Annotated in this window: 108 protein-coding genes and 1 pseudogene; 47 read left to right on the top strand and 62 right to left on the bottom strand. The window is 61.1% G+C overall.

Going from position 1 to position 107,343, the window contains the following annotated elements; genetic code table 11:
- Positions 1-24: 24 nt before the first annotated feature.
- The 3 genes and pseudogenes from H7995_RS18600 to H7995_RS18590 form a co-directional block, all read right to left on the bottom strand.
- Entirely contained in the window at positions 25-708 is a 684-nt protein-coding gene (locus H7995_RS18600) for a hypothetical protein (RefSeq protein ID WP_185818717.1), read from the bottom strand.
- Positions 709-787: 79 nt separating this feature from the next.
- Positions 788-1,180 (bottom strand): annotated as a pseudogene (locus H7995_RS18595) (DDE-type integrase/transposase/recombinase); the annotation flags it as partial.
- 616 nt (positions 1,181-1,796) lie between these two features.
- Positions 1,797-2,507, bottom strand: a complete 711-nt coding sequence (locus tag H7995_RS18590; protein ID WP_166588893.1) for a response regulator transcription factor — start codon at positions 2,505-2,507, stop codon at positions 1,797-1,799.
- A 185-nt stretch (positions 2,508-2,692) separates the two neighbouring features.
- Here H7995_RS18590 and H7995_RS18585 point away from each other — a divergent pair, with 185 nt between their 5' ends.
- The 3 genes from H7995_RS18585 (at position 2,693) to H7995_RS18575 (ending at position 6,708) form a co-directional block, all read left to right on the top strand.
- Positions 2,693-2,983, top strand: coding sequence for a hypothetical protein (locus tag H7995_RS18585; RefSeq protein WP_166588894.1), 291 nt, complete (start codon positions 2,693-2,695; stop codon positions 2,981-2,983).
- A gap of 416 nt (positions 2,984-3,399) precedes the next feature.
- Complete coding sequence (locus tag H7995_RS18580) at positions 3,400-4,383, top strand: FecR family protein (RefSeq protein ID WP_166588895.1); 984 nt, start codon at positions 3,400-3,402, stop codon at positions 4,381-4,383.
- Positions 4,384-4,401: 18 nt separating this feature from the next.
- Complete coding sequence (locus tag H7995_RS18575) at positions 4,402-6,708, top strand: CHASE2 domain-containing protein (protein WP_185818716.1); 2,307 nt, start codon at positions 4,402-4,404, stop codon at positions 6,706-6,708.
- Between the two features lie 177 nt (positions 6,709-6,885).
- Here H7995_RS18575 and H7995_RS18570 read toward each other — a convergent pair whose 3' ends face one another.
- From H7995_RS18570 to glyQ, 4 genes are all read right to left on the bottom strand, one after another.
- Positions 6,886-7,656, bottom strand: coding sequence for a lysophospholipid acyltransferase family protein (locus tag H7995_RS18570; RefSeq protein WP_166588897.1), 771 nt, complete (start codon positions 7,654-7,656; stop codon positions 6,886-6,888).
- 83 nt (positions 7,657-7,739) lie between these two features.
- The gene (gene gmhB / locus H7995_RS18565; protein WP_166588898.1) at positions 7,740-8,273 is read right to left on the bottom strand and encodes a D-glycero-beta-D-manno-heptose 1,7-bisphosphate 7-phosphatase; all 534 of its coding nucleotides are present in this window, start codon (positions 8,271-8,273) and stop codon (positions 7,740-7,742) included.
- A 6-nt stretch (positions 8,274-8,279) separates the two neighbouring features.
- Positions 8,280-10,334: a glycine--tRNA ligase subunit beta gene (glyS, locus tag H7995_RS18560; protein WP_166588899.1), complete on the bottom strand. Its 2,055-nt coding sequence runs from the start codon at positions 10,332-10,334 to the stop codon at positions 8,280-8,282.
- Positions 10,331-11,284, bottom strand: a complete 954-nt coding sequence (gene glyQ, locus H7995_RS18555; protein WP_008155694.1) for a glycine--tRNA ligase subunit alpha — start codon at positions 11,282-11,284, stop codon at positions 10,331-10,333. Before glyQ ends, glyS begins: the two co-directional genes overlap by 4 nt.
- Before the next feature lie 81 nt (positions 11,285-11,365).
- On the opposite strand from glyQ, the gene H7995_RS18550 reads away from it, so the two are divergent.
- Together H7995_RS18550 and H7995_RS18545 are read left to right on the top strand one after the other, a co-directional pair.
- Positions 11,366-11,923, top strand: a complete 558-nt coding sequence (locus H7995_RS18550) for a DNA-3-methyladenine glycosylase I (RefSeq protein ID WP_182342932.1) — start codon at positions 11,366-11,368, stop codon at positions 11,921-11,923.
- 42 nt (positions 11,924-11,965) lie between these two features.
- Positions 11,966-12,853, top strand: coding sequence for a lysophospholipid acyltransferase (locus tag H7995_RS18545; RefSeq protein WP_166588900.1), 888 nt, complete (start codon positions 11,966-11,968; stop codon positions 12,851-12,853).
- 34 nt (positions 12,854-12,887) lie between these two features.
- On the opposite strand, the gene H7995_RS18540 is transcribed toward H7995_RS18545, so the two are convergent.
- The 5 genes from H7995_RS18540 to def form a co-directional block, all read right to left on the bottom strand.
- Positions 12,888-13,208, bottom strand: a complete 321-nt coding sequence (locus tag H7995_RS18540) for a tetratricopeptide repeat protein (RefSeq protein WP_166588901.1) — start codon at positions 13,206-13,208, stop codon at positions 12,888-12,890.
- Positions 13,209-13,271: 63 nt separating this feature from the next.
- Positions 13,272-14,645, bottom strand: coding sequence for a Trk system potassium transporter TrkA (trkA, locus tag H7995_RS18535; RefSeq protein WP_166588902.1), 1,374 nt, complete (start codon positions 14,643-14,645; stop codon positions 13,272-13,274).
- Between the two features lie 22 nt (positions 14,646-14,667).
- Positions 14,668-15,978: a 16S rRNA (cytosine(967)-C(5))-methyltransferase RsmB gene (rsmB, locus tag H7995_RS18530; RefSeq protein ID WP_185818715.1), complete on the bottom strand. Its 1,311-nt coding sequence runs from the start codon at positions 15,976-15,978 to the stop codon at positions 14,668-14,670.
- Complete coding sequence (fmt, locus tag H7995_RS18525; RefSeq protein ID WP_166588904.1) at positions 15,975-16,922, bottom strand: methionyl-tRNA formyltransferase; 948 nt, start codon at positions 16,920-16,922, stop codon at positions 15,975-15,977. Before fmt ends, rsmB begins: the two co-directional genes overlap by 4 nt.
- A gap of 74 nt (positions 16,923-16,996) precedes the next feature.
- Positions 16,997-17,503, bottom strand: coding sequence for a peptide deformylase (gene def / locus H7995_RS18520; RefSeq protein ID WP_166588905.1), 507 nt, complete (start codon positions 17,501-17,503; stop codon positions 16,997-16,999).
- Between the two features lie 324 nt (positions 17,504-17,827).
- On the opposite strand from def, the gene dprA reads away from it, so the two are divergent.
- Together dprA and tsaC are read left to right on the top strand one after the other, a co-directional pair.
- Positions 17,828-18,934: a DNA-processing protein DprA gene (dprA, locus tag H7995_RS18515; protein ID WP_166588906.1), complete on the top strand. Its 1,107-nt coding sequence runs from the start codon at positions 17,828-17,830 to the stop codon at positions 18,932-18,934.
- Positions 18,935-19,001: 67 nt separating this feature from the next.
- Positions 19,002-19,559, top strand: a complete 558-nt coding sequence (gene tsaC, locus H7995_RS18510; protein ID WP_166588907.1) for an L-threonylcarbamoyladenylate synthase type 1 TsaC — start codon at positions 19,002-19,004, stop codon at positions 19,557-19,559.
- Positions 19,560-19,633: 74 nt separating this feature from the next.
- On the opposite strand, the gene H7995_RS18505 is transcribed toward tsaC, so the two are convergent.
- The gene (locus H7995_RS18505; RefSeq protein WP_166588908.1) at positions 19,634-20,611 is read right to left on the bottom strand and encodes an NADPH:quinone reductase; all 978 of its coding nucleotides are present in this window, start codon (positions 20,609-20,611) and stop codon (positions 19,634-19,636) included.
- Positions 20,612-20,775: 164 nt separating this feature from the next.
- On the opposite strand from H7995_RS18505, the gene hemF reads away from it, so the two are divergent.
- The gene (gene hemF / locus H7995_RS18500; protein WP_182342938.1) at positions 20,776-21,693 is read left to right on the top strand and encodes an oxygen-dependent coproporphyrinogen oxidase; all 918 of its coding nucleotides are present in this window, start codon (positions 20,776-20,778) and stop codon (positions 21,691-21,693) included.
- Positions 21,694-21,778: 85 nt separating this feature from the next.
- Positions 21,779-22,600, top strand: a complete 822-nt coding sequence (aroE, locus tag H7995_RS18495; protein WP_166588909.1) for a shikimate dehydrogenase — start codon at positions 21,779-21,781, stop codon at positions 22,598-22,600.
- Between the two features lies 1 nt (position 22,601).
- Here the strand turns inward: aroE and H7995_RS18490 are convergent, their stop codons facing one another.
- The 3 genes from H7995_RS18490 to betC all read right to left on the bottom strand — a co-directional run bounded on the left by H7995_RS18490 (position 22,602) and on the right by betC (position 26,711).
- Complete coding sequence (locus tag H7995_RS18490) at positions 22,602-24,170, bottom strand: SulP family inorganic anion transporter (RefSeq protein WP_166588910.1); 1,569 nt, start codon at positions 24,168-24,170, stop codon at positions 22,602-22,604.
- A gap of 90 nt (positions 24,171-24,260) precedes the next feature.
- A complete protein-coding gene (gene choX / locus H7995_RS18485) occupies positions 24,261-25,181 on the bottom strand; it encodes a choline ABC transporter substrate-binding protein (protein WP_166588911.1) in 921 nt (306 codons plus the stop codon).
- Positions 25,182-25,196: 15 nt separating this feature from the next.
- Positions 25,197-26,711: a choline-sulfatase gene (betC, locus tag H7995_RS18480; RefSeq protein ID WP_166588912.1), complete on the bottom strand. Its 1,515-nt coding sequence runs from the start codon at positions 26,709-26,711 to the stop codon at positions 25,197-25,199.
- A gap of 114 nt (positions 26,712-26,825) precedes the next feature.
- Here betC and H7995_RS18475 point away from each other — a divergent pair, with 114 nt between their 5' ends.
- Both H7995_RS18475 and H7995_RS18470 read left to right on the top strand, forming a co-directional pair.
- Positions 26,826-27,776 carry a choline sulfate utilization transcriptional regulator gene (locus H7995_RS18475; protein ID WP_166588913.1) on the top strand — a complete coding sequence of 317 codons (951 nt, stop codon included), beginning with the start codon at positions 26,826-26,828 and terminating at the stop codon, positions 27,774-27,776.
- Between the two features lie 40 nt (positions 27,777-27,816).
- A complete protein-coding gene (locus H7995_RS18470; RefSeq protein WP_166588914.1) occupies positions 27,817-28,143 on the top strand; it encodes a DOPA 4,5-dioxygenase family protein in 327 nt (108 codons plus the stop codon).
- Positions 28,144-28,209: 66 nt separating this feature from the next.
- Here the strand turns inward: H7995_RS18470 and trpA are convergent, their stop codons facing one another.
- Positions 28,210-29,022 carry a tryptophan synthase subunit alpha gene (gene trpA / locus H7995_RS18465; protein WP_166588915.1) on the bottom strand — a complete coding sequence of 271 codons (813 nt, stop codon included), beginning with the start codon at positions 29,020-29,022 and terminating at the stop codon, positions 28,210-28,212.
- Complete coding sequence (gene trpB, locus H7995_RS18460) at positions 29,022-30,242, bottom strand: tryptophan synthase subunit beta (protein ID WP_182342940.1); 1,221 nt, start codon at positions 30,240-30,242, stop codon at positions 29,022-29,024. Before trpB ends, trpA begins: the two co-directional genes overlap by 1 nt.
- A gap of 112 nt (positions 30,243-30,354) precedes the next feature.
- Between trpB and H7995_RS18455 the strand changes: the two genes are divergently transcribed.
- Entirely contained in the window at positions 30,355-31,248 is an 894-nt protein-coding gene (locus H7995_RS18455) for a LysR family transcriptional regulator (protein ID WP_185818714.1), read from the top strand.
- On the opposite strand, the gene H7995_RS18450 is transcribed toward H7995_RS18455, so the two are convergent.
- The gene (locus tag H7995_RS18450; RefSeq protein WP_166588918.1) at positions 31,245-31,571 is read right to left on the bottom strand and encodes an ElaB/YgaM/YqjD family protein; all 327 of its coding nucleotides are present in this window, start codon (positions 31,569-31,571) and stop codon (positions 31,245-31,247) included. The two genes, H7995_RS18455 and H7995_RS18450, sit on opposite strands and share 4 nt — an antisense overlap.
- Positions 31,572-31,724: 153 nt before the next feature.
- Here H7995_RS18450 and H7995_RS18445 point away from each other — a divergent pair, with 153 nt between their 5' ends.
- Together H7995_RS18445 and H7995_RS18440 are read left to right on the top strand one after the other, a co-directional pair.
- The gene (locus H7995_RS18445) at positions 31,725-31,940 is read left to right on the top strand and encodes a dodecin (RefSeq protein WP_029290270.1); all 216 of its coding nucleotides are present in this window, start codon (positions 31,725-31,727) and stop codon (positions 31,938-31,940) included.
- 130 nt (positions 31,941-32,070) lie between these two features.
- Complete coding sequence (locus tag H7995_RS18440) at positions 32,071-32,292, top strand: DUF1161 domain-containing protein (RefSeq protein WP_166588919.1); 222 nt, start codon at positions 32,071-32,073, stop codon at positions 32,290-32,292.
- 69 nt (positions 32,293-32,361) lie between these two features.
- Here the strand turns inward: H7995_RS18440 and H7995_RS18435 are convergent, their stop codons facing one another.
- Positions 32,362-33,363, bottom strand: a complete 1,002-nt coding sequence (locus H7995_RS18435) for an LLM class flavin-dependent oxidoreductase (RefSeq protein WP_185818713.1) — start codon at positions 33,361-33,363, stop codon at positions 32,362-32,364.
- A 241-nt stretch (positions 33,364-33,604) separates the two neighbouring features.
- Here H7995_RS18435 and H7995_RS18430 point away from each other — a divergent pair, with 241 nt between their 5' ends.
- Both H7995_RS18430 and H7995_RS18425 read left to right on the top strand, forming a co-directional pair.
- Complete coding sequence (locus tag H7995_RS18430) at positions 33,605-34,036, top strand: OsmC family protein (protein WP_166588921.1); 432 nt, start codon at positions 33,605-33,607, stop codon at positions 34,034-34,036.
- A gap of 182 nt (positions 34,037-34,218) precedes the next feature.
- The gene (locus H7995_RS18425) at positions 34,219-34,452 is read left to right on the top strand and encodes a DUF1161 domain-containing protein (protein ID WP_185818712.1); all 234 of its coding nucleotides are present in this window, start codon (positions 34,219-34,221) and stop codon (positions 34,450-34,452) included.
- A gap of 6 nt (positions 34,453-34,458) precedes the next feature.
- Here H7995_RS18425 and H7995_RS18420 read toward each other — a convergent pair whose 3' ends face one another.
- Positions 34,459-34,881 carry a PA0061/PA0062 family lipoprotein gene (locus H7995_RS18420; RefSeq protein ID WP_095165109.1) on the bottom strand — a complete coding sequence of 141 codons (423 nt, stop codon included), beginning with the start codon at positions 34,879-34,881 and terminating at the stop codon, positions 34,459-34,461.
- A 40-nt stretch (positions 34,882-34,921) separates the two neighbouring features.
- Entirely contained in the window at positions 34,922-35,338 is a 417-nt protein-coding gene (locus H7995_RS18415) for a PA0061/PA0062 family lipoprotein (RefSeq protein WP_185818711.1), read from the bottom strand.
- Positions 35,339-35,397: 59 nt separating this feature from the next.
- On the opposite strand from H7995_RS18415, the gene H7995_RS18410 reads away from it, so the two are divergent.
- Positions 35,398-36,471, top strand: a complete 1,074-nt coding sequence (locus H7995_RS18410) for an aminopeptidase (protein WP_185818710.1) — start codon at positions 35,398-35,400, stop codon at positions 36,469-36,471.
- Between the two features lie 21 nt (positions 36,472-36,492).
- On the opposite strand, the gene H7995_RS18405 is transcribed toward H7995_RS18410, so the two are convergent.
- The gene (locus tag H7995_RS18405) at positions 36,493-37,146 is read right to left on the bottom strand and encodes an HAD family hydrolase (protein ID WP_166588925.1); all 654 of its coding nucleotides are present in this window, start codon (positions 37,144-37,146) and stop codon (positions 36,493-36,495) included.
- A gap of 19 nt (positions 37,147-37,165) precedes the next feature.
- Positions 37,166-37,711 (bottom strand): gamma carbonic anhydrase family protein, encoded by a 546-nt coding sequence (locus H7995_RS18400; RefSeq protein WP_166588926.1) that lies wholly within the window; start codon positions 37,709-37,711, stop codon positions 37,166-37,168.
- Positions 37,712-37,800: 89 nt separating this feature from the next.
- On the opposite strand from H7995_RS18400, the gene prlC reads away from it, so the two are divergent.
- Together prlC and H7995_RS18390 are read left to right on the top strand one after the other, a co-directional pair.
- On the top strand, positions 37,801-39,852 hold the full coding sequence (prlC, locus tag H7995_RS18395) for an oligopeptidase A (RefSeq protein ID WP_302098796.1): 2,052 nt from the start codon (positions 37,801-37,803) through the stop codon (positions 39,850-39,852).
- Positions 39,849-40,136 carry a YheV family putative zinc ribbon protein gene (locus H7995_RS18390; protein ID WP_166588928.1) on the top strand — a complete coding sequence of 96 codons (288 nt, stop codon included), beginning with the start codon at positions 39,849-39,851 and terminating at the stop codon, positions 40,134-40,136. Before prlC ends, H7995_RS18390 begins: the two co-directional genes overlap by 4 nt.
- Positions 40,137-40,435: 299 nt before the next feature.
- Here H7995_RS18390 and H7995_RS18385 read toward each other — a convergent pair whose 3' ends face one another.
- Both H7995_RS18385 and H7995_RS18380 read right to left on the bottom strand, forming a co-directional pair.
- Positions 40,436-40,951: a hypothetical protein gene (locus tag H7995_RS18385; RefSeq protein ID WP_182342952.1), complete on the bottom strand. Its 516-nt coding sequence runs from the start codon at positions 40,949-40,951 to the stop codon at positions 40,436-40,438.
- Between the two features lie 50 nt (positions 40,952-41,001).
- Entirely contained in the window at positions 41,002-41,304 is a 303-nt protein-coding gene (locus H7995_RS18380; protein WP_166588930.1) for a hypothetical protein, read from the bottom strand.
- Between the two features lie 235 nt (positions 41,305-41,539).
- Between H7995_RS18380 and H7995_RS18375 the strand changes: the two genes are divergently transcribed.
- On the top strand, positions 41,540-42,598 hold the full coding sequence (locus H7995_RS18375) for a PA0069 family radical SAM protein (RefSeq protein ID WP_166588931.1): 1,059 nt from the start codon (positions 41,540-41,542) through the stop codon (positions 42,596-42,598).
- Positions 42,599-42,891: 293 nt separating this feature from the next.
- Here the strand turns inward: H7995_RS18375 and H7995_RS18370 are convergent, their stop codons facing one another.
- Together H7995_RS18370 and H7995_RS18365 are read right to left on the bottom strand one after the other, a co-directional pair.
- The gene (locus tag H7995_RS18370) at positions 42,892-43,227 is read right to left on the bottom strand and encodes a hypothetical protein (RefSeq protein ID WP_185818708.1); all 336 of its coding nucleotides are present in this window, start codon (positions 43,225-43,227) and stop codon (positions 42,892-42,894) included.
- Positions 43,224-43,493, bottom strand: a complete 270-nt coding sequence (locus H7995_RS18365; protein WP_185818707.1) for a hypothetical protein — start codon at positions 43,491-43,493, stop codon at positions 43,224-43,226. The genes H7995_RS18370 and H7995_RS18365 overlap by 4 nt, the downstream gene beginning before the upstream one ends.
- Positions 43,494-43,821: 328 nt before the next feature.
- Here H7995_RS18365 and H7995_RS18360 point away from each other — a divergent pair, with 328 nt between their 5' ends.
- The gene (locus H7995_RS18360; protein ID WP_166588934.1) at positions 43,822-44,553 is read left to right on the top strand and encodes a carbonic anhydrase; all 732 of its coding nucleotides are present in this window, start codon (positions 43,822-43,824) and stop codon (positions 44,551-44,553) included.
- A gap of 203 nt (positions 44,554-44,756) precedes the next feature.
- Here the strand turns inward: H7995_RS18360 and H7995_RS18355 are convergent, their stop codons facing one another.
- On the bottom strand, positions 44,757-45,407 hold the full coding sequence (locus tag H7995_RS18355; RefSeq protein WP_185818706.1) for a hypothetical protein: 651 nt from the start codon (positions 45,405-45,407) through the stop codon (positions 44,757-44,759).
- Positions 45,408-45,779: 372 nt separating this feature from the next.
- Between H7995_RS18355 and coxB the strand changes: the two genes are divergently transcribed.
- From coxB to H7995_RS18335, 4 genes are all read left to right on the top strand, one after another.
- Complete coding sequence (gene coxB, locus H7995_RS18350) at positions 45,780-46,907, top strand: cytochrome c oxidase subunit II (RefSeq protein ID WP_182342958.1); 1,128 nt, start codon at positions 45,780-45,782, stop codon at positions 46,905-46,907.
- Between the two features lie 82 nt (positions 46,908-46,989).
- On the top strand, positions 46,990-48,582 hold the full coding sequence (gene ctaD, locus H7995_RS18345) for a cytochrome c oxidase subunit I (protein WP_095165123.1): 1,593 nt from the start codon (positions 46,990-46,992) through the stop codon (positions 48,580-48,582).
- A gap of 36 nt (positions 48,583-48,618) precedes the next feature.
- Positions 48,619-49,176: a cytochrome c oxidase assembly protein gene (locus H7995_RS18340; RefSeq protein WP_166588937.1), complete on the top strand. Its 558-nt coding sequence runs from the start codon at positions 48,619-48,621 to the stop codon at positions 49,174-49,176.
- Positions 49,177-49,209: 33 nt separating this feature from the next.
- On the top strand, positions 49,210-50,097 hold the full coding sequence (locus tag H7995_RS18335; protein WP_166588938.1) for a cytochrome c oxidase subunit 3: 888 nt from the start codon (positions 49,210-49,212) through the stop codon (positions 50,095-50,097).
- Positions 50,098-50,103: 6 nt separating this feature from the next.
- On the opposite strand, the gene H7995_RS18330 is transcribed toward H7995_RS18335, so the two are convergent.
- On the bottom strand, positions 50,104-50,307 hold the full coding sequence (locus H7995_RS18330) for a twin transmembrane helix small protein (RefSeq protein ID WP_166588939.1): 204 nt from the start codon (positions 50,305-50,307) through the stop codon (positions 50,104-50,106).
- A 70-nt stretch (positions 50,308-50,377) separates the two neighbouring features.
- Here H7995_RS18330 and H7995_RS18325 point away from each other — a divergent pair, with 70 nt between their 5' ends.
- From H7995_RS18325 to H7995_RS18305, 5 genes are read left to right on the top strand one after another with little or no spacing between them, the layout of a single operon-like run.
- Entirely contained in the window at positions 50,378-51,118 is a 741-nt protein-coding gene (locus H7995_RS18325) for an SURF1 family protein (protein ID WP_166588940.1), read from the top strand.
- Entirely contained in the window at positions 51,084-51,677 is a 594-nt protein-coding gene (locus tag H7995_RS18320; protein ID WP_166588941.1) for a hypothetical protein, read from the top strand. Before H7995_RS18325 ends, H7995_RS18320 begins: the two co-directional genes overlap by 35 nt.
- A gap of 10 nt (positions 51,678-51,687) precedes the next feature.
- The gene (locus H7995_RS18315; RefSeq protein ID WP_166588942.1) at positions 51,688-52,767 is read left to right on the top strand and encodes a COX15/CtaA family protein; all 1,080 of its coding nucleotides are present in this window, start codon (positions 51,688-51,690) and stop codon (positions 52,765-52,767) included.
- A complete protein-coding gene (cyoE, locus tag H7995_RS18310) occupies positions 52,755-53,654 on the top strand; it encodes a heme o synthase (protein ID WP_166588943.1) in 900 nt (299 codons plus the stop codon). The genes H7995_RS18315 and cyoE overlap by 13 nt, the downstream gene beginning before the upstream one ends.
- Positions 53,651-54,286: an SCO family protein gene (locus H7995_RS18305; RefSeq protein WP_166588944.1), complete on the top strand. Its 636-nt coding sequence runs from the start codon at positions 53,651-53,653 to the stop codon at positions 54,284-54,286. Before cyoE ends, H7995_RS18305 begins: the two co-directional genes overlap by 4 nt.
- An 85-nt stretch (positions 54,287-54,371) precedes the next feature.
- Here the strand turns inward: H7995_RS18305 and H7995_RS18300 are convergent, their stop codons facing one another.
- The 3 genes from H7995_RS18300 to H7995_RS18290 form a co-directional block, all read right to left on the bottom strand.
- Complete coding sequence (locus H7995_RS18300; protein ID WP_182342966.1) at positions 54,372-55,145, bottom strand: MetQ/NlpA family ABC transporter substrate-binding protein; 774 nt, start codon at positions 55,143-55,145, stop codon at positions 54,372-54,374.
- Positions 55,146-55,207: 62 nt separating this feature from the next.
- The gene (locus H7995_RS18295) at positions 55,208-55,882 is read right to left on the bottom strand and encodes a methionine ABC transporter permease (RefSeq protein WP_095165135.1); all 675 of its coding nucleotides are present in this window, start codon (positions 55,880-55,882) and stop codon (positions 55,208-55,210) included.
- On the bottom strand, positions 55,882-56,889 hold the full coding sequence (locus H7995_RS18290) for a methionine ABC transporter ATP-binding protein (RefSeq protein WP_166588946.1): 1,008 nt from the start codon (positions 56,887-56,889) through the stop codon (positions 55,882-55,884). Before H7995_RS18290 ends, H7995_RS18295 begins: the two co-directional genes overlap by 1 nt.
- Before the next feature lie 231 nt (positions 56,890-57,120).
- Between H7995_RS18290 and katE the strand changes: the two genes are divergently transcribed.
- Positions 57,121-59,292: a catalase HPII gene (katE, locus tag H7995_RS18285; RefSeq protein ID WP_185818705.1), complete on the top strand. Its 2,172-nt coding sequence runs from the start codon at positions 57,121-57,123 to the stop codon at positions 59,290-59,292.
- Positions 59,293-59,349: 57 nt separating this feature from the next.
- Here the strand turns inward: katE and H7995_RS18280 are convergent, their stop codons facing one another.
- The 4 genes from H7995_RS18280 to zur are packed head-to-tail and all read right to left on the bottom strand — an operon-like array spanning position 59,350 to position 62,146.
- Positions 59,350-60,060, bottom strand: a complete 711-nt coding sequence (locus H7995_RS18280) for a PA5502 family lipoprotein (RefSeq protein ID WP_182342970.1) — start codon at positions 60,058-60,060, stop codon at positions 59,350-59,352.
- Between the two features lie 37 nt (positions 60,061-60,097).
- Positions 60,098-60,886, bottom strand: coding sequence for a zinc ABC transporter permease subunit ZnuB (znuB, locus tag H7995_RS18275; protein ID WP_166588949.1), 789 nt, complete (start codon positions 60,884-60,886; stop codon positions 60,098-60,100).
- The gene (gene znuC / locus H7995_RS18270; RefSeq protein WP_159992987.1) at positions 60,879-61,664 is read right to left on the bottom strand and encodes a zinc ABC transporter ATP-binding protein ZnuC; all 786 of its coding nucleotides are present in this window, start codon (positions 61,662-61,664) and stop codon (positions 60,879-60,881) included. The genes znuB and znuC overlap by 8 nt, the downstream gene beginning before the upstream one ends.
- Positions 61,664-62,146, bottom strand: coding sequence for a zinc uptake transcriptional repressor Zur (zur, locus tag H7995_RS18265; protein ID WP_166588950.1), 483 nt, complete (start codon positions 62,144-62,146; stop codon positions 61,664-61,666). The genes znuC and zur overlap by 1 nt, the downstream gene beginning before the upstream one ends.
- Positions 62,147-62,203: 57 nt before the next feature.
- Between zur and H7995_RS18260 the strand changes: the two genes are divergently transcribed.
- Positions 62,204-63,133 carry a zinc ABC transporter substrate-binding protein gene (locus H7995_RS18260; RefSeq protein ID WP_371927765.1) on the top strand — a complete coding sequence of 310 codons (930 nt, stop codon included), beginning with the start codon at positions 62,204-62,206 and terminating at the stop codon, positions 63,131-63,133.
- Between the two features lie 96 nt (positions 63,134-63,229).
- On the opposite strand, the gene H7995_RS18255 is transcribed toward H7995_RS18260, so the two are convergent.
- Together H7995_RS18255 and H7995_RS18250 are read right to left on the bottom strand one after the other, a co-directional pair.
- Positions 63,230-64,180, bottom strand: coding sequence for a homoserine kinase (locus H7995_RS18255; protein ID WP_166588952.1), 951 nt, complete (start codon positions 64,178-64,180; stop codon positions 63,230-63,232).
- 60 nt (positions 64,181-64,240) lie between these two features.
- Entirely contained in the window at positions 64,241-64,531 is a 291-nt protein-coding gene (locus H7995_RS18250) for a DUF2782 domain-containing protein (protein WP_166588953.1), read from the bottom strand.
- Between the two features lie 74 nt (positions 64,532-64,605).
- Between H7995_RS18250 and polA the strand changes: the two genes are divergently transcribed.
- Entirely contained in the window at positions 64,606-67,419 is a 2,814-nt protein-coding gene (gene polA, locus H7995_RS18245) for a DNA polymerase I (protein WP_185818704.1), read from the top strand.
- A gap of 299 nt (positions 67,420-67,718) precedes the next feature.
- Here polA and yihA read toward each other — a convergent pair whose 3' ends face one another.
- Complete coding sequence (gene yihA, locus H7995_RS18240) at positions 67,719-68,360, bottom strand: ribosome biogenesis GTP-binding protein YihA/YsxC (protein ID WP_166588955.1); 642 nt, start codon at positions 68,358-68,360, stop codon at positions 67,719-67,721.
- A 191-nt stretch (positions 68,361-68,551) separates the two neighbouring features.
- Here yihA and H7995_RS18235 point away from each other — a divergent pair, with 191 nt between their 5' ends.
- The 7 genes from H7995_RS18235 (at position 68,552) to H7995_RS18205 (ending at position 75,709) form a co-directional block, all read left to right on the top strand.
- Positions 68,552-68,842, top strand: a complete 291-nt coding sequence (locus H7995_RS18235) for a c-type cytochrome (protein WP_166588956.1) — start codon at positions 68,552-68,554, stop codon at positions 68,840-68,842.
- 46 nt (positions 68,843-68,888) lie between these two features.
- Positions 68,889-69,491 carry a c-type cytochrome gene (locus H7995_RS18230; protein WP_166588957.1) on the top strand — a complete coding sequence of 201 codons (603 nt, stop codon included), beginning with the start codon at positions 68,889-68,891 and terminating at the stop codon, positions 69,489-69,491.
- A 199-nt stretch (positions 69,492-69,690) separates the two neighbouring features.
- Entirely contained in the window at positions 69,691-70,320 is a 630-nt protein-coding gene (locus H7995_RS18225; RefSeq protein WP_166588958.1) for a thiol:disulfide interchange protein DsbA/DsbL, read from the top strand.
- A gap of 12 nt (positions 70,321-70,332) precedes the next feature.
- Complete coding sequence (locus H7995_RS18220; RefSeq protein WP_166588959.1) at positions 70,333-71,211, top strand: endonuclease/exonuclease/phosphatase family protein; 879 nt, start codon at positions 70,333-70,335, stop codon at positions 71,209-71,211.
- Entirely contained in the window at positions 71,208-73,136 is a 1,929-nt protein-coding gene (locus H7995_RS18215; protein WP_166588960.1) for a GGDEF domain-containing protein, read from the top strand. The genes H7995_RS18220 and H7995_RS18215 overlap by 4 nt, the downstream gene beginning before the upstream one ends.
- 103 nt (positions 73,137-73,239) lie before the next feature.
- Positions 73,240-74,019, top strand: a complete 780-nt coding sequence (locus H7995_RS18210; protein ID WP_166588961.1) for an N-acetylmuramoyl-L-alanine amidase — start codon at positions 73,240-73,242, stop codon at positions 74,017-74,019.
- Positions 74,020-74,092: 73 nt separating this feature from the next.
- Positions 74,093-75,709 (top strand): EAL domain-containing protein, encoded by a 1,617-nt coding sequence (locus H7995_RS18205; RefSeq protein WP_185818703.1) that lies wholly within the window; start codon positions 74,093-74,095, stop codon positions 75,707-75,709.
- 7 nt (positions 75,710-75,716) lie between these two features.
- Here the strand turns inward: H7995_RS18205 and H7995_RS18200 are convergent, their stop codons facing one another.
- Positions 75,717-77,507 (bottom strand): ATP-binding protein, encoded by a 1,791-nt coding sequence (locus H7995_RS18200; protein WP_166588963.1) that lies wholly within the window; start codon positions 77,505-77,507, stop codon positions 75,717-75,719.
- Between the two features lie 10 nt (positions 77,508-77,517).
- Positions 77,518-78,864, bottom strand: coding sequence for a sigma-54-dependent response regulator transcription factor AlgB (gene algB / locus H7995_RS18195; protein ID WP_166588964.1), 1,347 nt, complete (start codon positions 78,862-78,864; stop codon positions 77,518-77,520).
- A 445-nt stretch (positions 78,865-79,309) separates the two neighbouring features.
- On the opposite strand from algB, the gene H7995_RS18190 reads away from it, so the two are divergent.
- The 4 genes from H7995_RS18190 (at position 79,310) to H7995_RS18175 (ending at position 83,318) form a co-directional block, all read left to right on the top strand.
- On the top strand, positions 79,310-79,597 hold the full coding sequence (locus tag H7995_RS18190) for a hypothetical protein (protein ID WP_166588965.1): 288 nt from the start codon (positions 79,310-79,312) through the stop codon (positions 79,595-79,597).
- A gap of 72 nt (positions 79,598-79,669) precedes the next feature.
- Positions 79,670-79,834: a DUF1328 domain-containing protein gene (locus H7995_RS18185; protein WP_002555679.1), complete on the top strand. Its 165-nt coding sequence runs from the start codon at positions 79,670-79,672 to the stop codon at positions 79,832-79,834.
- Between the two features lie 784 nt (positions 79,835-80,618).
- Complete coding sequence (gene gltP / locus H7995_RS18180) at positions 80,619-81,950, top strand: glutamate/aspartate:proton symporter GltP (RefSeq protein WP_166588966.1); 1,332 nt, start codon at positions 80,619-80,621, stop codon at positions 81,948-81,950.
- A 138-nt stretch (positions 81,951-82,088) separates the two neighbouring features.
- Positions 82,089-83,318: a nucleoside recognition domain-containing protein gene (locus tag H7995_RS18175; protein WP_166588967.1), complete on the top strand. Its 1,230-nt coding sequence runs from the start codon at positions 82,089-82,091 to the stop codon at positions 83,316-83,318.
- A 131-nt stretch (positions 83,319-83,449) separates the two neighbouring features.
- Here H7995_RS18175 and H7995_RS18170 read toward each other — a convergent pair whose 3' ends face one another.
- The 9 genes from H7995_RS18170 to H7995_RS18130 all read right to left on the bottom strand — a co-directional run bounded on the left by H7995_RS18170 (position 83,450) and on the right by H7995_RS18130 (position 93,653).
- Positions 83,450-84,100, bottom strand: coding sequence for an ABC-type transport auxiliary lipoprotein family protein (locus H7995_RS18170; protein WP_166588968.1), 651 nt, complete (start codon positions 84,098-84,100; stop codon positions 83,450-83,452).
- Positions 84,097-85,035, bottom strand: a complete 939-nt coding sequence (locus tag H7995_RS18165; protein ID WP_182342986.1) for an MlaD family protein — start codon at positions 85,033-85,035, stop codon at positions 84,097-84,099. Before H7995_RS18165 ends, H7995_RS18170 begins: the two co-directional genes overlap by 4 nt.
- A 1-nt stretch (position 85,036) precedes the next feature.
- Positions 85,037-85,840, bottom strand: a complete 804-nt coding sequence (locus tag H7995_RS18160; protein WP_185818702.1) for an ATP-binding cassette domain-containing protein — start codon at positions 85,838-85,840, stop codon at positions 85,037-85,039.
- Complete coding sequence (locus H7995_RS18155; RefSeq protein ID WP_166588971.1) at positions 85,837-86,982, bottom strand: ABC transporter permease; 1,146 nt, start codon at positions 86,980-86,982, stop codon at positions 85,837-85,839. Before H7995_RS18155 ends, H7995_RS18160 begins: the two co-directional genes overlap by 4 nt.
- Before the next feature lie 54 nt (positions 86,983-87,036).
- The gene (locus H7995_RS18150) at positions 87,037-88,080 is read right to left on the bottom strand and encodes a DUF5924 family protein (protein WP_185818701.1); all 1,044 of its coding nucleotides are present in this window, start codon (positions 88,078-88,080) and stop codon (positions 87,037-87,039) included.
- 79 nt (positions 88,081-88,159) lie between these two features.
- Positions 88,160-89,536, bottom strand: a complete 1,377-nt coding sequence (locus tag H7995_RS18145; protein WP_185818700.1) for a M16 family metallopeptidase — start codon at positions 89,534-89,536, stop codon at positions 88,160-88,162.
- An 80-nt stretch (positions 89,537-89,616) separates the two neighbouring features.
- Complete coding sequence (locus H7995_RS18140) at positions 89,617-91,275, bottom strand: Na/Pi cotransporter family protein (RefSeq protein ID WP_166588974.1); 1,659 nt, start codon at positions 91,273-91,275, stop codon at positions 89,617-89,619.
- 216 nt (positions 91,276-91,491) lie between these two features.
- Positions 91,492-92,259: a TerC family protein gene (locus H7995_RS18135; RefSeq protein WP_166588975.1), complete on the bottom strand. Its 768-nt coding sequence runs from the start codon at positions 92,257-92,259 to the stop codon at positions 91,492-91,494.
- 86 nt (positions 92,260-92,345) lie between these two features.
- Entirely contained in the window at positions 92,346-93,653 is a 1,308-nt protein-coding gene (locus H7995_RS18130; protein WP_095165169.1) for a CitMHS family transporter, read from the bottom strand.
- 344 nt (positions 93,654-93,997) lie between these two features.
- Between H7995_RS18130 and H7995_RS18125 the strand changes: the two genes are divergently transcribed.
- On the top strand, positions 93,998-94,399 hold the full coding sequence (locus H7995_RS18125; protein ID WP_166588976.1) for a GFA family protein: 402 nt from the start codon (positions 93,998-94,000) through the stop codon (positions 94,397-94,399).
- 21 nt (positions 94,400-94,420) lie between these two features.
- Here H7995_RS18125 and H7995_RS18120 read toward each other — a convergent pair whose 3' ends face one another.
- The 11 genes from H7995_RS18120 to H7995_RS18070 all read right to left on the bottom strand — a co-directional run bounded on the left by H7995_RS18120 (position 94,421) and on the right by H7995_RS18070 (position 104,570).
- A complete protein-coding gene (locus H7995_RS18120) occupies positions 94,421-96,382 on the bottom strand; it encodes a DUF7844 domain-containing protein (RefSeq protein ID WP_166588977.1) in 1,962 nt (653 codons plus the stop codon).
- Positions 96,379-96,699 (bottom strand): DUF2388 domain-containing protein, encoded by a 321-nt coding sequence (locus H7995_RS18115; protein ID WP_095165173.1) that lies wholly within the window; start codon positions 96,697-96,699, stop codon positions 96,379-96,381. Before H7995_RS18115 ends, H7995_RS18120 begins: the two co-directional genes overlap by 4 nt.
- 28 nt (positions 96,700-96,727) lie before the next feature.
- On the bottom strand, positions 96,728-97,036 hold the full coding sequence (locus tag H7995_RS18110) for a DUF2388 domain-containing protein (protein WP_166588978.1): 309 nt from the start codon (positions 97,034-97,036) through the stop codon (positions 96,728-96,730).
- A gap of 105 nt (positions 97,037-97,141) precedes the next feature.
- On the bottom strand, positions 97,142-97,459 hold the full coding sequence (locus H7995_RS18105) for a DUF2388 domain-containing protein (RefSeq protein ID WP_166588979.1): 318 nt from the start codon (positions 97,457-97,459) through the stop codon (positions 97,142-97,144).
- A gap of 175 nt (positions 97,460-97,634) precedes the next feature.
- A complete protein-coding gene (locus H7995_RS18100; RefSeq protein WP_185818699.1) occupies positions 97,635-97,844 on the bottom strand; it encodes a DUF1127 domain-containing protein in 210 nt (69 codons plus the stop codon).
- Between the two features lie 269 nt (positions 97,845-98,113).
- Positions 98,114-98,329 carry a DUF1127 domain-containing protein gene (locus H7995_RS18095; RefSeq protein ID WP_025131744.1) on the bottom strand — a complete coding sequence of 72 codons (216 nt, stop codon included), beginning with the start codon at positions 98,327-98,329 and terminating at the stop codon, positions 98,114-98,116.
- Positions 98,330-98,648: 319 nt separating this feature from the next.
- Positions 98,649-100,142 (bottom strand): succinyl-CoA:acetate CoA-transferase ScpC, encoded by a 1,494-nt coding sequence (locus tag H7995_RS18090; RefSeq protein WP_166588981.1) that lies wholly within the window; start codon positions 100,140-100,142, stop codon positions 98,649-98,651.
- A 180-nt stretch (positions 100,143-100,322) separates the two neighbouring features.
- Positions 100,323-101,759, bottom strand: a complete 1,437-nt coding sequence (locus tag H7995_RS18085) for an NAD(P)(+) transhydrogenase (Re/Si-specific) subunit beta (RefSeq protein WP_166588982.1) — start codon at positions 101,757-101,759, stop codon at positions 100,323-100,325.
- A complete protein-coding gene (locus H7995_RS18080; protein ID WP_003187010.1) occupies positions 101,759-102,082 on the bottom strand; it encodes an NAD(P) transhydrogenase subunit alpha part 2 in 324 nt (107 codons plus the stop codon). Before H7995_RS18080 ends, H7995_RS18085 begins: the two co-directional genes overlap by 1 nt.
- Positions 102,083-102,097: 15 nt before the next feature.
- Positions 102,098-103,219, bottom strand: a complete 1,122-nt coding sequence (locus tag H7995_RS18075) for a Re/Si-specific NAD(P)(+) transhydrogenase subunit alpha (protein ID WP_166588983.1) — start codon at positions 103,217-103,219, stop codon at positions 102,098-102,100.
- A gap of 430 nt (positions 103,220-103,649) precedes the next feature.
- On the bottom strand, positions 103,650-104,570 hold the full coding sequence (locus H7995_RS18070) for a LysR family transcriptional regulator (RefSeq protein ID WP_166588984.1): 921 nt from the start codon (positions 104,568-104,570) through the stop codon (positions 103,650-103,652).
- A 157-nt stretch (positions 104,571-104,727) separates the two neighbouring features.
- Here H7995_RS18070 and H7995_RS18065 point away from each other — a divergent pair, with 157 nt between their 5' ends.
- Complete coding sequence (locus tag H7995_RS18065; RefSeq protein ID WP_166588985.1) at positions 104,728-105,909, top strand: acyl-CoA dehydrogenase; 1,182 nt, start codon at positions 104,728-104,730, stop codon at positions 105,907-105,909.
- A gap of 13 nt (positions 105,910-105,922) precedes the next feature.
- Positions 105,923-107,143 carry a CaiB/BaiF CoA transferase family protein gene (locus H7995_RS18060; protein ID WP_166588986.1) on the top strand — a complete coding sequence of 407 codons (1,221 nt, stop codon included), beginning with the start codon at positions 105,923-105,925 and terminating at the stop codon, positions 107,141-107,143.
- The last annotated feature ends 200 nt before the right edge of the window (positions 107,144-107,343 follow it).

The raw sequence follows: 107,343 nt of genomic DNA, 5'->3' as shown, positions 1-107,343 counted from the left end.
GATCATTGCGCTTATTCTATGAATTCAGGGATCAAACATTTTAAAGAGACGCTCATCGTCACCGCTCCAGTGAGCCTTGCATTTACATTGCGCTTTGCACCTCCTGCGCTCAATGGGAACATCGATGTTGGCATCTTGCATCGCAAGCCTAAGAGCTCCAACTGCCATGCTATAGATGTTGACGTTCTCATCTGTTTTCAGCTTTGGATCATCCAGGATGATTTTCTTCAGATGCCGACCGAATGGCAGTGATCCACCACAGTGCCGCAATACGATCATCTGATCGAACCTTCCTCTGACGAAATCGTCATTTAACTCTTTTTTGCCCTGGAACCATCTTTTTTCGTCCGACTTCCCTGCCCACTTTGTCGGATTTTCCTTTGTTACCCAGATTCGGCCTGTCTTGTTTCGATCAATGAGTGCGAGATCGAAGACAAAAAGAACAGGACCATAGGCGTTGGCACGACCTGCTCTCGCATGAATATCTACGGAGTCAAGAAAGACATCAAACCAGATGCTGTATCGCTTATCTACATCGTCAGAGGACTGCGCAGTCTGCGCCAATCCCATACGCTCCACGGTGCCCCGAGACATCAAAGCTTTGCTTCTTAAGAACTGGCAAGCAGTCGCGATACTATTTGCATGATGTAGCTCCTCTACGCCTTTTCCTGAAAGCACCTCAAAAACATGCTGAGATGGGATATCCATTGAGATCTACCTTCCTGATAGCCTAATTCAAGGATTCGGTCATACTACTTATCCACAGCTCTGAATCGCCCCGGATTCTTTAGACACCTTGCAAGCTCAATGCGTAACGCTTTTCAAACTCTACCGGCGACAGCTGATTGTTGAAACCATGACGACGTTTTACGTTGTAGAACATCTAGATGTAATCGAACACATCGCTACGAGCATCTTCCCGCGTGGTGTAGATTTTCCTCTTGACTCGTTCCCGCTTTAGAAGCTGGAAAAAGCTCTCAGCCACGGCATTGTCATGACAGTTGCCTCGGCGACTCATGCTGGGAACCAAATTGTTCGCCTTTAAAAAGCTGCGCCAATCGGAGCTGCTGTACTGGGCGCCCTGGTCGGAGTGAACCATCACCTCCTGTTTCGGTTTTCGCCTCCAAACCGCCATCAATAACGCATCAATGGCCAAATCACTGGTCATCTGCCTCTGAACGACGACGGCAGCCTCTTTCAGCCTAACGACTAACCTTCTTCTTAAATCGCCCCGAATTTTCTAACCACTCTCCAAGCTCACTAACTGCTTAACCGTCGCGAGAGTCCTCTACCTCTGAATAGATATCTGTGCCAGAGCTGTTGACGCCGACGCCGAATTGACCAATGTGCCGAGGCAAGTCTGATCCATCTCCAAACCTGCACAAATCCAGCACAGACAATGATTCGCGAGGAGTCAGACTGGGTCAGTAAAATCTCGGCAACTGGGTCAATTCGGCGTCGGTGCCAACAAGCGAGTGTATCTACGAGTATCTGGAGGTTGCCCCAGCGATTGCGCACAACCCTGCTTGAAAGAACCAGCCTAGCAGGCGCCACGCGCTTCTCGCAGCATCACTTGCCGCGCCCCTGTTCCACGTGGAACCAATTATTGTGTGAAACATGTAGGTTTTTCTCATTTATTCAGTGAATCCCTGCCAATGGACTCACCAAATAAATGATTCTCTACCAGCGTTTGCTGGAGGTCCTGAAGCAATTATTTTGTGACCCTACACCGGTTCATCCTGCAGTAAACAAAAAGGCCAACGCTCTGCGTTGGCCTTTTTTATTACTCGCTGGTTTCAGGCGCTGACGCTTTCCAGTCGATAGCCGTAACCGTAGATCGTCAGCAGTTGCCAACCCCGGTCGGCGGTCAGGCCCAGCTTGTTGCGCAAGCGGTAGATATGGGTGTCCAACGGCCGGGAAGAGACCATTTCTTCATGGGTCCAGAAACGCTGGTACAGGTACTCCCGTGACAGCGGTCGACCCAGGTTGGCGAACAGGCAGCGTGCCAGGCGGTACTCGCGCTCGGTGCAACTGATCGGGATGCCGGCTCGGGTGACGGTCAGTTCGGCGTCATCGAACACCAGGTCGTTGAAGCTCTGCACTTCGCTGGCGGCGTTGCGCAACACGCCATGGCGGCGCAGCACCGCATTGACCCGGGCCTTGAGCTCGTTGGGGCGAAAGGGTTTGCTGAGGTAGTCGTCTGCCCCAGCGTTAAGCGCCTGGACAATATCGCTCTCGGCATCGCGGCTGGTGAGCATGATCGCCGCCGGAGGGGCGTCCATGTGCTCGCGTGTCCAGCGCAACAGCGCCAGGCCACTGAGGTCAGGCACTTGCCAGTCAAGGATCAACAGGTCAAAGGTTTCGCGGCGCAGTTGCCGCAACAACTCCTCTCCCCGCTCGAAACTGTGCAAGCTCCAGGCGTCTTCCCCGGGTTCTGGCATCTGTCGCAGTGTCTGTTCCACCCGGCGTAGCTCGGCGGGTTCGTCATCCAGTATGGCGACACGCATTCGGGGTCGTTCCTTTATTTCGTGGAGTGTGGTCGGGCAAAGCCGTGCCGGAGCGAGTTTAGGCTGATTGGCTGAATCTGAACAATTATGGCGATTTGCTCCAGATCGAGTGGTGGCTGGTTACGCTGATGTCAATTGGCCGGTAACTGGCCAAAATCTCACTCGATGGCGCAAGGAAAGCAACGATGGTTAGCAGGTTGGATCTTCGTGCCGGGATGTCGAAGTTGACCTTGGGCGTGGTGCTGACCCGGTGCCTGTCGTTGGCGTTTTTCACCAGTATGGGGATGGCATCGCCCACGGTGAACTCCAGCACCGCGGTGGTGCCTGTGGCGGAGTCGCCACGCTACTACAGCCCGGCGGTGATCAATGTCGGCTTCAGTGATTCACGGGGGTTCGCCCCGGTCATCGGTGCCGGGGACGGCGACCAGGGCATGCGTTTGCGAACCCGGGAAGAACAACCGCGCTGGGTGTTCTGAAGGGCTGGGGGACAATTCTGAACAAATATGCAGAATCGACTTTTCGATCTTTGGTGTAGGTAAATTCGTAAGTGTGGAGCGGCAATGGAGCATTCGGAAGTGCTCCGACACAGGGAGTGTCGACGCCAACCTGGCGGGACCGCCGATCGCCGGTTCGCTTGCGGTCTGCAGTTCAGGGGGAAAACAGGGAGCCGCTCAAGATCCACGCTGGATCCTGATCGATCCGGCCGACACAAGGATGTGTCACCTCAACCCCTTCGGGTCTTTACGTCCGGTACCTCGCGACAGCTTTTTTACGGTGACGGCGTCCTGCGCAAATCGGCCTACCTGGCGCAGTGCCCCGTCAGGTAAGGTGCGTGCTGCTGTTGACTCAGCGGTTCGAACAGATTTTCAGAACATGCGCCAAAGCGAATCCCATGACTCCCATCTCCTCCTTGCACTGCCGTCACCTGGGTACTTGCCTGTTGCTCCTGGCAGGTCTGGTCGGTCCGTTGACCCTGAGTGCCACTGCCGCACCCTCCAGCGCCAAGCGCCTGCCCTACATCGATGACCAACAGCAATGCCGTGGCCAACCCCTGCCCGCCACTGTCGAACACCTGACGGGCGAAGCCTGGAAGCTCGATCGCAAGGGCCAGCAGGTAGCGCTGGAGGAAGGCATGACGGTGGATGAACAAGAAGGTGTGAAGACTTCTCCTACCGCCTTCGTCAGCCTGTCCCTGGGCGATGGCTCGCGTATCGTCCTGCCCTCCAGCTCCCAGGTCACCTTGAGTCTCAACGATGAGCTCAAGGTGCCGCAGGTCCTTCTGCAACAAGGTCAGGTCGAGTCTTATGTGATCAAGCGCGCCAGCGACTATGATCGTTTCCAGATCATCACGCCGGTAGGTGTGCTCGGCGTTCGCGGTACCCACTTTCGGGTACGCAACGATGCTACCGGGCACTCGCTGCTCGAGGTGCTCAATGGCCAGGTGGCCGTGGACCGGGAAGAGCGGGCGAAAAAACCATTGGGCAAACCCTTGCCCGTCGCCCGCGCGGATGATGAAGTACAGGTCCTGGCGCGCCAGGGGCTGCGTATCCAGAAGGAAGGCACGTTGACCCCCAGTGACCTGTTACCGGCCCCTCGATTGCTCGGCCAGGCCGGGCAGACAGGCTCGACACCGGTCTGGAAATTGATCATGAAACCGTTGGAGGGCGCCACGCGCTATCGGGCCCAGGTCGCCACCGATACCGGGTTCATGAACATCAAGCAGGAACAGTTTTCCGATACGCCAGAGATCAATTTCAGCGGGTTGAAGGCGTTTTATTATCACGTTCGGCTCTCGGCATTCGATCAGCAGGGGCTTGAAGGAGAAACCGGGGTATATGACATCTTCTATTACCCCAGCCCCTCACGGGTTCAATAGCGCCGCGGCGATGGGCCGATGACACGCTGGCCAAGGAAGGAAGGTCGCGAGCCGACCCAGGCGCAGCAATTGTTTCGGCGAATGGTCCGCGAATGGCTAGGGGTCAGCCTGATCCTGCTGCCGCTGACGGCGGTCTTGTCCCTGAGCCACGGCCTGACCCTGAGCAACCTGCTGTACGACAACCTGCAGCGCTTGAGCCCGCTGCCAGTCGACCCGCGCATTCTCATCGTGACCATCGACGACTACAGCCTGCAGCAACTCGGCAAGTGGCCCTGGCCGCGGCCCGTGCACGCCGACCTGCTCGACCGGTTGACCGCGGCCCAGCCCAGGGGCGTGTTGTTCGACGTGATCTTCAGCGAGCCGGACCCCAACCCCGAGAATGACCAGCGCCTGGCCCAGGCACTCTGCCAGGCCGGCAATGTGTACATTCCGTTGCTGCGCGAAGGGGTCGCTCGCTTTGACCAGCCATTGGCCGAGATCGAACCCGTGGCACCCTTGAGCCAATGCGCCAAGGGGGTCGGGCACATCAATGCCGAAGCGGATGCTGACGGGAAAGTACGCAGTGTCTACCTGCGCGAAGGTCCGGCGCCGCAACCCCGGGCGCAACTGGCGTGGCTGCTCTACCAGGCCAGCACGGACGCGGCTGTCGCCCTGCCCGGCTCGTCTGCGCCGCAGACGGCGCAAGGCTGGCAACGGAGCCATAACGTGCGTATTCCGTTCATCCGCCAGCCAGGTGGATTTCCTACGGTGCCTTACGTCAGCGTGTTGCGTGGGGACGTGCCGGCGCAACTGTTGCGTGATCGCTTGATTCTGATCGGCTCGACCGCGCCCGGCCTGGGCGACCGGTATGTCACACCACAGTCAGCCAGCCTCGGCACCACGCCGGGCATCGAGATCCAGGCCAATCTGCTCAACGGCCTGCTGCAACAGCGCAGCATCCTGGTGCTGGGCAATGGCTGGACGCTGAGCTTATCCACAGCCTTGGTTGCGGCGCTGCTGGCCCTGCTGCTGTTCCGGCCACGGCGCGCGCTGTGGTTGACCCTGGGCGGCTTGGCGAGTGCCCTGCTGGTGTCTGCGTTATTGCTGCGGGCAGGTTGGTGGTGGTCGCCGATGGCCAGCCTGCTGGGGATGATACTGGGCTATCTGGTCTGGAACTGGCGCCGCCTGAATGCGGTGCTCGCCTATTTCGGCTGGGAACTGCAGCGACTGGATAACGAACCCAAGGTATTCCCCGAGCGCCGGCGGACAGCGGCTCCGGCCGGCGATGTGCTGCAGGGACAGATTGTCGCCCTGGAACAGGCCATGAGCCGCACCCGCGATACCCGCCGGTTTATTGCCGACGGCCTGGAGTACTTGCCGGTGGCGACCCTGATCAGCGGCCCGGATGGCCGGGTGCTGTTGGCCAACCGCAATGCCCGTGGGCTGTTCGCCGATGACCTGGTGGGTGAGCCACTGATGGCCCGCCTGGCCGGTCTGGGTTATCCAGGGCTGGCGGAAGGGGCTTTGCCGGCGGTTTCGACCCTGGGCAGCAGTGAGTTTCGCGACACCCAGGGACGCAGCCTGCGACTGGAGCTGGCGCCGTTGCTGCCGGCTGATGGCGGCGCAGCGATTGGCTGGCTGCTCAGCCTGACCGACCTGAGTCTCGAGCGTGAGGCCGAGGAACAACGAGCGGTGCTGCTGCGTTTTCTTTCCCATGACCTGCGCGCGCCGCATTCAGCGATCCTGGCCCTGCTCGATGTGCAGCATCAGCAAGGTAGCGCAGACCCACAATTGCACAGCCAGATCGAGGTCCAGGTGCGCAAGGCCCTGGGCCTGACCGAAGCCTTCGTGCAACTGGCCAAGGCGGAATCGGAGGCCTACCAGTTCGCGCCGAGCATGTTCGCGATGCTGGTGCTCGATGCGTTCGATCAAGCCATGAGCTGCGCCCAGTTGAAACAGATCGAGTTGCTTCATGACCTGGATGAAGAAGCCGAGGGTATGGTGCTCGCAGACCCGTCATTGCTGACCCGGGCCCTGTTCAATCTGCTGGAGAACGCCATCAAGTACAGCCCGCCCCGGAGCCAGGTGCGCGTGCGGGTCAGTTGTGCACAGGGCTGGCTGAGCTGCGAGATCAGCGACCAGGGCCAGGGCATCTCGGCCCAGGAGCTACCCGAACTGTTCAGCCAGTACCGGCGCTTTGCTTCCGCCCAGGGCAGTGAAGGCTTGGGCCTGGGGTTGTCCATGGTCAAGGCGGTGGTGGATCGCCATGGTGGGCGGATCTTCTGTCAAAGCCGGGTCAACGAGGGCACGACGTTCCGGATGGAGTTGCCGTTACTGGAGGATTGATGGGCAGGCCAAACGGGCATAAAAAAACCGGCAACCATGGCCGGTTTTTTTATCACTGAGAAAACTTATGCACGTTTTACGGCGTTTTATCAGCTTAAGAAATATGCATATAAATCATTAAGTTAGATAAAGAATAAAGCATTCAGCAGGAAAACCGTACACAGGTTATCCACAGAATCACTGCGCTTCTTTATCCACTGCAGCGGACAGTGGCGGCAGTGAGCCCATGTCGCGCTGGGTTTGCTCATTCCATGCGGCGGCGCGGTCGTTCAATTCGGCAACGGCCCGGGGTCCGCTGCCTTCGGCGTACATCGGCGCGCCGATGACCACGGTGATGACGCCGGGCTTCTTCGCCCAGCCGGTCTTCGGCCAGAACTTGCCGGCGTTGTGCGCAATCGGCAGTACCGGCAACTGGGCGTTGACCGCCAGCGCCGTGCCACCGCGGGAGAACTTGCCGACAGTACCAAAGGGTACGCGGGTGCCTTCCGGGAAGATCAGCACCCAGACCTTGTCCTTGAGCAACTCGTCACCCTTCTTGGCGACATGCTTGAGGGCGGCCTTGGGGTTGTCGCGGTCGATGGCGATCGGGCGCAGCATGGCCATCGCCCAGCCGAAGAACGGCACGAACAGCAACTCGCGCTTGAGCACCTGGCTCAGGGGCTCGAAGTACGCCGAGAGAAAGAAGGTCTCCCAGGTGCTCTGGTGGTTCGACAGGATCACGCACGGCTGGTCCGGGACGTTCTCGGCACCTTTGACTTCATAGCGGATGCCCAGGAACACCTTGCTCAGCCACAACGCGCAGCGGCACCAGTAGACGTTGATGAAACGGTAGCGTGCCTTGAACGGCAGGAAAGGCGCGATGAAAAAGCTCAGGCTGCACCACAGCAACGAACTGGTGCCCAGCAGCAGGTAAAAAAGAAAGGTTCTGATTGCCTGCAAGATCGACATGATCGCGATTACCGTTGCGGGTCAGTGCCCGCCTTCTAAAAGCGCGCTCCCGAACAGTCCTTGGTCAGGAAGTCAGAATCGCCCTAGTTGTTGATAAGTTCTGCGGCAATCGCCGCCAGATCGTCAAAAATCAAAGTGCCTGCCGGCAGGGACTTGCCCTGAGTCTTTGCGCCTTTACCGGTTTTTACCAAGACTGGCTGAGAGTCGACGGCTTTTGCCGCCTCCAGGTCACTGAGACTGTCGCCGACGAACCACAGGCCCGTCAGCGGCACGTCGTAATGTGCGGCAATGGTTTCAAGCATGCCGGGTTTTGGCTTACGACAGTCACAACCTGCGTCCGGCCCATGGGGGCAGTAGACGATCAGGCCGAGTTCGCCACCCTGCTCGGCCACCAGCGTGCGCAAGCGCGCATGCATGGCGTCCAGGGTGGCGACATCGTAATAGCCGCGAGCGATGCCCGACTGGTTGGTAGCGACCGCTACCGTCCAGCCGGCCTTGCTCAACTGCGCGATGGCTTCGATCGATCCCGGCAGTGGAATCCACTCCGCCACCGACTTGATGTAAGCGTCGGAGTCATGATTGATCACCCCGTCCCGATCGAGAATCAGCAGTTTCAAACGGTCTTACCCCAGCAACGAAATGTCGGCCACGCCCAGGAACAGGCCACGCAGGCGCGCCAGCAGCGCGTAGCGGTTAGCCCGCACGTTGGCGTCTTCGGCATTGACCATGACCGCTTCGAAGAACGCATCCACCGGCTCGCGCAGGGCTGCCAGGCGTGCCAGTGATTCACGGTACTGGCGAGCGGCGGCCATTGGCTGCACAGCCTGGTCCGCTTGCTGGATCGCCGAGTACAGGGAGAACTCGTTGGCGTTGTCGAAGTACTTGGCTTCGACCGTGGTCGGCACGCTGCCTTCGAGCTTGCTCAGCAGGTTCGACACGCGCTTGTTCACCGCGGCCAGGGCAGCGGCTTCAGGCAACTGACGGAAGGCTTGCACCGCCTGCACGCGTTGATCGAAGTCCAGTGCCGAACCCGGGTTCAGGGCGCGCACCGACAGGTAGGTTGCCACGTCCACGCCTTCGTCTTCGTAACGCGCACGCAGGCGATCGAAGATGAACTCCAGCACCGAGTCAGCCAGGCCGGCGGACTTGACCTTGGCCCCGAAGGCCGCCACGGCAAAGGCCACGGCGTCGGTCAGGTCGAGGTCCAGCTTCTTGTCGATCAGGATGCGCAACACGCCCAGCGCTGCACGACGCAGGGCATAGGGGTCTTTGCTGCCGGTTGGCAGCATGCCGATACCGAAGATGCCGACCAGGGTGTCGAGCTTGTCGGCGATCGCCACGGCCGCACCGGTCAGGGTGCTCGGCAGCTCGGCGCCAGCACCGCGCGGCATGTACTGCTCGTTCAGGGCCAGGGCGACGTCTTCTGGCTCGCCATCGTTGAGGGCGTAGTAGTAACCGGCGACGCCTTGCATCTCCGGGAACTCACCGACCATTTCGGTCGCCAGGTCGCACTTGGACAGCAGGCCCGCGCGCGCAGCCCATTGGGCGTTGCCGCCAATGTGCGGGGCGATGAAGGCGGCGAGCTTGGAAACGCGCTCGGCCTTGTCGTAGACGCTGCCCAGTTTTTCCTGGAACACCACGTTCTGCAGGCGCAGGTTGAAGTCTTCGAGCTTCTGCTTCTTGTCTTGCTTGAAGAAGAATTCGGCATCGGTCAGGCGTGGGCGAACCACTTTCTCGTTACCGTCGATGATCTGCTGCGGGTCTTTGCTCTCGATGTTGGCCACGGTAATGAAGCGTGGCAGCAACTTGCCGTCGGCATCCAGCAGGCAGAAGTACTTCTGGTTGTCCTGCATGGTGGTGATCAGGGCTTCTTGCGGCACCTCGAGGAAACGTTCTTCGAACGAGCACACCAGCGGCACTGGCCATTCGACCAGCGCGGTCACTTCGTCGAGCAGCGCTGGCGGAACGATTGCCGTGCCTTCCTGACGGGTGGCCAGCTCTTCGGTGCGCTTGCTGATGATCTCGCGACGCTCGTTGGCGTCCGCCAGCACGTAAGCGGCACGCAGGTCGGCCAGGTAGCTGGACGGCGAACCGATGCGCACGTTTTCCGGGTGGTGGAAGCGGTGACCACGGGAATCACGACCGGCCTTCTGGGCCAGAATGGTGCAGTCGATGACCTGGTCACCCAGCAGCATGACCAACCATTGGGTCGGACGTACGAACTCTTCCTTGCGGGCACCCCAGCGCATGCGCTTGGGGATCGGCAGGTCATTGAGGGAATCTTCGACGATGGTCGGCAGCAGGCTGGCGGTTGGCTTGCCCTTGATCACTTGGCTGAAACGCAGTTTCGGGCCGCTCTGGTCGATTTCGCTCAGCTCGACACCGCACTTCTTGGCAAAACCCAGGGCGGCCTGGGTCGGGTTGCCTTCGGCATCGAACGCCGCTTGGCGTGGCGGGCCGTCGAGGTTGATGCTGCGATCCGGTTGCTGGGTCGCCAGCGCGCTGATCAGCACGGCCAGGCGCCGTGGCGCGGCGAAGACCTGCTTGGCTTCATAGCTCAGGCCTGCAGCTTGCAGGCCCTTGTCGATACCGGCCAGGAAGGCCTCGGCCAGGGTGTTCAGGGCCTTGGGTGGCAGCTCTTCGGTGCCCAGTTCAACCAGGAAATCTTGCGCACTCATTGTGCAGCCTCCAGCTTGGCCAGTACTTCATCACGCAGGTCCGGGGTCGCCATTGGGAAGCCCAGCTTGGCGCGAGCCAGCAGGTAGGCTTGCGCAACGGAACGCGCCAGGGTGCGCACACGCAGGATGTATTGCTGACGCGCGGTCACCGAGATCGCCCGGCGCGCATCCAGCAGGTTGAAGGTGTGCGAGGCCTTCAACACCATTTCGTAGCTTGGCAGCGGCAGCGGCTGGTCGAGTTCGATCAGGCGCTTGGCTTCGCTTTCGTAGAAGTCGAACAGTTCGAACAGCTTCTCGACGTTGGCGTGTTCGAAGTTGTAGGTCGACTGCTCCACTTCGTTCTGGTGGAACACGTCGCCGTAGGTCACCTTGCCCATCGGGCCGTCAGCCCAGACCAGGTCGTAGACCGAGTCCACGCCTTGCAGGTACATGGCCAGACGCTCCAGGCCGTAGGTGATTTCGCCAGTCACCGGGTAGCACTCGATGCCGCCCGCCTGCTGGAAGTAAGTGAATTGGGTCACTTCCATGCCATTGAGCCAGACTTCCCAGCCCAGACCCCAGGCGCCCAGGGTCGGCGATTCCCAGTTGTCTTCGACGAAACGGATGTCGTGTACCAGCGGATCCAGGCCCACGTGCTTGAGGGAGCCCAGGTACAGCTCCTGGAAGTTGTCCGGGTTCGGCTTCAGGACTACCTGGAATTGGTAGTAGTGCTGCAGACGGTTCGGGTTTTCGCCGTAGCGGCCGTCAGTCGGGCGACGACTGGGCTGCACATAAGCGGCGTTCCAGGTTTCCGGGCCGATGGCGCGCAGGAACGTGGCGGTATGGAAAGTGCCGGCGCCTACTTCCATATCGTAGGGCTGAAGTACCACACAACCTTGCTCGGCCCAGTATTGCTGGAGGGCGAGGATCAAGTCTTGGAAGGTACGCACGGCTGGCGTAGGCTGGCTCACGAAATTCACCTGTTTCTTGGGCTGCGATTTAAAGAGCGGGAGTATACCCGATTCGTTCGTGCGCACGCCCCCTGGAGCCTTATGCCACGCTGCTTTTGGTGTTCCGAAGATCCGCTGTACATGGCCTATCACGATCAGGAGTGGGGCGTACCGCTACGCGATGCGCAGCACTTGTTCGAGTTGCTTTTGCTCGAAGGGTTCCAGGCCGGACTGTCATGGATCACTGTGCTGAAGAAGCGCGAGCGCTACCGTGAGGTGCTGTACGGCTTTGATGTGCAGCGCGTGGCCCAGATGAGCGACGCCGAAATCGATGACCTGATGCTCGATCCCGGGATCATCCGCAACCGCCTGAAACTCAATGCCGCACGGCGCAACGCCCAGGCCTGGCTGGCGCTGGAAGACCCGGTGGGTTTTCTCTGGTCGTTTGTTGGCGGTGTGCCGACCATCAACCATTTCCAGGATCGCAGCCAGGTGCCGGCCGTGACCCCGGTCGCCGTGGAAATGAGTCGCGGGCTGAAAAAAGCCGGTTTCACGTTCGTCGGACCGACCATTTGTTACGCCCTGATGCAGGCCTCTGGCATGGTCATGGACCACACCCGCGATTGTGATCGTTACGCCGAGTTGGCGGTGCGCGGTTAGAATAGCCGGCTCGCAACAGGATTCAGACAACAGGAGTGACCTGTGGATAAGTTGAAAGGCGCCTTGCTGGTAGGCGCTCTAAGGTTGTTTGCCCTGCTCCCGTGGCGGGCAGTGCAAGCGGTGGGCGCGGCCATTGGCTGGGTCATGTGGAAAACGCCCAACCGTTCCCGCGACGTGGTGCGCATCAACCTGGCCAAGTGTTTCCCCGACATGGACCCCGCCGAACGTGAGCGCCTGGTGGGCCAGAGCCTCAAGGACATCGGCAAGTCCCTGACCGAAAGCGCCTGCGCGTGGATCTGGCCGGCCCAGCGGTCGATCGATCTGGTGCGTGAAGTCGAAGGCCTGGAAGTGCTCAAGGACGCCCTGGCGTCAGGCAAGGGCGTCGTCGGCATCACCAGCCACCTGGGCAACTGGGAAGTGCTCAACCACTTCTATTGCAGCCAGTGCAAACCGATCATTTTCTACCGTCCGCCCAAGCTCAAGGCGGTGGACGAACTGTTGCGCAAGCAGCGCGTGCAACTGGGTAACCGCGTGGCGGCGTCCACCAAGGAAGGCATTCTCAGCGTCATCAAGGAAGTGCGCAAAGGCGGCGCGGTGGGGATTCCGGCTGACCCGGAGCCAGCCGAATCGGCCGGTATTTTCGTGCCCTTTTTCGCCACCAAGGCCCTGACCAGCAAGTTTGTGCCGAACATGCTCGCTGGCGGCAAGGCGGTCGGGGTATTCCTGCACGCCCTGCGCCTGCCGGACGGCTCGGGCTACAAGGTGATTCTGGAAGCCGCCCCCGAGGCGATGTACAGCACCGACACCGAGACCTCCTGCGCGGCCATGAGCCAGGTGGTCGAACGGTATGTGCGGGCGTATCCGAGTCAGTACATGTGGAGCATGAAGCGCTTCAAGAAGCGTCCGCCGGGTGAAGAGCGCTGGTACTGATTGGCGATCACCCCTGTAGGAGCACTGCTTGCTCCTACAGCGCAGGTTGTTGGCGATCGAGCTTTTTCAGGAACACCGTCATTTCCTTTTCGGCCTGCTTGTCGCCATGGGCGCGGGCAGCTTCCAGGCCCTGCTCCCAGGCCTGGCGCGCCGCCGGGTAGTCCGCCAGCGCCAGGTGGGCCTTGCCCAATAGCTTCCAGGCCGCAGAATATTTCGGATCGAACGCCACGCAGCGCGTGAAGTGCTCGGCGGCCTTGGCGTTTTCCCCCAGATCCAGATACCCCTTGCCCAGCCCGAAGCGCAGCAATGAGTTATCCACACCCTTGGCGAGCATTTTTTCCAGGGACTCGAGCATGGGTCATTTCCTTGTTGGGTGGGTCAGAAGTAGGCGTTTCGCCAGGCGGCCGCACATCCTGGTTCAGAAGAAGCTCAGGCCGACGTGGAACAGCTTTTCCACATCGCGAATATGCTTTTTATCCACAAGGAACAGAATCACATGGTCCCCCGCTTCGATCACAGTGTCGTCGTGGGCGATCAACACTTCTTCGTCGCGGATGATCGCGCCAATGGTGGTCCCCGGCGGCAATGCGATGTTCTCGATGGCCTTGCCGATGACCTTGCTCGACTTCTCATCACCGTGGGCAATGGCCTCGATGGCTTCTGCCGCACCCCGGCGCAGTGAGTGCACGCTGACGATGTCGCCCCGGCGTACGTGGGCCAGCAAGGTGCCGATGGTCGCCAGTTGCGGGCTGATGGCGATGTCGATGTCACCGCCCTGGATCAGGTCGACGTAGGCGGGGTTGTTGATGATGGTCATCACCTTCTTTGCGCCCAGGCGTTTGGCCAGCAGCGAAGACATGATGTTGGCTTCATCGTCGTTGGTCAGCGCAAGGAAGATATCGGCGTCGGCGATGTTCTCCTCCAGCAGCAAGTCGCGATCCGATGCACTGCCCTGCAGCACCACGGTGCTGTCGAGGGTGTCCGACAGGTAGCGGCAGCGGGCCGGGTTCATCTCGATGATCTTGACCTGGTAGCGACTTTCGATGGCCTCGGCCAGGCGCTCGCCAATCTGCCCGCCACCGGCGATGACGATGCGCTTGTAGCTTTCATCGAGGCGGCGCATTTCACTCATGACCGCGCGAATGTTGGCCCGGGCGGCAATGAAAAACACTTCATCGTCGGCTTCGATCACCGTGTTGCCTTGCGGCAGGATCGGTCGGTCACGACGGAAAATCGCGGCCACCCGGGTATCGACGTTCGGCATGTGCTCGCGCAATTGGCGCAGTTGCTGGCCTACCAGCGGTCCGCCGTAGTAGGCCTTGACCGCGACCAACTGGGCCTTGCCCTCGGCAAAGTCGATCACCTGCAGGGCACCGGGGTGCTGGATCAGGCGCTTGATGTAGTTGGTGACCACTTGTTCCGGGCTGATCAGCACATCGACCGGAATCGCGTCGTTGTCGAACAGCTCGGCGCGGGTCAGGTAGGACGCCTCGCGCACCCGGGCGATCTTGGTCGGGGTATGGAACAGGGTATGGGCGACCTGGCAGGCGACCATGTTGGTTTCGTCGCTGTTGGTCACGGCCACCAGCATGTCGGCGTCGTCGGCGCCCGCTTGGCGCAACACCGTGGGCAAAGAGCCGCGACCTTGCACGGTGCGGATGTCGAGGCGATCGCCGAGATCGCGCAGGCGTTCGCCGTCAGTGTCGACCACGGTGATGTCGTTCGCTTCGCTGGCCAGATGTTCTGCCAGTGATCCACCCACCTGCCCTGCTCCGAGGATGATGATCTTCATCCATTTACTCCCTTAAAACCGGTTAACCGCGCGTGGCGGCAATCTTGATCAGCTTGGCGTAATAGAACCCGTCATGACCACCCTCTTGCGCCAGCAACTGGCGACCATGGGGTTGCTTGATGCCGGCCTGGCTGGCGATGTCCAGTTCGCGAGCGCCGGGGGTGCGCGCGAGGAAGGCTTCGATCACTTCGGTGTTCTCGGTCGGCAGTGTCGAGCAGGTGGCGTAAAGCAGAATGCCGCCTACCTCGAGGGTGGGCCACATCGCGTCGAGCAACTCACCTTGCAGCACGGCCAGTGCGGCGATGTCATCGGGTTGGCGGGTCAGCTTGATGTCCGGGTGGCGGCGGATCACGCCCGTGGCCGAACAGGGAGCGTCCAGCAGAATCCGCTGGAACGGCTTGCCATCCCACCAGGCCTGCGTGTCGCGGCCATCGGCGGCGATCAGTTCGGCGCTCAGGCCCAGGCGCTCGAGGTTTTCCTTGACCCGTACCAGGCGCTTGGCTTCGAGATCCACCGCAACCACGGCGGCCAGCCCAGGCTCGACTTCGAGGATATGGCAGGTCTTGCCGCCGGGTGCGCAGCAGGCGTCGAGCACCCGCTGGCCCGGCGCCAGGTCCAGCAGCTCGGCGGCCAGTTGCGCCGCTTCGTCCTGTACGCTGATCCAACCTTCGCTGAAGCCCGGCAGGCTGCGCACATCACCCGGGGTCTCGAGGACGATACCGTCCTGGCTGAAGGTGCAAGGCTGGGCGGCGACCCCGGCCTGGCTGAGCAGCTGCAGGTAGGCATCGCGGTCGTGATGGCGGCGATTGACCCGCAGAATCATCGGTGGGTGCGCGTTGTTCGCGGCGCAAATGGCTTCCCACTGCAGGGGCCAGAAGGCCTTGAGGGATTTTTGCAGCCAGCGTGGGTGGGCGGTGCGTACCACCGGATCGTGTTCGAGCTCGGCCAGCAGCGCTTCGCTTTCCCGTTGCGCGCGGCGCAGTACGGCGTTGATCAGGGCCTTGGCCCAGGGCTTTTTCAGCTTGTCGGCGCAGCCCACGGTTTCACCGATGGCGGCGTGTGCCGGAACCCGGGTGTAGAGCAGTTGGTACAGGCCGACCAGCAGCAGCGCCTCGACATCGGCATCCGCCGCCTTGAGGGGCTTTTGCAGCAGTTTGGCCGCCAGCGCCGACAAGCGTGGCTGCCAGCGTGCGGTACCGAAGGCCAGGTCCTGGGTGAAGCCGCGATCGCGGTCTTCGACTTTGTCCAGTTGAGTCGGCAGGGAACTGTTGAGGGACGCTTTGCCACTGAGGACAGCGGCCAGTGCCTTGGCGGCGGCCAGACGCGGGTTCATTGCGCGTCCACCGATTGGCCGAGGACGGTGCCCAGGGCAAATTTCTCGCGGCGGCTATTGAACAGGTCGCTGAAGTTCAGGGCCTTGCCACCGGGCAATTGCAGGCGGGTCAAGCACAGCGCTTGTTCACCGCAGGCGACGATCAGGCCGTCCTTGCTGGCGCCGAGCACCTCGCCTGGGGCGCCTTGGCCATCGACCAGGTTGGCGGCCAGGACTTTCAGCGCTTCGCCATTGAGGGTGCTGTGGCAGATCGGCCATGGGTTGAAGGCGCGTACCAGGCGTTCCAGTTCGACCGCCGGGCGGCTCCAGTCGATGCGCGCCTCGTCCTTGTTCAATTTGTGCGCATAGGTGGCGAGGCTGTCGTCCTGCACTTCGCCTTGCAGGGTGCCGGCGGCCAATCCGGCAATCGCCTGGAGCACGGCGGGCGGGCCCATTTCGGCCAGTCGGTCATGCAGGGTGCCGCCGGTGTCCTGGCCGCTGATCTCGGTGCTCACCTTCAGTAGCATCGGCCCGGTGTCCAGCCCCGCCTCCATGCGCATCACGGTGACGCCGCTCTGTGCATCGCCGGCTTCGACGGCGCGCTGGATCGGCGCCGCACCGCGCCAGCGCGGCAACAGGGAGGCATGGCTGTTGATGCAACCCAGGCGCGGGATATCCAGCACCACCTGCGGCAGGATCAAGCCATAGGCGACCACCACCATCAGGTCCGGCTGCAGGGCGGCCAGTTCGGCCTGGGCGTCGGCATTGCGCAGGGTGGGTGGCTGGAACACCGGGATGTGGTGTTCCAGGGCCAACTGCTTGACCGGGCTTGGCATCAGCTTTTGCCCACGACCTGCCGGACGGTCCGGTTGGGTGTAGACCGCCACGACCTCGTAAGGGCTGTCGAGCAGGGCCTTGAGGTGTTCGGCGGCAAATTCGGGGGTGCCGGCAAAGACGATGCGCATTGAGGAGGCTCTCGGTTTCAGAAGCAGTCACAAAAGAAAAAGGCTTGCCGCAGCAAGCCTTTGGAAGAAAGGAATCAAGCGTTCTGGCGATGGAGCTTTTCCAGCTTCTTCTTGATCCGGTCGCGTTTGAGCGTGGACAGGTAGTCGACAAACAATTTGCCGTTGAGGTGATCGCACTCATGTTGAATGCACACCGCCAGCAGGCCTTCGGCGATCATTTCGTACGGCTTGCCGTCGCGATCCAGGGCCTTGATCTTGACCTTCTGCGGGCGATCGACGTTTTCGTAGAAGCCGGGTACCGAAAGGCAGCCTTCCTGGTACTGGTCCATCTCGTCGGTCAGGGTCTCGAACTCGGGGTTGATGAACACCCGCGGTTCACTGCGGTCTTCGGACAAGTCCATGACCACGATGCGCTTGTGCACATTGACCTGGGTCGCCGCGAGGCCGATGCCTGGCGCTTCATACATTGTTTCAAACATGTCATCGACCAACTGCCGCACTTCGTCGTCCACTACGGTCACCGGTTTGGCGATCGTGCGCAGGCGCGGGTCGGGGAATTCGAGGATGTTCAAAATGGCCATAAGCGTAATTGCTGCACGTGTGAAGTAAGGTCAGGGCCGATCGCCTGGCAGTCCGCAGAGGCTGGCGATGGCTGTAAAACGAAGCCCCCTCGCGGGAGCGAGCCATGTCGGCTCTGGCGTTTTACGCGAACCCACATAATAAAGGGATTCACCGCGTGAGGGAAATCACAAACCTTTGCCCATCGCCCGCCACAGCCTGCACGCAGGGTAAAAATTCCTGCTCCTCAGCGCCTCTTGGCGAGAAAACACTCAACAAGTTACCAACAGACTTATCCACAGCTTGTTCCTGACCCGTCAGGCTCAATTACGATCAAGGATGATCTTATGCCGTCGTCTGTATCCCTGCCGGTTTCGCCGGCGGAACTGGAAGCCCGTCTGCGTTTGCACTGCCTGCCGGAACTGGGGCCACGGCGTTACCAGAAGTTGCTGCAAGCCTTCGGTTCGGCCTCCAAAGCCATCAGCGCCCCGGCCAGTGCCTGGCGTGCCCTGGGTTTGCCCGCCGCCTGCGCAGAGGCAAGGCGCAGCCCGTCGATTCGCGATGGCGCTCACCAGGCATTGGCCTGGCTGGAGCGTGAAGGCCAGCATTTACTGATGATTGACCAGCCCGGGTACCCCGCGTTGCTGGCTGAGATCAGTGACCCACCGCCTTTGCTGTTTGTCGCCGGAGATCCGGCGATCCTGGAAAAACCGCAGTTGGCGATGGTCGGCAGCCGTCGCGCCTCCAGGCCGGGGATGGACACCGCGGCGGCATTCTCCCGCAGCCTGGCGGGTGCTGGTTTTGTGATCACCAGTGGCTTGGCGCTGGGTATCGATGCCGCTGCGCATCAGGCCGCGCTCGACGTCGGAGGGCAGACGGTGGGAGTGCTGGGCACCGGCCTGGAAAAATTTTATCCACAGCGCAACCGAGCCCTTGCCACGGCGATGATTGCCCAGGGCAGCGCGGTGGTTTCCGAATTTGCCCTGGATGCCGGGCCGCACCCCAGCCACTTTCCCCGACGCAACCGGATCATCAGTGGATTGTCCCTGGGCGTGCTGGTGGTCGAGGCCAGTGTCGCCAGCGGTTCATTGATCACCGCCCGGCTGGCGGCAGAACAGGGGCGCGAGGTCTATGCGATTCCCGGCTCCATCCACCACCCCGCTGCCCGCGGCTGTCACCAGTTGATTCGCGACGGGGCAACGTTGGTGGAGACCATTGAGCATATTCTCGAAGGATTGCGTGGCTGGCAGTACTTGCCGGCCGCCCCGGTCACAGCTGCGGCCGAACTCGATCACCCGTTGTTGCGCCTGCTGTTTGCCGCGCCCCACACCACCGAAGCCCTGGCCGAGTCCAGCGGCTGGGCCTTGCCCAAAGTGCTGGTGGCGCTGACCGAGCTGGAAATGCAGGGTCGCGCGGTGGCGGAAGGCGGACGCTGGTTTGCCCGCCTAAGCTAGGTTCATGCACTGGGATTTGTAAGGAAGATGGGTAAACTGCGCACAGCCTTATTTTGGAGAGTCGGTCATGGTCAACAGTTGGCGTGTGCAACAAGCCGCACGAGGAATTCGCGCAGGGGCGGTGCTTGCCTATCCAACCGAAGCCGTCTGGGGCCTGGGGTGCGACCCCTGGGATGAAGAAGCGGTGTATCGCCTGTTGGCGATCAAGGGACGTTCGGTGGAAAAGGGCCTGATCCTGGTGGCTGACAATATCCGCCAGTTCGACTTCCTGTTCGATGACTTCCCGCAGTTGTGGCTCGATCGCATGGCCAGCACCTGGCCTGGGCCGAACACCTGGCTGGTGCCCCACCAGAACATGTTGCCGCAATGGATCACCGGGGTTCACGAAACCGTGGCGTTGCGCGTCAGCGATCACCCGCAGGTGCGGGATCTGTGTGCATTGGTCGGGCCACTGGTGTCGACATCCGCCAACCCTCAGGGACGGCCGGCCGCGCGCACGCGGATTCGCGTCGAGCAGTACTTCCGTGGGCAAGTCGACCTGGTACTGGGCGGTCAGCTCGGTGGGCGCAAGAACCCCAGCGTGATTCGCGACCTGGCGACCGGCCACGTGGTGCGTCCGGACTGAGATCGCGCTGCTGCCATTCGCTGGCAAGCCGCACGCGGGCGCCAGCGAAGACGTTCTGTCTGACGCAATAACTATCAGGGCAACAGAATGGTCGATCCGGTGGTACGCCGGGCCGACAACTCGGTCTGTGCCTTCGCTGCTTCAGCCAGTGAATAACGCTGGCTGATATCAACCCGCAACTGGCCGCTGATGATCATCCCGAACAGCTCATCGGCCATGCGCTGCAGGTTTTGCGCGTTGTTGGCGTAGGTCGCCAGGGTCGGTCGGGTGACGTACAGCGAACCCTTGGCCGAGAGAATCCCCAGGTTCACCCCGTCCACCGCCCCCGACGCATTGCCGAAACTCACCACCAGCCCACGGGGCGCAGTGCAGTCGAGGGAGGTCAGCCAGGTGTCTTTGCCGACGCCGTCGTAGACCACCGGGCATTTCTTGCCATCAGTCAGTTCCAGGACCCGTTCAACGACATTCTCATGGCTGTAGTCGATAGTCGCCCAGGCGCCGTTGGCCTTGGCCAGTGCAGCTTTTTCCGGCGAACTGACGGTACCGATCAGCTTCACGCCCAGGGCCTTGGCCCACTGGCAGGCCAGCGAACCAACGCCGCCGGCCGCGGCGTGGAACAGAATGGTTTCGCCCCCCTTGAGTTCATAGGTCTGACGCAACAGGTATTGCACCGTCAGGCCCTTGAGCATCACGCCTGCGGCCTGTTCGAAGCTGATAGCGTCGGGCAGGTGCACCAGGTTGGCTTCCGGCAATACGTGCACATCGCTGTAGGCCCCCAGTGGCCCGCTGCCATAGGCCACGCGGTCGCCGACCTTGAATCGGGTGACCTGGCTACCGACGGCCTGGACCACGCCAGCCCCCTCCGCGCCCAGGCCCGATGGCAAGGCAGGAGGCGCATAGAGGCCGCTGCGAAAATAGGTGTCGATGAAATTCAGGCCGATGGCCTTGTTGCTCACACTGACCTGCTGCGGGCCCGGCTCGGCCGGCTGATAGTCCACATACTCAAGCACTTCAGGGCCGCCATGGGCACGGAACTGGATACGTTTGGCCATCTGCACTCTCCTTGGGTGGTTTTGCGTAGGGGCCTATCGGACTCCTAAGCTTGATCTTCGTCAACTGTGGCAGGCCGGGGTGCAGTGTTATGCTACGCGCCCATTTGCGTCGGCCGCCGTTCTGATCGAGCGCCGCGTAGCTTTGCCCGATTCAAGGTGATGCCATGACTACCCGCACCGAAGCCGTTAAAGCCTACCTGCTCGACCTGCAAGACCGCATATGTGCCGCGCTGGAAACAGAAGACGGCGGCACGCGCTTTGTCGAAGACGCCTGGACCCGGCCTGCCGGCGGTGGCGGACGGACTCGGGTAATTGAAAATGGCGCGGTGATCGAAAAAGGCGGCGTCAACTTTTCCCACGTCTTTGGCAGCGGCCTGCCGCCGTCGGCCAGCGCGCACCGGCCCGAGTTGGCCGGACGCGGCTTCGAAGCCCTCGGTGTGTCGCTGGTGATCCACCCGCACAACCCTCATGTGCCGACGTCCCACGCCAATGTGCGGTTTTTCATCGCTGAAAAACCCGGTGAAGAGCCGGTGTGGTGGTTCGGTGGCGGCTTCGACCTGACCCCCTACTACGGCAATGAAGAAGACTGCGTGCATTGGCACCGTGTCGCCGCCCAGGCCTGCGCGCCATTCGGGCCGGATGTCTACAGCCGTTACAAGGCATGGTGCGACAGCTACTTCCACATCAAGCATCGCAACGAGCCCCGCGGTATTGGCGGCCTGTTCTTCGATGACCTGAACGAGTGGGATTTCGATACCTGCTTCGCGTTCATCCGCGCCATCGGCGATGCCTACATCAAGGCATACCTGCCGATCGTGCAGCGCCGCAAGGCCCAGGCCTACACCGAGCAACAGCGTGAATTCCAGGAGTTCCGCCGTGGTCGCTACGTCGAATTCAACCTGGTCTACGACCGTGGCACGCTGTTCGGCCTGCAGTCGGGCGGGCGTACCGAGTCGATCCTCATGTCGCTGCCACCGCAAGTGCGCTGGGCCTACGACTGGAAGGCCGAGCCGGGTAGCGAAGAGGCGCGTCTGACGGAGTACTTCCTGCAAGACCGCGACTGGCTGGCGGGCTCGGCCTGACCGGTCGGCGCCGGCTGGCCGGCGAACAACGCTAACGTGGTTGAGCACAGTAGCGCCTACAGGGCGCGCTCCAAGAGGGTGTGAGATGGATCAGTACGTCGTTTTCGGTAACCCGATTGGCCACAGCAAGTCGCCGTTGATCCATCGTCTGTTTGCCCAGCAGACGGCTCAGCAGTTGGACTACAACACCCTGCTGGCGCCGCTCGATGATTTTTCCGGCTGCGCCACGGCATTTTTCGCTGAGGGGCGTGGGGCTAATGTCACGGTGCCCTTCAAGGAACAGGCCTATCGTCTGGCCAGCCAACTGACGGCCCGTGCGCAACGGGCCGGGGCGGTCAACACCCTGAGCAAGTTGGCCGACGGCAGCCTGTTGGGTGACAACACCGACGGCGCCGGGCTCGTTCGAGATCTCACGGTCAATGCCGGATTCAGCCTGCACGGCAAGCGCATCCTGCTGCTCGGCGCCGGTGGCGCGGTGCGCGGTGCGCTGGAGCCGTTGTTGGCCGAGCAACCGGCCTCCGTGATCATCGCCAACCGCACGGTGGAAAAAGCCGAGCAGTTGGCGGAGCTGTTCGCCGATCTGGGCCCGGTGTCGGCCAGCGGCTTCGATTGGCTGCGCGAGCCAGTGGACCTGATCATCAACGCGACGTCGGCCAGCCTGTCAGGCGATGTACCGCCGATTGCCAGCAGCCTGATCGAACCCGGCAAGACCCTGTGCTACGACATGATGTACGGCAAGGAACCGACATCCTTCTGCCGCTGGGCCAGCGCCCATGGTGCCGCCCTGGCACTGGATGGCCTGGGCATGCTTGCCGAACAAGCCGCCGAAGCCTTCTTCCTGTGGCGCGGGGTGCGCCCGGACACCGCACCAGTGCTGGCTGAACTGCGCCGGCAATTGGCGCTGTAGTTCAATCCTCGAAACGGATCGGGCATTTTTCCGCGCCTTCGAGCTTGCGCAACTCTTCGACCACATGCCCCCGGGCCCGACGCAAGGTCAGGCTGCGGTCCTGCCTGAGCAGGCGGCGGGCTTCCTGGTGGAGCATTTCCACCCCGGAATAGTCGATGAAGTTGATGTATTGCGCCTCGATCACCACTGCCCGGCCCTGGGTGCGCTGCAGGCGCACTTGCAGGTAATGGCTGGCGCCGAAAAAGATCGAGCCGCCGACCCGCAGAATCTCTTCATCGCCCTCGCGCCATTGCTGCACGCGGGGCTGAGAGGTGCGTTTGAGGTAGAAGAACAGCGAGGCCAGCACACCGGCATAGATTGCCGTTTGCAGCTCCAGCAGCAGCGTGGCGACGCAGGTCAGCGCCATCACCGCAAACTCGGCCCGACTGACCCGAAACAACGCCCGAATACCGCGGTGGTCCACCAGGCCCCAGCAAATCAACAGAATGCTACCGGCCATGGCGGGGATCGGGATGTGCGCGATCAGGCTCGCCCCGGCCAGCGCAAACACGGCCACCCACAGCGCCGAGAACACGCCCGCCAGCGGTGAGCAGGCACCGGCTTCATAGCTCAAGCCGGAGCGGGTGAAGGAACCGGCCGACAGCGAGCCGGAGAAAAAACTGCCGACGATGTTGGAAAAGCCCTGGGCGCGGACTTCCTGGTTGGCGTCGAGCAACTGTTGCGAGCGTGCCGACAGTGAACGGGCGATCGACAGACTGGTGACCAGCCCCAACATGCCGACCGCCACGGCACTGGGCAGCAGGCGCAGGATCAGGTCCAGATCCAGGGGCAAGGGGCTGAACGGCGGCAGTCTTCCGACAAACGCGCTGACCTGCTGCACATGGCCGAACAACGAAGGCCACAGCCAGACCAGCAGGCTGCTCAGGACCAGGGTGATCAGCAGGCTCGGCCAGCGCGGCAGGCACAGCTTCAGCGCGACCCCCAGCGCCAGTGTACCGAGGCCCAGCAGCAGCGAAGGTTTGTCCAGCTCATGGAGATGGCTGACCAGCGACATCAGGCTGTCGAGTGCCGTGGCCTGGCTCGGCAGGTCCAGCCCCAGCAGGTTCGGCAGTTGCCCGAGGGCGATGACCACCGCGGCACCCAGGGTGAAGCCCAGCACCACCGAGTGCGAGACGAAGTTCACCAGGGCGCCGAACCGCAGCAGACCGAGTAGCCATTGGAATACGCCGGCGAGGAAGGTCAGCAACAGGATCAAGGTGACGTAGTCCTGGGAACCGGGCACCGCCAACGGGCTGACGCTGGCGTACAGGACGATGGAGATGGCCGCCGTAGGACCGCAGATCAGATGCCAGGAGGAACCCCAGAGGCAGGCGATCAGCACCGGGATGATGGCGGCGTACAAACCATATTCCGGCGGCAGGCCGGCAATCAGCGCGTAGGCAATCGATTGTGGTAGCGCCAGAATCGCCCCGCTCAGCCCGACGACAAGATCGCGGCCGACGCTGGCGCGGGTCTGCTGCGGCAGCCAGCGGAGAAAGGGAAAGAGCGAATGGCGGCTGGGGAGTGCCATGAATCCTCGCGAATGGGGTTTTGCCAAAGAGTATCAGGGCAAAGGTGATTGTTCCCACGGGTGTGCAGGAACAATCCCAGGGGCCAGGTGTTACAGCTTGGCCTTGACCGCCGGCAATGCCTCTTTGCCGTCTGCCGTTTTCACTCCGGCCAGCCACGTGTCCAGCACCGCTGGGTTGGCCTTGAGCCACGCCTTGGCGGCCTCGGTATTGCTGACCTTGTTGTTCACCACCTCGGCCATGATGCTGTTTTCCATGTCCTGGGTGAAGCTCAGGTTGCTCAGCAGTTTGCCGACGTTCGGGCAGGCCTGGGCATAACCCTTGCGGGTCAGGGTGTGGACACTGCCGGTGTCGCCGAAGTATTTCTCGCCACCCTTGAGGTAGCGCATTTTCAGCTGCACGTTCATCGGGTGCGGGGTCCAGCCGAGGAAGGTCACGAACTTGTGCTTCTTCACGGCGCGCGAGACTTCCGCGAGCATCGCCTGCTCGCTGGACTCCACCAGCTTCCATTGACCCAGGTCGAAGTCGTTTTTCTTGATGATGTCCTGCAGCGAGAGGTTGGCCGGTGCACCGGAGCCGATGCCGTAGATTTTCTTGTCGAACTGCTCGGCATACTTGTTCAGGTCGGCGAAGTCATGCACGCCCGCCTCCCAGACGTAGTCCGGCACTGCCAGGGTGAACTCGGTACCGTCGAGGTTCTTCGCCAGTTGAGTGACTTCGCCGGTGGCCACGAACTTGTCGTAGAAACCCTGCTGTGCCGGCATCCAGTTACCGAGGAAGACATCGACCTGACCGTCCTTCAGGCCACCAAAGATGATCGGCACTGCCAGGGTATCGATCCGGGCCTTGTACCCCATGCCATCGAGCAGCACGCCGGTGATGGCATTGGTTGCGGCGATGTCGCTCCAGCCGGGGTCGGCCATCTTCACGGTGTCGCATCCCTGTTCGGCCCAGGCCGAAGCACTGCCAAACACCAGCAACCCGGCGGTCACAACTGTGGATAACCTTTGCATGCGCTTCCCCTTACATTATTGGTTTTGGCAGGGTTGTGGATAACGAGCCTTGCGCTCCAGATCATCGAGGTCGATGTGGTTGCGCATGTACTGCTGGCTGGCGTCGACCAGGGGCTGGTGGTCCCAGCTCTTCAGGTGGCCGAGGCTCAGGGCGTCAGCGACGAATCGCCGGCGGCGCTGGCTGGCCAGGACCTGTTGGTGAATCGCCGGGATATCCCACTTGGCGCGAGCTTCGGTGAGAAAGGCGGCGAAAACCGCTTGATGCGATGGCGAGTGACTGAGCTCTTCCTGTTCGCGCGGGTCGTTGCGCACATCGAACAACAGGCAGGGGTCGTCTTCACTGTAAATAAATTTGTAGGGCCCCCGGCGGATCATCATCAACGGGCTGATGGTGCCTTCGGCCATGTATTCGCCAAACACTTCATCGTGGCCGCCCTGCCCCTGCAGGTGGGGCACCAGCGAGCGGCCGTCCAGTGGCAGGCCGGGCTGCAGCTCCCCGCCGGCCAGGGCGACGAAGGTCGGGAGCAGGTCAGCGGTGGAAACGGCGGCACTGACCCGCCCGGCCGCGAATTGCCCTGGCGCGTAGACCAGCAGTGGCACCCGGGCGGCCATTTCGAACCAGTGCATTTTGTACCAGAGGCCGCGCTCGCCGAGCATGTCGCCGTGGTCGCCGGAAAATACAATGATGGTGTCGTCGATCAGCCCCGTGTCTTCGAGGGTCTGCAGGAGTTTGCCGACGTTGGCATCGATGTAGCTGCACGCGCCGAAGTAGGCGCGGCGTGCATCACGGATCTTGTCCACAGGCAGTGGCTTGTCCCACAGGTCGTAGACCTTGAGCAGGCGCTGGGAGTGTGGGTCGAGTTCGGCCTGCGCCGGGGTCTGCGGCAGCGGGATGTCCTGCTCGTCATACAGATCCCAGAATGCCTTGGGAATGGTGTACGGGTCGTGTGGGTGGGTCATCGAGACGGTCAGGCAAAACGGTTGGTCACCGTCTTCGCGGATGTGATCGAACAGGTACTGCTGGGCCTTGAAGACCACCTCTTCATCGAAGTCCAGTTGGTTGGTGCGCACGCAAGGTCCGGCTTGCAGGACTGAGGACATGTTGTGATACCAGCTTGGACGTACGTCCGGTTCATCCCAGTTCACCGCCCAACCGTAGTCGGCCGGGTAGATGTCGCTGGTCAGGCGTTCCTCATAGCCGTGCAATTGGTCCGGGCCACAGAAGTGCATCTTGCCGGACAGCGCGGTGCGATAACCGAGGCGGCGCAGGTAGTGGGCGTAGGTCGGCACATCGGCGGGGAAGTCCGCGGCGTTGTCGTAGGCACCGATCCTGCTGGGTAACTGGCCACTGACCAGGGTGAAACGTGAGGGGGCGCATAACGGGCTGTTGCAGTACGCCGCGTCGAACACCACGCCCTGGGCCGCCAGTCGGCTCAGGTTGGGCAGCTTGATCGGTGAAGCGCCATAGAACGGCAACAGAGGCGCGGCCATTTGATCGGCCATGATGAAAAGAATGTTCTTGCGCTTCATGTGATAGCGGCATTCCATAGTGGGCAGTTATGCGAAAGTGCTGTGATCGAGAATGTAGCCCGTGCTCTTCGCGGTAAAGCCCATGTCCGGCAATGACTAGGATAAGCCCACCTTATGTATGACGCCCTTGGTGAACTCTCCCTGGACCTGTTGCGCACCTTTGAAGCGGCGGCGCGCCATGGCAGTTTTACCGCCGCCGCCGTGGAACTGGGCACCACCCAACCTGCTGTCAGCCAACAGCTCAAGCGGTTGGAGGAGCAACTGGCAACCCGCTTGTTCGACCGCATCTACCGGGGCATCGAGCTGACGGAAGCCGGATCGATCCTGTTCGAACAGGTGCAGAGCGGCCTGCAGAGCATCGAGGCCGGGTTGAGTGCGATCAGTGCCCAGGACCAGCATGAGGTGTTGCAGGTGGCCACCGATTTCGCCTTCGCAGCCTACTGGCTGATGCCGCGTCTGCATCGCTTTCACGAGGCCAACCCGCAGGTGGATGTCAGCCTGGTGACCAGCGAACGTAATCACAACATGTTGCGCAGCGACATCGACGTGGCCGTGCTGTTCGGCGAAGGGCGCTTCAAGCAGGGTGAAAGTCACTGGTTGTTCAGTGAGGAGGTGTTCCCGGTGTGCAGCCCGCTGCTGCTCAAGGAGCGACTCGCCCCCTTGCCCGCCCACACGTTGCTGGAGTTGCCGCTGTTGCATCTGCGGGGCGAGAACAGCAGCCACTGGTTCGACTGGAGCGGTGTGTTCCGTCGCCTGGGGATCGCCACCCCACCGACGCCGGGGCAACTGCGGTTTGATAATTACACCCTGTTGATTCAGGCAGCGATTGGCGGTCAGGGCGTGGCCATCGGTTGGCGGCACCTGGTCGATGACTTGCTGGCGCAGGGGCTATTGGTGCGGCCGATTGCCGAGACGGCGATCTCCGGCTTCGGTTATTACGTGGTACTGCCCCAGCGCAAACGCCGCAGTGCGCTGATCCAGCAGTTCGTCGACTGGCTGATGAGCGAACAGGCCAGCAGTGCCGAATCGTTGGCGGGATTAGCCCTGCCGTCCATTGCGGTGTAGCGTTGCTACTGGGACCTGAATGATGCAAGACGAGAGCACTATGCAACGGATCAAGGGCTACCACGCCCATGTTTACTTCGACGCGAGCACCCTTGCCCAGGCGCGGGCGCTGTGTGAAGAGGCTGCCCGGCTGTTTCCCCTGCAAATGGGGCGAGTCCACGAACGCCCGGTGGGGCCGCATCCGGACTGGAGCTGCCAACTGGCCTTTGGCCCGGAACTGATCGCCGTGGTGCTGCCGTGGCTGGCGCTGCATCGCAACGGCCTGGTGGTGTTCCTGCATCCCGAGACCGGGGATGAGTTGGCCGATCACACCGACCACGCGATCTGGATGGGGGCGATCCGGCCGCTGGATCTGTCGATTTTTTGAGGGGGCGGCAACAAAAAAAGGGCCCGGAACATGGTTCCGGGCCCTTGGCTGTCGCGGGGTCAAGACTTAGCCAACGCGAGCGTTGCGCACACCTTCAGACAGTGCGGCACACAGGCTCAGCACGCCATCAATGGCCTGGTCCGGTGTGGTGGCATTGGCGATATGGTCGATCAATGCCGAACCCACCACCACCCCATCTGCCAGGCGGGCAATCGCTGCCGCTTGCTCTGGCGTACGGATGCCGAAGCCGATGCTGATGGGCAGATCGGTGTGGCGACGCAAACGGGTCACCGCCTCTTCGACGTGCTCCAGGGTGGCAGCACCCGCACCGGTAACACCGGCCACCGAGACGTAGTAGACGAAACCGGAGCTGCCATTGAGCACGGTCGGCAGGCGCACGTCGTCGGTGGTCGGGGTGGTCAGGCGGATAAAGTCCAGGCCGGCGGCTTGGGCCGGATCGCACAGCTCGCCGTTATGTTCAGGTGGCAGGTCGACCACGATCAGGCCATCCACCCCGGCTTCCTTGGCGTCCGCGATGAAGCGTGGAACACCGTAATAGTGGATAGGATTGAAGTACCCCATCAGCACCAGTGGCGTGTCGCTGTTGCCCGCCCGGAACTCACGAACCATTTGCAGGGTTTTTGCCAGGTTCTGTTTGGCGCCCAGGGCGCGGATGTTGGCAAGCTGGATCGCCGGGCCATCGGCCATCGGGTCGGTGAACGGCATGCCCAGCTCAATCACATCGGCGCCGGCGGCAGGTAGCCCCTTGAGGATCGCCAGGGAGGTGTCGTAGCTCGGGTCACCCGCAGTGACAAAGGTCACCAGGGCCGCACGGTTCTGCTCTTTGAGTTCGGCGAAGCGGGTTTGCAGGCGGCTCATCAGTGTTTCTCCTGCTGAGAGTGTTCCATGTGGAACATTACGGTTTGCATGTCCTTATCACCACGACCGGACAGGTTGACCACCATCAGGTGATCCTTCGGCAAGGTCGGTGCGCGCTTGAACACTTCGGCCAGGGCGTGGGCGCTTTCCAGTGCCGGAATGATCCCTTCCAGGCGGCAGCACTTGTGGAACGCGTCTAGGGCTTCATCGTCGGTCACCGAGGTGTACTGGGCGCGTCCGATGTCATGCAACCAGGCGTGTTCAGGGCCAATGCCTGGATAGTCGAGGCCGGCAGAAATCGAATGGGCATCAATGATCTGGCCGTCGTCGTCCTGCAGCAGGAAGGTGCGATTGCCGTGCAACACACCCGGTACCCCGCCGTTCAGGCTGGCGGCGTGCTTGCCGGTTTCGATGCCATGACCGGCTGCTTCAACCCCGATGATCTCGACGCTGGTATCGTCGAGGAACGGATGGAACAGGCCCATGGCGTTGGAGCCACCGCCGATGCATGCCACCAGGCTGTCAGGCAGACGACCTTCCTGGGCCTGCAACTGGTCACGGGTTTCCTTGCCGATCACGGCCTGGAAGTCGCGGACCATCGCCGGATAAGGGTGCGGGCCGGCCACGGTGCCGATCAGGTAGAAGGTGTTGTCGACGTTGGTCACCCAGTCACGCAGGGCTTCGTTCATCGCGTCTTTCAGGGTGCCGGTGCCGGCCACTACCGGGATCACTTCGGCGCCCAGCAGCTTCATGCGAAACACGTTGGCCTGTTGGCGCTCGATGTCGGTGGTGCCCATGTAGATCACGCACTCCAGACCAAAACGCGCGGCTACGGTGGCCGTGGCCACGCCGTGCATGCCGGCGCCGGTTTCGGCGATGATGCGTTTTTTGCCCATGCGCCGAGCCAGCAGGATCTGGCCGATGCAGTTGTTAATCTTGTGCGCGCCGGTGTGGTTCAGCTCTTCACGCTTGAGGTAGATCTTGGCGCCGCCACAGAACTCGGTCAGGCGTTCGGCGAAGTACAGCGGGCTTGGGCGTCCGACGTAATCGCGCTGGAAGTAGGCCAATTCTTTTTTGAAAGCCGGGTCTTCCTTGGCCGCTTCGTATTCGCGGGCCAGGTCGAGGATCAACGGCATCAGGGTTTCGGCGACGTAGCGGCCGCCGAACGCGCCAAACAGGCCGTTGGCGTCAGGGCCGTTGCGCAGATGAGTCTGGGTCATGGGGCGCTCCAGTTGAGTGCGTGAAGTGACAATGGCGTTCACTCTACCCCTGACGTCGACGGCTGAAAACCGATAAGATCGCCACAACCTGTCAGGAAAACTCACAGATACCATGAGCCACGACCTGCCCCCCCTCAACGCCCTGCGCGCCTTCGAAGCCGCTGCCCGCCTGCACAGTGTCAGTCAGGCGGCTGAGCAATTGCACGTCACCCACGGCGCAGTCAGTCGTCAGTTGAAAGTGCTCGAGGAGCACTTGGGGGTGAGTCTGTTCGTCAAGGATGGACGCGGCCTGAAACTCACAGATGCCGGGGTACGGCTGCGCGATGCCAGCACTGAGGCATTCGAGCGCCTGCGCACGGTCTGCGGTGAGCTCACTCAGGGGCAAGCCGAGGCGCCTTTTGTCCTGGGCTGCTCCGGTAGTCTGCTGGCGCGCTGGTTTATTCCGCGCTTGGGGCGGCTGAATGCCGATCTGCCGGATTTGCGTTTGCACCTTTCGGCCGGTGAAGGGGATCTGGACCCGCGACGTCCGGGCCTGGATGCCTTGCTGGTGTTCGCCGAGCCGCCATGGCCTGCGGATATGCAGGTGTATGAACTGACCAGCGAGCGAATCGGCCCGGTACTCAGCCCCCGCTTTGCCGGGTATGAGTTGCTGCGTGAGGCGCCGGCCAGTGCCTTGCTCGAATTACCCCTGTTGCACACCACCTCGCGACCGCAAGCCTGGCCCAGTTGGGCGCAGCACAATCAGCTCGACCCAGGGGCCTTGAAGTTCGGCCAGGGTTTCGAGCATTTGTATTATTTGCTGGAGGCAGCCGTGGCTGGGCTGGGTGTGGCGATTGCCCCGCAGCCATTGGTGGCCGAGGACTTGAAGGCGGGTCGCCTGGTTGCGCCTTGGGGTTTTTCACAAACTCCGGCGCAACTGGCGTTGTGGTTGCCCAAGCGCGCCGCGGACGGGCGCGCTCGGCAGCTGGCGCAGTGGCTTAAAAACGAGCTGCGCCAGGCTGATTAATCACCGCGTTTGCACAGCAGGTAAGCCGCCAGCAAGCCCAGGGCCCCGACGGCAACACCGGCGGTGGTCCAGGGGTGTTCCTGAGCGTAATCGCGGGTCGCGATCCCGGTCTCACGGGTTTTCACTTTGACTTCCGCATAGGCATCGCTGAGCAGGCTGCGCGAGTGTTTCAGCGCGCTCTCGGCATTGCTTTTCAGCGACTTCAGGGTTTTCAGCGACTCGTCCGAGGCATCACTTTTCAGGCTTTCCAACGACTTGAGCAGACTCTCGATTTCGGCTTCCATGCTTTGCAATGAGGCTTTACGTAAAGAGGTGTTGGCCATGGTGGCTCTCCTGGATTGATTGAGTAGCGTGTGTTGGTTCCGACTCCGGTGATTGGCGAAAGTGCAGAAAATATGAACCTTAGCAGCAGAAAAGCCCACAGAAGAAATACGAAAAATCACTGCTAGGCTGTATGAACACTCCAGGAGATCGCCATGACTGACCACCACACGTACAAGAAAGTCGAACTGGTTGGCTCCTCGCCCACCAGTATCGAGGACGCCATCAATAATGCCTTGGCTGAGGCCAGCAAAAGCATCAAACATCTGGAATGGTTTGAGGTCACGGAAACCCGAGGCCACATCAAGGACGGCAAGGCCGCGCACTTTCAGGTGACGCTCAAGGTCGGGTTCCGGATTGCAAATAGCTGAAGATGGGCTAGATTTCTGAACTTGTGAGCTGGCCGATTGCCACAGGGACTGGCAAAGCGCTACTTATCTTCGAGCGCTGATGCCTTGGGCTGAACGCTAATCCTTTTGATCCGACCAGGGAATGTGACCGATGAAGAAGTTGATTCTGGCTATTGGTTTGCTGAGCATCGCAGGAACAACCCTTGCGGCCGGCAAGCCTTGTGAAGAACTGAAAGCGGAAATTGCAGCGAAACTCGATGCCAAGGGCGTATCAGGTTATTCGTTGGAAATCGTCGACAAGGGCACTGCGGCTGGCGGGAAAGTCGTAGGCACCTGTGAAGGTGGTTCCAAGGAAATCGTCTACAAGAAGTAGCTTGAATTCGCTGCAAATGAAAAAGCCGACGCTCTGGCGTCGGCTTTTTTATGGGCGCGGGGTGCGCGATCAGCCTTTCATCACCTGCGCCAGCAGCTCATAGGAGTGCAGGCGATCGGCGTGCTCGTACAGATCGCAGGTGAAGATCAGTTCATCGGCCTGGGTCTGTTCGATCAGGACCTCCAGTTTGCCGCGAATTTTTGCCGGACTGCCCACCATGGCCAACCCGAGGAAATCCCCGACGGCTTGTTTCTCATGGGGCAACCACAGGCCGTCCATGCTCTTGACGGCCGGGCGCTGAACCAGGCTTTGCCCACGCATCAGCGCGAGGATGCGCTGGTAGACCGACGTCGCCAGGTAATCGGCCTGCTCATCGGTGTCGGCAGCGACCAGGGGCACGCCGAGCATCACATAAGGCTTGTCGAGGACCGCCGATGGCTTGAAGTGATTGCGATAGACGCGAATCGCCTCGTGCATGTAGCGCGGTGCGAAATGCGAGGCAAAGGCGTAGGGCAAGCCGCGTTCGCCCGCCAGTTGTGCGCTGAACAGGCTGGAGCCCAGGAGCCATACCGGGACGTTGGTGCCGGTGCCGGGCATGGCGATGATGCGTTGGTCCGGTGTGCGGGGGCCGAGGTAGCGCACCAGTTCGGCGACGTCTTCGGGAAAATCATCGGCGCTGCCGGACCGCTCACGGCGCAGGGCGCGAGCGGTCAGTTGATCGGAACCCGGGGCACGGCCCAGGCCAAGGTCGATCCGACCCGGATAAAGGCTTTCCAGGGTGCCGAACTGTTCGGCGATCACCAGAGGCGCGTGGTTGGGCAGCATCACCCCGCCGGAGCCGACACGAATGCTCGACGTTCCGCCCGCCAGGTAACCCAGCAATACTGAGGTGGCGGAGCTGGCGATGCCGTCCATGTTGTGGTGTTCGGCGACCCAGAAACGGTTGTAACCCCATTTTTCAACGTGCTGGGCCAGGTCCAGCGAGTTGCGCAACGATTGGGCGGGGCTGCCGTTCTCTCGCACGGGCACCAGGTCCAGGGTCGAGAACTTGATATCGGACAGTTGTTTCATCAGCCTGCGTCTCCAAGGGGTGTGCAGGCTTTTCTCACTAACGAAAACCTGCCGAATGTATGAGCCTGTTCTATGCAATGTGGGCATATACCCGAGTTTCAATAGCTGGCCTGAAAATGCCTACCAGATAAGCGGTCTTATCCGACGGGGTGAACTTTGTCCGGGCATCTATCCTCAGAACCCTTAGCAACCGAAAACCATCAAGGCGCGACTCTTCGCGCCGGATCTTCAGGAGGCACACATGAGCATCAAGAAGAAAGCATCGGCACATTGGGAAGGTGATCTGAAAACCGGCATCGGCTCGATTTCCACGGAAACCGGGGTACTCAGGGACGCCCCCTACGGCTTCAAGGCGCGTTTCGAAGGTGGTAAGGGGACCAACCCTGAAGAGTTGATCGGCGCGGCGCATGCGGGCTGTTTCTCCATGGCCTTTTCGATGATTCTCGGCGACGCCGGCCTCAAGGCCGACAGCATCGATACGCAGGCAGAAGTGACCTTGGATCAGGTCGACGGTGGTTTCGCGATTACCGCCGTGCACCTGATTCTCAAGGCAAAAATCCCCGGTGCGAGTCAGCAGCAATTTGACGAGTTGAGCAAAAAGGCCAAGGAAGGTTGCCCGGTGTCCAAGGTGCTGAACGCGACAATCACCCTGGACGGCACCCTCGTCGGTTGAGTCCCCTCCCCCAGCTAGGCGTTGGCTTGCCAGCGAAAGCGACCCGTCTGACATCGCGGGTTGGCAGAATCGCCAACAAGCCAACGCCTACAAATCAGAACTCCCCGCGCGAAGTTGTGGTCGAATAAACCACAGCAGCCCAAGCGCACACCCGTGCGCGCTGCTTCAAGGGAGCTTCAACCATGAAACGTATTGCCTTGGCGGTTATCTGCGGTGCGCTGGCTACATCGGCCGTGGCGGCGCCTAAACCGTGCGAAGAACTCAAGGCCGAGATCGAAGCCAAGATCCAGGCCAATAACGTGTCGTCCTATACGTTGGAAATTGTCAGCAACGACGACGTGCATGACCAGAACATGGTGGTCGGCACCTGCGACGGCGGCAGCAAAAGAATCATCTATCAGAAGAACGACCGCTAAGACGCCTCAGGGCACGCAATTGACCTGACGTTCTTCAGCGACGAGCTGACGCTGGGCGTTGTACAGCCGGGCGCTGGGGGTAAAGGCCAGCGAGCGGGCCTCGAGCCGGTAACGCTGGCCCGCTTCGAAATGCTCGTAAGGGATGGTCATGTAGCACAACCGCTCTTGCGGATCGGTGTTCATGCCCATGCCGCCGCCGAATACTTCAAAGTCAAAACGCACCGTCAGTTCGTGGCTCCCCGGCGTGACCTGGAAAAAACGTCCGTCACGCTGCGGTTGGTTGTCCAGGCGCTCGGCCATCAGGACTTTGCCGCCGGGGGTTGGCATGGCGAAGTCAACCCAGGCCATGTTTGGATTCACATCCGGCAGGGGGCTGGCGGCGCACGCAGACAATGCGCCGAGGGCAAAGAACAGCAAATACCTGTGCATGATTCAGTTCCGGATGGTCAGGCATTCAGCATAGCGCCGATCAGGTGCGCTGACAGCCCGCTGGTTGCGCCTGGCCAACCACTTTGCGCTGTTCGTCGTAGAGCTTGGCCCAAGGCCGCAAGCCCGTGTTGCCAGCCTGCAACTGATAGCGCTGGCCGGCGTTGAAGTCGTTGAATTTCACGCTCAACTGGCAGTCGCGCCACAGTGGCTCAGCGTCTGGGCCGATGTTGGTTGGATCGACGGCGAACTGATAACGCACCGTCAGTTCATGGCGGCCGGGTGAAACCTGGAAGTAACGTTTGTCCACAGCGGCTTCGTCGTCCACCTCCAGCGCTTGCAGCGCGGTGTCTTCAGGGTGAGGGGCGAGGTCGATCCAGGCTTGCGTTGGGTCGGGTTGGGGCAATCCAGCACAGCCGGCCAACATCAGCAGGCCTCCAGTCAGCAGTAACGCGCGCATAGCGAAGCTCCAGTCAGGCGAGATAGTCTTGCGGGCAGACTCCCCAAGGATGATTCGATGTGATCAGGCTGCGTCCAAGCCATCGGTTACTTGATCGCGTTTTGCGCGTTTTGTTTCCGGCTGTGATGTTTTTGTTGCTCAACGGTTGTGCCAGTGTCGATTACTACAGCCAGTTGGCCAGCGGTCAGTGGCAGTTGCTGCGGGCACGCGAGCCGGTCAGCAAGGTGCTGGCCGACCCGGCCAGCGACCGGACATTGCGCGCGCACCTGGAGCAATCGCAAAAGGCCCGCGACTTCGCCAGCCAGCACCTGCACCTGCCGGACAACCAGAGCTATCGCCTCTACGCCGACATAGGTCGCCCTTACGTGGTGTGGAATGTGTTCGTGACTGCGGAATTTTCCCTCAGCCCGCAGAACCATTGCTTTCCGATTGCCGGGTGCGTGGCCTACCGCGGGTACTACCGCCAGGGGGCGGCGCGGGGCGAGGCAGCGCTGCAGCGGCTGCAGGGCATGGATGTCTCGATCAGTGGCGTGGAGGCCTATTCGACCCTGGGTTGGTTCAATGACCCGATTCTCAATTCGATGCTGGGCTGGGGCGACGAGCGCCTGGCCAGCCTGATTTTTCATGAGCTGGCGCATCAGCGTTTTTATCTGAAGGACGACACTGAGTTCAATGAGTCGTTTGCCACCTTCGTCGAGCAGCAAGGCACTCGGCAATGGCGCTTAGCCCGCGGCTTGCCCCCGGCCAGCGACGCCCGGGCGCGACAGCGTGAGCAATTCACCCAGTTGCTGCTGGACTGTCGCGCGCGCCTGGAGACGCTGTACGCCCTGCCCTTGCCGAGCGAGCATATGCGCCAGCGCAAAGACGCCGAGTTCGAGCGCTTGCGCAGCGACTACCGGACCCTGCGTGACAGTCAATGGGCCGGCGACAAGCGCTACGACGCCTGGATCTACGCCCCCATGAACAACGCGCGTCTGCTGCCCTTCGGCCTGTACGAGCAATGGGTGCCGGCGTTTGCCGAGCTGTTCAAGCAGTCGGCAGGGGATTGGCAGAGGTTTTACGCCGCCGTCGAACGGTTGGGAGCGTTACCGGCTCAGCAACGCAAGGCGGCGCTGAGGTCGTTGTCTGGTTGAGGGACGCCATCGCGGGCAAGCTTATTTGTTGCGCAAAAACGCCTGGTGCAATTCAGCCAGCGTCTCGAAGTAGTACGCGGGGTGCTCGGCGCTCAGTTCTTCAAGGCTGCCAAAGCCATAGCCCACCGCTGCAGCATCCAGGCCGTTGCGCTTGGCGCCGATCAGGTCGTGTTTACGGTCGCCGATCATCAGGGTGGTGCTTGGGTCCAGCCCCTCTTCGGCCACCAGGTGGGCAATCAGGTCGACCTTGTCGGTGCGGGTGCCATCCAGTTCGCTGCCGTAGATCACCTTGAAGTGCCGGGCGAAGTCGAAGTGGCGCGCGATCTCCCGGGCAAAGATCCAGGGTTTCGACGTTGCGATATACAGCTCTCGCCCCTGCCCGCTCAAGGTTTCCAGCAGCGGCGTGACGCCGTCGAACACCCGGTTTTCATAGAGTCCGGTGACCTTGAAGCGTTCACGGTAGAAGTTCACCGCGTCCCAGGCCTTGGCCTCGTCGAAGTCGTAGAACTGCATGAAGGCTTGCAGCAAGGGCGGGCCGATGAAGTGTTCCAGTTTGCCGAGGTCCGGTTCATCGATCCCCAGCTTGCCCAAGGCATACTGGATAGAGCGAGTGATTCCTTCGCGCGGGTCCGTCAGGGTGCCATCAAGGTCGAATAGAACGCTTTGGTAATGCATGAAAATTCCTGAATGAGAGTCAGAGCTGGTCGTAGCCTTCGGCCAGATGCAGGTCTTTAAGCTTGACGTAGTTGGCCGCGCTGTAGGTAAAGAATGCACGCTCCTTGTCGGTCAACGGTCGGACCTGCTTGACCGGGCTGCCCACATACAGGAAGCCGCTGGCCAGGCGTTTGCCTGGCGGTACCAGGCTCCCCGCGCCGATGATCACCTCGTCTTCGACCACGGCACCGTCCATCACAATGCTACCCATGCCGATCAGGATCCGGTTGCCGACGGTGCAGCCGTGCAGCATGACCTTGTGGGCAATGGTCACGTCATCGCCGATCAGCAGCGGGAAACCGTCCGGGTTAAATGGCCCGGCGTGGGTGATGTGCAGCACGCAGCCATCCTGCACGCTGGTGCGCTGGCCGATACGGATGCGGTGCATGTCGCCGCGGATCACGGTCAGCGGCCAGACGGAGCTGTCAGCGCCTATTTCGACGTCGCCGATGACCACTGCCGAACCGTCGACAAATGCACCATGGTCGAGCACGGGAGTGTGGTTCTGATACTTGCGAAGGGACACGATAGGCTCTCTCTCTGTTGCTGATAGCTGCGGTTGGCGTCGATTGTAATTAAGATGGGCTCATGTTTCTTCCAGCCAAGGTGCCAACCGTGAGCGTGAACAACCCTCTTTTGCAGTCCTACGACCTGCCGCCGTTCTCGGCGATCCGCGCCGAGCATGTGCAACCGGCCATCGAACAGATCCTCGCGGACAACCGCGCCGCCATCGCCGACCTCCTCAAGACCCAGGGCACGGAACCAACCTGGGCCGGCCTGGTGCTGGCGATGGATGAGCTCAACGACCGCCTGGGCGCCGCCTGGAGCCCGGTCAGCCACCTTAACGCGGTGTGCAACAGCGCCGAGTTGCGCGAGGCCTACGAGTCCTGCCTGCCTGCGCTGAGCGCCTACTCCACCGAGCTGGGGCAGAACCGTGAGCTGTTCCAGGCCTTCGAAGCCCTGGCCAACAGCCCGCAAGCGGCCGACTTCGATGTGGCGCAAAAAACCATCCTCGAACATTCCCTGCGGGACTTCCGCCTGTCGGGTATCGACCTGCCGGAAGCCGAGCAAAAGCGCTATGCCGAAGTGCAGAGCAAGCTGTCCGAGCTGGGCAGCCGCTTTTCCAACCAGTTGCTCGACGCCACCCAAGCCTGGACCAAACACATCACCGACGAAGCGGCCCTCGCCGGCCTGACGGATTCGGCCAAGGCGCAAATGGCCGCTGCGGCTCAAGCCAAGGAGCTGGATGGCTGGTTGATCAGCCTGGAGTTTCCGAGCTACTTCGCAGTGATGACCTACGCCCAAGACCGTGCACTGCGCGAAGAGGTCTACGCGGCCTACTGCACCCGCGCGTCGGACCAGGGGCCGAATGCCGGTCAGAACGATAACGGGCCGGTGATGGAAGAGATCCTCGACCTGCGTCAGGAACTGGCCAGGCTGCTGGGCTACAGCAGTTTCTCGGAGCTGAGCCTGGCGACCAAAATGGCTGAGTCCAGCGATCAGGTCCTGAGTTTCCTGCGGGACCTGGCCAAGCGCAGCAAGCCATTCGCCGCCCAGGACCTGGAGCAGTTGAAGGCCTACGCGGCCGAACAGGGCTGTGCCGACCTGCAAAGCTGGGACAGTGGTTTCTACGGTGAAAAACTCCGTGAGCAGCGTTACAGCGTCGCTCAAGAGGCGCTGCGCGCATACTTCCCGATCGATAAAGTGCTGAGCGGCCTGTTCGCCATCGTCCAGCGCCTGTACGGCATCGAGATCGCCGAGCAGACGGGGTTCGACACCTGGCATCCGGACGTTCGCCTGTTTGAAATCAAGGAAAACGGCGAGCACGTCGGCCGCTTCTTCTTCGACCTGTATGCGCGCGCCAACAAGCGCGGCGGTGCCTGGATGGACGGCGCCCGTGACCGTCGTCGCACTGCCGAGGGCGTTCTGCAAAGCCCGGTGGCCAACCTGGTGTGCAACTTCACGCCGGCCGACAGCGGCAAGCCTGCGCTGTTGACCCATGACGAAGTCACCACCTTGTTCCACGAGTTTGGCCACGGTCTGCATCACCTGCTGACCCGGGTCGAGCATGCGGGTGTATCGGGTATCAATGGCGTGGCCTGGGATGCGGTCGAGTTGCCGAGCCAGTTCATGGAAAACTGGTGCTGGGAGCCGGAAGGCCTGGCGTTGATTTCCGGTCACTATGAAACCGGCGAGCCACTGCCCCAGGACCTGCTGCAGAAAATGCTCGCGGCGAAGAACTTCCAGTCGGGCCTGATGATGGTGCGCCAGTTGGAATTTTCCCTGTTCGACTTCGAACTGCACGCCACCCACGGCGATGGCCGCAGTGTGCTGCAGGTGCTCGAAGGCGTGCGTGACGAGGTATCGGTCATGCGTCCGCCGGCCTACAACCGCTTCCCCAACAGCTTTGCGCACATCTTTGCCGGTGGTTACGCCGCGGGCTACTACAGCTACAAGTGGGCGGAAGTGCTGTCGGCCGACGCATTCTCCAGGTTTGAGGAGGAAGGTGTGCTCAACGCTGCGACCGGTCGGGCCTTCCGTGAGGCGATCCTGGCCCGCGGCGGCTCTCAGGAGCCGATGGTGCTGTTCGTCGACTTTCGCGGGCGTGCACCGTCGATTGATGCACTCTTGCGCCACAGCGGCCTGGATGAGGGCGCGGCAGCATGAGTGATGGGCCTGTGAGCAAAACCAAGAAACGCTTTATCGCCGGAGCAGTGTGCCCGGCGTGCAGCGAGCCGGACAAATTGATGATGTGGAGTGAAGACGATGTACCGCACCGCGAATGCGTGGCGTGTGGGTACTCGGACACGCTCAATGAGCAAGGCCTGTCGGTTCCCAAGGAGTTGGGGACTCGGGTCAACGTCAGTGCGGTGAAGGTCGCGGACGCCAAGGTCCAGACCGTGCAGTTTTTTGTGAATCCGAAACTGAAGAAAAAACCCCACGACGCCTGATCGCGTGGCCGGCTCCCCTCCCCCGGGAGCTGGCTTGCAGGCCCACTGCGCGGGCCTGCGCTCAGTGATCGAGCTCAGCCAGCCCCTGGCAGGAATGTGATGTCCGTCCGCACCTCGAGCAGGTCGAGCAACGGCAGGATGCCGTCATCCGGGAGTGCACCCCGGTAGAGGGTTGGTGACATCTGAAAAGAGGTTGCAGTACACGTCGATGGCAGCGCTCAAGCCTGAGCGGCTGCCAATCAACGGTCCGGTTGTCAAAGCGTTGTTGAACAACTTCCCCCCCGACGAATGTCGGTTTCTCACACCTTCATCTTGATGAATGCCTTGGCCATGGGTTCCAGGTCGGTATCGTCTTGCGGGTGGCTGCCGCCATGACTTGTCACTCTGAATATCCTGAAATTGACCCCGTTATCGACTGAGGCAGCCGTGAAAAAGTAACCGAGGGGGTACAACTCATCTTCATTCAGGTTGAGCAATCCGATCCGAACCCTAAGTACGCCGGGATGGTTGTCGATCGGCGAAAGGAACACTGTAAGTTCGGGGTCGATAGTTGTTTGGCGATAGAAGGCAACAGCGAGATCGATAATCGCCTGGGTGTCTTTTTCATCAATGCTGCCGTCAGGAATTACATTGATGTCGGACCAAGGGTCGTAGTCAAGTTTTAAGCTGTTTTTATTCTCGTTGATGTGCAGGGTTAAGTCTGTCGTGGTGGCAGTATAATCGGCATCGATTCTTGACAGCTTTATAATGATCTTGACGTCGTCTGCAGTTTCTATTCTTTGTAGGAGTATGCCGCTGGTATGGGGTAAATACATGGATGTTCTCCGCGCGAGGGAGCACGCGATGGCTCGCGTGCTCCCGCTACTCAGGGGTTGACGATGCTGGCGTAGGCCTTGGCCAGGGCCTGCAATTTGGCTTTGTCGTCGGCATCGATGTCGCCATCGCCGTCCACATCTTTTCGGAGTCTGTTGATAGTAAAGGTGTTCCCATTATCGGCAGAGGTAGCCGTTACAAAAATAGAGTCAACCAAGGTATCTATTTCGACTTCGTTCTCGGCATCCCATTCGGTTTGCTTGCGGGAAAGTTGTATGGACACCAGAGTGTTGGGTTCCGAGGGGCCAGGCAGCATGAGTTGTAGAAAGACGCCGCGCTGATTAAAGAAAGACATGTTCAAATCCTTTTGTTTATTATCCATGGTGTTTTTTATTTACGGGGGCGATATTAAGTACGGTAATTACGATTTAGCCACCGAGTAAATGTTTCATGGTTTTGCATTTAGTAGGCCATTTAAACGTTAATCTAAAAAGAATGCCGCGCAGCACGCGGCATCGGGAGGCTGAGCGGTACTGGTTGGGTGCGTGACCTTGTTGTACTGTATGGATATACAGATAGAGGGTGTCGCAATGATCAATTCCCTGCCGCCTCGCGGGCGCGGTACTGGCGCTAATCCGCATAACCGCTTTGCGCCAAGCCACTCGGTGGTGGAAGACGACGGGTGGTATCAGGAGGTGCCGCTGACCCAGGGTACGCAAGTGCGTATCGAAACAGCCAAATCCATCATCACCCGCAATAATTCGCCGGACCTGCCTTTCGATCGTTCGATCAATCCCTACCGAGGCTGTGAGCACGGTTGCATCTACTGTTATGCGCGGCCCAGTCATGCCTACTGGGACCTCTCCCCCGGGCTCGATTTCGAAACCCGCTTGATTGCCAAGACCAATGCCGCCGATGTTCTTGAGCAACAACTGTCCAGGCGTGGCTACCAGTGCGCGCCAATCAACCTGGGCTCCAACACCGACCCTTATCAGCCGATTGAGCGAGAGCACCGAATTACCCGGCAGATTCTCCAGGTGCTACTACGCTTTCGACATCCAGTGACGATTATCACCAAGGGCTCGCTGATTCTTCGTGATCTGGATCTGTTGACCGAACTGGCTTCACAGCGGCTGGTGGCGGTGATGATCAGCCTGACCAGCCTGGACGATGAGCTCAAGCGCATCCTGGAGCCGCGTACAGCGGCGCCCAAGGCGCGGTTGCGGGCCATCAGGGTGATGCGTGAGGCAGGTATTCCGGTAGGGGTGCTGTGCTCACCCATGATTCCGATGATCAACGACAGCGAGTTGGAGAGTCTGCTGGCGGCCGCCCAGGCGGCTGGAGCCCAGAGTGCGGCCTACATGATGTTGCGCCTGCCTTTGGAGGTCGCGCCCCTGTTCGAAGAATGGCTGGCGGCGCACTACCCGCAACGCGCGGCGCATGTGCTGAGCCTGATACGCCAGAGTCGTGGCGGCGAGTTGTACGACAGTCGTTTTGGCGCGCGGATGCGCGGTGAGGGGCCGTTCGCTGACTTGCTGGCACAACGCTTTGCCAAGGCAATAAAGCGCCTGGGGCTGAATCAGCGTGAGGGGTTCAACCTCGATTGCACGGCTTTTTGTCCTCCGGGTGCTCAGATGTCGTTGTTGTAGATGACGATCATGCCTATTTTGTCGTGGTACGTACTATGCGTAACGGTACGTTATTGTCTGTTTTCGGTGTGTGCTGCTTGTTGCGCAGTGGTCGATTCCGATTGAGATACGTTTTACCCGTCGCCGGTTGCGTCAGCTTCGGTTAGCCAGGCCTTAGGCCAACTACTCAGGTATCAAGGGGGGGCGGTAGGTGGATAATGTACCGACGCCCCAAGTTGACCGTAACTCACCAAGCCTGTTCTTGGTCTTGGATTACAGCACTGGAACTCCGGGTACTTAGCGTTTTAGTGTAGTTAATTGGTAAACCAGCCTTGAATCCAGCCGCTAAAATTATTAAAAGTCGACTTGATGTCGGCGAAGGAGTTTTTAATCCATGTGACAGTATCGGTCAGAACTTTTGTAGTGAAGATATCGAGCTTTTCCGATATTGTTCGGAATAGGTTGAAAATTACATCAGTCGTGGACACGATTGCTTTTTGTGCTTTCGGGTGGCCTTCACCGATTTCAATCGCATTGTCGAAAATTTGGTCAATATTTTTCTCGGACTGCTCTTTTTCGTAGACGCATCTTTCATTCATTTGCTGTTTGAATATTGCAGTGGCATCGGCATCGCCCGCGGCGTTGCTCAAGTTTTGGCATCATTGGTAATGCTCAGCTCTACGCTCTGATTCTGGGTGATGGCCAGCATTTTTGTTGTCGACTTCAGTTCCTCCAGTGCGATTGCTTCCTCTGGGGAGATGTCATCCAGTGCAGTAGGGCTTGGCGTGGAGAAACTACGAGCGGCTTGTGGTTTGCCACTAGCCAACAAGGATTTGTGATGGGCACGAAGTTCATTCATGGTTTCTATAAAAGTGCTTATTGGGTTGATTTCTTTTAATGTATCTGTAGTTTTCAAGTGCGGGTGCACTTGCTGGTTAGATTAATGAAGGCTTCAAAATAAACAGTCCTGACGCCTTTCGATTTGTTTCTTGGGGCTGACATCAAAGTTGTTCGCTACCCTATTCGGAATAACTGTTGCAGTTAATATGTCCGTAGTAATTGTTGCGTGCCGCAACCGTTAACTGTCGGAAATACTGCTCAATGGCCGTTATTCAGCGTCAACTAAATCTGATCGGTTACTGTGGCGTCGGGCTTGTTTTTTGTGGGTGGCGCCCTCGCCGTTTGCATTGCACCTGAGTGATGTAAACTCTGGGGACCCCCTACTGTGCCAACGAGGATGAATGATGAGTGACAAAGAAAAACCACCGTTGGCTGCGTCGGCTTCAGCCCTTCCCGAGGCCGAAAGCGCCGATGCAGCGCTGCAGCACATTGTTGACGGCTTTCTGCATTTTCATCATGAGGTCTTCCCGGAACAGGAAGAACTGTTCAAGAAGCTCGCTACGGCCCAACGGCCACGGGCAATGTTTATTGCGTGTGCCGATTCGCGAATCGTCCCGGAACTCATCACCCACAGCGCCCCAGGTGACCTGTTTGTCACGCGTAATGTGGGCAACGTCGTACCCCCTTATGGGCAAATGAATGGCGGCGTTTCCACGGCCATCGAGTACGCGGTGCTGGCGTTGGGTGTGCAGCACATCATCATTTGCGGACATTCCGATTGCGGCGCCATGAGGGCGGTCCTGAACCCGCAGAGCCTGGAAAAGATGCCCACGGTCAAGGCTTGGTTGCGCCACGCCGAGGTCGCGAAAACCATGGTCCAGGAAAACTGCAATTGCGCTGATGAAAACGAAAGCATGCAGGTGCTGACTGAAGAAAACGTCATCGCCCAGCTGCAGCATTTGCGCACTCACCCCTCCGTGGCTTCGCGCATGGCCAACGGTCAGCTGTTCATCCATGGCTGGGTCTACAGCATCGAAACCAGTGAAATAAAAGCCTACGACGCGGACAAGAGCTGCTTCCTGCCTTTGGATGGCAGCCTTCCGATCCCCATGGCGACGCCCAAGGCGCGCTTCTAGATCTTGCGTGGTTGGTGAGGCTGATGAACACGCGTCCAGGCTTCGCCACACCGAATCAATCCGGGGGAAGCCTCATGGGGGGCGACTGAAAGCGGTTCAGCAAGGAAGCTGCAGACTGCTGGGTGATGTTTGTGGCCGAGGTTCAGCCGGTCAAGTGTCCTTGTGGGAGCACGCAAGGCCACTCCCACAAGTGTTGGAGGGGGTCAGGCGGCTGGTTGATCCAGTTCCAGGCCCACACCCAGTTGGCGCGATAGGCACGGCCAGCGTTTCCAGGCGGCACCGGTGTCCGGGCTGTTGAGTTTTTCCCGATAGGCTTCGACGGACTCCAGGGCGAAGCTGTCTTCGTTGAGCATTTCGTCAACGGCGTGATGAACCGCCTCATCCAGTTGATTGGCGAAGTCTTCGCCGATCAGTTGGTGGGCAATCAGGTTGGCGACAGTCATGTCCAAGGGGGTCAGTGGCTGGCCGAAATGTTTGATGTAGAGGTCGTTCACTTCTTCTACCAGGCGATGGGCCAGGTAGGCTTCGTCCAGCAGGCTGTCCAGGCCTACGTGGCCGGCCATGATTGCCGGTGGCTGGAGGAAGAACTGATAGGCGATCTTCAGTACCGGCTTGATCTGTGATTCGATCCCGGCTTCGCGTGCGACTTCGTTGGCTGCGTCGAGCAGGTCCGGGACCTGGTCGATGTAGGCGGCCACAAAACGGGTCATCACGCCTTTGGCGTCGACGTCCGGTAATTGAATAGCGGCATGCAGGTGAGGCAATTGGACTTCCAGCTGACGGGTCAGCTGACCGGTTTCGGACTCATGTAATTGGGCACGTTGAATCTGCTCGCGCAATGCGGCGGTGTTCATGAAAACTCCAGGAAACGAAGGCAAGGAAATAGGGGAAGACATAAGTTAGCTTGCTTATGAAAACCGTTAAGACGTATTTGTCATAATTGTTTCACCTTTGATGCATCTAAGTTATATCGATTTGCCATCACCTAGTCACATCCTTCTCCATCAGCGGCCTGCGGCGCAAGCCCCAGGTGTTTCAGCTGATTTACGCCATCGCGTTGCGAGGTCCCACTCGCTGTCTATACTCGGTTTTGTATGAAGTTAGCTGATGACGCCCGACTGCATGTGCAGCAAGGCTTGGCGGTTTAAGTTCGTAGTCTAGGCAGCCGCTCCCTTGGACGCAGGTGAAAGCCGGCGGGATAACAAGAACGATAAGGGGAACCCGCAATGATGCGACATCCACAAGTCTGGATGGGCCTCCTGTTGTGGTCGGTTTTCAGCCAGGCGCAAGCCGCCTGGACTGTGAATATGGCGCCTGGGGCTACTGAAATCAGTCACGCAGTCTTCGACCTGCACATGACCATCTTCTGGATCTGTGTAGTGATCGGGATCATCGTCTTCGGTGCGATGTTCTGGTCGATGATCATGCATCGGCGCTCCACCGGGCAGGTGGCCGCCAAATTCCATGAAAGTACGACGGTCGAGATCCTCTGGACCGTGGTGCCCTTCATCATCCTTGTTGCCATGGCCGTTCCGGCGACCGCCACCCTGATCAAGATGTACGACAGCAGTGAGCCGGATATCGATATCCAGGTCACCGGCTATCAGTGGAAGTGGCATTACAAATACCTGGGCCAGGACGTCGAGTTCTTCAGCAACCTGGCCACCCCTCAAGAGCAGATCCGCAACCAGAGCGCCAAGGGCGAACACTACCTGCTGGAGGTCGATCAGCCATTGGTGCTGCCGATCGGCGCCAAGGTGCGCTTTCTGGTGACCTCCGCCGATGTCATTCACTCCTGGTGGGTGCCGGCCTTTGCGGTCAAGCGCGATGCGATCCCCGGTTTCGTCAATGAAGCGTGGACCCGGGTCGACAAGCCCGGGATCTACCGTGGCCAATGCGCCGAACTCTGCGGCAAGGACCACGGCTTCATGCCTATTGTGGTCGACGTCAAAAGCCAGGCCGATTACGACACCTGGCTGGCCGAGCGCAAGGCCGAAGCGGCCAAACTCAAGGAGCTGACCAGCAAGGAATGGACGCTGGAGGAGCTCAAGGAGCGTGGCGACAAGGTTTATCACACCACCTGCGTGGCCTGTCACCAGGCCGAAGGCCAGGGCCTGCCGCCGATGTTCCCGGCGCTCAAGGGCTCGAAAATCGCCACCGGTCCCATCGCCGATCACTTGGGTATTGTCTTCCACGGCAAACCGGGCACCGCCATGGCGGCGTTCGGCAAGCAGCTGTCGGAAGTCGATATCGCCGCCGTCGTGACCTACGAGCGTAATGCCTGGGGCAACAACAAAGGCGACATGGTCACGCCAAAAGACGTGCTGGCCCTCAAGCAGGAGGAAAGCAAATGACCCGGTCGATTGCGTGTCCCCGTGAGCGCTTGGGGCGTGACGCCTCGAGCCGCCCAGTCCATTCGTCTACAGGAGTCAGGACATGAGTGCAGTGATCGATGACCATGGTCATGCCGGCCATGACCACGCCCATGGCCCTGCCAAGGGCCTGATGCGCTGGGTGCTGACCACCAACCACAAGGACATCGGCACGCTGTACCTGTGGTTCAGCTTCATGATGTTCCTGCTCGGCGGCTCGTTTGCCATGGTGATCCGTGCCGAGCTGTTCCAGCCCGGGCTGCAGATCGTCGAGCCGGCGTTCTTCAACCAGATGACGACCATGCATGGCCTGGTCATGGTCTTCGGCGCGGTGATGCCGGCGTTTGTCGGCCTGGCCAACTGGATGATCCCGCTGATGATCGGCGCGCCGGACATGGCCCTGCCGCGGATGAACAACTTCAGTTTCTGGCTGCTGCCGGCAGCCTTCCTGATGCTGGTCTCGACCTTGTTCATGCCCGGTGGCGGACCAAACTTCGGTTGGACCTTCTACGCGCCGCTGTCGACCACCTACGCCCCGGAAAGCGTGACCTTTTTCATCTTCGCCATCCACCTGATGGGTATCAGTTCGATCATGGGGGCGATCAACGTGATTGCCACCATCCTCAACCTGCGCGCCCCCGGCATGACCCTGATGAAAATGCCGCTGTTCGTCTGGACCTGGCTGATCACTGCCTTCCTGCTGATCGCGGTGATGCCGGTGCTGGCCGGTTGCGTGACCATGATGCTGATGGACATCCATTTCGGCACCAGCTTCTTCAGTGCGGCCGGTGGCGGTGACCCGGTGCTGTTCCAGCATGTGTTCTGGTTCTTTGGTCACCCCGAGGTGTACATCATGATCCTGCCGGCCTTTGGTGCCGTCAGCTCGATCATTCCGACCTTTTCCCGCAAACCGCTGTTCGGCTACACCTCGATGGTCTATGCGACGGCAAGCATCGCCTTCCTGTCGTTCATCGTCTGGGCGCACCACATGTTCGTGGTGGGCATCCCGCTGGTGGGCGAGCTGTTCTTCATGTACGCCACCCTGCTGATTGCGGTACCCACCGGGGTCAAGGTGTTCAACTGGGCCAGCACCATGTGGCAGGGCTCGCTGACGTTCGAGACGCCCATGCTGTTTGCCGTGGCGTTCGTGATCCTGTTCTCGATCGGCGGTTTCTCCGGATTGATGCTGGCCATCGCGCCAGCGGACTTCCAGTACCAGGACACCTACTTCGTGGTGGCGCACTTCCACTACGTGCTGGTGCCGGGGGCGATCTTCGGGATCTTCGCGTCCGCCTACTACTGGATGCCCAAGTGGACCGGGCACATGTATGACGAGACCCTGGGCAAGCTGCATTTCTGGTTGTCCTTCATCGGCATGAACATGGCGTTTTTCCCGATGCACTTCGTCGGGCTGGCGGGCATGCCGCGCCGGATTCCGGACTACAACCTGCAGTTTGCCGATTTCAACATGGTGTCTTCGATTGGCGCCTTCATGTTTGGCGCCACGCAGATCTTCTTCCTGTTCATCGTGATCAAGACCATTCGCGGCGGCGAGCCAGCACCGGCCAAACCGTGGGATGGCGCCGAAGGCCTGGAGTGGAGCATTCCCTCGCCCGCGCCGTATCACACCTTCACCACTCCGCCGGAAGTGAAATGAACGCCCTGGCGGGTTTTTCGGGGGGGGTGGTGAATCATGGCTGATTCGATTTCCACGAAAAAACTGGTAACCCGTTTACTGCTGGTGGTGGTGGCGATGTTTGTCTTCGGGTTTGCCCTGGTGCCGATCTATGACGTGATGTGCAAGGCGCTGGGAATCAATGGCAAGACCGGCGGGCAGTATTCCGGCGAGCAGCAGGTGGACGAATCGCGCCAGGTGCGCGTGCAGTTCCTGTCCACCAACGCGATCGACATGGTCTGGGAGTTTTATCCCAAGTCCGATGACATCGTGGTCCACCCCGGTGCGGTGAACGAGATGATTTTCATCGCCCGCAACCCCAGCAGTCACCCGATGAGTGCCCAGGCGGTGCCGAGCATTTCACCTAGCGCTGCGGCGATGTATTTCCACAAGACCGAATGTTTCTGCTTTACCCAGCAAGTGCTGCAGCCCGGTCAGCAGATCGAGATGCCGGTACGTTTCATCGTTGATCGCGATATGCCCAAGGATGTGAAGCACCTGACGCTGGCTTACACGCTGTTCGATATCACCGCGCGTCATCCACCCGTGGCCGTTGCACAAAAGACCGGTGGCTAGACGTTCAAGCGTGCCCGATAAGGAGAACAATAAATGGCAACTCATGAGCATTATTACGTTCCCGCCCAAAGCAAATGGCCGATCATCGCCACCATCGGCATGTTCGTCACGGTGTTTGGCCTGGCCACCTGGTTCAACGATCTGAAGGCTGCGCGGCCTGAGTCCCACGGCCCGCTGATCTTTTTCGTCGGGGGGCTACTGCTGGCCTACATGCTGTTTGGCTGGTTTGGCGCGGTGATCAAGGAAAGTCGCGCGGGGCTGTACAGCGCCCAGCTGGATCGCTCGTTCCGCTGGGGCATGAGCTGGTTCATTTTTTCCGAGGTGATGTTCTTCATCGCGTTTTTCGGTGCGCTGTTCTACGTGCGTCACATCTCGGGGCCGGCGCTGGGCGGTGAAGGGACCAAGGGCCTCGCCCATATGCTCTGGCCGAATTTCCAGTTCGTCTGGCCGTTGCTGGAAAACCCTGACTCCAAGCTGTTCCCGCCACCCAAGGACGTCATCAGCCCGTGGGGCCTGCCCCTGCTGAACACAGTGATCCTGGTCAGCTCCAGCGTCACCGTGACCATCGCCCACCATGCCCTGAAAAAAGGCCATCGCGGGGCGCTGAAAATCTGGCTGGCGCTGACCGTACTGCTGGGCTGCGCCTTTCTTGGCTTTCAGGCCGAGGAATACATCCACGCCTACCACGAACTGGGCCTGACCCTGGGCTCGGGCATCTACGGCGCCACCTTCTTCATGCTCACCGGATTCCACGGCGCCCACGTGACCATCGGCACGCTGATTCTGTTCGTGATGCTGATGCGAGTGCTGCGCGGACACTTCGATGCCGAGCACCAGTTCGGCTTCGAGGCCGCGAGCTGGTACTGGCACTTTGTGGATGTGGTGTGGATCGGTCTGTTTGTTTTTGTCTACGTACTCTGAGGCACGCTACCAAGGGGCGTGAGACACCAGTTGGCCACTGAAGAAGCCCCAGGCGATCAGGCCGACGGTGAGGGCGGCGAGGCCGACACGAATGCTCAAGGCGATGACCAGGCGATGTGAGCGGCTGTCGTCCTTGACCAGAAAAAACAGGCCGCTGAACAGGCTGGCGACCGTGGCAATCAGCATCAGGACGATGGCTGCTTTGAGCATGGTGGGACTCCGGGGGAAACGCGATGCACTTGAGTATAGCTAGCTCGCCCGCTGACTTTCTGGCACGGCCATGAAGCGTTTTCGGCCGGGGCTCGTGCCGACGCTGGTGGTGGCCCTGTTGCTGCCGCTACTGGTCTCGCTGGGCTTCTGGCAACTGAGTCGGGGCGCGGAAAAAAGCGCCCTGCTGCACAGCTACGCTGAGCGCCGGGTTTCCGAGCCGATGGCCAGCTCCGAGCTGCAGCACACCGAAGATCCAGCCTTCCGCCGAGTGCGTCTGCATGGCCAGTTCGATGCCGGACACAGTCTGCTGCTCGATAACCGTCAGCGCGATGGCAAGGTCGGCGTCGAGCTGCTGCAACCGTTCCAGGATCAGGCGACGGGACTCTGGCTGCTGGTCAATCGTGGCTGGCTGCCATGGCCGGATCGGCGTACACCGCCGCAATTCACCACACCGCAGGCGGTGCTGAGTCTCGATGCCTGGGTGTACGTCGCCCCCGGCGCGACCTTCCAGCTGCACGCTGACCCGAGCTCCGCGACCTGGCCACAACTGGTCACCGCAGTCGAGCCGGGCAAGCTTTGGGCGGCGCTTGGTCGTGAAGGTTTCGCCTACGAATTACGCACCGAAAGCGGGCCGGCGTCCTACCAGGCTGATTGGCCGGTGGTGGCCATGGGACCGGAAAAACACCTGGCTTATGCCGTGCAGTGGTTCGCCATGGCGATCGCCCTGCTTGGCCTTTACCTCTATCTCGGTTGGCACAACGCAAAGGAGAAACACCATGGGAGCGGCCATGAATCCACCCAGCATGTCTGAGGCGAAAACCTCATCGAGCCGGCGCAAGGGGCGCGTGCAGTTGCTGCTGATCCTGTTGGGGGTGATCGGTCCGATGGTCCTCGCCACCGGCATGTACAAATTGCAGTTCTGGGTGCCGGAGGGCCGCAGTTACCACGGCGAACTGATCGGCAACGGCCAGACCCTCGCCGACCTCGGCGTGCAGGCTAAGGAAGATCGCTGGCAGTTGCTGGTGACTGCGCCCAAGGCGTGTTCGGTGGACTGCCAGCAACTGGTGTACCTGGCGCGGCAGATCCAGATCGGCCTCGGCCGCGATGCTTCCCGCGCCAGCCATGCATTGTCGGCCGCACAACCCTTGAGCAGCGACTACGAAGCCAAGCTGGCCCGCGAATACCCGCAGCTAAAGCGTTATCCCATGGACCTGACCACGTTCAGTAAAGCCACCGGGGATCAGGCTGTGCCGCAGCTGTGGATCATCGACCCCCACGGCAACCTGGTGCTGCGTTATGGCCCCACGGTCAAAGGCAAGGACCTGCTCAACGACCTGCGCCATCTGCTGAAACTGTCGAACATCGGATAAGGGCATCGTCATGGCCAAACCTGGATTTCGCCTTGCGCTGTTTGCCACCCTGCTGGCACTGATTGTCGTGTTGCTGGGTGCCTACACCCGGCTGACCCACGCTGGCCTGGGCTGCCCGGACTGGCCAGGGTGCTACGGCTTTATCAGCGTGCCGAAAAGCGAAGCCCAACTGGCGCATGCCGAACTGCATTTTCCCGACACCCCGGTGGAAGCCCACAAGGGCTGGAACGAGATGATCCACCGCTACTTCGCCGGCACCCTGGGCCTGCTGATCGTGCTGCTGGCGGCTCGCGCCTGGACCCACCGCCGGCATCCCGACCAACCCTTGAAGCTGCCGTTGTTCCTGTTGGTGGTGGTATTTGCCCAGGCCGCCTTCGGCATGTGGACGGTGACGCTCAAGCTCTGGCCACAGGTGGTGACTGGGCATCTGCTCGGCGGGTTTGCCACCTTGAGCCTGCTGTTTCTGTTGACCTTGCGCTTGTCCGGGGTGCTGCCGGCGTTGATCGTGCCGCGCCGCCTGCAGTACTGGGCAACGGCCGGTCTGTTGCTGGTGATCGGGCAGATCGCCCTGGGGGGCTGGGTCAGTTCCAACTACGCAGCGGTGGCCTGTATCGACTTCCCGACCTGCCATGGCCAGTGGCTGCCACCGGCAGATTTCGCCAACGGCTTTCACCTGACCCAACACATTGGCCCCAACTACCTGGGCGGGCAGTTGGACAGCGATGCGCGCACGGCCATCCACCTCACTCACCGGATCGGTGCCTTGCTGGTGACCCTGGTGTTGCTGGGCCTGGCCTGGCAACTGAAGGGGGTCGGCATGACCCGCCTCGCCGGCCTGGTGCTGGTGGCCCTGGCGGCGCAAATCAGCCTGGGCATCAGCAACGTGCTGTTCCATCTGCCCCTGCCGGTCGCCGTGGCCCACAACGCTGGTGGCGCGGCGTTGTTGCTGTGTCTGGTGCTGGTCAACTATCACGCCCGAACCAGTCTGGTCCGGGTCAAGCAGCCGACGCTGCGACGCTGGCGCTTCAGCCCCCGTAAACCTGCGGCCGGGCCCATAACAATAAAAGGAGAAATGCCATGGCGACTCTGATTGGCGAACGGCCCAGCCAGGCGATCTGGCGCGACTACCTGGAGCTGACCAAGCCCAAGGTGGTGGTATTGATGCTGATCACCTCGCTGGTCGGCATGTTCCTCGCCACCCGTGCGGGCGTGCCCTGGACTGTGCTGGTGTTCGGTAACCTGGGCATCGCCTTGTGTGCCGGGGGCGCGGCGGCGGTCAATCATGTGGTGGACCGACGGATCGATGCGGTCATGGCCCGCACCCATAAGCGGCCGCTGGCCGAAGGCCGGGTGTCACCCGCTGCGGCGCTGACCTTCGCCCTGGTCCTGGCGCTGAGTGGCCAGGCGTTGCTGCTGGCGTTCACCAATCCGTTGACGGCCTGGCTGACCCTCGCCTCCTTGCTGGGTTATGCGGTGATCTACACCGGCTTCCTCAAGCGTGCGACGCCGCAGAACATCGTCATTGGCGGCCTGGCCGGTGCCGCCCCACCCTTGCTCGGCTGGGTTGCCACCACCGGGCACATCAGCGCAGAGCCTCTGCTGCTGGTGCTGATCATCTTCGCCTGGACCCCGCCACACTTCTGGGCGCTGGCAATCCACCGCAAGGAGGAGTACGCCAAGGCCGATATCCCGATGTTGCCGGTGACTCATGGCGAGCACTACACCAAGGTCCACATCCTGCTCTACACCTGCGTGCTGTTGGCGGTGAGCCTGATGCCGTACGTGATCCACATGAGCGGCCTGCTGTACCTGGCCTGTGCACTGGGGCTGGGTGCGAGGTTTCTGCAATGGGCCGTGGTGCTGTACCGTGGCACTCGGCCGCACGCGGCGATCAACACCTTCAAGTACTCTATTTACTACTTGTTCCTGCTGTTTATCGCCCTGCTCGTAGACCATTACCTAATGTTGAACCTATGACTCGAACCCAGAAAACCGTCTTCATCCTTGTTGCCCTGATCGCGCTGGTCCTGGGGCTGACCATCAACAAGGTACTGTCCGGCAAAGGCCAGGGCGACCCGACTGCGCTGATCGACGCCGGTATCATCCTGCTGCCGCAAAGCCGCACCTTGCCTGCCCTGCAGATGACCAACCAGGATGGCCAGCCGGTGATGGTCAACGAGTTGAAAGGCAAATGGAGCCTGCTGTTCTTCGGCTACACCTTCTGCCCGGACATCTGCCCGACCACCCTGGCCCAGTTGCGGCAGATCAAGAGCGAGCTACCGGCGGATGCGGTCGACAAGTTGCAGATCATCCTGGTCAGCGTCGACCCCCATCGCGATACCCCCCAGCAGCTCAAGCAGTACCTGGGCTACTTCGATCCGCAATTCATCGGCCTGACCCCGACTTCGGTCGAGGAGCTGCAAAAAGTCGCCAACGCGGTGAGTATTCCGTTCATCCCGGCGGATACCAGCAAGCCCAACTACACCGTCGACCACAGCGGCAACCTCGCCGTCATCGGCCCGGACGGCACCCAGCGTGGCTTCATCCGCGCGCCGCTGAACAACGCGAAGCTGGTGGCGCAATTGCCGGTGATGCTCAAGCGGCAGTGACACCCGCCCCCGCAAGGGCGAGTGTTTTGGGCACAAAAAAGGGGCGCAATCAATGCGCCCCTTTTGTTTACCGTGTGACTTCAGCTCAGAACGCTGGCAGTACCGCGCCTTTGTACTTCTCCAGGATGAAGGCTTTCACTTCTGGAGTGTGCAGGGCCGCTACCAGCTTCTTCATGGCATCGCTGTTCTTGTCGTCTTCACGCGCCACCAGGATGTTCACGTAAGGCGAGTCCTTGCCTTCGATGGTCAGCGCGTCCTTGGACGGGTCCAGCTTGGCTTCCAGGGCGTAGTTGGTGTTGATCAGCGCCAGGTCGACCTGGGTCAGGACGCGCGGGATGGTCGCCGCTTCCAGTTCGCGGAATTTCAGGCCCTTGTTGTTCTCGGCGATGTCCTTGACGGTCGACAGGATGTTGGTCGAGTCCTTCAGCTTGATCACGCCAGCCTTGTCCAGCAGCAACAGGGCGCGGCCGCCGTTGGTGGCGTCGTTCGGGATGACCACGGTGGCGCCGCCAGGCAGATCGGCCAGGGTCTTGAACTTGCTGGAGTAAGCGCCCAGCGGCTCGATGTGCACGCCCGCCACGCTCACCAGGTGAGTACCCTTGGCCTTGTTGAATTCATCGAGGTACGGCTGGTGCTGGAAGAAGTTGGCGTCCAGGCGTTTTTCCGCGACCTGTACGTTGGGTTGCACGTAGTCGGTGAAGACCTTGACCTTCAAGTCCACGCCTTCCTTGGCCAGGGTCGGCTTCACGAACTCAAGGATTTCCGCATGCGGCACCGGGCTGGCGGCCACGGTCAGGGTTTCGGCGGCCTGGGCAGAGAACGCGGCAACGGCAGCGAACGCGACGAGTAGTTTTTTCATCCGGCAAACTCCTTGTGAAGCGCCCTTTCGGGCGCCTGCCAGCGTGATGCCGGCGATTGCATTTATTTTCGGGAAAAGTGCACCACCAGCTTATCGCCGACGGTTTGCAGCACCTGGACCAGCACCAGCAGCAACACCACGGTCACTACCATCACGTCCGTCTGGAAGCGTTGGTAACCGAAGCGGATCGCCAGGTCACCCAGGCCACCGGCGCCGACCACACCGGCCATCGCCGTGTAGGACACCAGTGTGATGGCCGTCACCGTGATCGCCGCAAAGATGCCTGGGCGCGCTTCCGGCAGCAAGGCATTGGTGATGATCTGACGGGTGCTGGCGCCCATGGCCTGGGTCGCTTCGATGATGCCGCGATCAACTTCACGCAGGGCGGTTTCCACCAGCCGCGCAAAGAATGGCGTGGCACCCACCACCAGCGGCGGGATCGCGCCGCCGACCCCCAGCGAGGTGCCGGTAATCAGTACGGTGAACGGGATCATCACAATCAGCAGAATGATGAACGGCAGCGAGCGCAGGATGTTGACGATCAGCGACAGCAGCGCGTAGACGCCCTTGGCTTCAAGCAACTGGCGCGGGCTGCACAGGAACAACAGCACGCCCAGTGGCAGGCCCAGCAAGACGGTGAACAGCAGCGAGCCACCGAGCATCAGCAGGGTGTCGCCGGTGGCCAGCCAGATTTCATACCAGTCGATATTGGCGAAGAAACTTGTCAGCAGTTCCATTAGCGCAGCACCTCCATGTGGACATCGGCTGCGGTGAAGTGGGCAAAGGCCGCTTCCATGTCACCGCCCGTGATGGCCAGGGTCAGTTGCCCGTAAGGGACGTCTTTGATGCGGTCGATGCGGCCGGCGAGGATGCTGTAGTCCACCCCCGTTTCGCGGGCAACGGTGCCCAGCAGCGGCGCGTAGGTGGCTTCGCCCTGGAAGGTCAGGCGCACGATGCGGCCCGGTACGTGGGCGAAGTCATCGCGCTGTTCGCTTTCATCGACTTGCTCGTCTTCCTGGACGAAGCGCTTGGTGGTCGGGTGCTTGGGGTGCAGGAACACCTGGGCCACCGGGCCTTGTTCGACGATCACGCCAGCGTCCATCACGGCCACCTGGTCGCAGACCCGGCGAATCACGTCCATTTCGTGGGTGATGAGCACGATGGTCAGATTCAGCTCACGGTTGATCTCGGCCAGCAGTTGCAGGACCGACGCCGTGGTTTGCGGGTCCAGGGCACTGGTGGCCTCGTCGCACAGCAGGATCTTCGGCTTGGTTGCCAGGGCGCGGGCGATGCCTACGCGCTGCTTCTGGCCACCGGACAACTGCGCCGGGTACTTTCTGGCGTGGTCGGACAGGCCCACCCGCGCCAGCAACTCGGCCACGCGCCGGTCGATGTCGGCGCGTGACAGTTCACCGGCCAGGGTCAGTGGCAGCGCCACGTTGTCGGCCACCGTCTTGGAGGCCAGCAGGTTGAAGTGCTGGAAGATCATCCCGACTTGCTGACGGAAACGGCGCAGCGCATTGGCGTCCAGCGCAGTGACTTCCTCGCCATCGACGAAGATCTTGCCGCCACTGGAGTCTTCCAGGCGGTTGATCAGACGCAGCAGGGTACTTTTTCCCGCGCCGGAATGGCCGATCAGGCCAAACACCTGGCCGTTCTCAATCGTCAGACTGGTCGGGTGCAGGGCGGGAATATCCCTACCGGCAACGCGGTAGGTTTTATGGACGTTTTGAAACTCGATCACGTAGCGAACCTTGTGGGGCGCGTTAGAAAAGGATCAGCGGTTAGCCGGGCGCGCATTTTAGCCTGTCCGTATAGAGGTTCTTAGCATTTATTTCGTATTCATCCTTTCATTTGGCAATAACGCGATCAAAGGTCATAAAAAAGGAACGGCCCGATTCCACGTCAGTCACTACTTCAGCACTGAAAAACACCCGGGACCGTGCCTGGGGACTTAGCTCATGGATCTCGCCCTATGCGCGAATCCCCATCGAGGAGTTCAGCACTGATGAGTACCAAAAAACCTGACGCCGGCAAGAGCCAACTGGCCGGCACCGATACCCTGGACCGCGCCAACAGCAACGCCAAGCTGCAAAGCCTGGAAGCCTTTCGTTCGGACGCCAGCGAGCAGGCGCTGCGCACCAATCAGGGGGTCAAGGTCGCCGACAACCAGAATAGCCTGAAGGCTGGCGCGCGCGGGCCTTCGCTGCTCGAAGACTTCATCATGCGGGAAAAGATTACCCACTTTGACCATGAGCGGATTCCCGAGCGCATCGTGCATGCCCGGGGTACCGGGGCCCATGGCTTCTTTCAGAGTTACGAGAACCACGCCGAGCTGACCAAGGCCGGTTTCCTACAGGACCCCGGGCATAAAACTCCGGTGTTCGTGCGATTTTCTACGGTGCAGGGCCCGCGTGGCTCCGGCGATACCGTGCGGGATGTGCGTGGGTTCGCCGTGAAGTTCTTCACCGAGCAAGGCAACTTCGACCTGGTCGGCAACAACATGCCGGTATTTTTCATCCAGGACGCCATCAAGTTTCCCGACTTCGTCCACGCCGTAAAACCCGAACCGCACAACGAAATACCGACCGGTGGTTCGGCGCACGATACGTTCTGGGATTTTGTTTCGTTGCAGCCGGAGTCGGCGCACATGGTGATCTGGGCCATGTCCGATCGGGCGATTCCCAAAAGCCTGCGCAGCATGCAGGGCTTTGGCGTCCACACCTTCCGCCTGATCAATGCGGCCGGGAAGTCGCGTTTTGTGAAGTTCCACTGGCGCCCCACCGCAGGCACCTGCTCGCTGGTGTGGGACGAAGCCCAGAAACTTGCGGGCAAAGACACCGACTATCATCGCCGCGACCTGTGGGACGCCATCGAGATGGGCGACTACCCCGAGTGGGAACTGGGGGTTCAAGTCATCGAGGAGGAAAACGAGCATGCCTTCGATTTCGACATTCTCGACCCCACCAAGCTGATTCCCGAGGAGTTGGTGCCGATCACCCCGCTCGGCAAAATGGTGCTCAACCGCAACCCGGACAACTTTTTCGCCGAAACCGAACAGGTTGCGTTCTGCCCTGGGCATATCGTGCCGGGGATCGATTTCTCCAATGACCCGTTGCTGCAAGGCCGGCTATTTTCCTACACCGACACGCAGATCAGCCGACTCGGCGGACCGAACTTTCACGAGATACCCATCAATCGCCCGATCGCCCCGTTTCACAACGGCCAGCGTGATGCGTTGCACCGCACCACCATCGACAAGGGACGGGCGGCCTATGAGCCGAACTCCATCGATGGCGGCTGGCCGCAAGAAACCCCGGCGGCGGCCAGCGATGGCGGCTTCGAGAGCTACCCCGAGCGTATCGACGCCAACAAGATCCGCCAGCGCAGCGAATCCTTCAGCGATCACTTCTCCCAGGCCCGGCTGTTCTTCCACAGCATGAGCACGCACGAGCAGGAGCACATCATCGCCGCCTACAGCTTCGAACTGGGCAAGGTCGAGCGTGAGTTCATCCGGGCGCGGGAGGTCAATGAAATCCTCGCTAACATCGACCTGGATCTGGCGGGGCGTGTGGCGCAGAACCTCGGCCTGCCGGCACCCAAGGCGGGCACGGTGCCAGTGCGCAAAACCGCGCTGGAGCGCTCCCCTGCGCTCAGTCAGGCAAATTTGTTGCCGGAAAATATCAAGACTCGCAAAGTTGCGATTCTGGCGGCCAACGGCGTCGATGGTGCGGCGATCGATGCGATGAAAAAAGCCCTGAAGGCCGAGGGCGCGCACGCCAAGCTGTTGGGGCCGACGTCGGCGCCCGTGAAAACCGCGGATGGCAAAAGCCTGCCGGTGGATGGGTCCATGGAAGGGTTGCCGTCGGTGGCCTTCGATGCGGTGTTCGTGCCGGGTGGCGCGGCGTCAATCAAGGCGTTGAGTACCGATGGCGTGGCGTTGCACTACCTGTTGGAGGCGTACAAGCACCTCAAGGCGATCGCGCTGCAGGGCGAGGCCAAACAATTGCTCGATGTGTTGAAACTGCAGGCGGATGCCGGGCTGGTGGTGGGCGCGGGTGCCAGTTTGACCAAGGGGTTCTTTGCCGCGATCGGGCAACATCGGGTGTGGGACCGTGAGGCGAAGGCCAAGGCGGTGCCGGCTTAGGCAAAAAGATCACGTTCGCTGACGAACCCGCTTGCGGCTCGCCAGCGAACGGCGATATCAGTCTTTGCGGGGCGCCAGGACCATTTGCGCCGGAATGTGGCGCAGGATCTGCCGCTCGATCTTCAGGTCAAAATCGGGGTCGAGTTTCTTCACCCGCTTGCTCAGCAAAGTGGCCAGCCACGGGTAGTCCTGAGTGCGGGGTGCCTGGATGCTGACGTCACACTGGTAATTCACTACATCGGCGGCAATCGCGTCCAGTTGACGCCGAAGTTGCCGGCTATCGGTGATGTTCAGTGCCACGGTGGTGCTTTCGGCGGTTGGGTCGATGACCTTGGCCTGGGGCTTGGCGGCGGCAGCCAGGAGGGCGGCCTCGGCTTTTTCCAGCTCGGCTTTACGGGCCTCGGTAATGGCGCCGTTGACGCCACCGGTCAGTGCTGGCGCCTTGGGCATCAGCACTCGTGCGCGGCTGAGGGCAGTGGCTGCGGCGTTGACATCACCCTTTTGCAGGACGATCTGGCTGCGCTGCAAATAGGCTTCGGCCAATTGGCGCTGGTATTGCTCCAGGGACTGGTCGTTGGGCGATTGCGCCTGCAAGGCTGCCAGTTGACCTTCAGCGGTGGCCAGTTCGTTGCTGGCCAGGCTTTGTTCCAGCTGGGCAATCGCTGTCGCCCGCGCGTCCGGGACTTCGGGCGCAGGCGGCGTGCTTTGGCAGGCGCCCAGCAGCAAAAATGCAACAAGGAGCAGATAACGGGAGGCGAACGGCTTCATTCCTGCGACTCTCTGATTGCGCAAAAAACGAGCAAGTCTACACCCCTCGGCGGGGCAGGACAAAACTCAGCAGAAACAGCGCGGCGGCAGCGACCACAATCGAGGGGCCGGCCGGCGTGTCCTTGAACCACGACAGCGCCAGGCCACCGCAGACCGCGAGTATACCCAGCAAGCTAGCACCCAAGGCCATTTGCTCAGGCGAGCGGGCGTGGCGTTGTGCCGCAGCCGCTGGAATGATCAGCAGTGAGGTGATCAACAACACCCCAACGATTTTCATCGCTACCGCGATTACCACGGCAATCAACAGCATCAAGGTCAGGCGCAATGCCGCCACGGGTAGGCCTTCGACCCTGGCCAGCTCCTCGTGCACGGTAATGGCCAGCAAGGGTCGCCACAGCGCCACCAGCAACAGCAGGACAGCCGCACTGCCGCCGAGGATCCAGGCCAGGTCGCCGGGGCTGATCGCCAGCAGGTCGCCGAACAGGTAGGCCATCAGGTCAATCCGCACTTCATGCATGAAGCTTAGTACCACCAGGCCCAGAGAGAGGGTGCTGGGCGCAAGAATCCCCAGCAAGGTGTCGGAGGCCAGTGGTTGACGCTGTTGCAGGGTCACCAGCAGCACGGCCAGCAACAGGCAGCCGACGGTGACGGCGATGGTCGGGCTGACATCCAGCAAGAAGCCTAGGGCCACGCCAAGCAAGGCCGCGTGGGACAGGGTGTCGCCGAAATAGGCCATGCGCCGCCAGACCACGAACGATCCCAGAGGGCCAGCCACGACGGCCAGGGCCAGGCCTGCGAGCAGGGCATACAACAGAAAATCAGCCATGCTTGCAGCCATCTCCGTGAACGTGGGTATGAGCGGCGGGTGCCGCGCTGACGACCGAACCGTGCAGGTCGTGGGCATGATCGTGATGGTGGTGATAGATCGCCAGGCTTTGCGCGTTTTTGCCGAACAGCTCGACAAATGCCGGGTCGCCGCTGACCTGCTCCGGGTGGCCGGAGCAGCAGACATGGCGATTGAGGCAGACCACCTGATCGGTGGTGCTCATCACCAGGTGCAGGTCGTGGGAGACCATCAGCACGCCGCAGCCGTGACGGTCGCGCAGGCGGGTGATCAAGCTGTACAGCTCGGCCTGCCCGGCGACATCGACACCCTGGACCGGCTCGTCGAGCACCAGCAGTTGCGGCTCGCGCAGCAGCGCCCGGGCCAGCAGTACGCGCTGCATTTCACCGCCGGAGACGCTCTGCACCGGGCTGTCGATCACCTGTTCGGCACCGACTTCCTTGAGTGCGGCCAGGGCGCGCGCCCGGTCCACGCCGGGCACCAGGCGCAGAAAGCGCAGGACCGACAGTGGCAGGGTTGGGTCGACGTGGAGTTTTTGCGGCATGTAGCCGACCCGCAGCTTCGGCTTGCGCCACACACTGCCGCTGTCGGGCTTGAGCAGGCCGAGCACGGCGCGCACCAGGGTGGTTTTGCCGGCACCGTTGGGGCCGATCAGGGTGACGATCTGCCCCGGCTCGACGCTGAGCTGGATGTTGTCCAGCACGTTTTGCCCGGCAAAGGTCACCGTCACCTGTTCCAGGCGGATCAACGCAGTGCTCATCAAGCCCCCTGGCAACCCGAACAGAGACCGACCACTTCAACTGTCTGGCCTTCGACCACAAAGCCGACTTCACCGGCGCTGTGGATGATGCTGTCGCTGATGGATTTCTGTTCCAGCTCGATGGCCGCGTGGCATTCCCGGCAGATCAGGAACTGGCCCTGGTGGGCGTGCCCCGGGTGGTTGCAGCCGACGAAGGCGTTGAGTGACGAGATGCGATGCACCAGGCCGTTGTCCAGCAGGAAGTCCAGGGCGCGGTACACGGTGGGCGGCGCGGCGCGGCGGCCGTCCTGCTCACTGAGCACTGCCAGGATGTCGTAGGCACCCAGCGGCTTGTGGCTTTGCCACACCAATTCCAGCACCCGCCGGCGCAATGCGGTCAGCCGCAGGCCCTGGCGTGCGCAGATCGCATCAGCCTCGGACAGCGCGGTGTGCACGCAATGGGAGTGGTCGTGGGGACGACTGGCAAGCGGTGTTTTAGGCATGAGCGGCGACGAATATTGTGAGAGACGTTATTATATTACCCGTTCTCGTCTCTTTGAGTGGTCATCGTGTCCAGAGTTTTTGCCATCCTTGTCACATTTGCTGCCAGTTTCTTCACGATCAACGCTGCTCACGCCGAAGTCAGGGTCCTGACCAGTATCAAGCCGGTACAGCTGATAGCCGCTGCGGTGCAGGACGGCCTGGGTGTGCCGGAAGTCCTGCTGCCACCGGGCGCTTCACCCCATAACTATGCCTTGCGACCTTCCGACGTACGGCGCGTGCAGTCGGCAGACCTGCTGTACTGGATCGGCCCGGACATGGAAGGTTTCCTGCCTCGGGTCCTCAAGGGGCGCAACTTGCCATCGGTGGCCCTGCAGACGCTGCCAGGCCTGACGCTGCGCCATTTTGCCGAGGACAATCACTCCCACGCCGAGGAGGCCGACGAGCACGATCACGATCATCGCCCTGGCAGCCTCGATGCCCACCTGTGGTTATCGCCGGTGAATGCGCGGGTAATTGCGGCGAAAATCGCGACCGACCTGAGTGCCGCCGATCCGGCCAATGCCCCGCGTTATCAAAGCAACCTGAAAGCCTTCGATGAGCGCCTCGATGCCCTGGACCTGCGCTTGAAAGCACGCCTGGCGTTGGTCGAAGGCAAGCCTTACTTCGTGTTCCACGAAGCGTTCGACTATTTCGAAGACGCCTACGGGCTCAAGCATGCAGGTGTATTCAGCGTGGCCGCCGAAGTGCAGCCCGGTGCCCAGCATGTGGCGGCGATGCGTACGCGTCTGCAGACGGTGGGCAAGACCTGCGTATTCAGCGAACCACCACTGCGCCCGCGCCTGGCCGAGACCCTGGTGGCCGGTTTGCCGGTGAAACTGGCCGAGCTGGATGCACTCGGCGGCTATACGCCAGCCACTGCCCAGGGTTATGAGCAGGTGCTGGAGAAGCTGGGTAATGACCTGGCAGGGTGCCTGGAGTCGCTGTAAAACGCCGGGGTATGCGGCGATCCCAGCGCGGGCAAGCCTAGCGCCTACAAGCGCAGGTATTGCTCTGCGTAGGAGCGAGGCTTGCCCGCGAAGCCTTTAAAGCGCGAACGGCAACGGCGTGCTGACCTGCTGGCGCTGGGCCAGACGCTGCTCGAACTCCATTGGATCGTGAATCAGCACGTCTTGTCCGGCAAAGGACTCCGCAGCGATCAGGCGTGACAGCCAGAACCGTACACAGGCCACACGCAGCAGGGTCGGCCACAGTTCGGCCTCGGCAGCACTGAATGGTCGCAGCGCCGCATAGGCCCCGAGCAGGGCTCGCGCCCGCGGGCCGTCGATCAGGCCATCGTCGTCCGAGCACCAGTCGTTCAGGGCGATGGCCACGTCATAGAGCATCGGGCCCGAGCAGGCGTTGTAGAAGTCGATCAGCCCGGTCAGGTGAGTGCCTTCGAACATGGCATTGTCGCGAAACAGGTCGGCGTGGATGTTGGCTCGTGGCAAGGCGAGGATTTTCGCCTTCTGCTCGATGATCTCGTCCAGGGCGCGCTGCAGCAGCTGGCGCGAGTCGTCACCCAGGTGCGAGAGCAACTGCGTGCCTTCTTCGAGCATCCAGTCCAGGCCGCGATCGGTCTTGCGCTTGATCATCTGGTCCTTGGTCGCCAGGTGCAGGTGCGCCAGCAACTCGCCGACTTGCGCGCAGTGCTGGGCGTTGGCCACCTTGATGTGCTTGCCCGCCAGCCGTGGCTGCAAGAGCGCAGGTTTGCCGGCCAGCTCGCGCAAGGCGATGCCGTCGGTGGTGCGCAGGGCGTAGGGCACCGGCAGGTTGGCGTTGTGCAGTACGTCCAGCAGTTCGATGAAGAACGGCATTTCCTGCACGGGGCCGCGCTCGACCAGGGTCAGGACGAACTCGCCCTGTTCCAGGCTGATGAAGAAATTGGTGTTTTCGCTACCAGCGGCAATCCCCTGGAAATCAAGCAGGCGGCCGAGCCCATAAGGGGCGAGAAAGGTTTCCAGCTCGGGCCGAGCCAGGGGGGTGAACACAGACATGGTTAAAAACTGCTCAGTTCGGGCGCGGCGATCAAGCCAGCGCCGATTAAAGTTAAGAAACTACTTCCACTCAAAGATCTTCCACGCCGGAATCAGCATATCGGGCTGATCCGAGCGGATGAAATTGGCATCCGTGCCGTCTGCGCGCACCAGGAAATACGGAACGCCGCCCTTCGGTGTGACCTTGATCGCATACAGGAAGCCGTTCTGGCGGTACTCCTGGATGGTTTTGTCGCCTTCCGTGCGGATGGTGACTTGCGGCTCTGGCGTTGGGGCATCATCTGCCGCCATGGCGGCCAATGGAATGAAGCTAAACAAGCCAGCCAGCAACAGGCGATTGAGTGTGCGCATGATAACCTTGTCCCTTTGTCGTCAACGGTCCCGCTATTCTAGCGCCGGACCCGCCGAAAAGGTTGATCCTGCTCATGAGCCAAGCCCCCCTCGTCCTGGTGGACGGTTCTTCATACCTGTACCGCGCCTTTCACGCGCTGCCACCGCTGACCACTTCCAAAGGCCTGCCGACCGGAGCGGTCAAGGGCGTGCTGAACATGCTCAAGAGTCTGCGCAAGCAGTACCCGGACAGCCCGTTCGCCGTCGTGTTCGACGCCAAGGGTGGGACCTTTCGCGATGACATGTACGCCGAATACAAAGCCAACCGTCCAAGCATGCCGGACGACATGCGTGTGCAGATCGAGCCGCTGCACCAGAGTGTGATCGCCCTGGGCTTCCCGCTGCTGTGCGTCGAAGGCGTCGAAGCGGACGATGTGATCGGCACGCTGGCCCGCAGCAGCGCGGCCGCTGAGCGCCCGGTGGTGATTTCCACGGGCGACAAGGACATGGCGCAACTGGTCGACGGGCACATTACCTTGGTCAATACCATGACCGGTAGTTCGATGGACGTGGCTGGCGTGAAGGAGAAATTCGGTGTCGCTCCCGAGCAGATCATCGACTACCTGGCGCTGATGGGCGATTCCTCCGACAACATTCCCGGGGTCCCGGGGATTGGACCCAAGACCGCATCCGGCCTGTTGGTTGGGGTGAACGGCGGTCTGACCGAACTTTACGCACAGCTCGATATTGTCCCGAGCCTGCCGATTCGTGGCGCCAAGACACTGCCGGCCAAGCTCGAAGAGCATCGGGACATGGCGTTTCTGTCCTACCAACTGGCGACCATCAAGGTCGATGTACCGTTGGACGTGGGCCTGGACGACCTGCACTTGCGCGAGCCGGACCGCGACAAGCTGGCCGAGCTGTATGCCTTGCTCGAGTTCAAAAGCTGGTCCGACGAGTTGCAGCGCGATGCCAAGCGCGTCGAGCTGGCGGCTGCGGCCCAACCGGAGCCCGCGACCGATCTGCTGAGTGCGGTCGAGACGGACGTAGCCGTTGAAGAGCCGGCGCCAACTGAGGCGCAGTACGAAACCATCCTCGATCAGGCGCGTTTTGAGGTCTGGCTGCAGAAACTCAGCGACGCCAAGCTGTTCGCCTTCGATACCGAAACCACTGGCATTGACGCCCAGCAGGCCCAATTGGTGGGTCTGTCCTTCGCGGTGCGGGCCAATGAAGCAGCCTACATCCCGTTGACTCACTCCTACATCGGCGTGCCGCAGCAACTGGACCGCGACAGTGTGCTACGCGCCCTCAAGCCGCTGCTGGAGGATGAGCACAAGCTCAAGGTCGGCCAGCACGCCAAGTTCGACATGAACATCCTGGCCAACTGCGCCATCGGTGGCGATCAAGCGTGCGGTATCACCGTGCGTGGAATTGCCTTCGATACCATGCTCGAGTCCTATGTACTCAACTCCGTGGCCACTCGCCATGACATGGACAGTCTGGCGCAGAAGTACCTGGGCCTCACCACGGTCAGCTTCCAGGACATCGCCGGCAAGGGCGTCAAGCAACTGACCTTCGATCAGATCGCTCTGGAGCAGGCCGGTCCTTATGCCGCCGAAGATGCCGACGTGACTCTGCGTCTGCACCAGACCCTGCACGAAAAGCTGGCGGCTATCCCAAGCCTGGCCAGTGTCCTGAGCGATATCGAAATGCCGCTGGTGCCCGTGCTGGCGCGGATCGAGCGCCAGGGCGCGCTGGTGGATGACAAACTGCTCGGCGAACAGAGCGTCGAGCTGGGCAACAAGCTGGTGGCGCTGGAGCGCGAAGCCTTCGAGATTGCCGGCGAAGAGTTCAACCTCGGCTCACCCAAGCAGCTTGGGGTGATTCTTTACGAAAAACTCGGCTACCCGGTGTTGAAGAAGACTGCCAAGGGTCAGCCGTCCACCGCCGAAGAAGTGCTGGCCAAGCTGGCGGAGGAGGACTACCAGTTGCCCAAGGTACTGATGCAGTACCGCTCCATGAGCAAGCTGAAAAGTACCTATACCGACCGTCTGCCTGAGCAGATCAACCCGCGCACCGGCCGCATCCACACCTCCTATCACCAGGCGGTGGCGTCTACCGGGCGGCTGTCCTCCAGCGATCCGAATCTGCAGAACATCCCAGTGCGCACCGCCGAAGGCCGACGTATCCGTCAGGCGTTCATCGCGCCGAGCGGCTACAAGCTGCTGGCGGCGGACTATTCGCAGATCGAACTACGGATCATGGCTCACCTGTCCCGCGATGAAGGCCTGCTCAATGCCTTCCGCAACAACCTGGACGTGCACACCGCCACGGCTGCGGAAGTGTTCCGGGTCGAGCTGGCAGACGTCACCACCGAGCAGCGCCGCAGCGCCAAGGCCATCAACTTCGGCCTGATCTACGGCATGGGTGCGCAGAAGCTGGGCAAGGATATCGGCGTCGACACCAAGACTGCCAAGGCCTATATCGATACCTATTTCGCGCGCTATCCGGGCGTGCGTGAATACATGGATCGCACCCGCGCCCAGGCGGCGGAGCAGGGCTATGTCGAGACGCTGTTCGGTCGCCGGCTGTACCTGCCGGAGATCAACTCCAACAAGCCGCAGGAGCGCGCCGGCGCCGAACGCACGGCGATCAACGCGCCAATGCAAGGCACGGCGGCGGACATCATCAAGAAGGCCATGGTGGCTGTGGATAACTGGTTGGCGAGTTCTGGGCTGGACGCTCGGGTGATCCTGCAGGTGCACGATGAATTGGTGCTGGAAGTTCGCGAGGACCTGGTCGATCAAGTGCGCAACGAAATTCGCCAGCACATGAGCGCTGCGGCCACCCTCGATGTGCCACTTTTGGTGGAAGTCGGCGTCGGCAACAACTGGGATGAGGCTCACTGAGCCATTTTTTCGCGATTTTTTGCAGGGAGCGCCGCGGCATAGTGTCGCGGCAATTGCGGGGTTTATGGCGCTTAGGTCGGAAAATTCGTTGGCTTATTGCCAATCGATTTTGTGGCAGCCAGGAACTAAACCCGTGAAACACCACTCAGAGTTACTGAATGGGTGGTGAAGCCCTTCGATGCTCCTATGTTGTGTTAAGTGTTGGCAGATATCTGGACCCCGCCCTAGCGGTCCAGAAGCTTAAACCCCGAATTTCTCCCTCCCCATATGAAATTCGGGGTTTTTTTTGCCCGCGATTTTTACTCGGCCGCCTCGGCGCCCTTGTCCGCAAGCTCCATCCAGTCTGCCAATACAGTGTAGGCGTCTTCCAAGCCCAGGCGTTTGGGGGCCGAGAACAGCTGGATGGTCACGGCATCGCCCCAGCCTTTGCGGATTTCCGCCTGGACCTTGAGCAGGGTATTTTTGGCTGCGCCATAGGTCAGCTTGTCGGCTTTGGTCAGCAAAATGTGCATCGGCATGCCGCTGGCGACGGCCCAATCGAGCATCAGCAGGTCGAAGTCGGTCATTGGATGACGGATGTCCATCATCAGGATCAGGCCCTTCAGGCTCTCACGGCTGCCCAGGTAGGCTTCCAGGTGGCGCTGCCAGTGCTGCTTCAGCGGGATCGGTACTTTTGCGTAGCCGTAGCCCGGAAGGTCGACCAGACGCCGTTCTTCGTCTAGTTTGAAGAAGTTCAACAGCTGTGTGCGCCCTGGCGTCTTGGAGGTACGCGCCAGGCTGGCGTGGGTCAGGGTGTTCAGCGCACTGGATTTACCGGCGTTGGACCGCCCGGCGAACGCCACTTCGAAGCCTTCGTCGTCGGGGCATTGATCGACTTTGGCAGCGCTGAGCATGAAGGTGGACTGTTGGCACAGACCGAGGATGGGGTTCTTGAGTTGCATGGGATTTCCGATGTGGGCGGTGCCGAGATTGGTCGCAAAGAGCAGCGTCGTTTCCGTTTCAGTGACGCCAGTATATAATGCCGCAGATTTTGTGTGCGCTTTGTCCCAGCGTAGGATGAAGTTCACGAGAGCGATTGACCTTGATTGCGCATTAGAACGCAGCACGCTCTCAACCCTGAAAAGGTCGTTTTATGACGAAATGGCTGCTAGCTGCCGGTGTCTTGATGCCGCTATATGGCGCGCAGGCTACACAGGATCCGGAAGCTGTGTACAACCGTGTTTGTGGAGCCTGTCATTCCGGCCAACTGCCCACGGCGCCCCGAAAGGGTGACCAGCAGGCGTGGACGCCGAGACTGGCGCAAGGTATGGAGACGCTGGTGCAACACGTGACCCAGGGTTTCAAGGCGATGCCGCCGCGTGGTTTGTGCATGGACTGCAGTGCCGAGGATTACCAGGCCATCATCCAGTGGATGAGCGAGTGATCCCGGTCCATAACTCTTTAACCCTTAGCCGTAGTTGGATTAGCTGATGAACAAATTGATCGTGAGTCTGCTGTTGACCGTGGGGATCTCCGGCATTGCCCATGCTGCAGGTGATGCGACTGCTGGTCAGGCGAAAGCCGCAGTATGTGGCGCTTGCCATGGCCCGGATGGCAACAGCATGGCGCCAAATTTTCCAAAACTGGCGGGTCAGGGTGAGCGTTACCTGAACAAGCAACTGCACGACATCAAGTCGGGCAAGCGCACCGTTCTGGAAATGACCGGCCTGCTGACCAACCTGAGTGATCAGGACCTGGCGGATCTCTCTGCCTACTTCGCCAGCCAGAAAGGCAGTGTCGGCGCAGCGGATCCGAAAGTCGTGGCTCGCGGTGAAGAGTTGTTCCGCGGCGGCAAGCTGGACCAGGGCATGCCTTCATGCACCGGTTGCCACTCGCCTAACGGCAGCGGCAACGCGGCAGGGGGCTTCCCGCACCTGGGTGGCCAGCACGCACAATACACCGCTAAGCAGTTGACCGATTTCCGTGAAGGTAACCGTGTCAACGATGACGCGAAGATCATGCAAAGCGTTGCAGCGAAGCTGAGCAACAAGGACATCGAAGCGGTGTCCAGCTACATTCAAGGCCTGCACTAAGGCCGATTGAGCGGGCGCTGCGCGAGGTATCGTACCCGCGCGACGTTAACGCTCGATTAATCCTTCGATGCAAGCATAAAAGGGTGGCCTAGGCCGCCCTTTTTTGTGGCTGCTGCCGTTACACTAGAAAACTGATGCCCGCCATGACCTGCCAGACCGCAGGTCGCGCGAGGCGAGCCAATGTGTCCAGGAGCAAAGCATGCGTAATCTGATTCTCAGCGCCGCACTCGTCACCGCCAGCCTGTTCGGCATGACCGCCCAGGCGGCCGAACCGCTTGAAGCCGGTAAACAATATGTCGAACTGAGCAACGCCGTCCCGGTGGCGGTGCCTGGCAAGATCGAAGTCGTGGAACTGTTCTGGTACGGCTGCCCGCATTGCTACGCATTCGAGCCGACCATCAACCCATGGGCCGATAAGCTGCCAGCCGACGTGAATTTCGTGCGTATTCCGGCCATGTTCGGTGGTATCTGGAACGTCCATGGCCAACTGTTCATCACCCTGGAAGCCATGGGTGTGGAGCATAAGGTCCACAAGGCCGTGTTCGAAGCGATCCACAGCGGCAAGAAACTCGCGACCCCTGAAGAGATGGCCGAGTTTTTGGCTGGCGAAGGCGTCGACAAGGACAAGTTCCTCAGCACCTTCAACTCGTTCGCCGTCAAAGGCAAGGTCGAGGACGCCAAGAAAAAGGCCCAGGCCTACCAGATCTCCGGCGTACCGACCATGGTCGTCAATGGCAAGTACCGCTTTGACCTCGGCACCGCCGGTGGCCCGGAAGGCGCCCTGAGCGTGGCTGATCAGTTGATCGCCAAGGAGCGCGCCGCTAAGTAAGCGGCGCACGCCATGCGCCGCTGGAGTACTGAACGCATCGTTGGCCGGCATGATCCGCAGGTCAACGAGCACCATCTGGAGCCCTCGGGCTTGCCCGCAGACAGCCGTCTGCGCCTGCTCAGCTTCAACATCCAGGTCGGTATCAGTACCGAGCGTTATCGGCATTACCTGACCCGGGGCTGGCAGCATCTGCTGCCACACACCGGGCGTGCCGACAATCTGCAGAAGATCGGCAACCTGCTGGGCGACTATGACCTGGTCGCGCTGCAGGAGGCCGATGGCGGCAGCCTGCGTTCAGGCTACGTCAACCAGGTCGAGCACCTGGCCCAGCTCGGTGCCTTCCCCTATTGGTACCAACAGCTCAACCGCAACCTCGGTCGGCTCGGCCAGCACAGCAATGGCGTGCTTAGCCGTCTGCGTCCGTGGGTGATCGAAGATCACCCATTGCCTGGGCCCAAGGGGCGCGGCGCGATTCTCGTGCGGTTTGGCGAAGGGCCGGAGGCGCTGGTGGTGGTTATGATGCACCTGGCGTTGGGCGCCCGGGTCAGGACCCTGCAACTGGCGTACATTCGCGACCTGATCGGCGACTATAAGCACCAAGTCCTCATGGGCGACATGAACACCCACGCCAGTGACCTGCTGCAAAGCTCGCCATTGCGTGATCTGGGCCTGCTCGCGCCCCAGGTCGAAGCGACCTTCCCCAGTTGGCGCCCGCAACGCTGCCTGGACCACATCCTGCTCAGCCCATCGCTGACCCTCGAACGGGTCGAAGTGCTGGCGCAACCGATTTCCGATCACCTGCCGGTCGCGGTAGAGATTCGTCTGCCGGGTTCGCTCACGGCTGATGCATTGCCCGCGTTGAGTCCTGCCCCTCGCGGAACCCCTGAATGAGCGACGAAGCCAACCGCTGGAAAGAGAAGTACCTCAAAAGCATCGAACAACAGGAAAAACTCGAACGTCGATGGGATGCCCGTCTCGACTTGCTGCGTCGCGGGCTGGTGCGCAGCACGCTGGCGGCCGAAGGCACGGACCGCGCGGTCGACCAGTGCATGAAGGAAATGCGCGAAGTCATCCGCACCGACGACATGGATGCAGGCCTGGCCGCCCTGTTGCCGCGCCTGGAAAAAGCCGTGCTCGACTCCGAGCAGCGGCGCGAGACCCGCGTCGATCAAATCGGCACGGCGTTGTCCGAGTTGGTCCGACAACTGCAGCGCTTGCCCCTGCCCCGCGAGGTCAGTCGTCCGCTCAAGACCTTTGCCAAGCAACTGGATGGGCGCGTTGGCCAAGCCCGCGAGATACCGCTGCTGTTGGGTGAGTACAGCGGCTTGCAGGGCCAGGCGCTGAGCCTTCTCGATAACCCCGCGGAGCTCAATCGTCCGGGGTTGTTGCAACGCCTGTTCGGTGCGCGTGATCAGGAGCCAGACGGCCTGCCCGCCGTTGCGACGCATGCTGCGCCAGCCGCCCCTGAGCGGTTGATTGAGGCCTCGTCATCAGCCGCTCCGGCGGTAGTTGCCCCAGCGACAGTGGCGCCTCAGGTCCAGCTTGAGGTCGAGACCGACGTCCAGTTGCTGCAGGAGCCTGCCCTCGCCTCGCTGCCGGAACCGGTTGCCGACTGCGCTGCGGCTGACACGCCACTGGACGACGACGCAGCCCTGTCGCCAGCGGACGAGCTGTCCATGGTCCCTCTGCAGACCGACATCGTCGCCGAGCCGGAACCCCAGCCGGGCGAACCGGAGCTGTTCTATGCGCTGCCGGATTCGCCCGAACCCTCCTATAGCTCGGTGGCCAAGCACATAGAAAGCACGCTGTTGGGGCTGCTGGACGACCTGTCGTTGCCCGAACGCCATCGACCGCAAGCCGAAGCCATGCGCGAGCGCCTGAAAAACGGGCTGAACTGGTACGAACTGCTGCCGATCCTCGATGACCTGGCGGTGTTGATGCTGGCGATCACCGACAGTGGCCAGCATGAGTTCGAGGTCTACCTCAAACAGCTCAACGAGCGCCTGGAGTCGTTCCAGAGCAACCTGCAGGCGGCCAGCGCAGGTCACGCCGACAACCGTTCGGCGGCGCGGGAGCTGGATACGCAGATCCGTGAGCAGGTCGACGGCTTGCAGAGCAGCATGCAGGAGGCCGCGGACCTGGAGGGGCTCAAGCACGTGCTGGAGAACCACCTTGAAGGCTTGCTGAGCACCATGGATCAGCACCAGAAGCAACGTGACGAGCGCGAGCAGGAAGTCGCGGCGCGCCTGCAGGGCCTGGCCGCGCGGGTGGCCAGCATGGAGCAGGAAGCCCAGGGTTATCGTGAACACCTCGAAGAACAGCGCCAGAAAGCCCTGGTCGACCCGTTGACCGGCTTGCCCAATCGCGCAGCCTGGAGCGAGCGCCTGGAGCATGAAGTCGGCCAATGGCAGCAACACGGCAATACCCTGTTGCTGGCGATGCTCGATCTCGATCATTTCAAGCACATCAACGATAACTACGGCCACCTGGCCGGCGACAAAGTGCTGAAAATCATCGCCACGGTGTTGCGCAAACGCCTGCGCGGCACGGATTTCATTGCCCGGTTTGGCGGCGAAGAGTTTGTCTTGCTGATGCCCGCTACCGCGTTGGTGGTGGGGATCAAGTTGCTGGAGAGTTTGCGCGCCGCTATTGAAGCCTGCCCGTTTCATTTCAAGGGGGAGCCGGTGACCCTCACGGCGTCCATTGGCGTGTCGGCGTTCAAGTCGGGAGAACACAGCGATCTGGTGCTCAAAAGAGCCGATCAGGCGCTGTACCGAGCAAAAAATGCCGGCCGCAACCGTGTCGAGGCGGGCTGAGGGCATTTGTTCCATTTTGTTTAAATGACGGGCTTTTGCCGGTCTGGAGTCAGGCGGTACGTTACGCTTGTTGCATTATCGTCCGCAGAGTACTGCCATCGTCATGAAATTCATCACCCTGCTTGTATCCCTCCTTGTCCTGGCCGGTTGCGCCAGCGGTCCGCGAATCGATACCAGCCATCCCTCGGTCAATCAAGACAACCGGATCCAGTTCGTGGTGGTGCACTACACCTCCGCTTCGCTGGAGCGTTCATTGGCGTTGTTGACCCGTGGCGAGGTCAGCAGCCACTACCTGGTAGGGGATGACAAGAACGCGACCATCTACAAGCTGGTGGATGAGAACCGACGCGCCTGGCATGCCGGGGAAAGCGAATGGCAAGGGCGCACCTGGCTGAATTCCAGCTCGATCGGCATCGAGATCGTCAACCCGGGGTTTACCGATACACCGACCGGGCGTGTCTGGTATCCCTACAGCGAAGCCCAGGTGCAATCGCTGATCTTCCTGCTCAAGGACATCAACAAGCGCAATGGCATCAGCCCACGGCAGGTGATCGGCCATAGTGACATCGCGCCGCTGCGCAAGCTCGATCCGGGGCCGCTGTTCCCCTGGAAGCGTTTGGCCGAGGCCGGGGTGGCGCTGTGGCCCAATGAGCAGGCGGTGGCGCGCGAGCAAGCGCGGTTTGCCGCCCAGTTGCCGAGTATCAGTTGGTTCCAGGAACAGTTGTCCCACCTGGGCTACACCACGCCGCAGACCGGCGAGCTGGATGTCGCCACCCGTCACGTCCTGGCGGCCTTCCAGATGCGCTTTCGCCCGACGCTGTTCGACGGTACGCCAGACGCGCAGAGTGCGGCGATCCTGCAGGTGTTGAATCAGACAAAATAATGACGCCCGCCCGACGGTCAGCGCGAAAGCTCAATCAGTAGCTATAACTCATTGGTAATCCTTTGGATGTTCAATGATGGCCGCCGCACGAGAGACCCTGCGCAGTTGGTTCTATCGCCCTTGGTCTTTGGCGATACTGGCGGCTGCGTTGAGTGTTGCTTTACTACTGGCCGGCAGCCTGGGCGTGACTTTGCGTCAAGTACAGCAGCGCGAAAGCGATCAGATGAACAGCCAGGGGGAGCGTTTCCTCGAACGTCTCGAGCAGTTGTTCGGCCAGTTGCGCGAAGGCCTGGACGACCTCGAGGCCCAGCCACTGCGCGGCTGCGACATGAAAATGTTCACCACCTTGCAGCAGGTCAGTTTCAGTTACCGCTTCGTCTATGAAGCGGCGTACATCGACCAGGCCCAATTCTGCTCCAACCGCCCCCATCAGGAAGCCCTCTCGGCCATCCGCCCCCCCGACATCAAGGGGCCGACCTACAGCTATTGGCTCAATACCTCCACCGAACCCGATGAAAACCGTGCGGCGTTGATGCTGGGGCGTGGCAATTTTCGGGTGGCGACCTCGCGCGGGCATTTGACTGACATGGTCGACCTGTCGCCTGGCAGCAGCCTGCTGGTGGTGCTCGACCATGGCACGCGGGCCATTCCGGTCCTGGGGGCTCCGCAAGCCTGGCCACCGTCGGAACCCTGGTCGCCATTCAGCAACGAGCCACTGCAAATTACCCAGAACCGCCTGATCTACCGCATGCCGACCAACAACCCGGAATACCAACTGGTGCTGATTTCTCCGCGCACCGCCATGCACCTGCCGGCCTTGTGGTGGTGGCTGGTACCGGCGAGCCTGGTACTGGGTTTGAGCATCGGTGCGTTGGTGTTTCTGTTGGCCCGCCAGCGCCAGTCCATGGGTGGCGAACTGCAGGGCGCCCTCAAGCGCGGCGAGTTACAAGTGCTCTATCAACCGATCTTCGATCTGCGAAGCCGTAACTGCGTAGGCGCCGAGGCTTTATTGCGCTGGCGCCGGCCGGACGGCACCCTGACCAGTCCTGATCTGTTCATTCCCATGGCCGAAGACAGCGGGCAGATCCGGCAAATTACTGACTTCGTTCTGCAGCGGCTGCTGGAACAACTGGGCCAACTGCTGCGCGCTTATCCGCAGCTGTACATCTCAGTCAACCTGGCGGCGTGTGATGTGATGGTGCCGAGGATCGGCGAAGTCATGTCGCGCTTGCTGGCCTTGCACCGGGTGGCGGCCCGGCAGATCGCGTTTGAGGTCACCGAACGCGGCTTGATCGATGTGGTGGTCGCCCGGGAAAACCTGCAAGCCCTGCGTGACGCCGGGCATCAGGTGCTGATCGACGACTTTGGCACCGGTTACTGCAGCCTGGCGTATCTGCAAACCCTGCCCGTGGATTGCCTGAAAATCGACAAGGCCTTTATCGATGCCCTGGGCCATGACGCGGCCAGCAGCGGCGTCGCGCCCCATATCATCCGCATGGCCCATGCCCTGGAGCTCAAGGTGATCGCCGAAGGCATCGAACACGAAGCCCAGGCCATGTACCTGAGCAGCGAAGGGGTCAACTACGGCCAGGGCTGGCTGTTCGCCCACGCCCTGACCGCCATGCAGTTGATCGAACTGGTGACACGCGGACGCCACATGGCGCCACGGCGGATTGATGACAAGGCGTGAGCGCACGTCAAAGCGGCAACGCCAGATAGAACTGCGTCCCCTGCCCCGGTCTTGAGTAGACGCCCATGCGCCCGCCGTGCAGTTGGACGATTTCCTTGCACAGGGCCAGGCCCAGCCCCGCGCCGCCCTTCTTGCGCCCGACCTGTACAAAGGGTTCGAAGATCCGGCCTTGCTGGCCATAGGCGATGCCTTCGCCATTGTCTTCGACGCTGACAATCACCCGTTCGCCGTGGCGCCGGGCCTGGAGGCGGATCTGGCCTTTTTCGCTGGTGTGGCGCAGGGCGTTGTCGATGAGGTTGTCCAGTACCCGCTCCAGTTGCGGCTGATCGGCCTGCAAGCGCGGCAGCGGCGCCTGGATTTCCACCAGCAATTCGATGCCTTGCTCATGGGCTCGCTCAAGGAAGCGGCCTTGGGCCTGCTCCAACAAGTCATCAATGTTGCAGGGGGCCAGGGTGAGCTTTTGCAGGCCGTTCTGATACCGCGAGAAATTCAGCAGGTCGTTGATCAACTGCATCAGGCGCTGCATTTCTTCATTGACGGTGTCGAGGAGGTCGGTTTCCCGGGAGTCCTGGGCAAAGTGCGCGCGCTCGCGAAACAAGCCGAACGCCATGTGCATACCAGTGACCGGTGTGCGCAGTTCATGGGAGGCGCGCAGCACGAATTCGCTGCGCACCCGCTCGAAGGCCCGCTGCTCGGTAACGTCGCGCAGCACCATCACCGCTCCGAGGATATGGCCTTCGGTATGACTGACGGGGGTCAGGCTGTAGGTCAGCAGGCGCGATTCGCCGTCGACCTCGATGCTCAGGTCATCCGGCGCGCGTTCCAGTGAGCCGCCGCGCAATACCAATTGCAGTTGTTCGTCGAGTTCCGGGCGTTGCAGCGCGACACCCAAAGCCAGGCCAAGGCGGTCGTCATCCCAGCCCAGTTGGCGTTGTGCCACCGGGTTCATGTGTTCCAGCTGGCCCTGGCGATCGATCATCAACAAGCCGTCATCGATGCTGTCGAGTACCGCCTGAAGGCGCTGCTGGCCGGCCAGTAATTCATCGACGTTGGTGGCCTGATGTTCGCGCAGGGCTTCGGCCATGATGCCGAAGCGGCGGGTCAACTGGTTCATTTCCACCGCAGGGGACAGTGGCAGGGTGACGTCGAAGTTGCCCTGGCCGATGTTGTCGGCGGCCTTGGCCAGCGCTTCGATCGGTTCGCCGAAGCGGCGGGCGATGCCATGGGCGGTGACAAAGCCGATGATCAGCACCGCCAACCCGACAAGGCCCAGGGAGCCGGCCACCAGCAACGCACGTTCGCGGGCTTTGCGTTGGGTACTGTTGATGTTCTCCAGCGCTTGTTTGTGTTCGTTGATCAGGCCATTGCGCAGAACGTTGAATTTGTCGGTCAGCTCCTGGTTGCCACTGAGGCTGCCGGAAGGCTCCTGGGAGTTGCTGAATGCCTTGAGGAAGGACAGATAGTCATCCCGGGCTTGCTGGAAACCATGGTGGCCGTTGTCCAGGCGGTTTTCATGGGTGATGCCTTGATCGAGCAACTCGAAGTAGTGCCGCTCGGAATTTTCCAGCGCCGCCAGGTCGGGGGCCTGGTTGAGCATGATCATCAGTTGATCGCCCAAGGTCTGGCGCAGCTTGAGGCCCAGGTCCAGGGTGATGAAGTTGTCGCGGATCAGCACCTCCTGATTACTCGCCATCTGCATCACGCTGACCAGCCCGAGCACCAGCCCGAGCAGGGCCACAGTCATCAAGGCCGAGATACTCAGAAACAGACGGGTGCGCAACTTCATCGCCAGTTTCATAAGGTGGCGCTCACAGGTTGTACTGTTTGCGTTTGCGGTACAGGGTCGAGGCGTCGATTCCCAGGGTCTTGGCGGCTTGGTCGAGGGTCCCGGCGCTGGCCAGTACTGCGCCAATGTGGGCTTTTTCCAGCTCATCCAGGCTCAAGGCCGCGCCGATGCGCGGGGCGTTGTTGGTGGGCTGTTCGGCCATGCCCAAATGACTGATCTCGACCCGCTCCTGCGGGCAGATGATGCTCGCTCGCTCCACAACGTTACGCAGCTCGCGGATGTTGCCGGGCCAGCGGTAGCTCAGCAGCGCTTCGCGCGCCTCGTTGCTGAAACCGCGGGCCGGGCGCGCGTACTCCTTGACGAAGCGGGCCAGGAAGCGATCGGCCAGGGTCAGGATGTCCTCGGCGCGCTCACGCAGCGGCGGCAGGTGCAGGGTGATGACGTTCAGGCGGTAGAGAAGGTCTTCGCGGAAGCGCCCGTCGCGGACCATGTCTTCCAGGTTGAGGTTGGTGGCCGCGAGGATTCGTACATCAGCGCGCCGGGTAACCGGATCGCCAACTCGCTCATATTCCTTGTCTTGGATGAATCGCAGCAGTTTAGGCTGCAAAGTCAGGGGAAAGTCGCCGATCTCGTCGAGGAACAGCGTGCCGCCGTCCGCCTGGTTGACCCGGCCGAGGGTGCTTTCGCTGGCGCCGGTAAACGCTCCCCGGCTGTGGCCGAACAGCTCGCTTTCCATCAGCTCGGCGGTCAGCGACGGGCAGTTGATGGTCACACAGGATTTTTTCGCGCGCTTGCTCCAGCCGTGAATGGCTCGCGCCAGCTCGCCTTTACCGGTGCCGGACTCGCCGAGTATCAGGATGTTGGCGTCGGTGCTGGCGACCTGGCGGGCGGTTTCGAGCACCACTTTCATGGCCGGGCTGTGGGAGTCCAGGCCATCGCTGGGTTTACGCATTTCACCTTCAAGGGCTTCAAGACGGGCCGAGAGTTGTCGCACTTCAAGCTGTTTGGCGGTGGCCAGGCGCAATTGGTCCGGGCTGCAAGGTTTTACCAGGTAGTCGGCGGCGCCGGCTTGGATGGCGTCGACGGCGGTGTCCACGGCCGAGTGCGCGGTGACGATGACCACGCGCATCCAGGGTGCCTGGATGCGCATCTGCGCCAGTACATCGAGACCGTTGTCTTCACCCAGGCGCAAGTCCAGGAAACACAGGTCGAAGACCTGGCGTTGCAGCAGGGCATCGGCCTGGGCGGCGCTGTTGGCGGTGGCGACGCTGTAGCCTTCGTCTTCAAGGCAATAGCGGAAGGTGCGCAGGATGGCGGATTCATCGTCCACCAGCAGAATGCGGCCTTGATGCTCGTTGGCGGATTCCATCTTTCCTGCGCTCCTTAAATGAATGATCTTAGTTAGTCCCGACGAAATCGGGCAAGTTGCATGGTTGATTCTGGCCGCTTCTGCTTGAAGCCGGGTAGTTATTCCCTCTCTCATTCGCTAACTATATGAAATAGCTAGATTTTTAGCGAAAAGACGAGCTCCGGCCGTGTGCATGTCTCCTTTTCTGACATCCGCGGCCCCCGATACATTCCAAAAATTTTCCCTCGGCTGCAAATCAATCGTGCAGAACGCACGACCCAGGCGTGGTGCATCGTGCAGGATGCGTTCAGTCTGGTTTTTCATTTGTATATAAGTAATTGATTTTATTGGGTTTATTGCCATCGGAAAAAATGGCATGCAGTCTGCAATGTACTGAATAGCCCCGGGCGTTCAAGCAGATTCGCCCTAAACCAACAATAACCACCAGTGTGGGAGGAGTTTCAGGATGAATCGCCAACGTGCCGCCCAATTGCGTCTTTCGCCACTGTATGTCCAGCAAGGGCTGTTCACCGTCCTTGCGCTGGTGATCACCTTGATCGGCGGCCAGCAATTCATGCTCTGGCAGCACAGCCAGCAGCCCGATGCTGCGCTGACGCCGACTCAACATTTCACCCAGACCCATTTCAGCGCCGTCAGCAGCCAGACGGCTGATGCGGCCCCCATGCGCATGATGGACGTTGACCAGGCTCAGCCTGAGGTCGACATGCCCCGTCAGGAGCGTTGGGTGTTCTAGGCAATAGACCTGGTGCCGGCTCCATGCATCGGGAACAGCTGCACCTCTAATCGAAGCGTAAGGAGAGTCATCATGTTGAGCTGGGCAATCACATTCTTGATCATTGCCATTGTCGCTGCCGTACTGGGCTTCGGTGGTATCGCGGGCACCGCCACGGGTATCGCCAAGATTCTCTTTGTCGTGTTCCTGGTGATGTTTGTCGTTTCCTTCTTCTTCGGCCGTCGTGGTCGAGGCTGACACTGAGCGGTTGCGTGAAGGCACTGGCGCCGCCCCACTGCGGGTGGCAAGGCCAGGGCTCGTTGAATGAGCACCTGAATTGAAAACCGAAAGAGCCGGATGACGTCTCTTTCCTTTACGCCCACCCGAGGAAGGTGTGCGTATGACCAAGGGGCCGGGACGTTCTGATTGTTGCAGGATCGGAGTGACCTACGGGTACAGGGAGTGCCTGCGAAAGGGCCGGGTCAGGCAAAGCAGCGTCGCCCGTTCGCCAGTCGATCTTGACTGGGGGAACGGGCGGCGCGTTTATGTGGGTAAAACATTGAGTTAGAGCACTTGAGCTATTCTGCTTGGGTCACAGACAACAATCCTTTCTGACAAACCATTTCCCAGTGTTTCCTGGCGACCGTATATCGAGAAATTTGCGATTATTTTCTGATCATTTTTCGACGCATCGAGTAGGGAAAATCGCTAATTTTTGTACGTAATTGACTGGTCAATTAATAACCAGTCTGCTCTGCGATGGCCGGTTCACGGCACTTATGCCTGCCGAAATGTCGCATTCGAACCGGTTGGGACGGTCGTTTTACTTAAAAAAACTCATGCCGATTCGGCATAGGGTAGGCGTTTACGGCATTAGACGTGGTCCCGTTGCATCGGAATAGTTGCGCCTTTTTTCGCCTGCCAGAGAGCCGAAATACGCGCTCCGGGTAACCTTATACGGGGGCAGGTGCACACGCTTTTACGCCATTGGGTGTTCCAGTTCGTGCATCTGTCCGAGTCAAACGCAAGTAAGGGTAATGATATGAAGAAGGCAAAGCTTAGCCTCGCCTGGCAGATCCTCATCGGTCTGGTCCTGGGTATAGCAATCGGCGCACTGCTCAACCACTTCAGTGCTGAAAAAGCCTGGTGGATCAGCAACGTCCTGCAACCAGCGGGCGATATCTTTATCCGTCTGATCAAGATGATCGTGATCCCGATCGTGATCTCCTCGCTGATCGTCGGCATTGCTGGCGTGGGTGACGCGAAGAAACTCGGGCGCATTGGTCTGAAGACCATCATCTACTTCGAAATTGTCACCACCATCGCCATTCTGGTGGGTCTGGTGCTGGCCAACCTGTTCCACCCGGGCTCCGGCATCGACATGAGCACCCTGGGCACTGTGGATATTTCCAAGTACCAGGCGACGGCGGCCGAGGTTCAGCATGAACATGCGTTCATCGAGACCATCCTCAACCTGATTCCATCGAACATCTTTGCTGCCATGGCGCGTGGCGAGATGCTGCCGATCATCTTCTTCTCGGTGCTGTTCGGTCTCGGCTTGTCGAGCCTGCAGTCTGACCTGCGCGAACCGCTGGTGAAGATGTTCCAGGGCGTATCGGAAAGCATGTTCAAGGTCACTCACATGATCATGAACTACGCGCCGATCGGTGTGTTTGCCCTGATCGCGGTGACCGTGGCCAACTTCGGCTTCGCTTCCCTGCTGCCGCTGGCCAAACTGGTGATCCTGGTTTACTTCGCCATCGCCTTCTTCGCCTTCGTGGTGCTGGGCATCATCGCTCGTCTGTTCGGTTTCTCGGTGATCAAGCTGATGCGCATCTTCAAGGATGAGCTGGTGCTGGCCTACTCCACCGCGAGCTCGGAAACCGTGCTGCCGCGCGTGATCGAGAAGATGGAAGCCTACGGCGCGCCGAAAGCCATTTGCAGCTTTGTGGTACCGACCGGCTACTCGTTCAACCTCGACGGTTCGACCCTGTACCAGAGCATCGCGGCGATATTCATTGCCCAGCTGTACGGTATCGACCTGTCGATCAGCCAGCAGCTGCTGCTGGTCCTGACCCTGATGGTCACCTCCAAAGGTATCGCCGGCGTGCCGGGCGTGTCCTTCGTGGTGCTGCTGGCCACCTTGGGCAGCGTGGGTATTCCGCTGGAAGGCCTGGCGTTCATTGCCGGTGTCGACCGCATCATGGACATGGCCCGTACCGCACTGAACGTGATCGGCAACGCCCTGGCCGTACTGGTCATCGCGCGTTGGGAAGGCATGTACGACGATGCCAAGGGCCAGCGCTACTGGAACTCCCTGCCGCACTGGCGCAGCAAGGACAAGCTGCCGGCGGGTCAGGCGTCCAAGAACTGACACCCGGCACTGTGGGAGTGGGCCCGCCCGCTCCCACCGTGCTCGATAGCAGGCAAAGACAAACCCCGGAGAAATCCGGGGTTTGTCGTTTCTGCCCACGCCGCTATCATTCGCCGCATCTTCTGGGGGATTTGACTGATGCTCAACGGCCTGTGGCTTGGCTTTTTCATCGTGGCGGCCATTTCGGCACTGGCGCAGTGGCTGATTGGCGGCAATGCCGGGATCTTCGCGGCGATGGTGGAAAGCATTTTCGCCATGGCCAAGCTGTCGGTCGAGGTGATGGTGCTGCTGTTCGGCACCCTGACCCTGTGGCTGGGCTTTTTGCGGATCGCTGAAAAGGCCGGGATCGTCGAGTGGCTGGCCAAGGCCCTGGGCCCTTTATTCCTGCGCCTGATGCCGGAAGTGCCAGCGGGCCATCCGGCCATCGGTCTGATCACCCTCAACTTCGCTGCCAACGGCCTGGGCCTGGACAACGCGGCGACACCGATCGGCCTCAAGGCGATGAAGGCGCTGCAAGAGCTCAACCCCAGTGCAACGGTGGCGAGCAATGCGCAGATCCTGTTCCTGGTCCTGAATGCCTCGTCGTTGACGTTGCTGCCGGTGACGATCTTCATGTATCGCGCCCAGCAAGGCGCGCCGGATCCGACCCTGGTGTTCTTGCCGATCCTGCTGGCCACCAGTTGTTCGACGCTGGTCGGGCTGCTGTCGGTGGCATTCATGCAACGCCTGCGCCTGTGGGACCCGGTGGTGCTTGCCTACCTGATTCCCGGTGCGTTGGTCCTGGGTGGCTTCATGGCCCTGCTGGCGACGCTCTCAGCCACCGCGCTGGCAGGCTTGTCCTCGATCCTCGGCAACCTGACGCTGTTCGGCCTGATCATGCTGTTTCTGGTGATTGGCGCGCTGCGCAAGGTCAAGGTGTATGAAGCATTCGTCGAAGGCGCCAAGGAAGGCTTCGACGTGGCCAAGAACCTGTTGCCCTACTTGGTGGCGATGCTGTGTGCGGTAGGCGTATTGCGGGCTTCCGGGGCGCTGGACTTCGGTCTCGACGGCATTCGCCATCTGGTGGAGTGGGCGGGCTGGGACACGCGCTTCGTCGACGCCCTGCCGACTGCGATGGTCAAGCCGTTCTCGGGCAGTGCCGCGCGGGCGATGCTGATCGAAACCATGCAGACGTCGGGTGTGGACAGTTTTCCAGCGCTGGTGGCCGCGACCGTTCAGGGCAGTACCGAAACCACCTTCTATGTGTTGGCGGTGTACTTCGGTGCAGTGGGTATCCAGCGTGCGCGACACGCCGTGGGGTGCGCACTGTTGGCGGAGCTGGCCGGGGTGCTGGCGGCAATCGGGGTCTGCTACTGGTTCTTTGGCTGAACCCAAACGCCGCTGCATAGTGTCCTGTAGCAGTTGGCGAAGGCTGCGCTGGGCTGCGCAGCGACCTCTGCATTACCCAGCCGAATGAACGTCCTGCGGCCGTTGACGCAGCCTCGCGGACTCGACAGCTGCTACAAGGATGATGCGTCGGGTTTGGGGGCATGCTTTTGCCCCTGCTCCACCGTCCAGGCAACCACTTGCCGGGTCAGCGTATCGCCGGCCTGGCCAAACCCCGTCACCACGCCTGGCACCTTGACGTCACTCACCGGCTGGCGCACTTCAAAGCGTTTGCTGGCGAGGATCCGTTGGTCGCTGCCGCGCACCAGCAGGGCATCCAGGCGGATCACCACCTGCACGCCACTGCCCAGGTACTCACTCTGGAACGCCTGCAGGTTGCCGCCCAGCTCCAGGTCAGTCTGCAGATTGCTGTCGTCGATGCTCAGCAGGCGTACCCGGCCATCCTCGGTAAAGCCATCGAGCAGGCGGTTGCGCAGCAGGATCGGGGTGGGGTCGCTCCAGCGCGAGGCCTTGTAGCTGCTGATCAGGTCACCTTGGGGGATCACCGCGATTTTCGCGCTGTTGAGCGCATCGCCCGCCTGCGGTTTGGCCAGGCGCAGCGACCACGCTACCGGGGTGGCGCGTGTCGTGGCGGCCGGGCCCTGGGTGGCGGGCAGGCGATACACGTCCTGCGGCTCGGCCTTGGGCAGAATGGAGCAGGCGCTGGCCAGGGCCAGGCTCGCCAGCAGGGCCCCGTGGGCGAATGGGCGGTAGACGCGCTTCATGGTGTGAACTCCTTGTCCGTGTCGCTGCCGAGCAGGTAACCGCTGGGGTTGGACTCCAGGCGACGAGAGATGGCCCGCAGCGAGCTCAGGGTGTCGCGCAATTCGCGCACGGCCGGCGCCAGGCCGTTGAGCCCCTGCATGCCGTTGCTCAGGGCGTCCTGATTGCTGGTCAGCAGTGTGTTGATGGTTGCCGTGCTCTGCTCCAGGGACTTCATCGCCTGCTCGGCGCTGCCGAACATCTGCTTGCCCTGGTCGTTGAGCAGGCCGTTGGCGTTGCGCATCAGCGCGGTGGTCTGTTCCAGGGTGGCGGTGGCCTGTTTGCCAATGGCCGAGAGTTGCTGCATGGCCTGGCGGATATCCCCGCGCTGCTCGGCAATGGCCCCGGTGGTCTGCTCCAGGTTGGCCAGGGTCTTGCCCAGGCGCTCGACGTTTTCCGGCGAGAGCATCTCGTTGGCGTTGTACAGCAGGCGGTTGATGCTGCTCATCACGTCGTCGCTGTTGTTCAGCAGGCGCGCGATGGGCGATGGCGAGGCGACAATGATCGGTAACTTGCCGTCCTTGCCCCGCAGTTCAGGACTTTGCGGGGTACCGCCACTGAGCTGGATGATCGAGGTGCCGGTGATGCCGGTCAGGGCCAGCTTGGCCTGGGTGTCTTCCTTGATCGGGGTCTCGCCGCCCAGGCGGATGCGTGCCAGGACCCGGCGCGGGTCCTTGGGGTCCAGGCGCAGGCTCACCACATCGCCGACCTTGATCCCGCTGTACTGCACCGCGCTGCCTTTGGACAGGCCGCTGACGGCCTCGTTGAAGACCACTTCATAGTCCTTGAACTCGCTGTCGACGCTGGATTTGGCCAGCCACAGACCGAACAGCAAGGCACCGGCCACTACCAGGACAGTGAACAGGCCGATCAATACATGATGGGCTCGGGTTTCCATGTCATACCTCGTTGAGCTGTGAAGCGGCGCTGAGCGCCGCGCGGCCGCGTGGGCCATGAAAGTATTGGTGAATCCAGGCGTCGTCGGTTTCCGAGACGATATCGATGGCGTCCGCCACCAGCACCTTCTTCTGCGCCAGCACCGCCACCCGGTCGGTGATGGTGTAGAGCGTGTCGAGATCGTGGGTGACCAGGAACACACTCAGCCCCAGCGCATCACGCAGGGTCAGGATCAATTGATCGAAGGCGGCCGCGCCAATGGGGTCGAGGCCGGCGGTCGGTTCATCGAGAAACAGGATGTCCGGGTCCAGCGCCAGCGCCCGGGCCAGGGCCGCGCGCTTGATCATGCCGCCGGACAGCGAGGCCGGGTATTTGTCGGCGGCTGACAGCGGCAACCCGGCCAGCGCCAGCTTGACCGCGGCCAGGTGCTCGGCATCCGCGCGGCTCAGCCCGGCATGTTCGATCAGCGGCAGCGCGACGTTTTCGGTCACGGTCAGCGACGAAAACAGCGCGCCTTTCTGGAACAGCACGCCGAAGCGCCGTTCCACCCTCGAACGTTCGTCTTCCGAGAGGCTCGGCAGGTTTTTGCCGAACACCGTGACATTACCTTCGCTGGGCTGACGCAGGCCAATGATGCTGCGCAGCAGCACCGATTTACCGCTGCCGGAGCCGCCTACCACGGCGAGAATCTCGCCCTTGTACAAGTCCAGGTCGAGGTTTTCATGCACGCTCTGGCTGCCGAAACGATTGCACAGCCCACGGACTTCAATCACCGCCTCGGTCGGCGCACGGGGTAAGCGACTCACCAGCCCATCTCCATAAAGAACAGTGCGGCGACCGCATCCAGGACGATCACCACAAAAATCGATTGCACCACGCTGGAGGTGGTGTGGGCGCCGACGGACTCGGCACTGCCGCTGACCTTGAAGCCTTCCAGGCAGCCGACGGCGGCGATCAGGAAGGCGAAGATCGGCGCCTTGACCATGCCCACCAGGAAGTGTTGGACGCCGATATCCGACTGCAGCAGCGAGAGGAACATCGCTGGCGAGATATCCAGCGTGAGGGCACAGACCACGCCGCCGCCGACAATCCCCGAGAGCATCGCCAGGAACGTCAGCATTGGCAGGGCCACCAGCAACGCCAGGACTCGTGGCACCACCAGCAGCTCGACCGGGTCCAGGCCCAGGGTGCGGATGGCGTCGATTTCTTCGTTGGCCTTCATCGAGCCGATTTGGGCGGTAAAGGCACTGGCGGTGCGACCCGCCATGAGGATCGCGGTCAGCAGCACGCCGAACTCACGCAGGAAGGAGAACGCCACTAAGTCCACGGTAAAGATACTGGCACCAAAACTGGCGAGCACCGTGGCGCCGAGGAAGGCCACGACCGCGCCCACCAGGAAGGTCAGCAGCGCGACGATCGGAGCGGCATCGAGCCCGGTCTGCTCGATGTGCGCGACCATGGGCGTGATCCGCCAGCGGGAGGGGCGAAACAGGCTGCGGGCGATGGTTTCCAGGATCAGCCCGACGAACCCCAGCAGTTTCAGGGAATCCTGCCAGACGGTGTCCACGGCTCGGCCAATACGGGTCAGCAATTGAATGCCGACGTTGACCTCGGGTTGCTTTACCGGGACACAGAAGTCGGCCATCGAGTTGTAGACCGTGTGCAGCAGCGCGCGGTCGGCGGCGGACAGGCTGCAGTCGGGATGCTCGGCGGTTTTGCCGAGGCGCTCGGCCCCCAGCAGCTCGACCAGCAAGGAGGCACCGGCGGTGTCGAGCGCGCCCAGGCCATTGAGGTCAATGGTGGCGCGGTCGTCGTACTGGCCCTTGAGGGTTTCGCTCAACTGCTTGAGGTTGGCGTAGTGGGCAAGCGTCCAGTCGCCCGTGACCCTGAGCTGCGCAGGGCTGTGGGAAGTATCGAGCTGGGCAGTGCCGGTTGTCGTATCGCTCATAAGCTCCTTGCTTGTTCGGCTGCGACGCAGTGCTACCTAATAGCACGATCCTTGTTACTTTGCCTGGTTCGGCGCCGGGTTGTCTTGACCTGTGTCGGTGACCACGAAGCGCAGCACACCAATCACCTGGCCGTCTTCGGTCAGCACCCGGACCTGCCATTTGCCGACCGGGTTGCCAGGGAAGTTCTGCTTGTGGGTCCAGGCCCGGTAGCCTTCCTTGCGCCCACCGTGGATATCCAGGGCAATACGGTCAACTTCCTTGCCGTTGAATTTCCACACGTGATAGATCCGCTCGTCCAGGCCGCGCGGGGCGTTGATGGCGGTGTAGGCGTACAGGCCGTCGCGCCGTAACTGGGCGACGCTGACCTGCTCCAGGCTGGCGCCCGGGGTGCGGTCCTGCAGCTGGGTGCTGATCGCCACCTCGGTCATCCACAACGTGGCGGGCGGTACCCAGGAGCGCAGGAACCAGCCGGTGGCACCGATCGCCACGGTGATGCACAGCACGCTCAGGCCACCGCGCACGGTACGAATCGGAAAGATCGACGCCAGGCTCGGGAAGGACAGCAGCATGGCGATGCCCAGCGCCAGCTTGAAACTCTGCGAGGTGGTCAGGTGCAGGATGATCGGCAGCGCGGTCAGCAGGGCGGCAAACAGCGTCAGGGTGTGCATCGCCAGGAACAGCCAGCGGCGCGGAGCCAGCCATTTGTAATAGAGCGGATCAGTGATGGAAATCAGTGCGGCGGCGCCGAGCAGTCCGGTAAACGCCAGCTGCCCGCTGTTCCAGGTGGTGGTGATGAAAAAGAACGGCAGGACGAAAAACAGGCTTTCCTGGTGGATCATCTGGGTCGCGTAGCGCAGCAGCGGCTGCGGGATTTCGCGCTTGAACACCTTGGTGAACAACTGCGTCAGGCTGTTTTCCAGCATCAGCCAGACCCAGCTGACCAGCATGATGATCGCGATCCAGGTGGCCAGGCCTTGTTGCCGATCCACCAGAATGAAGCTGCCGACCCCCGAGATGAAACCACCGAGCGCGATGACCCCGGGGTAGCGCTTCATCAGCTCGAGGATGCGCTGGACGTAAAGGGTCAGGTTCGGCATGTTGGCGGTTCACACTATTCGTAGGAAAAACCGACCTAGGATACCAGCGCCGAGAGACATCCGGTCGCGGTGCACACCTTCAGGTTCGGCGATGAAAACGCCAGCCCAGTGCGCCGAGCACCAGCAACGCCACTATCCCACCCAGCAACCAGGCCAGTTGATCATAGCTGAGCAGCGGTTTTTCGATTCGCACGTACCCCGGCTGTTCAAGCAGTTGTCGCAGGGCCAGGTTCGCCTGTTTGAGCGTCACGGCACGCAAGCGTTTGACCGGGTCGGCAAATTGTCCGTCTTCAAAGTCGCCCAGGGCGCTCCAGTAATAGTCGGCCAGTGCGCTATTGCCCTGCACCGCCCAGGCCTGGCGGGCGATGGCGGCCTGTTTGAGGCGCGCGAACGTGGCGGGGTCGAGGCCATTGTGCAGCAGGTCGGCCTTGAGCTGCGCCAGTACCTGCTGCGCCTGGGCCAGGTCATCGCGCTCCAGGTCGGCGTTCAGGCTCATGAAGCCGATGCCGCCAAACACTTCGCGTTCCGCTGCAGGGCCGTAGGACAGGCTGTGGGCCAGGCGCAACTGGCGGTAAAGCGCCCAGTCGAGGTAGTCCTTGAGCAGGTCGTAGGTTTCGTCGTATTGGGCGTCGAGGATCGGCTCGGGGAACAGCCAGTGCAGCTTGGCGGCATCGCCGACCCAGCCGTGAATCAGCTCCCGCCGGGCCTGGGCCGGGCTCTGCACCTGTGCCAGGGCCGGGTGCGCCGTGGGTTCGACCGGCTTCAGATGACCGTAGGTGCGTTCCAGGTAGGCTGGCAGCAGGCGATCGAGGTCGCCGACGATAATCAGTGTCATGTTGTTGGGGGCGTACCACTCCTGGCGCACCTGCTCCAGCTGTTCGCGGGTCAGCGAGTGGACTTCGGAGCGCTCCTGGCACTTGAGCCCCAGTTCCACGGCCAACTGGTTGCTGGCGGTATGGCCCAGGTCCTGGCGGTCGAGCCAGCGCTGCAAGTGGGAGTAGTGGCCGCCGTCTTCACGTTCGACCACCTGTTTGGCGGCATTGATCGCGTTGTCGTCGATGCGGGTTTCGGTCAGCAGCGCCAGGAGCAGGTCGAGGACTTTGCGCTGGTTCTTCGCCGGAGCCTCGATGACAAAGGTGGTGTCGGCGTTGCTGGTAAAGGCATTCCATTCCCCGCCGAGGCCTTGCATGCGTTCCTCCAGCCCTCCTTCGCCGCCGGCATCGATGCCGCTGAACAGCACATGCTCCAGCAGGTGTGGCAGTTCCTTGTCGGCGCAGGAAAAGTCGTCGATGCCCACGCCGACGACCAGGCGGATTGCCACATGCCCGCGTTCAGTGCTGGGCTTGAGCAGGATCTGCAGGCCGTTTTGCAGCACATAGCCCTCGACTTGCAGGCGGTCCAGGGCCCAGGTGCAGGTGGAGCCCAGCAGCAGGCACGCAAACAACAGACAACGCATAACAACCTTCCTGGCGGGTAAATGCGGGGAGCGGGGTTTTCCCTCAAGCTTTGCAAATGACTGCTGGCAACGCTAGACGTTCAGGGAGAATGGGTGATGTCAGCCATATCGTCGACCGCCAGGGCGCCGGTCTCGGAGGTCTCCAGCACTACATAGGCGCTGCTGCAGAATAGCGAGTTCAAGCGTTTCATGTCGGCGATCAGTTCCAGGTGCAGGGAACTGGTCTCGATGCTCTGGACGATCTTGCGTTGTAGGCGGCTGACGTGGGCGTGGGCCAGGCGCCTTTCCTGGGCGCGGAAGCGACGTTTCTCACGCAGCAATTGCCGGGCGCTTTCCTTGTCGGCGCTGAGGAACACCGACAGCCCCAGGCGCAGGTTGGCGATCAACTGCTGGTGCAACCCGGTGAGTTCTTCCAGGCCCACATCGGAAAAGGAGCGGCGCTGCGAAGTCTTTTGCTGCTGGACTTTGCGCAGCATGCGCTCGATCAGGTCCGAGGCCAGTTTCAGGTTGATCGCCAGTTCGATGATTTCTGCCCAGCGCCGGCTGTCCTGGTCGCTCAGGTCTTCGCGGGGCATCTGCGCCAGGTAGAGTTTGATGGCGCTGTAGAGAGCCTCGACGTCATCGCTCAGGCTGCGCATTTGCTGGGGCACTGCGGTCTGTTTGCCTCGCAGCACGTCGAGCATGGCTTCGAGCATGTTCTCGATCAGGTCGCCCATGCGCAGGGTTTCCCGCGCGGCATTGGCCAGGGCCAGGCTGGGGGTGGCCAGGGCGGCGAGGTCCAGGTGCCTGGCCTTGGCCTGGCCGTTGGTTTCCGGGCGTTCTGGCAGCAGCCACGCACACAGCCGCGCCATGGGGCCAACGCTGGGCAGCAGCACCAGGCAGCGCGCCGTGTTGTAGAGCAGGTGGAAGCCAATCACCAGGCCTTGGGGGCTGTAATCGAGGCTGTCCATCCAGTGCACCAGGGGATCGAGTACCGGAATGATCAGCAGCAGCCCGATCAACTTGTACAGCAGGCTGCCCAGCGCCACTTGCCGGCCGGCGGCGTTCTGCATGCTGGTGCTGAGGAAGGCCAGTACCCCGCTGCCGATGTTGGCGCCAATCACCAGGCCAATGGCCACGGGCAAGCTGATGACCCCGGCCCCGGCGAGGGTCGCGGTGAGCAGGACGGCGGCCAGGCTGGAGTAGGAAATCATCGCGAACAGTGCGCCGATCAAGGCGTCGAGCAGGATGTCGCCCGTCAGGGAGGCAAACAGCACCTTGACGCCCTGGGCATGGGTGATGGGCGCAGCCGCTTCGACGATCAGTTGCAGCGCCAGGATGATCAGCCCCAGGCCGATGCCGACCCGGCCCATCTGGCCAACGCGGGTCTGTTTGCGCGAGAGGAACAGGATTACCCCGAGGAAAATCAGCAGCGGCGACAGCCAGGACAGGTCCAGGGTCAGGACGCGGGCCATCAGCGCGGTACCGACATCGGCGCCGAGCATGGTCGCCAGCGCCGGGGTCAGGGCCATCAGGCCCTGGCCGACAAAGGAGGTCACCAGCATTGCGGTGGCGTTACTGCTCTGGACCATGGCGGTGACCAGGATCCCGGCAATAAAGGCTAGCCAGCGCTTGGACATGTTGCGGCCAATGACATGGCGCAGGTTGGAACCGTAGACCCGCAGGATGCCGGTTCGGACGATGTGCGTGCCCCAGATCAGCAAGGCCACGGCAGACAATAAATTGAGCAGGGTCAGCATGACAGGCCCCCTGGTGGAATAGCGCCCCAAAGGGGCAAGTGAGCAGTACCGCGCGATTTCTACATTCTGTACTTAAGCTGTAGTTGGCTAACGGCCGTGGCGCCAGCATCGCATGCCTAAAGCGTCAAATGAAACAAAACTGTCATGAAAACAGCTTCATGCGGACGTAAAAAAGGGGGCTTGCGAGAGCCCCCTTCTTCCTGCATCCGGTTCAGGTTACTGGCCCGGGATGTCCTTGCGCAGCTTGACCGGGTCTTGCTGTTTCTTCTTTTTCGCCATCGCGGTGCGCAACTTGATGTTGACCGCTTCCACCGCCAGCGAGAATGCCATGGCGAAGTAGACGTAGCCTTTTGGCACATGCACTTCGAAGGCTTCGGCGATCAGTACGGTACCGACCACCAGCAGGAACGACAGCGCCAGCATTTTCAGCGACGGGTGCTTGTCGATGAACGCGCTGATGGTGCCGGCAGCCAGCATCATCACCAGGACGGCAACGATAATCGCGGCGACCATGACCGGCACGTGGGAGACCATGCCCACGGCAGTAATGACCGAGTCCAGGGAGAACACGATGTCGATGATCGCGATCTGGATGATGGTGTAGAGGAAGTTGCCGCCCTTGCCCGTAGGCTCGTCGGAGGTTTCGTCTTCACCTTCCAGTGCGTGGTACATCTCCTGGGAGCTTTTCCACAGCAGGAACAGGCCACCGAAGAACAGGATCAGGTCGCGTCCGGAAATGCCCTGGCCGAAGACCACGAACAGGTCGGCGGTCAGGCGCATGACCCAGGTGATCGACAGCAGCAACAGGATCCGGGTGATCATGGCCAGGGCCAGACCGAAGATCCGGGTGCGCGCCTGCATGTGCTTGGGCATGCGGCTGACCAGAATCGAAATCATGATGATGTTGTCGATGCCCAGGACGATTTCCAGGGCCGTCAGTGTCAAGAAGGCAACCCAGATCTCTGGGTTGGTCAGCCATTCCATGTGTATTCCTTTGAGGATGTGTTAAACCACGCCGCCAGCGGCTTCAAAACTCGAAGTCTAGCTGGCGGCGCGGTGAGTGGGTGCGCTTATAGGGTGCTGAACAGCGGAAATATCCCCATCAGCAACGCGGCGAACATTATGCACAGGCAAACCAGAACTGCCCACTTGAGGGTGAAGCGCTGGTGGTCGCCGAACTCGATCCCGGCCAACGCCACCAGCAGGTAGGTCGATGGCACCAGCGGGCTCAGCAGGTGCACGGGTTGGCCAACGATCGAGGCGCGGGCCATTTCCACGGCGGTGATGCCGTAGTGGCTGGCGGCTTCGGCGAGAACGGGTAGTACGCCGTAGTAAAATGCATCGTTGGACATGAAGAAGGTGAACGGCATGCTCACCAGGGCCGTGATCACGGCCAGGTAAGGGCCGAGGAAGTCCGGGATCACTGCCAGCAGGCTTTTCGACATCGCGTCGACCATGCCGGTGCCGGTCAGGATGCCGGTGAAGATGCCCGCGGCGAAAATCAGCCCGACGACGGCCAGCACACTGCCAGCGTGAGCCGCGACGCGGTCTTTCTGCTGTTGCAGGCATGGGTAGTTGACGATCATGGCGATGCTGAACGCGACCATGAACAGCACCGGCAGTGGCAGCAGGCCAGCGATCAAGGCACACATCAGGCCCAGCGTCAGGGCGCCATTGAACCAGATCAGTTTCGGCCGACGGGCATCCGGGAACTGCGACACGCTGATTTCGCTGTGGTCGATCTCGTCGCCGATCAAGTGCAGTTCACCCAGGCGCGCGCGCTCACGTTTACCGTACATGTAGGCAATCGCCAGGATCGCCACCACGCCGGCGAGCATCGCCGGGATCATCGGTACAAAAATATCCGACGGGTCGACGTGCAGCGCACTGGCGGCGCGGGCGGTCGGACCGCCCCAGGGCGTCATGTTCATCACACCGCCGGCCAGGATGATCAGGCCGGCCATGATGCGCGGGCTCATGCCAATGCGGCTGTACAGCGGCAGCATGGCGGCCACGCAGATCATGTAGGTGGTGGCGCCGTCACCGTCCAGGGACACCACCAGGGCCAGCACCGCGGTGCCGACGGACACCTTCAGCGGGTCACCCTTGACCAGCTTGAGGATCTTGCGCACGGCCGGGTCGAACAGGCCGGAGTCGATCATCAGGGCAAAATAGAGGATGGCGAACATCAGCATCACCCCGGTCGGGGCCAGCTTGGTGATGCCTTCGAGCATCATCGGGCCGATTTTCGGCGCAAAACCGCCAAACAGGGCGAACAGGATCGGCACGATGATCAGGGCGATCAGCGCCGACAGGCGCTTGGTCATGATCAGGTACATGAACGTGATGACCATGGCAAAGCCAAGGAAAGTCAGCATGGGAATACTCCAGACGTAGCGCGACTAGGGAATGGCGGACCGGTTGGGGGTCAGCGCAGAACGGGAAGCACGAGGCGTACGAAGGGAGTGGGGGCGAGCAGGCGGGTGTGAGCAGACATCAGAATCACCATTGTTGTTGTTAATTGGGCCGTGCGAGCGTTGTGGATTTCGCGTTGGCCAACCGGTCTATTGCCGGCAGTGAGGGCGATCCTAATCGGCAAACCTTTCAGCTACCTTTCGCCAGACAAACACCGGACGAGATGTGCAAGCGCGCCTGGCGAGGCTTAAAGTGCTGGGCAGTGCCCCGGATTGAGGGGGCGCCGTTGGGGATGAGGAGGGTCGGCATGAGCGAACTTCACACCGGTGGCTGCCATTGTGGGCAGTTGCGTTATCAATTCAGCGGGCCGTTGTGTGACATCGCCCATTGCCACTGCTCGATTTGCCGACGGGTCAGCGGCGGCCTGGTGACCACCTGGATCACCCTGCCCCGTCCAGCCTTCCAGTGGCTGGCGGGCACCCCGGCGCAGTACGATTCTTCGGCCAGCTGTGTGCGTTATTTCTGTGGCCACTGTGGTGCGCAACTGGCATTGATCACGCACCTGAGCCCGGACACTATCGATGTGACCATTGCCACTCTGGATCACCCTGAGCGGGCGCCGGCCGAACGGCACATCTGGACCGACAGCCGATTGCCTTGGCTGCACCTGGACGAACACCTCCCCGAAGAACCCGAGGAAACCCTGTAGCGGCTGCCATGCGCCTGGGGGTCAGGGTAGCTCCAGGCCGCCTGCCGCCTTGTGCAGCGCCCGCAGGTGTTCGCCCAATTGCTTGACGTTGGCTTCGTTGGCGGCGATCTCCGCGGCCCGGGCCGGCTCCAGCAGGGCTCGGGCCTCTTTGTCGAGGTCGCCGGTCAAGGCTTGCAGTACTTTCTGGCGGCTGCTGCTTTCAGCTTCCAGGCGTTGCCATTCGTTGGCTTGCGGCAACCCGTAGCCACCCTCGTCGAGCAACTCCGCCGGGCGGCTGAGGAAGCCGCTGTTGGCGAGGATCTGCTGCAGGGTCTTGTTGGCCCGGTCCATGCCGCCGTTCTCCAGCTCCCGCGCATCGAGGTAGCGTTGCTTGACTTCGTTCTGGGCCAGCAGCAGTTGCTGGCGGAAGCTCGCCTGCTCCAGCAACAGCAAGGCAGCGCTGGTACGCAGGTCAGCCTGGTCGAACCATTGGCGGCGATCGGCAGCGCTTGACGTCAGCCAGTCTTCAACCTTGTCCTGTTTGATCGGCAGGTGCTTTTTCAGCACCTCGAACATGGCTTGATAGCGGTCGCGGAATGAATCGAAGCGATAACCCAGGCGCAAGGCCTCACGCTGGTCGTCGAGCACGCTGGTGTCGGCCAGGCCGCGGGCCTTGAGCACTTCCAGCAGGCCGTTGGGCATGATGCTGTCCAGGCCGACCAGTTGCGGATTGTTGCTGCCACTGCGTAACAGTTTCAGGCTCTCCACGGCACAGTTGTTGGAGAGGAAGAAGTAATTGCCGTCGTAGCTCCAGTGCATCTCGGCAGCGTGCTCTACCACTTCGTCGATCTCGCTGCGCGAGAGGATCAGCGGTACGGACGCCAGGCTGCGCAATTCGGTCTTGGTGTACTCGTCGATGACTTGTGCCAGGGGCAGTACAAAAAGCCGCGAGGGGTATTTGCCCACCAGGCCGTCCCAACTCGATAGCTGCACGTCGCCGACGAAGGCGCGGTAGGACAGCACCAGGGAATATTCCAGATCCAGCCGGCAATCGGGCCCACGCGGGCGCCCGGGTGCACAGATCACCAGGCGCAACATGCTGTGGCCCCAGCGGCTCACCAGGTTCTGGTTGGCTTCGGCCAGCAGGTAATCGACGGCGTAGACCCGCTCCGGGTCGACCTGGCCCAGCGGCTGCTTGCCAAAGTCGTTGCCGGCGTTGAGAAAGGCGAAGGATGTGGCGCAGTTTTCCTGTGTCGACGGTGCCCAGCCAAAGTGTTGCTGGTAGTAGCGGTATAGCGCCGGACGGCGGCAGGCGTAGCTCGGGTCGAGGAGGAAGTACTCCATGTTGACCGCGACGAACTCCTTGGGGCTGCTGGTTTCGTACAAGTCCGGGCTGCGCGCGATCTGGCGGTTGTGCTGTTCACGTTCTCCGCGCCGGCCGACGTACTGCTGCCAGCCGGCCAGGTCCAGCAGGCGCGGGTCATCACTGAGGGTGAAGCGCCGGTCGTTCTGGCCGCGGCATTGATCGGGCATGCCGATCAGGCCCGAACTGTTGTTCTGCCGGGTACAGCGCTGGATCAACAAGCGCTCGGGGGTGGGCCATAAACGCGCACGGTCATAGATGTGGGTCAGTTCATGCAGCACCGTGGCCAGCATCTCGCGGCGTACGGTGCCGTGGGGGCGATGGGTCTTTTTTGTTGCGGCGCTACCGTCCGTCAGGCCGGGTAGCAGTTTGCGGTTGAGGTCCAGTTCAGACACCAGGGAGGCCTGGCCGTAGGCGTTGGCTGGCATGTTGTCGGTCCAGCCGACATCAATTCGCCGGTCCAGTTGTTCGACGAAGTGCGGCGGCAGCGCCTGCATCGCCTCGTCGAGCAAGGCCTGGCTGGCCTGCTGTTCTGCCGGGCTCAAGCCTTCGGTCTTGAGGTGCAGTTGCAGGCCGGCCTGGGCAGTTATGCCAAAGAGCAGCGCGGCAGCAGTCAGCAGCCCGGTGACGAACGACCTCACAGTGCGAGGATGGCTTCGGCGAGTACCTGGTCACTGGCGTCGCGGGCTTCCGGCACGCGGGTGCGCAAGGTATCGAAGGCCGCTTCCAGGTGCGCGCCACGGATATCACCATTGCTGGCGACGAAACTGGCCGCGTCGTCGTGGGCATCGCGTACGACTTTCGAGTCGCGGATGGACGTCGTGGTGTCCGAGGTGAAATCAAGGGTGCGCTGTGAGGCGCGGATGATGATGTTACTGGTGGCGACCAGGGTTTGGGCCTGGGCCATGTCGGCCAACAACAATAGGCCAAGGGTGGCAGCAATCAGCGGGCTACGCATGGAACGACTCCGGAAGAACGTGGGATAGCTATTGGACGAGAATTGCCTGTGCCAGTTCAAGGTCACTTGCATGAAGTTTTGCCCGGTGCTGGTGCAGGTAAACCAGGGCCGACTCCAGGTGCGCTCCTCGTAGTTGGCCATTGCTGGCAACAAAGGCAGCCGCATCATCGTGCGCGGCGAGCAGCAGTTTATGGTCGAAGGGAGCGGCGGTCACCATGCTTGTGGCATAGGCGGTGACGACAAGGTTCTGCGTGGTCAGGTCCAGGGCGTGAGCCGAGGTGATCCCGCAGGCGATGAAGGTGGCGGGGACGAACAGTGCTTTTACAAGAAAATCCATGGGACCAGACAGCTGAAAACCAGCCCCAAGGCTAGCGCAATGCCCGGCCCAGAGCCAGGCCTTGGCAAACGGGGCAGCTCAGGCCGCCCCGTACAGTGTCTGCAATCAGATGGTCAGGATAGCCTGAGCCAGTTGGGCGTCGGTCGCGCTCAACTGTGGAACCTGCTTGCGGATGTGCTCCAGGGCACTTTCCAGGCGAACGCCGCGGATGGCGCCTTCGCTGGCCACGAAGCTGGCCGCGTCATCACGGGCTGCGCGCACGATTTTGTCGTCCTTGAACGAAGACGTGACGTCGGAGGTAGCGTCGGAAGTGGCTTTGAGCGCGCCGACGACAGCGTCCGTGGTGACGATGAAGCTGGTGGCGTGCGAATTGGCAGCCACGGCCAGCAGGGCTGCAGCGCTGAGCAGACGAAGACGGGACATGGGGTAACTCCTTTTAAGAACAAAAAAGTGGCGTTGGAAAACGCCCGACAACCACCGCGAGCCGCACGGTGCCTGAAGAGTCAGACGCGTACCGTGCAGTGTTCGCCACGTTGTATCTGGATATTAGGCCCATGTTCAAGGATTCGAACAGCCCTGTGGGCCTTTTTGCCGACCACTATTGCCAGAAGGGGCGCTCCAGCTCGGCCATGCGTTCCGAGTGGCTGATGCCGATATCGGCCAGTTGCTGGTCATTGAACTGGGCCAGCAGGTGACGGGTACGCGCCCGCTCCCGGCATTGGCCAATGGCCCTGAACAGTCGGGAGAGTCGCCCCGGCAGGCTGAGCCGCTCGCGGCGTGGTAGGGGCATCTCGAGTGACGGGTCCATGCTCAATTCCTCGCGCAAAGGCTGAAAGTGCAGCCTTGGGAGGTCATGTTGGGCCCTTGCGGTTTAGCGGGGCAGTGACACCGGGGTAAAATTGTACTGGTTCAGTTTGATGTTTATAGAGACTGTACCTGTCTTGAGAAGTGTCTTCTGTACCTGCGATTTTTTACCCTGAAACGACAAGACCCGTCGCGGTTTCCCGCGACGGGTCTTGTGTGTGCAATTCAGAGTGCTGGCGGTGGACCCGGAGGGTCAGGGCCAGCGACGCTAACTTAGCGCCAGAACGGCTTGCTCAGCTCTTCGTAGCGTTGTGCTTCGCTAATCCCTGCGTCAGCCAGCAGACGCGAATCCAGGCGAGCCAGTTGATGGCGGCTGGAGATGCGGCGCTGCCACAGCATCAGGTTGGCGAGAACGCGAAGAGGCATGGAAGCCTGGGTTTTTACAGCCTTGTCTTCGAAGAACAGTTCGGAACTGAGTGTACGTTCCATGGTTGACATCCTTCCGCTTGTGGCGGGATTAGGTAGTGGTTTAACTGGTGCCCATGATCCTCTCGTTTGGCCAGTCTCTGTAGATACAGTTCACCTGTATTGTGAGAGACCAGTTAACTGTTAAAGGGGGGTGTACTGGTCTAAATTGAGGCAACTGTACCTGTCCGCACGATTATGGTGCGTTATGCAGGTTTTAGTGGGGAAAGGTAGGCTTTTTCCGTAGGAAATGACCGGTACAGTAGTACAGTTTTTGCAAGGTCTTGGGTGGAAGATAGCGGGCCGGCAAAAAACTGTTTTTGCCGGCCGCCATCTGTACCAATTACACGGCGAGCATGCGCCCGGTTTCTTCCAGGTTCATGTGCCAACTGAGGGCTTCGCGCAGGATGTGTGGCGTGTGGCCGCCGATGGCGCAGGCCTTCTCGAAGTACGCATTGAGCGCTTCGCGGTAGTCCGGGTGTACACAGTTGTCGATAACCACCCGGGCGCGCTCCCGAGGGGCCAGGCCACGCAAGTCGGCAAGGCCGATCTCGGTCACCAGGATGTCGACGTCGTGCTCGGTGTGGTCAACGTGGCTGACCATTGGCACGACGCTGGAGATCGCCCCGCCCTTGGCAATCGACTTGGTGACGAAGATCGCCAGGTGCGCGTTGCGGGCGAAGTCCCCCGAGCCGCCGATGCCGTTCATCATCCGCGTGCCGCAGACGTGAGTGGAGTTGACGTTGCCGTACAGGTCGAATTCCAGCGCGGTGTTGATGCCGATGATGCCCAGGCGACGCACCACTTCAGGGTGGTTGGAAATTTCCTGCGGGCGCAGGACCAGTTTGTCCTTATAGCGCTCCAGATTGCCAAACACATCGGCGTTGCGGCGTTGCGACAGGGTGATCGAGCTGCCCGAGGCAAAGCTCAGCTTGCCGGCGTCGATCAAGTCGAAGGTGGAGTCCTGCAGCACTTCGGAGTACATGGTCAGGTCTTCGAACGGCGAATCGATCAATCCGCACATTACGGAGTTGGCGATGCTGCCGATGCCGGCCTGGAGCGGGCCCAGCTTGTTGGTCATGCGGCCAGCGTCCACTTCCTGCTTGAAGAAGTTGATCAGGTGGTCGGCAATGGCCTGTGTCTCGTTGTCCGGTGGCAGCACCGTGGACGGCGAGTCCGATTGGTTGGTGATGACGATGGCGACGATCTTTTCCGGTGGAATCGCAATTGCCGTGCTGCCGATGCGATCGTCGACCTGGGTCAGCGGGATCGGTGTGCGGGTCGGGCGGTAGGTCGGGATATAGATGTCGTGCAGACCTTCCAGGTTCGGGTTGTGCGCCAGGTTGATCTCGACGATCACCTGCTTGGCGAAAATCGCGAAGCTGGCGGAATTGCCGACCGAGGTAGTCGGCACGATGTGGCCTTGTTCGGTGATGGCCACGGCTTCGATGACCGCGATGTCCGGCAGCTTGAGTTGCTGGTTGCGCAGCTGCTCCACGGTTTCCGACAGGTGCTGGTCGATGAACATCACTTCGCCGGCGTTGATTGCCTTGCGCAGGGTGCTGTCGACCTGGAATGGCATGCGGCGAGCCAGGACGCCCGCTTCGGTCAATTGTTTGTCGAGGTCGTTGCCCAGGCTGGCGCCGGTCATGAGGCTGATCTTCAGCGGCGTGACCTTGGCGCGCTCGGCCAGTGCGTGGGGCACGGCCTTGGCTTCGCCGGCGCGGGTGAAGCCGCTCATGCCGACGGTCATGCCGTCCTCAATCAGAGCGGCAGCCTCGGCGGCGCTCATCACCTTATCCAACAACGAAGGCAAGCGAATACGGTCACGGTACATGGATTATTATCTCGGGCAACGGAAGCAATATGCGCAGTCTAGTGATTTCGAAAACATTCGTCCCACTACCATGGTCGAATGCAGGCCCCTGATTTAGAGCCTTTGGTCGGGTTATTGGCGCAAATAAAAAACCCCAGCCTACGGGAGGCCGGGGTTTTTGGTATTGCCGTGGAGCAGTGTTTATTCGACAGCCTTGACCATATCTTCGATGACTTTCTTGGCGTCGCCAAAGACCATCATGGTCTTGTCCAGGTAGAACAGCTCGTTATCCAGGCCGGCATAGCCGCTGGCCATCGAGCGCTTGTTGACGATGATGGTCTTGGCCTTGAAGGCCTCGAGAATCGGCATGCCGGCGATCGGCGACTTCGGATCGTTCTTCGCCGCCGGGTTGACCACGTCGTTGGCGCCGAGCACCAGTACCACGTCGGCCTGGCCGAACTCGGAGTTGATGTCTTCCATCTCGAACACTTGGTCGTACGGTACTTCGGCCTCGGCCAGCAGGACGTTCATGTGCCCAGGCATGCGGCCTGCCACCGGGTGGATCGCGTATTTCACGGTCACGCCACGATGGGTCAGCTTCTCGGTCAGTTCTTTCAGGGCGTGCTGCGCCCGTGCCACCGCCAGGCCATAGCCCGGAACGATGATCACGGTGTCGGCGTTGGTCAGCAGGAAGGTGGCGTCGTCAGCCGAGCCGGATTTCACCGGACGCGCTTCCGCCGAACCGGCTGGGCCTGCGGCGTCTGCGGTGTTGCCGAAGCCACCCAGCAGGACGTTGAAGAATGAACGGTTCATCGCCTTGCACATGATGTACGAGAGGATCGCGCCGCTGGAGCCCACCAGGGAGCCGGCAATGATCAGCATCGAGTTGTTCAGCGAGAAGCCGATACCGGCCGCAGCCCAACCGGAGTAGCTGTTGAGCATCGACACCACCACCGGCATGTCGGCACCACCGATCGGGATGATGATCAGCACGCCCAGCACAAAAGCCAGCGCCAGCATCAGGGCAAACGCGCCGAGGTTGCCGGTCAGCATGAACGTGATGCCCAGGCCCAAGGTGGCCAGGCCCAGCACCAGGTTGATCTTGTGCTGGCCGCTGAACTGTACCGGTGCGCCCTGGAACAGACGGAACTTGTACTTGCCCGAGAGTTTGCCGAAGGCGATGACCGAACCGGAGAAGGTGATGGCACCGATGGCGGCACCGAGGAACAACTCCAGGCGGTTACCGGCCGGAATCGCGTCCCCCAGTTGTTTGACGATACCCAGCGATTGCGGCTCGACCACCGCAGCAATCGCGATGAATACCGCGGCCAGGCCGATCATGCTGTGCATGAAGGCGACCAGTTCCGGCATCTTGGTCATTTCAACCCGTTTGGCCATGACCGAGCCGGCAGTGCCGCCGACCAACAGGCCAACGATCACGTAGCCAATACCGGCCGTAGCCAGTTCAGCGCCCAGCTTATAGATGAGGCCGACGGTGGTCAGGATGGCCAGTGCCATGCCGAGCATGCCGAACAGGTTGCCGCGCCGCGAAGTGGTCGGGTGCGACAGGCCTTTGAGGGCCTGGATGAAGCAGATCGACGCGATCAAGTAGAGCGTCGTTACGAGGTTCATGCTCATTACTTGGGCGCCTCTTCTTTTACGGCTTTCGGGGCTTTTTTCTTGAACATCTCAAGCATGCGACGGGTGACCAGGAAGCCACCGAACACGTTCACGGCCGCCAGTGCGACGGCGAGGGTGCCCATGGTCTTGCCCAATGGGGTGACGGTCAGTGCGGCCGCCAGCATGGCGCCGACGATCACGATTGCCGAGATCGCGTTGGTCACCGCCATCAAGGGGGTGTGCAGCGCGGGTGTAACGTTCCAGACCACGTGATAACCGACATAAATCGCCAGCACGAAGATGATCAGGTTGTAGATACCGGGGGAGATAAGCTCTTCCATCGTCTGAATCCCTGCTTAGGCGTTTTTGCGGATGACTTGGCCGTCGCGGCACATCAGGCACGCGGCGACGATGTCGTCTTCGAGGTTGATCTCGAACTGGCCTTCCTTGGTGAAGACCAGCTTGAGGAAGTCCAGCAGGTTGCGCGCATACAACGCCGAGGCATCTGCGCCGACCTGGGCCGCCAGGTTGGTCGGGCCGGCGATGGTCACGCCGTGCGCAACGATCACCTGGTCCGCAACGGTCAATGGGCAGTTGCCGCCCTGTGCCGCTGCCAGGTCGATGACCACCGAGCCGGGTTTCATCTGGGCAACGGTCTCGGCGCTCAGCAATACCGGGGCCTTGCGGCCAGGAATCAGGGCCGTGGTGATGACAATGTCGGCTTGCTTGGCGCGCTCGTGCACGGCCAGGGCCTGGCGCTGCATCCAGCTGGCCGGCATCGGCCGTGCGTAACCGCCGACGCCCACTGCGCATTCACGCTCTTCGTCGGTTTCATAAGGCACGTCGACGAACTTGGCGCCCAGGGATTCGATCTGTTCTTTCACCGCCGGACGGACGTCGGAGGCTTCGATCACCGCGCCCAAGCGTTTCGCCGTAGCGATGGCCTGCAGGCCTGCCACGCCAGCGCCGAGAATCAGTACGCGAGCAGCTTTTACCGTGCCCGCGGCGGTCATCAGCATCGGCATGAAGCGCGGATAGTGATGAGCGGCCAGCAACACAGCCTTATAGCCGGCAATGTTGGCTTGCGAGGAGAGCACATCCAGGCTCTGCGCACGGGAGGTGCGCGGCGCTGCTTCCAGGGAGAACGCGGTAATGCCACGCTCGGCCAGTTTGGCAATGGTTTCATTGCTGAACGGGTTGAGCATGCCTACCAGCACGGTTCCACTTTTGATCAGGCTCAGTTCGCTGTCGCTGGGGGCGACAACCTTGAGGATCAGCTCTGCGCCAAATGCGTCGTTGGCACTGCCAATCACTGCACCTGCCGCTTCATAAGCACTGTCGACAACGCTGGCGTTGATGCCGGCGCCGCTTTGCACAGTGACTTTATGACCCTGGCCGATCAGCTTCTTGATGGTTTCCGGGGTTGCAGCAACCCGCGTTTCACCGGTCTGGGTTTCGAGAGGAACACCAATGTGCACGTCAAATCTCCTGCTTGATCTTATTGCTTTCGATCTTTCTTAGAAGGCCAGCGCACTGCGGAGGGTGCGGCTGGGGCGGCCGATCAGCACGACCCCGCTGTATTTCAGGCGGGGCGCGGCATTTTGCAGGCGAACTTTGTGCCCTTCAAGGGATTATGACGGGTGACGGAAAATTAACTACAAGTCACCCCGTGACCGAATGTCGCAACCAGTCGGGCTAATCCCCTCTAGGCCGTGCCTTGTAAGGATTCTGGCGAAAAACGGGGGATTTTCACATCGGCTGTATGAATGATGCGCCATGGTCCCGAATTAGGGTGCGAAAGCCACGCCGTTAGGCGGCTGTGGGACGATTGTGCAGGTATTCCGTAAAGGCTGCCTAAATGCGACAAATAGTTATATCTGTAGGGCTTTGATTTTGCTGACTACGGGGTCAGTTAATGCCTGTAAGCCCCTGCCCTTCTACGTTGTAGCTGTGGGCCTGATGAATCAGCCAGTCGCGAAATGCGCGCAAAGAGGCGGATTCGACCTTTCGGTCAGGAATCATCAGGTAATAGGCCTTGATGCTCGACAGGGCCTGGGGGTTGGCAATGACCAGTCTTTTCTCGGCCAGTTCACGCTGGATCAGGAACGGCGGGATCAGGGCGATGCCCATGTCATGCATGGCCGCTTGGGCGAGCATGGAGAATAGCTCGTAACGCGGGCCTGTCATGTCCCGGGGGATATTCAGGTTCCGGGAATTGAACCACTGGCGCCAGGCGTACGGGCGTGTGGTCTGTTGCAACAGGGGCAAATCGGCAATCTGCTCGGCGCTGAGCTGCGTGAACCGGCCGAGTAAGGTCGGGCTGCACACCGGCATCGGGTTTTCTCCCATCAACCTGTGGGATTCGGTACCTGACCAATCGGCGTCGCCGAAGTAGATCGCGGCGTCGAAGTCGGTGTCGGCAAACAGGAAGGGCCTTGTGCGGTTGGTCAGGTTGACCGTCACTTCCGGGTGCTGCTCTTGAAAGTCCTTGAGTCGGGGCAGTAGCCATTGGGTGCCAAACGTCGGCACGACTGCCAGCTCGATGACGTTGGCGCCCTGCTGCCCCATCACCGACAGGGTGTCGCGCTCAACTGCGTCCAGTTGGGTTGCCACCCGGCGGCTGTAGGACAGGCCGGCTTCGGTGAGTTTCACGCCACGCCGTGAGCGTCGGAACAGTTCGACACTCAGGAACTCCTCCAGGCTGGCGATCTGTCGGCATATCGCGCCCTGGGTCAGCGAAAGCTCCAGGGCGGCCTTGGTAAAGCTCTCGTGGCGGGCGGCGGCTTCGAAGCTGATCAGGGCAGCGGTGCTGGGGATCTTCCTGCGCATGTACGGCAACCTCACTAATGATTCTCGTGTATGCCGTTTCAGGCTATTACGGAGTGAGAAATTAGCACAACAGCATGCAAAATCCTCGTTTGCCCATTCCGCTAGCGACGCCTAGGATCATTCCACGATATTTGACCCACTTCGCGAGGATACGCTCATGGGCGGTAAAGCTAGCTTCAACTGGATCGATCCCCTGTTGCTGGATCAACAGCTCACTGAAGAGGAGCGCATGGTGCGCGACAGCGCAGCGCAGTTTGCCCAGGACAAGCTGGCTCCGCGCATCCTTGAAGCCTTCCGCCATGAAAAGACCGATCCGGCGATCTTCCGCGAAATGGGCGAGATCGGCCTGCTGGGCGCGACCATTCCCGAGCAATACGGCGGCAGCGGCCTGAACTACGTCTGCTACGGGCTGATTGCCCGTGAAGTCGAGCGTGTCGACTCCGGCTATCGCTCGATGATGAGTGTGCAGTCTTCCCTGGTCATGGTGCCTATCAATGAGTTCGGCACTGAGGCGCAGAAACAGAAGTACCTGCCGAAACTGGCGTCCGGTGAATGGATTGGTTGCTTCGGTCTGACCGAGCCTAACCATGGTTCCGACCCGGGCTCCATGATTACTCGTGCGCGCAAGGTGGAAGGCGGCTACAGCCTGACCGGCAGCAAGATGTGGATCACCAACAGCCCGATTGCCGATGTGTTCGTGGTGTGGGGCAAAGACGATGCTGGCGACATCCGCGGATTCGTTCTCGAGAAAGGCTGGAAGGGCCTGAGCGCTCCCGCTATTCACGGCAAGGTCGGCCTGCGTGCCTCCATCACCGGCGAAATCGTGATGGACAACGTGTTTGTTCCGGAAGAAAACATCTTCCCGGACGTGCGTGGTCTGAAAGGTCCGTTTACCTGCCTCAACTCCGCCCGCTATGGCATCTCCTGGGGGGCACTGGGTGCCGCCGAGTTCTGCTGGCACACCGCGCGCCAATACACCCTGGACCGCCAGCAGTTCGGCCGTCCCCTGGCTGCGACCCAGTTGATCCAGAAGAAGCTGGCGGATATGCAGACGGAAATCACCCTGGCGCTGCAAAGCTGCCTGCGTCTTGGCCGTATGAAGGATGAAGGTACGGCGGCGGTGGAAATCACTTCGATGATGAAGCGCAACTCCTGCGGCAAGTCCCTGGACATCGCGCGCATGGCTCGCGACATGCTTGGCGGCAACGGCATCTCCGACGAGTTCGGTGTCGCGCGTCACCTGGTCAACCTCGAGGTGGTCAACACCTACGAAGGTACTCACGACGTTCACGCGCTGATCCTCGGCCGTGCACAGACCGGTCTCCAGGCGTTCTACTGACAGGAGAGCGGCCATGGGTGCGTTATCGCATTTGCGGGTACTGGATTTATCGCGTGTATTGGCCGGCCCCTGGGCTGGCCAGATCCTGGCGGACCTGGGAGCCGAGGTGATCAAGGTCGAGCGTCCTGGCAACGGTGATGACACGCGCGCCTGGGGGCCGCCCTTCCTGAAGGACGCCTATGGCGAGAACACCAGCGAGGCGGCCTACTACCTCTCCGCCAACCGCAACAAACAATCGGTGACCATTGACTTCACCCGGCCTGAGGGTCAGCGTCTGGTGCGCGAGCTGGCTGCCAAGTCCGACATACTCATCGAGAACTTCAAGGTCGGTGGCCTGGCGGCTTATGGTTTGGACTATGAGTCGCTCAAGGCGATCAATCCTGATTTGATCTACTGCTCGATCACGGGGTTCGGCCAGACCGGACCCTATGCCAAGCGTGCGGGCTATGACTTTATGATTCAGGGCCTGGGGGGCTTGATGAGCCTGACTGGCCGCCCTGAAGGTGATGAAGGCGCCGGCCCGGTCAAGGTGGGTGTGGCGCTGACGGACATTCTGACCGGGCTCTACTCCACCGTGGCGATCCTGGCGGCCTTGGCGCACCGGGATCATGACGGTGGTGGACAGCATATTGATATGGCGCTGCTGGATGTCCAGGTCGCCTGTCTGGCCAATCAGGCCATGAACTACCTGACGACAGGGGTTGCGCCCAAGCGGTTGGGCAATGCTCATCCGAACATCGTGCCTTACCAGGATTTCCCGACGGCGGATGGCGACTTCATCCTGACGGTGGGCAATGACGGGCAGTTTCGCAAGTTTGCCGAAGTGGCGGGTCAGCCACAGTGGGCAGACGATGCCAGGTTTGCCACGAACAAGCTGCGGGTGGCCAATCGCGCGGTGCTGATTCCGCTGATTCGTCAGGCTACGGTATTCAAGACCACCGCCCAGTGGGTGGCTGAGTTGGAACAGGCGGGTGTGCCCTGTGGGCCGATCAATGATCTGTCGCAGGTGTTTGCCGATCCGCAGGTCCAGGCGCGCGGGCTGGCGATCGAACTGCCCCATGCGCTGGCGGGTATGGTGCCGCAGGTGGCCAGCCCGATTCGTCTGTCCGAAACGCCGGTGCAATACCATAGCGCTCCGCCGCTGTTGGGCGAGCACACGCTGGAGGTCTTGCAGCGGGTGCTGGGTCTGGATGCTGCTGCAGTTGCCGCCTTCAAGGAGTCTGGCGTGCTCTAGGTGTCCCTTCTATATAGAGGCGGTGTTTCCCTTGCTTATATAGAAGGCGCAGCACCGCCTTTTTTGGCTTTAGGCAACTCATTGATAGAAAAGCCAAATTAATGGTTGACGGCAGATTCTAGATGTCTATAATTCGCCCCACTTCCGGCGCAGTCGAAACGGAAAACTCCTTGGTAAACAATGAGTTACGCAGTTTTCGG

This window comes from Pseudomonas kielensis (genome assembly GCF_014236655.1).
GTDB lineage: Bacteria > Pseudomonadota > Gammaproteobacteria > Pseudomonadales > Pseudomonadaceae > Aquipseudomonas > Aquipseudomonas kielensis.
The sequence above is the reverse complement of the archived record's forward strand: the minus strand, read 5'-3'. Positions and strand labels throughout refer to the sequence as shown.

Coding starts and splice junctions, on each gene's coding strand:
- H7995_RS18315 (WP_166588942.1), top strand. CDS start 51,688: ATGGCCAAACCTGGATTTCGCCTTGCGCTGTTTGCCACCCTGCTGGCA.
- H7995_RS18280 (WP_182342970.1), bottom strand. CDS start 60,060: ATGAAGCCGTTCGCCTCCCGTTATCTGCTCCTTGTTGCATTTTTGCTG.
- znuC (WP_159992987.1), bottom strand. CDS start 61,664: ATGAGCACTGCGTTGATCCGCCTGGAACAGGTGACGGTGACCTTTGCC.
- H7995_RS18440 (WP_166588919.1), top strand. CDS start 32,071: ATGAAGAAGTTGATTCTGGCTATTGGTTTGCTGAGCATCGCAGGAACA.
- H7995_RS18320 (WP_166588941.1), top strand. CDS start 51,084: ATGGGAGCGGCCATGAATCCACCCAGCATGTCTGAGGCGAAAACCTCA.
- H7995_RS18550 (WP_182342932.1), top strand. CDS start 11,366: ATGCCACGCTGCTTTTGGTGTTCCGAAGATCCGCTGTACATGGCCTAT.
- def (WP_166588905.1), bottom strand. CDS start 17,503: ATGGCCATTTTGAACATCCTCGAATTCCCCGACCCGCGCCTGCGCACG.
- H7995_RS18300 (WP_182342966.1), bottom strand. CDS start 55,145: ATGAAAAAACTACTCGTCGCGTTCGCTGCCGTTGCCGCGTTCTCTGCC.
- H7995_RS18490 (WP_166588910.1), bottom strand. CDS start 24,170: ATGGCACTCCCCAGCCGCCATTCGCTCTTTCCCTTTCTCCGCTGGCTG.
- dprA (WP_166588906.1), top strand. CDS start 17,828: ATGCCGTCGTCTGTATCCCTGCCGGTTTCGCCGGCGGAACTGGAAGCC.
- H7995_RS18205 (WP_185818703.1), top strand. CDS start 74,093: ATGATGGCCGCCGCACGAGAGACCCTGCGCAGTTGGTTCTATCGCCCT.
- H7995_RS18125 (WP_166588976.1), top strand. CDS start 93,998: ATGAGCGAACTTCACACCGGTGGCTGCCATTGTGGGCAGTTGCGTTAT.
- H7995_RS18150 (WP_185818701.1), bottom strand. CDS start 88,080: ATGCCGAACCTGACCCTTTACGTCCAGCGCATCCTCGAGCTGATGAAG.
- H7995_RS18080 (WP_003187010.1), bottom strand. CDS start 102,082: ATGGAAGAGCTTATCTCCCCCGGTATCTACAACCTGATCATCTTCGTG.
- H7995_RS18590 (WP_166588893.1), bottom strand. CDS start 2,507: ATGCGTGTCGCCATACTGGATGACGAACCCGCCGAGCTACGCCGGGTG.
- H7995_RS18540 (WP_166588901.1), bottom strand. CDS start 13,208: ATGCTCGAGTCCCTGGAAAAAATGCTCGCCAAGGGTGTGGATAACTCA.
- H7995_RS18425 (WP_185818712.1), top strand. CDS start 34,219: ATGAAACGTATTGCCTTGGCGGTTATCTGCGGTGCGCTGGCTACATCG.
- H7995_RS18505 (WP_166588908.1), bottom strand. CDS start 20,611: ATGGCCAAACGTATCCAGTTCCGTGCCCATGGCGGCCCTGAAGTGCTT.
- H7995_RS18435 (WP_185818713.1), bottom strand. CDS start 33,363: ATGAAACAACTGTCCGATATCAAGTTCTCGACCCTGGACCTGGTGCCC.
- H7995_RS18110 (WP_166588978.1), bottom strand. CDS start 97,036: ATGGATTTTCTTGTAAAAGCACTGTTCGTCCCCGCCACCTTCATCGCC.
- H7995_RS18070 (WP_166588984.1), bottom strand. CDS start 104,570: ATGCGCAGGAAGATCCCCAGCACCGCTGCCCTGATCAGCTTCGAAGCC.
- H7995_RS18190 (WP_166588965.1), top strand. CDS start 79,310: ATGAATCGCCAACGTGCCGCCCAATTGCGTCTTTCGCCACTGTATGTC.
- H7995_RS18220 (WP_166588959.1), top strand. CDS start 70,333: ATGCGCCGCTGGAGTACTGAACGCATCGTTGGCCGGCATGATCCGCAG.
- fmt (WP_166588904.1), bottom strand. CDS start 16,922: ATGCGCATCGTCTTTGCCGGCACCCCCGAATTTGCCGCCGAACACCTC.
- H7995_RS18145 (WP_185818700.1), bottom strand. CDS start 89,536: ATGCGTTGTCTGTTGTTTGCGTGCCTGCTGCTGGGCTCCACCTGCACC.
- H7995_RS18090 (WP_166588981.1), bottom strand. CDS start 100,142: ATGTACCGTGACCGTATTCGCTTGCCTTCGTTGTTGGATAAGGTGATG.
- H7995_RS18235 (WP_166588956.1), top strand. CDS start 68,552: ATGACGAAATGGCTGCTAGCTGCCGGTGTCTTGATGCCGCTATATGGC.
- H7995_RS18155 (WP_166588971.1), bottom strand. CDS start 86,982: ATGAGCGATACGACAACCGGCACTGCCCAGCTCGATACTTCCCACAGC.
- H7995_RS18570 (WP_166588897.1), bottom strand. CDS start 7,656: ATGTCGATCTTGCAGGCAATCAGAACCTTTCTTTTTTACCTGCTGCTG.
- H7995_RS18335 (WP_166588938.1), top strand. CDS start 49,210: ATGGCAACTCATGAGCATTATTACGTTCCCGCCCAAAGCAAATGGCCG.
- H7995_RS18325 (WP_166588940.1), top strand. CDS start 50,378: ATGAAGCGTTTTCGGCCGGGGCTCGTGCCGACGCTGGTGGTGGCCCTG.
- glyS (WP_166588899.1), bottom strand. CDS start 10,334: ATGAGTGCGCAAGATTTCCTGGTTGAACTGGGCACCGAAGAGCTGCCA.
- H7995_RS18100 (WP_185818699.1), bottom strand. CDS start 97,844: ATGGACCCGTCACTCGAGATGCCCCTACCACGCCGCGAGCGGCTCAGC.
- H7995_RS18420 (WP_095165109.1), bottom strand. CDS start 34,881: ATGCACAGGTATTTGCTGTTCTTTGCCCTCGGCGCATTGTCTGCGTGC.
- H7995_RS18585 (WP_166588894.1), top strand. CDS start 2,693: ATGGTTAGCAGGTTGGATCTTCGTGCCGGGATGTCGAAGTTGACCTTG.
- coxB (WP_182342958.1), top strand. CDS start 45,780: ATGATGCGACATCCACAAGTCTGGATGGGCCTCCTGTTGTGGTCGGTT.
- H7995_RS18385 (WP_182342952.1), bottom strand. CDS start 40,951: ATGTATTTACCCCATACCAGCGGCATACTCCTACAAAGAATAGAAACT.
- H7995_RS18165 (WP_182342986.1), bottom strand. CDS start 85,035: ATGGAAACCCGAGCCCATCATGTATTGATCGGCCTGTTCACTGTCCTG.
- betC (WP_166588912.1), bottom strand. CDS start 26,711: ATGAAGCGCAAGAACATTCTTTTCATCATGGCCGATCAAATGGCCGCG.
- H7995_RS18475 (WP_166588913.1), top strand. CDS start 26,826: ATGTATGACGCCCTTGGTGAACTCTCCCTGGACCTGTTGCGCACCTTT.
- H7995_RS18415 (WP_185818711.1), bottom strand. CDS start 35,338: ATGCGCGCGTTACTGCTGACTGGAGGCCTGCTGATGTTGGCCGGCTGT.
- H7995_RS18060 (WP_166588986.1), top strand. CDS start 105,923: ATGGGTGCGTTATCGCATTTGCGGGTACTGGATTTATCGCGTGTATTG.
- H7995_RS18250 (WP_166588953.1), bottom strand. CDS start 64,531: ATGCGCACACTCAATCGCCTGTTGCTGGCTGGCTTGTTTAGCTTCATT.
- H7995_RS18575 (WP_185818716.1), top strand. CDS start 4,402: ATGACACGCTGGCCAAGGAAGGAAGGTCGCGAGCCGACCCAGGCGCAG.
- H7995_RS18230 (WP_166588957.1), top strand. CDS start 68,889: ATGAACAAATTGATCGTGAGTCTGCTGTTGACCGTGGGGATCTCCGGC.
- trpA (WP_166588915.1), bottom strand. CDS start 29,022: ATGAGCCGCCTGCAAACCCGCTTCGCCGAACTCAAAGAGCAGAACCGT.
- H7995_RS18455 (WP_185818714.1), top strand. CDS start 30,355: ATGAGCCACGACCTGCCCCCCCTCAACGCCCTGCGCGCCTTCGAAGCC.
- H7995_RS18375 (WP_166588931.1), top strand. CDS start 41,540: ATGATCAATTCCCTGCCGCCTCGCGGGCGCGGTACTGGCGCTAATCCG.
- H7995_RS18580 (WP_166588895.1), top strand. CDS start 3,400: ATGACTCCCATCTCCTCCTTGCACTGCCGTCACCTGGGTACTTGCCTG.
- H7995_RS18085 (WP_166588982.1), bottom strand. CDS start 101,759: ATGAGCATGAACCTCGTAACGACGCTCTACTTGATCGCGTCGATCTGC.
- H7995_RS18380 (WP_166588930.1), bottom strand. CDS start 41,304: ATGTCTTTCTTTAATCAGCGCGGCGTCTTTCTACAACTCATGCTGCCT.
- H7995_RS18330 (WP_166588939.1), bottom strand. CDS start 50,307: ATGCTCAAAGCAGCCATCGTCCTGATGCTGATTGCCACGGTCGCCAGC.
- choX (WP_166588911.1), bottom strand. CDS start 25,181: ATGCAAAGGTTATCCACAGTTGTGACCGCCGGGTTGCTGGTGTTTGGC.
- H7995_RS18430 (WP_166588921.1), top strand. CDS start 33,605: ATGAGCATCAAGAAGAAAGCATCGGCACATTGGGAAGGTGATCTGAAA.
- yihA (WP_166588955.1), bottom strand. CDS start 68,360: ATGCAACTCAAGAACCCCATCCTCGGTCTGTGCCAACAGTCCACCTTC.
- H7995_RS18105 (WP_166588979.1), bottom strand. CDS start 97,459: ATGTCCCGTCTTCGTCTGCTCAGCGCTGCAGCCCTGCTGGCCGTGGCT.
- katE (WP_185818705.1), top strand. CDS start 57,121: ATGCGCGAATCCCCATCGAGGAGTTCAGCACTGATGAGTACCAAAAAA.
- H7995_RS18140 (WP_166588974.1), bottom strand. CDS start 91,275: ATGCTGACCCTGCTCAATTTATTGTCTGCCGTGGCCTTGCTGATCTGG.
- H7995_RS18185 (WP_002555679.1), top strand. CDS start 79,670: ATGTTGAGCTGGGCAATCACATTCTTGATCATTGCCATTGTCGCTGCC.
- polA (WP_185818704.1), top strand. CDS start 64,606: ATGAGCCAAGCCCCCCTCGTCCTGGTGGACGGTTCTTCATACCTGTAC.
- H7995_RS18210 (WP_166588961.1), top strand. CDS start 73,240: ATGAAATTCATCACCCTGCTTGTATCCCTCCTTGTCCTGGCCGGTTGC.
- tsaC (WP_166588907.1), top strand. CDS start 19,002: ATGGTCAACAGTTGGCGTGTGCAACAAGCCGCACGAGGAATTCGCGCA.
- rsmB (WP_185818715.1), bottom strand. CDS start 15,978: ATGAACCCGCGTCTGGCCGCCGCCAAGGCACTGGCCGCTGTCCTCAGT.
- H7995_RS18360 (WP_166588934.1), top strand. CDS start 43,822: ATGAGTGACAAAGAAAAACCACCGTTGGCTGCGTCGGCTTCAGCCCTT.
- H7995_RS18170 (WP_166588968.1), bottom strand. CDS start 84,100: ATGAAGCGCGTCTACCGCCCATTCGCCCACGGGGCCCTGCTGGCGAGC.
- H7995_RS18255 (WP_166588952.1), bottom strand. CDS start 64,180: ATGTCTGTGTTCACCCCCCTGGCTCGGCCCGAGCTGGAAACCTTTCTC.
- H7995_RS18065 (WP_166588985.1), top strand. CDS start 104,728: ATGGGCGGTAAAGCTAGCTTCAACTGGATCGATCCCCTGTTGCTGGAT.
- gltP (WP_166588966.1), top strand. CDS start 80,619: ATGAAGAAGGCAAAGCTTAGCCTCGCCTGGCAGATCCTCATCGGTCTG.
- ctaD (WP_095165123.1), top strand. CDS start 46,990: ATGAGTGCAGTGATCGATGACCATGGTCATGCCGGCCATGACCACGCC.
- cyoE (WP_166588943.1), top strand. CDS start 52,755: ATGGCGACTCTGATTGGCGAACGGCCCAGCCAGGCGATCTGGCGCGAC.
- H7995_RS18405 (WP_166588925.1), bottom strand. CDS start 37,146: ATGCATTACCAAAGCGTTCTATTCGACCTTGATGGCACCCTGACGGAC.
- H7995_RS18200 (WP_166588963.1), bottom strand. CDS start 77,507: ATGAAACTGGCGATGAAGTTGCGCACCCGTCTGTTTCTGAGTATCTCG.
- hemF (WP_182342938.1), top strand. CDS start 20,776: ATGACTACCCGCACCGAAGCCGTTAAAGCCTACCTGCTCGACCTGCAA.
- H7995_RS18215 (WP_166588960.1), top strand. CDS start 71,208: ATGAGCGACGAAGCCAACCGCTGGAAAGAGAAGTACCTCAAAAGCATC.
- H7995_RS18340 (WP_166588937.1), top strand. CDS start 48,619: ATGGCTGATTCGATTTCCACGAAAAAACTGGTAACCCGTTTACTGCTG.
- algB (WP_166588964.1), bottom strand. CDS start 78,864: ATGGAATCCGCCAACGAGCATCAAGGCCGCATTCTGCTGGTGGACGAT.
- znuB (WP_166588949.1), bottom strand. CDS start 60,886: ATGGCTGATTTTCTGTTGTATGCCCTGCTCGCAGGCCTGGCCCTGGCC.
- H7995_RS18095 (WP_025131744.1), bottom strand. CDS start 98,329: ATGGAACGTACACTCAGTTCCGAACTGTTCTTCGAAGACAAGGCTGTA.
- H7995_RS18445 (WP_029290270.1), top strand. CDS start 31,725: ATGACTGACCACCACACGTACAAGAAAGTCGAACTGGTTGGCTCCTCG.
- trpB (WP_182342940.1), bottom strand. CDS start 30,242: ATGACCCAGACTCATCTGCGCAACGGCCCTGACGCCAACGGCCTGTTT.
- H7995_RS18600 (WP_185818717.1), bottom strand. CDS start 708: ATGGATATCCCATCTCAGCATGTTTTTGAGGTGCTTTCAGGAAAAGGC.
- trkA (WP_166588902.1), bottom strand. CDS start 14,645: ATGAAGATCATCATCCTCGGAGCAGGGCAGGTGGGTGGATCACTGGCA.
- H7995_RS18390 (WP_166588928.1), top strand. CDS start 39,849: ATGAGTGATGGGCCTGTGAGCAAAACCAAGAAACGCTTTATCGCCGGA.
- H7995_RS18450 (WP_166588918.1), bottom strand. CDS start 31,571: ATGGCCAACACCTCTTTACGTAAAGCCTCATTGCAAAGCATGGAAGCC.
- H7995_RS18305 (WP_166588944.1), top strand. CDS start 53,651: ATGACTCGAACCCAGAAAACCGTCTTCATCCTTGTTGCCCTGATCGCG.
- H7995_RS18175 (WP_166588967.1), top strand. CDS start 82,089: ATGCTCAACGGCCTGTGGCTTGGCTTTTTCATCGTGGCGGCCATTTCG.
- H7995_RS18130 (WP_095165169.1), bottom strand. CDS start 93,653: ATGCTGACTTTCCTTGGCTTTGCCATGGTCATCACGTTCATGTACCTG.
- H7995_RS18135 (WP_166588975.1), bottom strand. CDS start 92,259: ATGGAATGGCTGACCAACCCAGAGATCTGGGTTGCCTTCTTGACACTG.
- zur (WP_166588950.1), bottom strand. CDS start 62,146: ATGCCTAAAACACCGCTTGCCAGTCGTCCCCACGACCACTCCCATTGC.
- H7995_RS18355 (WP_185818706.1), bottom strand. CDS start 45,407: ATGAACACCGCCGCATTGCGCGAGCAGATTCAACGTGCCCAATTACAT.
- H7995_RS18115 (WP_095165173.1), bottom strand. CDS start 96,699: ATGCGTAGCCCGCTGATTGCTGCCACCCTTGGCCTATTGTTGTTGGCC.
- H7995_RS18295 (WP_095165135.1), bottom strand. CDS start 55,882: ATGGAACTGCTGACAAGTTTCTTCGCCAATATCGACTGGTATGAAATC.
- H7995_RS18225 (WP_166588958.1), top strand. CDS start 69,691: ATGCGTAATCTGATTCTCAGCGCCGCACTCGTCACCGCCAGCCTGTTC.
- H7995_RS18470 (WP_166588914.1), top strand. CDS start 27,817: ATGCAACGGATCAAGGGCTACCACGCCCATGTTTACTTCGACGCGAGC.
- aroE (WP_166588909.1), top strand. CDS start 21,779: ATGGATCAGTACGTCGTTTTCGGTAACCCGATTGGCCACAGCAAGTCG.